This window comes from Melghiribacillus thermohalophilus (genome assembly GCF_004342905.1).
Classification (GTDB): Bacteria; Bacillota; Bacilli; order Bacillales; family Alkalibacillaceae; genus Melghiribacillus; species Melghiribacillus thermohalophilus.
The window spans coordinates 1-115,343 of record NZ_SMAN01000002.1; the positions used below are offsets into that span (position 1 = coordinate 1).

111 protein-coding genes, 1 tRNA gene and 3 pseudogenes (1 of these 115 running past the window's edge) are annotated in these 115,343 nt (G+C 43.3%); 91 read left to right on the forward strand and 24 right to left on the reverse strand.

The genetic code is table 11. From position 1 onward, the window contains the following. The first annotated feature begins 307 nt into the window (after window positions 1-307). Window positions 308-790, forward strand: coding sequence for an NUDIX domain-containing protein (locus tag EDD68_RS02550; protein WP_132370674.1), 483 nt, complete (start codon window positions 308-310; stop codon window positions 788-790). Here EDD68_RS02550 and EDD68_RS02555 read toward each other — a convergent pair. Next, complete coding sequence (locus tag EDD68_RS02555; RefSeq protein ID WP_132370675.1) at window positions 787-1,386, reverse strand: Uma2 family endonuclease; 600 nt, start codon at window positions 1,384-1,386, stop codon at window positions 787-789. The two genes, EDD68_RS02550 and EDD68_RS02555, sit on opposite strands and share 4 nt — an antisense overlap. A gap of 260 nt (window positions 1,387-1,646) precedes the next feature. On the opposite strand from EDD68_RS02555, the gene EDD68_RS02560 reads away from it, so the two are divergent. Further along, on the forward strand, window positions 1,647-2,207 hold the full coding sequence (locus EDD68_RS02560; protein ID WP_132370676.1) for a GNAT family N-acetyltransferase: 561 nt from the start codon (window positions 1,647-1,649) through the stop codon (window positions 2,205-2,207). Window positions 2,208-2,324: 117 nt separating this feature from the next. On the opposite strand, the gene mnmH is transcribed toward EDD68_RS02560, so the two are convergent. Next, entirely contained in the window at window positions 2,325-3,383 is a 1,059-nt protein-coding gene (gene mnmH, locus EDD68_RS02565) for a tRNA 2-selenouridine(34) synthase MnmH (protein ID WP_132370677.1), read from the reverse strand. 158 nt (window positions 3,384-3,541) lie between these two features. Between mnmH and EDD68_RS02570 the strand changes: the two genes are divergently transcribed. Then, entirely contained in the window at window positions 3,542-4,054 is a 513-nt protein-coding gene (locus EDD68_RS02570; RefSeq protein ID WP_243646732.1) for a tetratricopeptide repeat protein, read from the forward strand. Between the two features lie 146 nt (window positions 4,055-4,200). Continuing rightward, the gene (locus EDD68_RS02575; RefSeq protein WP_132370678.1) at window positions 4,201-5,301 is read left to right on the forward strand and encodes a PRK06851 family protein; all 1,101 of its coding nucleotides are present in this window, start codon (window positions 4,201-4,203) and stop codon (window positions 5,299-5,301) included. 726 nt (window positions 5,302-6,027) lie between these two features. Here the strand turns inward: EDD68_RS02575 and fni are convergent. Further along, a complete protein-coding gene (gene fni, locus EDD68_RS02580; protein WP_132370873.1) occupies window positions 6,028-7,071 on the reverse strand; it encodes a type 2 isopentenyl-diphosphate Delta-isomerase in 1,044 nt (347 codons plus the stop codon). Window positions 7,072-7,343: 272 nt separating this feature from the next. Here fni and EDD68_RS02585 point away from each other — a divergent pair. Together EDD68_RS02585 and EDD68_RS02590 are read left to right on the forward strand one after the other, a co-directional pair. After that, a pseudogene (locus EDD68_RS02585) lies at window positions 7,344-7,493 on the forward strand (carotenoid biosynthesis protein); the annotation flags it as partial. A 183-nt stretch (window positions 7,494-7,676) separates the two neighbouring features. Further along, complete coding sequence (locus EDD68_RS02590; protein WP_132370680.1) at window positions 7,677-8,918, forward strand: aminopeptidase; 1,242 nt, start codon at window positions 7,677-7,679, stop codon at window positions 8,916-8,918. Window positions 8,919-9,201: 283 nt separating this feature from the next. Here the strand turns inward: EDD68_RS02590 and EDD68_RS02595 are convergent, their stop codons facing one another. The 3 genes from EDD68_RS02595 to EDD68_RS02605 form a co-directional block, all read right to left on the reverse strand. Next, window positions 9,202-10,164, reverse strand: a complete 963-nt coding sequence (locus EDD68_RS02595) for a bile acid:sodium symporter family protein (protein WP_132370681.1) — start codon at window positions 10,162-10,164, stop codon at window positions 9,202-9,204. A gap of 120 nt (window positions 10,165-10,284) precedes the next feature. After that, complete coding sequence (locus tag EDD68_RS02600; RefSeq protein ID WP_132370682.1) at window positions 10,285-10,821, reverse strand: hypothetical protein; 537 nt, start codon at window positions 10,819-10,821, stop codon at window positions 10,285-10,287. Between the two features lie 372 nt (window positions 10,822-11,193). Next, entirely contained in the window at window positions 11,194-12,096 is a 903-nt protein-coding gene (locus tag EDD68_RS02605; protein WP_132370683.1) for a C40 family peptidase, read from the reverse strand. A 264-nt stretch (window positions 12,097-12,360) separates the two neighbouring features. On the opposite strand from EDD68_RS02605, the gene EDD68_RS02610 reads away from it, so the two are divergent. Then, window positions 12,361-13,083, forward strand: a complete 723-nt coding sequence (locus EDD68_RS02610; RefSeq protein WP_243646733.1) for an alanyl-tRNA editing protein — start codon at window positions 12,361-12,363, stop codon at window positions 13,081-13,083. A gap of 89 nt (window positions 13,084-13,172) precedes the next feature. Here the strand turns inward: EDD68_RS02610 and ligD are convergent, their stop codons facing one another. Next, window positions 13,173-15,017, reverse strand: a complete 1,845-nt coding sequence (gene ligD / locus EDD68_RS02615) for a DNA ligase D (protein WP_132370685.1) — start codon at window positions 15,015-15,017, stop codon at window positions 13,173-13,175. Between the two features lie 256 nt (window positions 15,018-15,273). Between ligD and ku the strand changes: the two genes are divergently transcribed. Then, window positions 15,274-16,107 (forward strand): non-homologous end joining protein Ku, encoded by an 834-nt coding sequence (gene ku, locus EDD68_RS02620; RefSeq protein WP_132370686.1) that lies wholly within the window; start codon window positions 15,274-15,276, stop codon window positions 16,105-16,107. Between the two features lie 60 nt (window positions 16,108-16,167). Here ku and EDD68_RS02625 read toward each other — a convergent pair whose 3' ends face one another. Further along, window positions 16,168-16,371: a NifB/NifX family molybdenum-iron cluster-binding protein gene (locus EDD68_RS02625; protein WP_132370687.1), complete on the reverse strand. Its 204-nt coding sequence runs from the start codon at window positions 16,369-16,371 to the stop codon at window positions 16,168-16,170. Continuing rightward, complete coding sequence (locus tag EDD68_RS02630) at window positions 16,352-17,632, reverse strand: tetratricopeptide repeat protein (protein ID WP_132370688.1); 1,281 nt, start codon at window positions 17,630-17,632, stop codon at window positions 16,352-16,354. The genes EDD68_RS02625 and EDD68_RS02630 overlap by 20 nt, the downstream gene beginning before the upstream one ends. Before the next feature lie 292 nt (window positions 17,633-17,924). Here EDD68_RS02630 and EDD68_RS02635 point away from each other — a divergent pair, with 292 nt between their 5' ends. Together EDD68_RS02635 and EDD68_RS02640 are read left to right on the forward strand one after the other, a co-directional pair. Continuing rightward, on the forward strand, window positions 17,925-19,655 hold the full coding sequence (locus EDD68_RS02635) for a S8 family serine peptidase (RefSeq protein ID WP_132370689.1): 1,731 nt from the start codon (window positions 17,925-17,927) through the stop codon (window positions 19,653-19,655). A gap of 379 nt (window positions 19,656-20,034) precedes the next feature. Next, window positions 20,035-20,739, forward strand: a complete 705-nt coding sequence (locus tag EDD68_RS02640) for a TrmH family RNA methyltransferase (protein ID WP_132370874.1) — start codon at window positions 20,035-20,037, stop codon at window positions 20,737-20,739. Window positions 20,740-20,836: 97 nt separating this feature from the next. Here the strand turns inward: EDD68_RS02640 and EDD68_RS02645 are convergent, their stop codons facing one another. After that, the gene (locus tag EDD68_RS02645; RefSeq protein WP_132370690.1) at window positions 20,837-21,706 is read right to left on the reverse strand and encodes a fructosamine kinase family protein; all 870 of its coding nucleotides are present in this window, start codon (window positions 21,704-21,706) and stop codon (window positions 20,837-20,839) included. 75 nt (window positions 21,707-21,781) lie between these two features. Then, a complete protein-coding gene (locus EDD68_RS02650) occupies window positions 21,782-22,504 on the reverse strand; it encodes an AraC family transcriptional regulator (protein WP_243646734.1) in 723 nt (240 codons plus the stop codon). A gap of 140 nt (window positions 22,505-22,644) precedes the next feature. Between EDD68_RS02650 and EDD68_RS02655 the strand changes: the two genes are divergently transcribed. From EDD68_RS02655 to EDD68_RS02685, 6 genes are all read left to right on the forward strand, one after another. Next, window positions 22,645-23,934 carry an extracellular solute-binding protein gene (locus EDD68_RS02655; RefSeq protein WP_132370692.1) on the forward strand — a complete coding sequence of 430 codons (1,290 nt, stop codon included), beginning with the start codon at window positions 22,645-22,647 and terminating at the stop codon, window positions 23,932-23,934. Window positions 23,935-24,115: 181 nt separating this feature from the next. Then, complete coding sequence (locus tag EDD68_RS02660) at window positions 24,116-25,330, forward strand: carbohydrate ABC transporter permease (protein ID WP_132370693.1); 1,215 nt, start codon at window positions 24,116-24,118, stop codon at window positions 25,328-25,330. 12 nt (window positions 25,331-25,342) lie between these two features. Further along, window positions 25,343-26,185, forward strand: coding sequence for a carbohydrate ABC transporter permease (locus EDD68_RS02665; RefSeq protein WP_132370694.1), 843 nt, complete (start codon window positions 25,343-25,345; stop codon window positions 26,183-26,185). A gap of 27 nt (window positions 26,186-26,212) precedes the next feature. Continuing rightward, on the forward strand, window positions 26,213-28,516 hold the full coding sequence (locus EDD68_RS02670) for a glycoside hydrolase family 65 protein (RefSeq protein WP_132370695.1): 2,304 nt from the start codon (window positions 26,213-26,215) through the stop codon (window positions 28,514-28,516). A gap of 227 nt (window positions 28,517-28,743) precedes the next feature. Further along, the gene (locus EDD68_RS02675) at window positions 28,744-28,899 is read left to right on the forward strand and encodes a hypothetical protein (RefSeq protein ID WP_207902529.1); all 156 of its coding nucleotides are present in this window, start codon (window positions 28,744-28,746) and stop codon (window positions 28,897-28,899) included. Window positions 28,900-29,516: 617 nt separating this feature from the next. Then, complete coding sequence (locus tag EDD68_RS02685) at window positions 29,517-30,917, forward strand: Na+/H+ antiporter NhaC family protein (protein WP_132370698.1); 1,401 nt, start codon at window positions 29,517-29,519, stop codon at window positions 30,915-30,917. On the opposite strand, the gene EDD68_RS02690 is transcribed toward EDD68_RS02685, so the two are convergent. After that, window positions 30,888-31,616, reverse strand: a complete 729-nt coding sequence (locus EDD68_RS02690) for a YwaF family protein (protein ID WP_132370699.1) — start codon at window positions 31,614-31,616, stop codon at window positions 30,888-30,890. The genes EDD68_RS02685 and EDD68_RS02690 overlap by 30 nt on opposite strands. A 371-nt stretch (window positions 31,617-31,987) precedes the next feature. Here EDD68_RS02690 and EDD68_RS02695 point away from each other — a divergent pair, with 371 nt between their 5' ends. The 6 genes from EDD68_RS02695 (at window position 31,988) to EDD68_RS02720 (ending at window position 36,160) form a co-directional block, all read left to right on the forward strand. After that, a complete protein-coding gene (locus EDD68_RS02695; RefSeq protein WP_132370700.1) occupies window positions 31,988-33,244 on the forward strand; it encodes a right-handed parallel beta-helix repeat-containing protein in 1,257 nt (418 codons plus the stop codon). Next, window positions 33,234-33,800: a nitrous oxide reductase accessory protein NosL gene (locus EDD68_RS02700; RefSeq protein WP_132370701.1), complete on the forward strand. Its 567-nt coding sequence runs from the start codon at window positions 33,234-33,236 to the stop codon at window positions 33,798-33,800. The genes EDD68_RS02695 and EDD68_RS02700 overlap by 11 nt, the downstream gene beginning before the upstream one ends. 20 nt (window positions 33,801-33,820) lie before the next feature. Then, complete coding sequence (locus tag EDD68_RS02705; protein ID WP_132370702.1) at window positions 33,821-34,645, forward strand: ABC transporter permease; 825 nt, start codon at window positions 33,821-33,823, stop codon at window positions 34,643-34,645. Between the two features lie 7 nt (window positions 34,646-34,652). Then, window positions 34,653-35,357 (forward strand): ABC transporter ATP-binding protein, encoded by a 705-nt coding sequence (locus tag EDD68_RS02710; RefSeq protein ID WP_243646735.1) that lies wholly within the window; start codon window positions 34,653-34,655, stop codon window positions 35,355-35,357. A 152-nt stretch (window positions 35,358-35,509) separates the two neighbouring features. Then, the gene (locus EDD68_RS02715) at window positions 35,510-35,773 is read left to right on the forward strand and encodes a YwdI family protein (RefSeq protein WP_132370704.1); all 264 of its coding nucleotides are present in this window, start codon (window positions 35,510-35,512) and stop codon (window positions 35,771-35,773) included. 18 nt (window positions 35,774-35,791) lie between these two features. Beyond that, window positions 35,792-36,160, forward strand: coding sequence for a DUF423 domain-containing protein (locus EDD68_RS02720; protein ID WP_132370705.1), 369 nt, complete (start codon window positions 35,792-35,794; stop codon window positions 36,158-36,160). On the opposite strand, the gene EDD68_RS02725 is transcribed toward EDD68_RS02720, so the two are convergent. From EDD68_RS02725 to EDD68_RS02745, 5 genes are all read right to left on the reverse strand, one after another. After that, entirely contained in the window at window positions 36,147-36,401 is a 255-nt protein-coding gene (locus tag EDD68_RS02725; protein ID WP_132370706.1) for a hypothetical protein, read from the reverse strand. The genes EDD68_RS02720 and EDD68_RS02725 overlap by 14 nt on opposite strands. A 63-nt stretch (window positions 36,402-36,464) precedes the next feature. Then, a complete protein-coding gene (gene gerQ / locus EDD68_RS02730) occupies window positions 36,465-36,980 on the reverse strand; it encodes a spore coat protein GerQ (protein WP_243646736.1) in 516 nt (171 codons plus the stop codon). 16 nt (window positions 36,981-36,996) lie between these two features. Continuing rightward, window positions 36,997-37,419: a cell wall hydrolase gene (locus EDD68_RS02735; RefSeq protein ID WP_132370707.1), complete on the reverse strand. Its 423-nt coding sequence runs from the start codon at window positions 37,417-37,419 to the stop codon at window positions 36,997-36,999. Window positions 37,420-37,766: 347 nt separating this feature from the next. Then, a complete protein-coding gene (hemQ, locus tag EDD68_RS02740) occupies window positions 37,767-38,510 on the reverse strand; it encodes a hydrogen peroxide-dependent heme synthase (RefSeq protein WP_132370708.1) in 744 nt (247 codons plus the stop codon). Between the two features lie 119 nt (window positions 38,511-38,629). Next, a complete protein-coding gene (locus EDD68_RS02745) occupies window positions 38,630-39,466 on the reverse strand; it encodes a lipoate--protein ligase family protein (protein ID WP_132370709.1) in 837 nt (278 codons plus the stop codon). Window positions 39,467-39,621: 155 nt separating this feature from the next. On the opposite strand from EDD68_RS02745, the gene EDD68_RS02750 reads away from it, so the two are divergent. The 3 genes from EDD68_RS02750 to EDD68_RS02760 all read left to right on the forward strand — a co-directional run bounded on the left by EDD68_RS02750 (window position 39,622) and on the right by EDD68_RS02760 (window position 41,915). Further along, window positions 39,622-39,864 (forward strand): YuzB family protein, encoded by a 243-nt coding sequence (locus tag EDD68_RS02750; RefSeq protein WP_132370710.1) that lies wholly within the window; start codon window positions 39,622-39,624, stop codon window positions 39,862-39,864. Window positions 39,865-40,105: 241 nt separating this feature from the next. Continuing rightward, window positions 40,106-41,401 carry an HD domain-containing protein gene (locus tag EDD68_RS02755; RefSeq protein WP_132370876.1) on the forward strand — a complete coding sequence of 432 codons (1,296 nt, stop codon included), beginning with the start codon at window positions 40,106-40,108 and terminating at the stop codon, window positions 41,399-41,401. Between the two features lie 13 nt (window positions 41,402-41,414). Next, on the forward strand, window positions 41,415-41,915 hold the full coding sequence (locus EDD68_RS02760) for a YwgA family protein (RefSeq protein WP_132370711.1): 501 nt from the start codon (window positions 41,415-41,417) through the stop codon (window positions 41,913-41,915). A 195-nt stretch (window positions 41,916-42,110) separates the two neighbouring features. Here the strand turns inward: EDD68_RS02760 and EDD68_RS02765 are convergent, their stop codons facing one another. Continuing rightward, window positions 42,111-43,406: an NCS2 family permease gene (locus tag EDD68_RS02765; protein WP_132370712.1), complete on the reverse strand. Its 1,296-nt coding sequence runs from the start codon at window positions 43,404-43,406 to the stop codon at window positions 42,111-42,113. A gap of 301 nt (window positions 43,407-43,707) precedes the next feature. Between EDD68_RS02765 and EDD68_RS02770 the strand changes: the two genes are divergently transcribed. Together EDD68_RS02770 and EDD68_RS02775 are read left to right on the forward strand one after the other, a co-directional pair. After that, window positions 43,708-45,771: an ABC transporter permease subunit gene (locus EDD68_RS02770; protein WP_165902038.1), complete on the forward strand. Its 2,064-nt coding sequence runs from the start codon at window positions 43,708-43,710 to the stop codon at window positions 45,769-45,771. 192 nt (window positions 45,772-45,963) lie between these two features. After that, on the forward strand, window positions 45,964-46,494 hold the full coding sequence (locus EDD68_RS02775; protein WP_132370714.1) for a YwhD family protein: 531 nt from the start codon (window positions 45,964-45,966) through the stop codon (window positions 46,492-46,494). A 189-nt stretch (window positions 46,495-46,683) separates the two neighbouring features. On the opposite strand, the gene EDD68_RS02780 is transcribed toward EDD68_RS02775, so the two are convergent. Further along, window positions 46,684-48,756: a transglycosylase domain-containing protein gene (locus EDD68_RS02780; protein ID WP_132370715.1), complete on the reverse strand. Its 2,073-nt coding sequence runs from the start codon at window positions 48,754-48,756 to the stop codon at window positions 46,684-46,686. A 202-nt stretch (window positions 48,757-48,958) separates the two neighbouring features. Between EDD68_RS02780 and speE the strand changes: the two genes are divergently transcribed. The 4 genes from speE to argS all read left to right on the forward strand — a co-directional run bounded on the left by speE (window position 48,959) and on the right by argS (window position 53,062). Then, the gene (speE, locus tag EDD68_RS02785) at window positions 48,959-49,786 is read left to right on the forward strand and encodes a spermidine synthase (RefSeq protein WP_132370716.1); all 828 of its coding nucleotides are present in this window, start codon (window positions 48,959-48,961) and stop codon (window positions 49,784-49,786) included. 13 nt (window positions 49,787-49,799) lie between these two features. Further along, window positions 49,800-50,672, forward strand: coding sequence for an agmatinase (speB, locus tag EDD68_RS02790; protein ID WP_132370717.1), 873 nt, complete (start codon window positions 49,800-49,802; stop codon window positions 50,670-50,672). Window positions 50,673-50,956: 284 nt separating this feature from the next. Beyond that, window positions 50,957-51,388, forward strand: coding sequence for a YwiB family protein (locus EDD68_RS02795; RefSeq protein ID WP_132370718.1), 432 nt, complete (start codon window positions 50,957-50,959; stop codon window positions 51,386-51,388). Window positions 51,389-51,391: 3 nt separating this feature from the next. Further along, window positions 51,392-53,062 (forward strand): arginine--tRNA ligase, encoded by a 1,671-nt coding sequence (argS, locus tag EDD68_RS02800; RefSeq protein WP_132370719.1) that lies wholly within the window; start codon window positions 51,392-51,394, stop codon window positions 53,060-53,062. 133 nt (window positions 53,063-53,195) lie between these two features. On the opposite strand, the gene EDD68_RS02805 is transcribed toward argS, so the two are convergent. After that, window positions 53,196-54,374 (reverse strand): phospholipase D-like domain-containing protein, encoded by a 1,179-nt coding sequence (locus tag EDD68_RS02805; RefSeq protein WP_165902039.1) that lies wholly within the window; start codon window positions 54,372-54,374, stop codon window positions 53,196-53,198. Window positions 54,375-54,575: 201 nt separating this feature from the next. On the opposite strand from EDD68_RS02805, the gene EDD68_RS02810 reads away from it, so the two are divergent. The 28 genes and pseudogenes from EDD68_RS02810 to EDD68_RS02945 all read left to right on the forward strand — a co-directional run bounded on the left by EDD68_RS02810 (window position 54,576) and on the right by EDD68_RS02945 (window position 84,464). Continuing rightward, window positions 54,576-56,717: a (Fe-S)-binding protein gene (locus EDD68_RS02810; protein WP_132370721.1), complete on the forward strand. Its 2,142-nt coding sequence runs from the start codon at window positions 54,576-54,578 to the stop codon at window positions 56,715-56,717. Window positions 56,718-56,853: 136 nt separating this feature from the next. After that, window positions 56,854-58,041: an acetyl-CoA C-acetyltransferase gene (locus EDD68_RS02815; protein WP_132370722.1), complete on the forward strand. Its 1,188-nt coding sequence runs from the start codon at window positions 56,854-56,856 to the stop codon at window positions 58,039-58,041. Between the two features lie 69 nt (window positions 58,042-58,110). Next, window positions 58,111-58,965 carry a 3-hydroxybutyryl-CoA dehydrogenase gene (locus tag EDD68_RS02820; RefSeq protein WP_132370723.1) on the forward strand — a complete coding sequence of 285 codons (855 nt, stop codon included), beginning with the start codon at window positions 58,111-58,113 and terminating at the stop codon, window positions 58,963-58,965. A gap of 17 nt (window positions 58,966-58,982) precedes the next feature. After that, the gene (locus tag EDD68_RS02825; protein WP_132370724.1) at window positions 58,983-60,128 is read left to right on the forward strand and encodes an acyl-CoA dehydrogenase; all 1,146 of its coding nucleotides are present in this window, start codon (window positions 58,983-58,985) and stop codon (window positions 60,126-60,128) included. 33 nt (window positions 60,129-60,161) lie between these two features. Then, window positions 60,162-61,304 carry an acyl-CoA dehydrogenase gene (locus EDD68_RS02830; protein WP_132370725.1) on the forward strand — a complete coding sequence of 381 codons (1,143 nt, stop codon included), beginning with the start codon at window positions 60,162-60,164 and terminating at the stop codon, window positions 61,302-61,304. Window positions 61,305-61,322: 18 nt separating this feature from the next. Next, the gene (meaB, locus tag EDD68_RS02835) at window positions 61,323-62,264 is read left to right on the forward strand and encodes a methylmalonyl Co-A mutase-associated GTPase MeaB (RefSeq protein ID WP_132370877.1); all 942 of its coding nucleotides are present in this window, start codon (window positions 61,323-61,325) and stop codon (window positions 62,262-62,264) included. After that, window positions 62,265-62,903, forward strand: coding sequence for a TetR/AcrR family transcriptional regulator (locus EDD68_RS02840; protein ID WP_132370726.1), 639 nt, complete (start codon window positions 62,265-62,267; stop codon window positions 62,901-62,903). It begins immediately after the preceding gene. 26 nt (window positions 62,904-62,929) lie between these two features. Then, window positions 62,930-66,172, forward strand: coding sequence for a fused isobutyryl-CoA mutase/GTPase IcmF (gene icmF, locus EDD68_RS02845; RefSeq protein WP_132370727.1), 3,243 nt, complete (start codon window positions 62,930-62,932; stop codon window positions 66,170-66,172). Window positions 66,173-66,454: 282 nt separating this feature from the next. Further along, entirely contained in the window at window positions 66,455-67,021 is a 567-nt protein-coding gene (locus EDD68_RS02850; protein WP_132370728.1) for a TetR/AcrR family transcriptional regulator, read from the forward strand. 15 nt (window positions 67,022-67,036) lie between these two features. Continuing rightward, window positions 67,037-68,146, forward strand: a complete 1,110-nt coding sequence (locus EDD68_RS02855) for a serine hydrolase domain-containing protein (protein WP_132370729.1) — start codon at window positions 67,037-67,039, stop codon at window positions 68,144-68,146. A 271-nt stretch (window positions 68,147-68,417) separates the two neighbouring features. Continuing rightward, window positions 68,418-68,963: a DNA-directed RNA polymerase subunit delta gene (rpoE, locus tag EDD68_RS02860; protein WP_132370730.1), complete on the forward strand. Its 546-nt coding sequence runs from the start codon at window positions 68,418-68,420 to the stop codon at window positions 68,961-68,963. A gap of 255 nt (window positions 68,964-69,218) precedes the next feature. Further along, window positions 69,219-70,820: a CTP synthase gene (locus tag EDD68_RS02865; protein WP_132370731.1), complete on the forward strand. Its 1,602-nt coding sequence runs from the start codon at window positions 69,219-69,221 to the stop codon at window positions 70,818-70,820. A gap of 165 nt (window positions 70,821-70,985) precedes the next feature. Next, a complete protein-coding gene (locus EDD68_RS02870) occupies window positions 70,986-71,357 on the forward strand; it encodes a response regulator (RefSeq protein ID WP_132370732.1) in 372 nt (123 codons plus the stop codon). Between the two features lie 426 nt (window positions 71,358-71,783). Beyond that, complete coding sequence (gene fba / locus EDD68_RS02875; RefSeq protein ID WP_132370733.1) at window positions 71,784-72,647, forward strand: class II fructose-1,6-bisphosphate aldolase; 864 nt, start codon at window positions 71,784-71,786, stop codon at window positions 72,645-72,647. Window positions 72,648-72,740: 93 nt separating this feature from the next. Beyond that, the gene (gene fsa, locus EDD68_RS02880) at window positions 72,741-73,388 is read left to right on the forward strand and encodes a fructose-6-phosphate aldolase (RefSeq protein ID WP_132370734.1); all 648 of its coding nucleotides are present in this window, start codon (window positions 72,741-72,743) and stop codon (window positions 73,386-73,388) included. A gap of 61 nt (window positions 73,389-73,449) precedes the next feature. Next, window positions 73,450-74,736: a UDP-N-acetylglucosamine 1-carboxyvinyltransferase gene (locus tag EDD68_RS02885; RefSeq protein ID WP_132370735.1), complete on the forward strand. Its 1,287-nt coding sequence runs from the start codon at window positions 73,450-73,452 to the stop codon at window positions 74,734-74,736. A 68-nt stretch (window positions 74,737-74,804) separates the two neighbouring features. Continuing rightward, a complete protein-coding gene (glpX, locus tag EDD68_RS02890) occupies window positions 74,805-75,776 on the forward strand; it encodes a class II fructose-bisphosphatase (RefSeq protein WP_132370736.1) in 972 nt (323 codons plus the stop codon). A gap of 527 nt (window positions 75,777-76,303) precedes the next feature. Then, window positions 76,304-77,593 carry a transcription termination factor Rho gene (rho, locus tag EDD68_RS02895; protein WP_132370737.1) on the forward strand — a complete coding sequence of 430 codons (1,290 nt, stop codon included), beginning with the start codon at window positions 76,304-76,306 and terminating at the stop codon, window positions 77,591-77,593. A gap of 174 nt (window positions 77,594-77,767) precedes the next feature. Continuing rightward, a complete protein-coding gene (locus EDD68_RS02900) occupies window positions 77,768-78,013 on the forward strand; it encodes a type B 50S ribosomal protein L31 (RefSeq protein ID WP_132370738.1) in 246 nt (81 codons plus the stop codon). A gap of 131 nt (window positions 78,014-78,144) precedes the next feature. After that, window positions 78,145-78,407: pseudogene (locus EDD68_RS02905) on the forward strand (thymidine kinase); the annotation flags it as partial. Between the two features lie 187 nt (window positions 78,408-78,594). Beyond that, window positions 78,595-78,840 carry a hypothetical protein gene (locus EDD68_RS02910; protein ID WP_132370739.1) on the forward strand — a complete coding sequence of 82 codons (246 nt, stop codon included), beginning with the start codon at window positions 78,595-78,597 and terminating at the stop codon, window positions 78,838-78,840. Between the two features lie 324 nt (window positions 78,841-79,164). Further along, a complete protein-coding gene (locus EDD68_RS02915) occupies window positions 79,165-79,737 on the forward strand; it encodes a thymidine kinase (RefSeq protein WP_132370740.1) in 573 nt (190 codons plus the stop codon). Between the two features lie 981 nt (window positions 79,738-80,718). Further along, window positions 80,719-80,928 (forward strand): transposase, encoded by a 210-nt coding sequence (locus EDD68_RS15695; protein ID WP_424399146.1) that lies wholly within the window; start codon window positions 80,719-80,721, stop codon window positions 80,926-80,928. A 171-nt stretch (window positions 80,929-81,099) separates the two neighbouring features. Then, window positions 81,100-81,492 carry a hypothetical protein gene (locus EDD68_RS02925; protein WP_132370741.1) on the forward strand — a complete coding sequence of 131 codons (393 nt, stop codon included), beginning with the start codon at window positions 81,100-81,102 and terminating at the stop codon, window positions 81,490-81,492. Window positions 81,493-81,556: 64 nt separating this feature from the next. Next, a complete protein-coding gene (locus EDD68_RS02930) occupies window positions 81,557-82,567 on the forward strand; it encodes a hypothetical protein (protein WP_132370742.1) in 1,011 nt (336 codons plus the stop codon). Window positions 82,568-82,582: 15 nt separating this feature from the next. Then, the gene (locus tag EDD68_RS02935) at window positions 82,583-83,476 is read left to right on the forward strand and encodes an ATP-binding cassette domain-containing protein (RefSeq protein ID WP_132370743.1); all 894 of its coding nucleotides are present in this window, start codon (window positions 82,583-82,585) and stop codon (window positions 83,474-83,476) included. Then, on the forward strand, window positions 83,457-84,086 hold the full coding sequence (locus EDD68_RS02940; RefSeq protein ID WP_132370744.1) for a hypothetical protein: 630 nt from the start codon (window positions 83,457-83,459) through the stop codon (window positions 84,084-84,086). Before EDD68_RS02935 ends, EDD68_RS02940 begins: the two co-directional genes overlap by 20 nt. A 306-nt stretch (window positions 84,087-84,392) precedes the next feature. Next, window positions 84,393-84,464: transfer RNA gene (locus EDD68_RS02945), tRNA-Cys, on the forward strand. Between the two features lie 272 nt (window positions 84,465-84,736). Here EDD68_RS02945 and EDD68_RS02950 read toward each other — a convergent pair. Continuing rightward, entirely contained in the window at window positions 84,737-85,702 is a 966-nt protein-coding gene (locus tag EDD68_RS02950) for an anti sigma factor C-terminal domain-containing protein (RefSeq protein WP_132370745.1), read from the reverse strand. Then, window positions 85,686-86,201: an RNA polymerase sigma factor gene (locus tag EDD68_RS02955; protein WP_132370746.1), complete on the reverse strand. Its 516-nt coding sequence runs from the start codon at window positions 86,199-86,201 to the stop codon at window positions 85,686-85,688. Before EDD68_RS02955 ends, EDD68_RS02950 begins: the two co-directional genes overlap by 17 nt. Before the next feature lie 303 nt (window positions 86,202-86,504). Between EDD68_RS02955 and EDD68_RS02960 the strand changes: the two genes are divergently transcribed. The 3 genes and pseudogenes from EDD68_RS02960 to EDD68_RS02970 form a co-directional block, all read left to right on the forward strand. Continuing rightward, window positions 86,505-87,167, forward strand: coding sequence for a phospholipase A2 family protein (locus tag EDD68_RS02960; RefSeq protein WP_132370747.1), 663 nt, complete (start codon window positions 86,505-86,507; stop codon window positions 87,165-87,167). 102 nt (window positions 87,168-87,269) lie between these two features. Next, window positions 87,270-87,602 carry a hypothetical protein gene (locus EDD68_RS02965; protein ID WP_132370748.1) on the forward strand — a complete coding sequence of 111 codons (333 nt, stop codon included), beginning with the start codon at window positions 87,270-87,272 and terminating at the stop codon, window positions 87,600-87,602. A gap of 157 nt (window positions 87,603-87,759) precedes the next feature. Continuing rightward, a pseudogene (locus tag EDD68_RS02970) lies at window positions 87,760-88,120 on the forward strand (thymidine kinase); the annotation flags it as partial. Window positions 88,121-88,175: 55 nt separating this feature from the next. On the opposite strand, the gene EDD68_RS15155 reads toward EDD68_RS02970, so the two are convergent. Beyond that, window positions 88,176-88,361, reverse strand: coding sequence for a hypothetical protein (locus EDD68_RS15155; protein ID WP_165902040.1), 186 nt, complete (start codon window positions 88,359-88,361; stop codon window positions 88,176-88,178). A gap of 53 nt (window positions 88,362-88,414) precedes the next feature. On the opposite strand from EDD68_RS15155, the gene prfA reads away from it, so the two are divergent. From prfA to EDD68_RS03090, 24 genes are all read left to right on the forward strand, one after another. Beyond that, window positions 88,415-89,485 carry a peptide chain release factor 1 gene (prfA, locus tag EDD68_RS02975; protein WP_132370879.1) on the forward strand — a complete coding sequence of 357 codons (1,071 nt, stop codon included), beginning with the start codon at window positions 88,415-88,417 and terminating at the stop codon, window positions 89,483-89,485. A 2-nt stretch (window positions 89,486-89,487) separates the two neighbouring features. After that, the gene (prmC, locus tag EDD68_RS02980; RefSeq protein ID WP_132370749.1) at window positions 89,488-90,345 is read left to right on the forward strand and encodes a peptide chain release factor N(5)-glutamine methyltransferase; all 858 of its coding nucleotides are present in this window, start codon (window positions 89,488-89,490) and stop codon (window positions 90,343-90,345) included. 125 nt (window positions 90,346-90,470) lie between these two features. Continuing rightward, window positions 90,471-91,103 carry a stage II sporulation protein R gene (gene spoIIR / locus EDD68_RS02985; RefSeq protein ID WP_132370750.1) on the forward strand — a complete coding sequence of 211 codons (633 nt, stop codon included), beginning with the start codon at window positions 90,471-90,473 and terminating at the stop codon, window positions 91,101-91,103. Between the two features lie 109 nt (window positions 91,104-91,212). Beyond that, entirely contained in the window at window positions 91,213-91,626 is a 414-nt protein-coding gene (locus EDD68_RS02990) for a GNAT family N-acetyltransferase (protein WP_132370751.1), read from the forward strand. Window positions 91,627-91,700: 74 nt separating this feature from the next. Continuing rightward, window positions 91,701-92,750, forward strand: coding sequence for an L-threonylcarbamoyladenylate synthase (locus EDD68_RS02995; protein ID WP_424399144.1), 1,050 nt, complete (start codon window positions 91,701-91,703; stop codon window positions 92,748-92,750). A 307-nt stretch (window positions 92,751-93,057) separates the two neighbouring features. Next, window positions 93,058-93,609, forward strand: a complete 552-nt coding sequence (locus EDD68_RS03000) for a manganese efflux pump MntP (RefSeq protein ID WP_132370752.1) — start codon at window positions 93,058-93,060, stop codon at window positions 93,607-93,609. 141 nt (window positions 93,610-93,750) lie between these two features. Further along, on the forward strand, window positions 93,751-94,371 hold the full coding sequence (locus tag EDD68_RS03005; RefSeq protein ID WP_132370753.1) for a low molecular weight protein arginine phosphatase: 621 nt from the start codon (window positions 93,751-93,753) through the stop codon (window positions 94,369-94,371). Between the two features lie 21 nt (window positions 94,372-94,392). Next, window positions 94,393-95,685: a methyl-accepting chemotaxis protein gene (locus tag EDD68_RS03010; protein ID WP_132370754.1), complete on the forward strand. Its 1,293-nt coding sequence runs from the start codon at window positions 94,393-94,395 to the stop codon at window positions 95,683-95,685. A 62-nt stretch (window positions 95,686-95,747) separates the two neighbouring features. After that, complete coding sequence (gene rpiB / locus EDD68_RS03015) at window positions 95,748-96,188, forward strand: ribose 5-phosphate isomerase B (RefSeq protein WP_132370755.1); 441 nt, start codon at window positions 95,748-95,750, stop codon at window positions 96,186-96,188. Window positions 96,189-96,358: 170 nt separating this feature from the next. Further along, the gene (locus tag EDD68_RS03020; RefSeq protein WP_132370756.1) at window positions 96,359-96,940 is read left to right on the forward strand and encodes a TIGR01440 family protein; all 582 of its coding nucleotides are present in this window, start codon (window positions 96,359-96,361) and stop codon (window positions 96,938-96,940) included. Between the two features lie 27 nt (window positions 96,941-96,967). Continuing rightward, window positions 96,968-98,203 (forward strand): serine hydroxymethyltransferase, encoded by a 1,236-nt coding sequence (locus EDD68_RS03025; RefSeq protein ID WP_132370757.1) that lies wholly within the window; start codon window positions 96,968-96,970, stop codon window positions 98,201-98,203. A 698-nt stretch (window positions 98,204-98,901) separates the two neighbouring features. Next, window positions 98,902-99,531, forward strand: a complete 630-nt coding sequence (gene upp, locus EDD68_RS03030) for a uracil phosphoribosyltransferase (protein ID WP_132370758.1) — start codon at window positions 98,902-98,904, stop codon at window positions 99,529-99,531. Window positions 99,532-99,545: 14 nt separating this feature from the next. Then, complete coding sequence (gene wecB, locus EDD68_RS03035; RefSeq protein ID WP_132370759.1) at window positions 99,546-100,691, forward strand: non-hydrolyzing UDP-N-acetylglucosamine 2-epimerase; 1,146 nt, start codon at window positions 99,546-99,548, stop codon at window positions 100,689-100,691. Window positions 100,692-100,919: 228 nt separating this feature from the next. Next, window positions 100,920-103,103: a S8 family serine peptidase gene (locus EDD68_RS03040; protein ID WP_165902041.1), complete on the forward strand. Its 2,184-nt coding sequence runs from the start codon at window positions 100,920-100,922 to the stop codon at window positions 103,101-103,103. 129 nt (window positions 103,104-103,232) lie between these two features. Next, window positions 103,233-103,451: an AtpZ/AtpI family protein gene (locus EDD68_RS03045; protein ID WP_132370761.1), complete on the forward strand. Its 219-nt coding sequence runs from the start codon at window positions 103,233-103,235 to the stop codon at window positions 103,449-103,451. A 2-nt stretch (window positions 103,452-103,453) separates the two neighbouring features. Next, entirely contained in the window at window positions 103,454-103,837 is a 384-nt protein-coding gene (locus EDD68_RS03050) for an ATP synthase subunit I (RefSeq protein ID WP_243646737.1), read from the forward strand. Window positions 103,838-103,847: 10 nt separating this feature from the next. Next, window positions 103,848-104,570, forward strand: coding sequence for a F0F1 ATP synthase subunit A (gene atpB, locus EDD68_RS03055; protein ID WP_132370762.1), 723 nt, complete (start codon window positions 103,848-103,850; stop codon window positions 104,568-104,570). Window positions 104,571-104,623: 53 nt separating this feature from the next. Further along, a complete protein-coding gene (gene atpE, locus EDD68_RS03060) occupies window positions 104,624-104,830 on the forward strand; it encodes a F0F1 ATP synthase subunit C (RefSeq protein WP_132370763.1) in 207 nt (68 codons plus the stop codon). Between the two features lie 106 nt (window positions 104,831-104,936). Continuing rightward, complete coding sequence (atpF, locus tag EDD68_RS03065) at window positions 104,937-105,458, forward strand: F0F1 ATP synthase subunit B (RefSeq protein WP_132370764.1); 522 nt, start codon at window positions 104,937-104,939, stop codon at window positions 105,456-105,458. Then, complete coding sequence (locus EDD68_RS03070; RefSeq protein ID WP_132370765.1) at window positions 105,455-106,000, forward strand: F0F1 ATP synthase subunit delta; 546 nt, start codon at window positions 105,455-105,457, stop codon at window positions 105,998-106,000. The genes atpF and EDD68_RS03070 overlap by 4 nt, the downstream gene beginning before the upstream one ends. Window positions 106,001-106,019: 19 nt before the next feature. Continuing rightward, window positions 106,020-107,528, forward strand: a complete 1,509-nt coding sequence (atpA, locus tag EDD68_RS03075; protein ID WP_132370766.1) for a F0F1 ATP synthase subunit alpha — start codon at window positions 106,020-106,022, stop codon at window positions 107,526-107,528. Window positions 107,529-107,573: 45 nt separating this feature from the next. Further along, on the forward strand, window positions 107,574-108,434 hold the full coding sequence (gene atpG / locus EDD68_RS03080) for an ATP synthase F1 subunit gamma (RefSeq protein WP_132370767.1): 861 nt from the start codon (window positions 107,574-107,576) through the stop codon (window positions 108,432-108,434). A 46-nt stretch (window positions 108,435-108,480) separates the two neighbouring features. Next, window positions 108,481-109,896, forward strand: a complete 1,416-nt coding sequence (gene atpD / locus EDD68_RS03085) for a F0F1 ATP synthase subunit beta (protein WP_132370768.1) — start codon at window positions 108,481-108,483, stop codon at window positions 109,894-109,896. Window positions 109,897-109,956: 60 nt separating this feature from the next. Further along, complete coding sequence (locus EDD68_RS03090; protein WP_132370769.1) at window positions 109,957-110,358, forward strand: F0F1 ATP synthase subunit epsilon; 402 nt, start codon at window positions 109,957-109,959, stop codon at window positions 110,356-110,358. A gap of 183 nt (window positions 110,359-110,541) precedes the next feature. Here EDD68_RS03090 and EDD68_RS03095 read toward each other — a convergent pair whose 3' ends face one another. Next, on the reverse strand, window positions 110,542-111,522 hold the full coding sequence (locus EDD68_RS03095; protein WP_132370770.1) for a hypothetical protein: 981 nt from the start codon (window positions 111,520-111,522) through the stop codon (window positions 110,542-110,544). Between the two features lie 641 nt (window positions 111,523-112,163). On the opposite strand from EDD68_RS03095, the gene EDD68_RS03100 reads away from it, so the two are divergent. The 5 genes in view from EDD68_RS03100 to nuoH are tightly spaced (at most 8 nt apart) and all read left to right on the forward strand, a layout consistent with a single transcriptional unit that may run on beyond the window. Then, window positions 112,164-112,538, forward strand: coding sequence for an NADH-quinone oxidoreductase subunit A (locus EDD68_RS03100; protein WP_132370771.1), 375 nt, complete (start codon window positions 112,164-112,166; stop codon window positions 112,536-112,538). Then, window positions 112,529-113,053, forward strand: coding sequence for a NuoB/complex I 20 kDa subunit family protein (locus EDD68_RS03105; RefSeq protein WP_132370772.1), 525 nt, complete (start codon window positions 112,529-112,531; stop codon window positions 113,051-113,053). Before EDD68_RS03100 ends, EDD68_RS03105 begins: the two co-directional genes overlap by 10 nt. Further along, window positions 113,043-113,771, forward strand: a complete 729-nt coding sequence (locus EDD68_RS03110) for an NADH-quinone oxidoreductase subunit C (RefSeq protein WP_132370773.1) — start codon at window positions 113,043-113,045, stop codon at window positions 113,769-113,771. The genes EDD68_RS03105 and EDD68_RS03110 overlap by 11 nt, the downstream gene beginning before the upstream one ends. A gap of 3 nt (window positions 113,772-113,774) precedes the next feature. After that, on the forward strand, window positions 113,775-114,875 hold the full coding sequence (locus EDD68_RS03115; protein WP_132370774.1) for an NADH-quinone oxidoreductase subunit D: 1,101 nt from the start codon (window positions 113,775-113,777) through the stop codon (window positions 114,873-114,875). Window positions 114,876-114,883: 8 nt separating this feature from the next. Next, a protein-coding gene (gene nuoH / locus EDD68_RS03120; protein ID WP_132370882.1) for an NADH-quinone oxidoreductase subunit NuoH crosses the window boundary here: on the forward strand, window positions 114,884-115,343 show its beginning. 539 nt of this gene lie beyond the right edge of the window; only the first 460 of its 999 coding nucleotides appear in the window; the start codon lies at window positions 114,884-114,886; its stop codon lies off the right edge, out of view.

Here is a 115,343-nt window from a genome sequence, read left to right on the forward strand (position 1 = left end):
TATGCGTATTCGCATGGAATGTCAGCAACCAGCCTAGCATTTGAAAGCAATCATACGATAGAGGAAGAATCAAGCACATTTTGTTGCGGAGAACCCTTATGCTGTCATATATGGTTTACAATTCATTTCTCTAAAAACTCTTGAAAAAGGATTTTTTAAAAAACGATAGTAAAGCGAATGGAGAATGACATGAACGTGCTTTATGTGGGAATGGGGGAAGTTAAATGAAATATGCAAAAAAATGGGAATTAGTTAACGGAGATCGAAAGCTTCATGAATTTTAAAGTGTTTACGGGGAGGAACAAATATGCATCATCATATTAGGGTAAGAGCTGGTGCTTTGATTATAGAAAATCAATCCATGCTGTTAATTGAATTTAAAGACGAAAATGGATTGCATTATAATTTGCCCGGAGGAGGAGTCAATCCTGGTGAGACCGTTATTGACGCAGTTCAAAGAGAGGTGATGGAAGAAGCATCTATTGCGGTTGAAGTGGGCCCGCTGGCTTTTGTTTACGAGTATGTACCACATTTAAACGATTATAAATTTGGAAAAACACACGCTTTGCATCTTATGTTTGAATGTACGATCAAAGAAGGGTGCAGACCAAAAATGCCGGAACATCCGGATCCAAATCAAACGGATGTAAAATGGGTCAAACGATCGGAACTAAAAAACATCATTTTATATCCAGATATTAGAGAACATATGATGAATTACGTCGAAAATAAAAGAAACATAGACATCATAGAACAGCATTTATTAGAAGAGATAAACATCAGTGGCTAATCCAGTTCAAGCAAGTCAAGATGAAGAAACACTTCTTTAACGGGGATGGACAGGCATGAAATATATGGAGAAGTGATCGTATCTTCCTCTTTCCCGTAAACTTCGTAAAGGTCGTATTTTGACTTTTCCCCATGTAAGACATGCTGTTCAATTGTCCGATGCACAGGGTCCACAATCCAGTATTCTTTTACACCAAAATGGGCATAGGTCTCCCATTTGCTTTTCTTATCATTCATGGCTGTCGATGGCGAAAGGATTTCTACCACTAAATCCGGTGCTCCTTCAATCCCCCGGCGTGTAATGATATGCCGCCGTTCCATGTGAATCATGACAAGATCCGGCTGACGGACTTCATGATTAGACAGAATCAGATCAATGGGCGCGACTAAAATGAAGTAACCGTGGCGGCAGGATTGGTTGATAACAGCGCTCAGATTATTGCTGATCACCTGGTGCTCGGATGAAGGGGCTGGGGCCAGCATCTCTAATGTGCCGTTTACCAGTTCATAGCGCTGACCGTCGTCAGGAAGGTTGGCATAATCTTCATAGGTCAGCCCTTCTTCTTTGACTTCATCTGCCTTCCGCTTTTTATCCATTTTTCCTGCTCCTCTCTGTCATTTTTTTCATTATAGCATGGGTACATTCAGGGTGCTACTACTCGTATGATTAAAGGGTACAGGGCTTCTGGTAAACTTCTTTGAAGGTTTATTGGATATCCGTGAGTGGTTTAAGGTTAGGATCCATTGATTCTTTGCCTCACCCTTTTTTTCTATATTCAAGTAAAATTAAAAAAACCATTGCAAAATCATGAAAACCCTGTATAATATCTCCTTAAAAACAAAAAGGGGAGAGAGCGATGAATCCAATTCTGCTGGATTTTCCAGAGGAATTTTACACCGAGAGACTGCACATACGAATGCCAAACCCTGGTGATGGAAAAGTGGTTCATGAAGCGATCCTGGCGTCAAGGGAGGAACTGAAGCCATGGATGCCTTTTGCCCAAAAGGAACAGTCAGTAGAGGAATTGGAGGCCAACATCCGTGAGGCCCATGCTCAATTCCTCAAACGCGAAGACCTGCGCCTTCATATTTTTCATAAAGAAACAGGGGAATTCATCGGTTCGTCTGGCCTTCATCGGATGAACTGGGATGTGCCAAAGTTCGAAATTGGCTACTGGATTGATACCCGCCACAGTGGAAAGGGTTATATGAGCGAGGCTGTACAGGGGATTACCGATTTTGCTTTTCGGGAATTGAAGGCTCGCCGTGTGGAAATTCGGGTGGATTCCCGAAATACAAAAAGCCGCCGTATTCCCGAACGGCTGGGATTCACGCTGGAAGGGATTTTGAAAAATGACGCCCTTGCAGAGGATGGCAACGGTCTTCGGGATACATGCATCTATGCAAAAGTAAAATAAAACACGAGGTTCAGCGCTGGCAGAAGGAATGGCTATTCTGTCAGCGGATCCTGGTGTTTTTCATTGGGTTTCAACTGATGTCAGGGTGCACCATATATTTTGGCGTTTTCTACTGAGTTAGAGACGTTTACCTCGTAAATTTGGATGGTAGGCTGGCAGCACCTGTTTGACCTGATGTACGGCATCATCCACGTCTCGAGCTTTGATAACGATTTTTTGCCCTTCCTCATACTGAGCGGCAGCATGCTGATATCGGGGGTCGTAATAATACGCTAAAAGCTGTTCAATGGCCTGTTCAAATTTTCCGGCTTTTAAGTTCGCTTCAATATCTTTAGCTACTGGAGTATGAATGCGGCGCTTGATCCGTTCATAGGCCTGCAGGTAGGCTTCTTCACGATTCCAGGGCTGATAGTCATCTAAAATATTTTTAACCCGTTCCTCAACAGGAAGTTCAATAAACAGCTGCATGCCCTGTTCTTTTTTCTCAATTAAAAAGGACGGAAGGACGACTTTGCCGATTCGTTTGCTTTCTCCTTCTATGACGATAAAAGGTGAGTCCTGGTATGTTAGCAGGTCATGGACCAGAAGCGAATCGAATGTTTTTTGATTGTGAGGCTCCTGGCCAATATGCCCAAAGATGGATCCCCGATGATTCGCCATGCCTTCTAAATCAATTACGGGATAACCCTCCTCCTTTAGCCGGTGTAGGATTGCGGTTTTCCCGGTCCCGGTGTTGCCGTTCAGCACAAAAAATGCAGGCGTTAGGTTAAGCTCGTCCAGGGTATGAACAACCCATTTCCGGTAAGCCCGATAACCACCTTTGAGCCTGTGAATCGTCATACCCATTAGATCAACGACCGTAGCCGCTGCTTTACTGCGCATGCCGCCCCGCCAGCAGTAAACCACCTTTTGACCGTCAATGGCCTGAAATGCTTTTAAAAAGGCCGGCAGTTTTTCTGAAAAAATCTCAACCCCCCGTTCTCTGGCAGCTTCGGGGCTGTCCTGTTTATAGATAGTGCCCACTTCCGCCCGTTCCTGATCGTCAAATACGGGAATATTGATGCTTCCCGGTATCCGGCCTTCCTGAAATTCAGAAGGGGAACGGACGTCAATCATGGTGACAGTTTCTTTCTCTTTTCCGGAAAATAACTCATCCACCTCAATATCCTGATACATAAACATCCCACCTCCCATCCATTGTATAAAAAATTCGGAATACCTGTCACTTGTGGAAATCGACAAGTGACCGCCCTTGCTGACATCCCAAAAAGGAACTTTAACCAGACATAGATCGTAGAAATAATAACTTATTCGTCTTCAACGGGAGAAACATGATGAGACAAATCCATTTTTTAGCACAGGGATGTGATTTTATGTTAAATGAGGCCACTCAACTGATCAATGAAAGAAAATATGAAGAAGCACAAAAATTCTTGAGAAAATTAATAGAGGCTCACCCCAATCATCCGGAAGTGAACTTCTATTATGCAACGACTCAGGATGCACTTGGAATGGAAAGAGAAGCTATTCCTTATTACCATAAGGCATTGAACCACGGAATAAAGGGAGAGCTGCGTCAGCAAACTTATTTTCAATTAGGAAGCAGTTATCGCTGCATAGGTGAATATCAGAAGGCTGCTGACATCCTGGAGGAGGGGTTGATGAATTTTCCGGACAATTTAGCCTTGAAAACTCTTTTAGCCATGGTTCGGTACCATACAGACGATGAAAAAGAAGCAGTCTCTATGTTATTAGAAGTAATTGTTTATTCTTCATCAGACCCATGGATTCAAAAATATAGGAGAGCACTTTCCTATTACGCAGACAGACTTGATGAGAAATGGTAAGTGTTCTTATGATTGTTTGAAAGAAAAGCTTAACGTTGTCAATAACTGTGTGCCTGGAAATCAGTATTTCTTAAAAAATGGGCGTACACCTATTTTCGCTTGCTGCATATACTGTTCATACCACATGTTTTGAAAGAGGTGGTTTGTTGACAAAGTTCATTCGCAATTATTATGCTGGCGGAAATACGGCTAAAGGTTTTCATCACTTCTTTCCTTCCAATCTGGAAGGGCTGGAGCGGATTTTTATTCTCAAAGGTGGACCGGGGACCGGAAAGTCAACCATGATGAAAGCGATCGGCAAGAAGTGGGAAAATAGGTATGAGGTGGAATATATACATTGTGCGTCGGACTGGGGGTCCATTGATGGGGTCATCATCCCTCAAATTGGCGTCGGGGTAGTAGATGGGACTGCTCCCCATGTACTGGAACCTGAATGTCCGGGTGCAGTGGAAGAATACATCAATCTGGGAGAATCATGGGATTCCCGGAAATTAAGGTTCCATAAAGCAGAAATTCAACATCTCAATAAACAGATCAGAAACAGTTATGACAAGGCATATTCGATATTTGCCCGGGCTCTTGAAATTCACGACGAGTGGGAGGAATATTACATTGATGCACTGGACAGGGAAAAAGCGAATCATCTGACAAAACAACTGATACAACATTTTTTTGGCTCTATTCAGTTGAACAAAAAGCCAGAGGTTCGCCACCGTTTTCTCGGAGCGGCCACCCCTGAGGGCCCAAAAGATTTTATTCCTAACTTAACGGAAGAGATCACTTCTCGTTACTTAATAAAAGGGCGGCCCGGGTCCGGCAAGTCCACTATGCTGAAAAAACTGGCTGCGGAAGCACAAAAAAGGGGAGTGGATGCTGAAATCTATCACTGTGGCTTTGACCCAAACAGCCTGGACATGGTCATTTTCCGGGAACTGGATATTGCCATTTTTGACAGCACCAGCCCCCATGAACATTTCCCAACCCGGGGCGGAGATAAAATTATTGACATGTATGAAGAACTGATCACGGCGGGAACGGATGAAAAATATGAAGAATCTTTAAAAGATGTGGCTGCCCGGTACAAAAGCCAGATGCAGGAAGGGACCCGCTGGCTAAAAGCCGCAAACACCCATCATAAAAAAATGGAGGCAATTTATAAGGAAGCGGTGGATTTTTCTGTTGTTGAGCAAAAACAGCATGAGATAGAGAAGGAGATTTCAGCAATGGAAGAATGGGTGTCATTTTAACATCAAGTGCCGAAATCACAGGTGAATGATAGGGAGATATAAAGCCAGGCGTGATTTATGTCTTTTTTAATAATAAATTGAACACCAGGAAGGTGACAGATTATCAGCAGGGCGCTTCTTTCGCTGTTCTCGGACAACGATCATTCCCGTCTTTTCTCCAGCCCATTTGTTTTCATTCCTATGGGAGCATTTGAAAAATGGGAGGATTTTTCATAGTTTTGGAAAAAAACGGGATGCTGTCACTGATTCAAGATGCGGACCGGCAACCCACAGGAGGCTATCCAAAAATCCGCAAAGACATTTCAGATGCTTTCCGAGTTGTGGGCGATGGATGACTGCATTCGTGTTGAGCCAATCGGAATTCCATCATGCGCTAGCCATAGAACAGAAGGTCACCGCCGTTAATCATCGTAAAATCGTCATTCAGGCAGACACGCCTTCTCTACACGTTGATGAGCATTTCGCTCTCACCTATGTCAGAAACATTGACCTGGTGTTCAAGGAAAAAGGGATTGAATTTAGATCCCTATCTCATAGGTGAAAGTCACTTTCCAGAGGAAAGATCATGAAGTCTGGAGAGTATGTCACGAAAATCTGGGTACTTATTCGGAAATCTCGACAGCATATCATGCGATTGCGAGCGTTTATCCTGAAAGGCGAACAGATGTCATGGGAATTTTGAGCATTTGCCTGAAATCCAGGCACTTAACATGAAATTCCGGGCACTTATCCGGATGATAAACGAATGTGTTTCAGGTTTTCGGTTTGTTTTAAGTCAAGGAGATTTTCCGCTCCGATTCCAAACATGGCGGTTTTCAGTTCAAATTCAATCCGATCAAAAACCTGTATCAGGGCTTCGGCAGACTCGATGGCTTCGTTTAAAATGGACCGTCCAAACCCTACCAGATCGGCTCCAAGGGCAATGGCTTTGGCTGCTTCCACGCCGTTTTGCAATCCACCGCTGGCAATGACCGTTTTCCCGGGATTGCGCTTTCGGACATCGGTAACGGCTTCCGCAGTAGGAATCCCCCAGTCTTTAAAGGCGTCAGCCGCCAGTTTTCTGATTGGTGTTTTTGTCCGTTTTTTTTCCACCTGGCTCCATGATGTTCCGCCGGCACCGGCTACATCTACAAAAGAAATTCCGATATCAAATAACCGTTTGGCCAATTTGCCGTGAATGCCCCAGCCCACCTCCTTGACTCCTAGAGGAACTTCCAGCCGTCTCGCTATTTGTTCCATTTTTTTCAATAGCCCTTGAAAGTCGGTATCCCCTTCATCCTGAAATACTTCCTGAAGGCTGTTGAGGTGAAGCACCAGCGCATCCGCTTCTGTGATCTCTACGATTTTCCGGCAATGGGTTTCATCATAGCCGTCATTCAGCTGGACAGCTCCGAGATTGGCAAACAGTGGGATGGAAGGGGCATATTTGCGCACCTGAAAAGTATGGGCATAGGCTTCATGTTCTAGCGCTGCCCGTGTAGAGCCGAGTCCCATGGCCCATCCTTTTTCCTCGGCAGCTTCGGCCAGATGGCGGTTGATGGAAGTAGCTTTCTCGGTTCCCCCGGTCATGGAACTGATGAGAAAAGGGGCCTTCACTTCTTTACCAAGAAATTCGGTGGAAAGGGAAATGTCCTGAAAATTCACTTCCGGCAGAGCTTCATGAATAAATCGATAGTTTTCAAATCCCGTGGTAATTCCTGCTGCGGCCACATCCTGTGTCATCACAATATCAATATGCTGGGCTTTTCTCCGTTCAATCTGATCTCCCATGACTTCACCTGCTTTCATAAAATCACTTTTTGACGTTAATATATTTTTGAATAGTCAAGAACATTGTATAAGATTTGCCTAATATTGGAGGTGGGGACATGTCCCGTTCGGATCTATTGTATCGTTTATTTATTTTCTGGTATGTTTGTGGACTTATTCTTGTTGGGATGAACTGGCTATCTTCCTGGCTGGAATGAACCAATGGCGTGTTTCTGATTCTGACCGGACTTTTGGGAGACATGTTTTTTGTTCATTGATCTGGCTGGAAAAAGGGGATGGTCATCAGCCTGGTCATTACGCCAACATCCCTTGCTGTGGCATACGCCGGGGCCCGGTATGGTTTCTGGTTTGGTCATTATAATTATACCGAAAAGTTTGCTCCCTTAATCGCTGGTGTGCCGATTGCCATTGGTTTTGCCTGACTGATGGTGATCACCACTTCCCATGCGCTGGCACGGATGATTTTCCCTGATTATCAGAAGATAGGGAAGCCTGGACACTGATTTTTAGTGTTGAACAAAAAACAGCTGGAATTTAAAAAATTATTTTGGGTTCCGGACCATTTTGTGGAATAATAGTAATAGTCTGAAAAGGAGGAAAAGAATATGAAATCACTACAGGAACCATTAAAAAAATATGCCAGACTGGCCATACATACCGGCGTTAATATTCAAAAAGGCCAGCCCCTGATTATTAACTGCCCGATAGAAGGAGCTGAATTTGCTCATCTGCTAGTGGAAGAAGCATATGATGCAGGTGCGGAAGATGTGAGGGTGGAATGGAATGATGAAGTGCTCACCCGTATGAAGTTTGAGCGGGAACCGATGCACGTCCTGGAAAACTACCCGGAATGGAAAGTGAAAATGCTCACGGATCATGTGAAAAAGGGAGGGGCAGTTTTATCGGTTTATGCACCCAATCCGGATCTGTTGAAGGGAGTGGATCCGAAACGGATGGCGACAGCCAATAAGGCAGCGGGCGAGGCACTCAAAGACTATCGCGCGTATATGATGAATGACCGGGTACAATGGTCTCTTGTATCCATCCCGACAGAAAAATGGGCGAAAAAAGTTTTTCCAGATTTGTCTGAGAAAGAAGCAGTCGAAAAACTGTGGGAACAGATATTCCGCATTACCCGTGTGGATCAGGAAGATCCAATTGTAGCATGGAAAAAGCATAATGAGCGTCTGCGCAAAGCCAGAGAAATTTTAAATGAAAAACAATATAAAAAACTGATTTATAAAGCACCAGGCACTGATCTGGAAATCGAGCTCCCAGAAAATCATATCTGGAGCGGAGGATCTGCTGTGGCAGAAACAGGTGCAGAATTTAATCCGAATATGCCGACGGAAGAAGTGTTTACCGCTCCTCATAAGGATGGGGTAAATGGTACCGTTGTTAATACTAAACCGCTGAACTACAACGGAAATCTTATTGATCAATTTTCTTTAACCTTCAAAGACGGAAAAGTCGTTGATTTTTCTGCTGAAGTCGGTTATGAAACATTAAAGCATCTTCTGGATACCGATGAAGGATCCAGACGGCTCGGGGAAGTGGCGCTCGTGCCGCACAATTCCCCCATTTCCCAGTCCGGGCTCATTTTCTATAATACCCTTTATGATGAGAACGCATCCTGTCACCTGGCACTTGGTGAGGCTTATCCGACGACCATCGTGGGCGGTTCAAAGCTGTCCGAAGAGGAATTAAAGGAAAGGGGTATGAATGTCAGCATCAACCACGAAGACTTCATGATGGGTTCCGCTGATCTGGATATTGACGGCGTGACAAAGGACGGAAAAACAGAACCCATTATGAGAAACGGAAATTGGGCACTGGCTATGGAATAGGAAACCTGGCTAAACGCATGGGAACCGTTTCGTTCCCATGCGTTTTTTAAAAGCGAGGAGTAAATATGTTAGCCTGTGTCCCATTCTATTCTGGTTGACCGATCCAGCGCAAGTTCCTATTATTTATAAGGAACTAACATACCTCTATGTTTGTACTGGGAGCTATATCTTCAGACATTGATCAAACGTTTGATCAAAAATCATGCATGTATATGTGTTGATGCGAAAAACGATGCTTATAAAACGAAAACCTGCATGGTTTCACATGCAGGTTTTTTTCGATTTATGCACGAAATGTTTTTTCTTGGTTTGCCAGTTCTTTCTCCTGTTGTCTCCGGAAGATGGTAGCCATTAATGGACCGGACAGGTTGTGCCATACGCTGAAAATGGCACTTGGAACAGCTGCAACCGGATTAAAATGCAGTGCTGCGAGGGAAGCTCCAAGTCCCGAGTTTTGCATCCCGACTTCAATGGAAATGGCTCTTTTTTGTGCTGCACCCACGTTAAACAACTTTCCAGCCAAATAGCCAAAGAGGAAGCCAAACAAATTATGGAGCATGACCAGTGTAAAAATCAGTACACCCGTTTCCGCAATATTTTCCTGATTCACCCCAACCACTGCTGCCACAATGGCTACAATGGCCACAACGGAAACGAGAGGAAGGGCTTTCACACCAGCCTCGATTTTTTGTCCAAAGAAATATTTCACCACAAGACCTAAAATGATTGGGACCAGGACGATTTTAACGATAGACATAAACAGGTCTCCAGCCGATACCGGCAACCACTGACTCGCAAATAACAGCATAAGGGCAGGAGTGACAACCGGAGCGAGCAGAGTTGAAACGGCGGTGATCGCGACAGACAGTGCAGTATCCCCTTTTGCCAGATATGTCATCACGTTGGAGGCCGTTCCACCCGGGCAGCTTCCAACAAGAATAATCCCTACTGCAACTTCGGGTGGCACCGGAAAGATGGTGACCAGTGCAAAGGCGACAAGGGGCATAATGACAAATTGTGCACCTACCCCAAGGGCCACTTCCTTTGGCCGTTTAAAGACCTCCTTAAAGTCCCCGGGGGATAACGTTAAGCCCATACCAAACATAACGATTCCTAGAAGGGGAGCTATGTATGGCGCGATCCAGGTAAATCCAGACGGAAAGAAGAAAGCAATAATAGCAAATAATAATACCCAGATAGCAAATGTGCTCCCAACAAAATTACTGATTTTTTCTAATGCTTTCAAAATGATCACCTCTACAAACTAATCGAATTTTAATTTCAGATTATACAACATATTCAGAAAATTAAAAAGGATGATTTAGAATTTTTGGTGACAGGCAGAAAGTTTTGATCCCATAGGAGTTCAATGAGAGTAGTTTTTTATTCTTGAGATCACCCGGGTGGGAGGAGCAATGGCCCAGGGGGGACCAGGCGGAGGCGCTGACGGCCCAGGCTGGGAGCGTAATGGCCCAAAGTCCTTTGCTGACGGCCCAAGGAGAGTGCATAATGGCCCAAAGTTATTCGCTGACGGCCCGAGCTGGGAGCGTAATGGCCCAAAGTTATTCGCTGACGGCCCGAGCTGGGAGCGTAATGGCCCAAAGTTATTCGCTGACGGCCCAAGGGGGAGGAGTAATGGCCCAAGGTTATTCGCTAATGGCCCAAGCGCTAGAAGTAATGGCCCAAGGTTATTCGCTGATGGCCCAAGCGGTAGAAGTAATGGCCCAAAGTTATTCGCTGATGGCCCAAGCGCTAGAAGTAATGGCCCAAGGGATAGCGCTGACGGCCCAGGCTGGGAGCGTAATGGCCCAAAGTTATCCGCTGACGGCCCAAGGAGAGTGCATAATAGCCCAAAGTTATCCGCTGACGGCCCGAGCTGGGGGTGTGATGCCCCAGGGACCAACCCTAATCAGTTCCCTGATAAGGGACTAATCTAAAATACGAAACCTGAAGATCGTTCTGAATGGCTCACCATGAAGAATATCCTTCGCCATCGTTAACGAATAAACATATGTGGCGGGACACAGAGGATTTTGCAGAGAAAAAGAGATCTATTTAGCTAAAAAATTTAAGGAGTCAACATGCCAGATTCCCGGGAACAACACCAGTCGAAAATTTCTGATGAGATTTACCTTAGGAAGTCAACGGCTATCCTGCAGAGAACGAATCATGTTGTCTGCGTAAAAAAATCCGAACGAAATATATCGTTCGGATATTTCCTTTCTTTTTTCAGCTTTTTCGCGCTTCCGAGCAGCCTTTGGTGAAAATGGAAGGATCAGTAGTAAGATTTTGCTCCCAGGTAGCGGGGACTCCAGTAAGGGTTGTCCATTGAACTGATGGTTACCCCTTTTGAACTGCTCGCGTGGATAAATTGGCCGTTCCCTAAATAAATCCCGGCGTGGGAAGGTCCTTCTTTGTAAGTTTCAAAGAAAACGAGATCTCCCCGTGACGGAGACGAAACAGGCTTTCCCTTCTGGTAGATCGTTTCAACTGTACGTGGAATCGTGACTCCGTTCTGGAGGAAAACATAATGGAGAAATCCGCTGCAGTCATATCCGGAAGGGCTGGTTCCTCCCCATACATATGGAGTACCCATATACTGTCTGGCTGTTGCAATCATTTTGTCAGAGAGGCCTACAGTACTTGCCTGAACAGCCTGAGTATTTGCTCCTGAAGGAATGGTGAGTTCCTGGCCGGGATAAATATAATGGGACGACAGCCTGTTTTGAGACTGGATGGCGGAAATGGAAACACCATATTTTTTGCTGATTGTCCAGAGTGTATCGCCTGATTGTACAGTATATGTTACAGACTTTGAAGGAATGGTCAGCTTTTGGCCAGCATAAATGATAGTTGAGGTCAGATTATTAGCTTTTTTTATTTGTGCGGCTGTTGTGTTGTATTGTTGGCTGATGGTCCATAGTGTTTCTCCACTTTGAACCGTATGAATGGCGCCTTGAATCGGGATGTTAAGCCTTTGTCCGGAATAAAGGATATTTGAATTTAAACCATTAGCAGTTTTGATCTCTTCGATGGACACACGATACTTTTGGGACAGTTTCCACAATGTGTCCCCGGGTTGAACCGTAATCGTCTGAGCGTTCACACCTGATCCGAAAACTAGAGTAGCTGCAATACCTGCAGTCAATGTAACTGCTTTACGAATAAGTTTTTTCATGCTGTTAACCTCCTGTGTTTGGTTTCAGGTGTCGGGCAAATGCGTTTTCATCGTAACAAAAATTTTAAATCATTTAGGTGGTAACTTTTGGATATCAGATGGGAATCATTGTTGAAAAAAAGGGTTTTGTGGGAGAAAATCGAATAGAATGATTGATGCATCAAGTATTGCGCAATATGGGTCGATTTCATGTAAAAGAAGTCGCCCTGGTATCATATGGCTGGGATGGAATCAATTTTTATAACAAACAGGAGGCTGAGTCCATTGACAAAACGGATTTATTTAACGGATTGTTATGCTCAGGCGTTTAACGGGACCATCGAAAAAATAGACGGGGAAAAAGTTTATTTGGACCAAACCCTGTTTTACCCGACCGGAGGGGGGCAGGAGCATGATACCGGTGTGCTTATTCAACATGGTCGTGAATGTGAAGTGTATAAAGTAAAGCAGGAAAAAGGGAACGTCGTTCATTACGTGAAAAATGCTGAGGAATTGAATCCCGGGCCCATTAAGGGACGGATTAACTGGGACCGCCGGTATGGGCTGATGCGGCATCATACGTTGCTTCATGTGATAGGTGCCGTGATTTATCATCGTTATGAAGGATTGTGTACGGGTAATAAAATTTACCCGGATCGGGCCCGAATAGATTTTAACAATCTACCTGAAATCGATGATGAGGAAATCGCAGATGTTTTTGCAGAAGTCAATGATATCATACAGCAGAATCACCCTGTGACCTTTGAAGAGGTGTCAAGAGAAGAGGCAGAGCACCAATCGGAATATATTAAAACCGCCATCAATCTTCTCCCTCCCCATGTCAAACAAGTTCGGCTCGTCCGAATCGGTGAAGTGGACACGCAGGCCTGCGGCGGCACCCATGTAAAAGAAACCAGAGAAATTGGGCATGCGCAATTTATAAAGTTTGTCAGCAAGGGTAAACAAAATAAGCGCTTTGAACTAAGAGCGATCAGATCACTGGCGTAACAGGCGAAATCCCGTCATTCCAATTCCTATGTCACCAGCTTATCTTTTTTGTTGAAAATGAACGGATCTGCGCTGCTCTGAAAAAACTTTTACGATTCTTTCCCCCCTGAAGCCTGGTTATTCAATAACACTCGGATTCGGTCGATGGGCTGCTGAGCCCGTTTTTCTTCAAAGTCGTACCATGGCAGTCCATCCTTTTTTAGTTTGCTGGGAACGGTCATAATTGTAAATGTTGTCGGATCAAGTTCCTCGTTGACTTCTTCCCAGAAAAGTGGGGCAGCAACCGTTGCCTCATCGGTTGCCCGGGCTGAAAAAGGGGCAATAATCGTCTTCCCTTTCCAGTGTTGCACATAATCGATATATAACCGATTTCCCCTTTTTTTCTTTATTCGTTCAATCGTAAATAGATCCGGATGCTTCTGGACCATTACTTCGGCCATGCTTTTGGTGAGCTGGCGAGCTTCCTGGTAGCTGAGGCTTTGCAGCGGGAGGGGGATGTGAATCTGCAGGCCTTTATTTCCCGATGTTTTGACGAATGAATGCAGACCAATATGGTCACACATGTTTTTCAGCATGCGGGCAGCATGAACAGCTAAAGGAAACTCGTCTCGTGATGGAGGGTCCAGATCAAAGACGATCTCGTCGGGATAGGGATCCCCTTTTCGGTTAAAGGGGATGTGAAACTCAATGGTTCCCTGATTCCCCAGCCAGATTAAAGCAGAAACATTTTGACACAGAATCAGCTTCTCCCCATTCTCACTAAAACTGTCTATGAAATCAGGTGTGTAATCAGCCCGATGTTTCTGGTAAAAGGATGTATCATGGATTCCGTGGGGGTAGCGGATCAATGTCAGCGGTTTCTGGCGGAAAAAAGGGAGAATATAGGGGCAAATTTGCCTCAGGTACATTAAGTAATCGATTTTCGTAATATTCAACCTCGGCCATAATACTTTATTCGGATGTGTGATCTCTACTTCTTCGGGGAACATCAGCAAATCCTGTTTGACCTGCTCAACGGTGCATGAATCGGTTTCCAGATCAAGACGAAACTGATCAAACATAGGCTCACGCAGTTCTCCCTGAACGGCATTTAGACAATGGATCTGGGCACAAATGGCCGGGGGAACGAGCAGCGTTTCACCTGATTTGTTACCCTGGTTCAGGAAAATGGAGCGCAGGGTGTGAAATTCTTCATCAGAAAATCCATGCTTGACTGAACCTAATGCTTTTAGCTCATCACCATGATAGACGGATAGCTGGTAGTATTGATTTTTTGTGTTATAACCTGTAACAATTCCTTTTACATTCCGCCAGTTTTTCATTTTTAGCCAGTGATCTACCCGCTTTCCTTCTTCGTACGTTCTTTTTTTCTGTTTAGCCACTATCCCTTCCCCAAAATGGGCAAAGACCTCATTCCACAGCTCGGTAAAATCGTCAGAAGAAGGTACGAAACCAATCCTCTTTCCACTGTGAATGGGACCGTCCCATTTCATATCCTGAAAAAATATATGAAGCGCTTTCTTACGTGATTCATAGGAAGCTGTCCGTCTATTTTCTCCATTTAACATGAGTGCATCAAAAGCTAAAAAAGAAGCAGACCTTCTCTGTGCCATTTCTAAAATTTTAATTTTGTTCTTCATCCTTCCCCGCTGTTGGAGAAGAGAAAAGTTGGCCTGCAGGGGAGTGTTTAATATGACGATCTCTCCATCTAACTCCAGCGGCAAATAGGATTTGACCGGTTCCTGCCATAATCTGCAAAAATCAAGGATTTCGGGAAAATGAGGGCTTAAATCTTTACCATTACGTGAGATCAGCTCAATGGTTGACTCTGTCCATTTCAGAAGGGCCCGAAAACCGTCATATTTCACTTCAAAGGCCCAGCCTCCTGATGAAGGGACAGATTCTGAAAGCTTTGGAAGCATCGGTTTCCACATGATGAAACTCCTTTTCAAGGTCTTTCATGTTATCCAGCTTGACCGCCCATTCCGCTGAGCTGCTCCGGCTCTTTATGGTTCAGATAGCCTCCGTTGAGTGGTCTCCAGCAGCCTTTGGGACTTTAGCGGTGCAGTTTAAGCTTTTGTATATAGTGTGTGTCATCCTCCTGTCCATAAACATGCGAATTGATGAAATGCATCTCTTCTTCATATTCCATCAGACAAATGCAAAGACTACTCAAAAAGGAGTGATAACATGCATACGATGTGGAAAGGAAGCATCAGCTTCGGGCTTGTCAATATCCCCGTAAAACTCCATGCTGCAACAGAAAATAAAGATATCAAGCTCCGGCAGCTCCATAAAGAATGTCAGACCCCCATTCAATATAAAAAAGTATGTCCGGTCTGTGAACGGGAAGTGGAGCAGGAGGAGATTGTCAAAGCCTACGAATACGCGAAAAACAAGTTTGTCATTTTGGATGAAGAAGATCTTGAAGAGCTCAAAAAAGAACAGGAGGACAAGGCCGTCGAGATTGTTGATTTCGTAAAGCTCGAGGAAATCGATCCCATATATTTTGAAAGGAGTTACTATATCTCCCCGAACGATGGCGGTAGCAAAGCCTATGCCCTGCTGCGGAAAGCCCTGCAGGATACAGGAAAGATCGGTGTGGCTAAAATTATGATTCGCTCGAAAGAACAGCTCGCTGTCATTCGGGTATATGAAAATACGTTGCTGATGGAAACGATTCATTATCCCGATGAAGTGAGGAACGTATTAGATGTCCCTAATGTACCCGCAGAAGAAAAAGTAGTGAAAAAAGAACTGGATACCGCCAAAATGCTTATCGATCAGCTCACCACTGAATTTGATCCGGAAAAGTATACCGATGAATACCGAAGTGCATTACTGGAACTGATCGAAGACAGGAAAAAAGGAAAGAAGGTGGCAACAGCAAAAGAAAAACCGGTGCCGGACAATGTGACCGATCTGATGGAAGCCCTTCAGAAATCTCTGGAAAGAGCAAAAGGGGACGGAAAGGAAACAAAGAAAAAGACGACACGAAAACGGAAAAAAGCAGCTGGCTCCTGAAGCAGAACAGCCTGTCTCCCGGTCAGGGGAATGACAGGCTGTCTAATCGTTTATCATTCTTTAAAACATGAGCGGATAATCGACGTCATTGTCGTCAAAGATTAACAGATGCTGAGCTGATCCTGCATGTTCATTTACATGTATCCCAGTTGGCGTAGGAACGAGTGGATTGATGTTCTCTCCATCATGAAAAAGCGGATAATCGGCGTCATTGCTTCCAAGGAGGCTATTCATCGCACTGAATTTATGCCCCGGATAAATCACTGATCTGCGCCCCCCTTTCACGGTCATTGATCCAGTCAGGGTGAACCTGATGCGATAGATAGAAATAATGAGCAGCTTTTCTATATTGGTGGATGGAATATAGAACTTCCCCCAGAAGAGCTAATGACCTTGCGTACTCATCCCTTTTTCCGGAGGTTTTAAAAAAAGGAATGATTTCATTTTCCAGAGTATAGGCCAATTCCTCATAGTTCCCCCTGATCCACTCACAGAACACTTTAAACTTGTACTCATATCGTCTATGATTGCAGTATCTGGAGAGATTTAGAGAATTTGAGGCGAGATCAAGCGCTCTCTGGTATTTTCCCATTTTGTTGTATGTTTTGGCAAGAAGATATCTTGTAGAAAGCTGACTGTGAAGATCTTTTTTGTACAGCATAGCTTTTTCGAGATAGTACAAAGCCTTCTTGTACTTTTTTTGCCGGAAAAAAATCAAACCGAGATTGTGGTTAATCTGTCCAAGCACCTGATCGCTCTGTTTATTCTGATGAATGGATAAAATTTTTTCAAGATGTTCTCTTGCCGCATCAAATTCGTTTAAAAAATTTAAATTGATAGAGAAGAGCATGTGGCAGTCAATAATTCTTTCATAATTGAGCTGCTTCTGAAATGCGTTCAGCGCTTGACTGGTCAGATGGTTGGACTTGTTGAAATCATGCAATTTACTTAATGTAACAGCGTGGTACAGCAAGACTTCCCCATCTATATCTTCAAAAGAAACCATGATTTCTTCAAAACAGATTTTTGCAAGATAAAGTTGTCCTGTATTTAAATAATAGATTCCCAGAAACGTATACGCATAATACTGAATGTTTTCTGGAACAGACTCACTGATGTTTAGGATCTCATATACATAGTGTTTGGCTTCGGAAAGTTGGTTGAGCAGCAGGGTATGACCAAAGCGGCAAATAAGATCAATGGCACTGGTTTCTTCATGAAGCGCAGGGTGGATAAAATGTAATTTGTTAAAGTATTGGGAGGATGCTTTGGGGTCTTTTTTAAGAATATAATGGAGCCATTCTTCATATTGTTTTTTTAGGTTATTGAAATCCTGGTCTGTCATTAACTGCCCCCGATCAATGTCCAGGCGCTCACACAGAAGGGTTAGAATTTCATCATGGACCATCACTCTGTTGTTCTCCAGCTTGCTGATGTATGATACAGAACAGATCCCTTCAGCCAGCTCTTCCTGAGTTAATCCTTTTTGACTCCGGAAATATTTAATCCATGATCCCAGGGCCATGAAATCCTCCTTTCAATCGTTGTGTTCCATATTATACCATAAACGCAATGGTCTGGGCAGAGAAAAGAAAAATTGAAACTTCTGTAATAGGGTAGACCTCATGACATGATTCTACTTCTATTTACCTTTTATGACGTAAGTCCTGATGATGTATGCGAGATTCAAAATTTTTGGGAAAAGCCTGATGAGATAGGTTTTTCCCTGTTTTTTTATTCAATACACAACACTCTCCAAGAGCCTTATAATGGGAATTGAAAATTCAAATAATTTCAAATTTTAAGGAGGTTTTTGCATGAAAGTTGGAAAAGCTGTTGTTACCTGGTGTATGACAGCGGCAATGATCGCAGCCCCGGTTCTGGGGTATGCAGAGGGGGTGAAACATCAAAATCAGTCGAAACCGGAACCAGCCGGAACATTACAGAAACAAATTCCAGAGATCCAGAACAAAAATGGGAATAAGTTTTTTGACAACCTCGAACAGAAACTAGATCAGGCAAAAAATGACGAAAAGCTTCCTGTCATTATTCAGTTTGACACATCAAAGGTAAATAGTAATGCAGCCAATGCCCTGCAAAAACGAATTGGAAAATTCGATGTGAAATACAAATATGAAATCATTGATGGAGTGGCTGCCACATTGACAAAAAAACAAATTCAGCAGCTGGAAAACATTCCATTTGTAAAAGTAGTGGAATACGACAGTGAAGTTCAGGCGACCATGGATACTTCCGATGACTGGTTTGGCACTTCTCAGGCAAGAGCAGATTTTGATGTAGAAGGGGATCTGGACGGGAACCCGAATTCCTACTCAAAAGATGATGTGGTCGTAGCTGTTATTGATACGGGAATTGATGCTTCCCATGTGGATTTAAACAACGGGAAAGTAATCGGCTGGAAAGACTATGTTCGAGGCCAATCAACACCATATGATGATAACGGTCACGGCACACACGTTTCAGGAATTATTGCAGGAGAAGGTGACGGCAATAGCCGTTACGAAGGAGTGGCTCCTGGAGCAGCACTCGTTGGTATTAAAGTGCTTGACCGGAATGGAAGCGGAAGCATGAGTGATGTGACAGCAGGGATCGAATGGGCTGTTCAAAATAAAGATACTTATGGTATCGAGGTTTTGAATTTGAGCTTAGGGACATCGGCAAGCTCTGACGGTACGGACTCCACTTCACAGGCAATTAATTATGCGGTAGATCAGGGGCTTGTTGCAGTTGTTGCAGCCGGCAATTCAGGACCAGACACGTACACCGTTGGCTCCCCTGGAGCAGCTGAAAAGGCGATTACGGTAGGAGCGGGAGCGGACCTCGGTGAAGGGGGCTATTTCCTGGCTAATTTTTCAAGCCGCGGATATACAGCTGATAACCGTATTAAACCAGATATAGTCGCGGCTGGCTATAACATCATGGCTCCTGAGGCTAACTCAACGAATGGATATGTAGAATACAGCGGAACAAGTATGGCAACCCCGTTTACTGCAGGTGCCATTGCTTTAATGCTTGATAATAATTCGTCTTTAAATCCGTCCCAGGTAGAAGATCATCTGTTTGGAACGGCTCTTGACTGGGGACCTTCTGGCAAGGATATTGATTACGGTCATGGATTTTTGGACGGATATGCAGCAGTAGCAAGTGCTGGAGGTGATTCTGGTACAAATATTGAGCGCCCCGATCATTTTTACGGAAGTGAAAGCCTTCCTGGAAGCGGCTATAGCGATGTATTCAACCTGAGCGTCGATGATACAAGTTATCCAGTTGCCATTACGATGATCATGCCAGATTGGACAAGCAGCTGGTTCTATACCGATCCGGATTTTGATATCTATGTCTATGATCCAAACGGTAATCAAGTCGCCCAATCAGAGGGAACTCAGCGTCAAGAAACTATTTCTTTTACACCAACTCAAACCGGAACCTATCAAATTGAAGTATACTCCTACAGAGGAGATGGAAACTACTTCTTTGATGTCAGTGCAGGGGGACAGGGCCTCTCCCTTGCTCAGGACGATAGGTAATACGAGAACGAATAGAGAGCATGTCAATCTGATAGATTTCAAAATTTGCGATTTGTCATTATCGGTATCAGGAACCATATTTCAGAACGATCCTTCATCTGTAGGTTGATGGATCATGTTGGGGGTCAAATCGTCAACCACGTCCATCACCGTATCTATACAGGGATGCTCGAAGAAAAACACAACAGAAAAGCTCATCATAAAACCCGCCAGTAATGAAAACCCCGACATGATATTCATTATCATGCAGGGTTTTTTCATTCTAATCGAGCATAGCTGATGAGAGGGGTGTGGCACTAAATGAATGGACAAATCGGGTAAAAATCGGAATAATGGAAAGGGATGATCACGGCTGTTGGGGGTGAACATCATGGGTCATCTGGAAGAACAGGATCTCGCGATGCTGGAACCGCTATTTTTTAAGGGGTATTTGCATGAGAATAACCAGCATATCTGGGAAATGATTTTACCCAAAAGATTAAGACGCATGTACGATATTTTAAATAAACGAACTGAATACGTTTCCGTTTTGACTGAAGCGGTGGATGACGGGCATAATCAGGCGGCGATCTTGCGCAGTGCGGAAGCTTTTGGGGTTCAAAACGTGCATATTGTAACAGGCAAACATGCGTTTGATCCATCGAGAAGTATTTCCAAAAGTGCTGACAGCTGGCTCACCTTGAAGAAACACCGGTCAATAGAAGGGGCCATTCATGAATTGAAAAGGGATGGTTATCAGATTATCGCCAGCAATCTAAGTCACGATGCGGTCCCCGTTCAGGAGATTGATGTATCAAAGCCGACTGTTCTGATGTTTGGAAATGAGCAGAGTGGAATTTCTGCGAAAGCACTTGATCTTTCTGATCAGGATTTTATGATTCCCATGGATGGATTTATGCAGAGTTTTAATGTTTCCGTGGCAGCAGCATTAAGTTTATATGAGGTGACCAGACGGGCTAAGGAACAGGCCGGTGATCAATATTTTCTGGATGAAGAACGAAAAAAAGAACTGTATCATCAATGGATGATGAAAACCTTGAATCCCCGGGTAAGAAAAATGGTAGAAACCGGGAAAATGAAATAGATGTTTGTTCCTAAACAGGCAATATCCCTTAAATGAAAGGGAATTGCCTGTTTAGTTTTGGAATGAAGCTTCTTCCTTTTGATCATAGAAGGATTGTTTATGAGATATACCTGGACAGAATACGGTCAATAGACCCTCCATATCCTTCTCCGAACAGATTGAGATGCACAAGGAGATAGTAGAGCTGATAGAGGGGTTTCACATCTTCGTAATAATCGGGGAGCGGATAGATTTCCTCATAAGCGCGGTAGAATGTTTGAGAAAAGCCCCCGAATAGTTCGGTAAAGGATATTTCGAATACATGATCCCCGTACAGGATGGAAGGATCAATCAGGTAAGGAGTCCCCCCTGAGCCGACAACCCAGTTGCCTCCCCACAGATCACCGTGCAAAAGGGATGGTCGTGCGGGCTCTGGAATCCACCGATCCAGCTGGTCAAGTAATTTCTCCATTTGTATTTTTCGTTTTCCCGTCATGCGACCCTGTTCAAGGGCCAGTTGATACTGGGGATACAGTCTGCGCTCCCGGTAATATGAAATCCAGCTATCATACCATCCATTGGGCTGGGGGAGTACTCCAATAAACGTATCCTCTTCATAACCAAATGATATCTGGCCTGTTTTATGCATCTGTGCCAGGTTTTGACCGAGTTTTTCATCGGTATATGGGGTTTTTGATCCTTCCACCCAGTCCAGTATGAGAATACCTGTTTCTTCATCAGTAGGTTCATTGTAATAGTGGACATGAGGAACCTGGATTGTTCTTGTAGATTCAATTTCTTTAAGCCCCTTTGCCTCTACACGAAAAAAATGAGAAGGGATACCTTTATTGATTTTAACAAAATATTCTCCGTCATTAGCCCGTACGTAATAGGCCTTGTTGATGCTGCCCCCCGATACCGACTGAACATCGTCAATTGGCTGATTAAATTGGTGTTCCTTTAGTAAGTGAATCAGCTCATTCAACATCATCGCTCCCTCCTGATTGGTTTGACCCTATACGACAATTTTCGGTGTATTCAGACGGGTGACTGTCACCCTTTGTTATTGTTTGTTGTTGATGTGTTTTTCGCGGAATTCTTTTGGGGTGATGCCGGTATATTTTTTGAACAGGGATGTATAATAACTCTGGTTGCAAAAACGGAACAATGAAGAAATCTCTGAAATTGAAGAAGTGGTGTGAAGCAAAAAATATTTGGATTCTTCAATGCGCTTTTGATTAATGTACTGGACAATGGAGACACCGACTTCCTTTCTGAACAAATGTGACAAATAACTGGAGCTGACAAAACTTTGCTTGGCAATAACTCCGAGTTTTAAATCCTGCAAAATATGATCATGGATATACGTAATTGCCCGATTGACTGTCTTGCTGTAGGGCAGTTTTTCTTCATCTTTTAACACCTGAATAAAATGATCCAGCATGCTGTATTCGAGTTGCTCCAGCTCTTGATAGTCATCCATTCTTTCAATCTCTAGAATATACGTGTCACTTAACGTAAATGCTTTTTCCGGCTGAACCCCTCCCTGAATAATTGCCCGGGTAAAGAGGGTACAGCTGCAGATCAGGGAGTTTTTTAACGACCTTAATGGCTGATCTGCGAGTTTAGGCCGCTGATCCCGGTTAATGCTTCCTAAAATATTTAATGATTTCGTTCTATTCCCGTTTTGGATGGCATCCAGAAGCCTCTGTTCCATCAGAAACGAAGGGTGAAAGTACTCACTTTCAAGGTTTTTCATGCGGTTTTGCTGAAATTTTTCTTTCATGGAAGGTTTGATTTTGCTTTTCATGTTCTCACCCACAAACAAAAAAATTTAGTAGATATATAAAAATTTTAATATCTTTGTAAGCGATTACGCAATAAAATTGAATTGAGCCTTTTAAAATCAAAAGGGAGGTCAACAAAATGAAAAAGTGGCTTTTAGGCTTAATGATGCTCGTTTTCGTTTTGGCATTAGCTGCTTGCAACAGCAACGACGAAAGCGACGGAAATGAAACAGATGGAAATAACAATCAAAATGAACAGACAGAAGATGAGAATACAAATAATGATGCTTCAGGTGAAAAGACAGTCATTAAGTTTGCTGCCCAGAACGACAATACACCTGCTACCCAAAAAGTGATTGACGCATTCAACAACAGTCAGGACAAGTATGTGGTAGAATGGGTAGAAATGACAAATGACTCTGCTCAGATGCATGATCAGCTATTAAACTCTTTATCCAGTGAGTCCAGTGAATACGATGTGATCTCAATGGACGTTGTCTGGGCCGGTGAATTCGCAGGAGCAGGATTCCTGGAGCCAATTGATATGATGATGGATGAAGCCGGTTTAAAAGCTGATGACTTCAACCAGGGTTCCATGGTTTCAGGCAACTACAAAGGTATCCAGTATACGTTGCCTTTCTTCCCTGACCTGGGATTGTTGTATTTCCGTTCAGATATCGTTTCTGAAGAAGATGCTCAAAAACTGATCTCTGGTGATTATACGTATGAAGATTTAGCTGCGATGGCTGAAAAATATACCGGTGAAAATGACACGAAATACGGTTTTGTTTATCAGTCCAATCAATACGAAGGTCTGACGGTAAACCTCGCTGAATTTACTGATCAGTTCAGCAACATTGAAGAAGGTTTGCAAACCATGTATGAATATACAGCAGCGGATTGGACACCAGAAAACATTCTGACCTTTACAGAAGGTGAAACCCATACAGCCTTTGAAAATGGAGATGCTGTATTTGCCAGAAACTGGCCTTACATGTATGGTCGTATCATGAATCCTGAAACGGAAGCAACAGTGACTCCTGAACAGGTAGGTATTGCACCTCTTCCTAATGGAGGAGCTGTAGGAGGATGGCTGCTAGGAATCAGCAAATTCTCTGAAAATAAAGAAGGTGCATGGGAATTCTTAAGCTTCCTTGCCGGCGAAGAAGGACAGAAGATCATGTCCACAGAAGGAGGATATCTGCCAGGTTATACTCCGCTTATGGACAATGAGGAAGTTCTGGGATCAAATGACCTTCTAAGCTTTGAAGGGTTCCAGAATGCATTGAATTCAACGATTGCACGTCCAGTTTCCTCTAACTATTCTGAGACTTCAGATACCATTCAGATTAATGCTCATAAATACTTAAGCTCTGGGTCCGGCCTTGAAGAAGCCGTTCAGGCGATTGAAGAAGCATTAGCTGAATAAACCAATGTTGGAACGAATGAAAAAAGGGCTCGTTAGTGAGCCCTTATTTCTTCGCCATTTTATCGAATCGTGTCGTATACGCATTGTGAAATCAAAGAAGCAGACATATAACATCTGACCTGAATCGCAGTGTTCAGGAAGGGAGTATATGTAATCAGGCGGAGGGAAGGAGGTCATCCATATGAAAAAGATGGGGTTTAAGGAATTCTTGTATATCGTTCCTGTATTATTTTTGATTGGTGTGTTTTCACTATGGCCGGTCATCCAGTCTTTTACCTATTCCTTTTTTGATTATCGGTTAAATGATCAGACAAAATCAGAGCTGCTATTAAGTGAGAAGTTTAACGTAGATTTATACAGTGAACGGTCCTTTTACATTGAGCGGTTTTTAAATCAGAGCATGCCTGAAATCACCGATGGAGAAGATCGGCAACAGGTTGAAAAACTGATAGCAGATCTAAATGATCTGAATCAGCAGTTCGAGGGTCAGGAAGGCGTTATCAAAATATCCGGAGATGTGACCGATCAGGTTAAAAACGTGTATGAATCTGCCGATCAGCTCGTTGCTGAATTAAGTGAAACATATGAACTTGTTCAGGAAGAAAATTTGCCTTTGCTTATTGATGACATTCAAAATAGTTTAGTCCAGTCTAATTTTATTGGTCTGGAAGGCTATGCAAAGGCATTAACAGATGATCGTCTTCAATATTCACTTGGCGTGACCCTTGCCTTTACGATTATTTCGGTATTTTTGGAACTCGTGTTTGGTCTCGGCATGGCAATGATCATGAATAAAGCCATTCAGGGACAGGGCTTTATTCGAGTGACTTCTTTGATTCCCTGGGCCATTCCGACTGCAGTGGCAGCCTTGATGTGGAGCTATTTATATGATGGGCACTACGGAGTGGTGGCAGCCATTTTTGAATCACTCGGGTTCATCGAAAATTCAACGGATCTCCTGCAAACCAGTCTGGGCGGAATCAGCGCAGTCATTCTTGCAGATGTGTGGAAAACAACGCCATATATGGCTATCCTCCTACTGGCAGGTTTGCAAAACATTCCAAATACATTATACGAAGCAGCATCCATAGACGGAGCATCAAAAATTCAGCAATTTTTCAAAGTAACACTGCCGCTCCTAAAACCTTCTATTCTTGTCGCTCTGTTATTCCGCACACTGGACGCATTCCGGGTGTTTGATTTGATTTATGTATTAACGAGCGGCGGACCAGGCGGGGCAACGGAAACGATGTCAGTCTATGCGTATAAAGTGATGTTCGGCCAAATGAATTTCGGATATGGATCTGTGATCGTCATGATCATGTTTATCTGTGTGGCGATTATTGCAACGATTTATGTGAAAGTACTTGGTACCAACCTTATGGAAAAAAATTAAGGAGGGAAGGGCATGGCTAAATCAAAACATCCAAATGGAGCGAAAAAGTGGCCCTTTTTTACCGTCCTGTTTATCTATCTGGCCGTGGTTGTATTTCCATTTTTCTGGGTGCTGATTACCTCCTTCAAAAGCAACGGTGAAATTTTTGGTGATAACGCCTTTGGACTTATTCCCCAGAATCCAACGATCCAGCATTATGTTTCGGTTATAACGGAAAAGGGCATGTTACATGCGATTATGAACAGTTTAATCGTTTCAGTGGTGACAACCATATATATTATTTTAGTCGCAACGTTTGCGGCATACGCCATTTCCCGCTTTGAATTTCGGGGAAAAAATGTGCTGCTTGGGCTGATTTTAGCGGTATCGATGTTTCCGCAGATGATTATCGTAGGTCCGATCTATGATTTATTTCTGAGCATTGGCTGGACCAACAGTTACTGGGTGGTGCTGCCGTACTCATCCATTACCCTGCCAATGGCGGTATGGATTTTGGTGACCCACTTTAATCAGATTCCCCTGGCTCTTGAGGAATCGGCAAAAATAGACGGTGCAACACCTTTTCAGACCCTGTTTAAAATTGTCTTCCCTCTCGCAGCGCCCGGTGTATTCACCACTGCGATTATCGTATTTATCATTGCATGGAACGAATTTTTGTTGACCATTACACTTAATGCCAACAGTAAGTTTCATACAGTTCCGGTAGCGATTTCGTTTTTGCGCACGCAATTCGAAATTCTCTGGGGACAGGTTGCAGCAGCAACCATCATTGTGACCATCCCTACACTGATCATTGTCCTTTTATTCCAGCGGCAAATTGTATCCGGATTAACAAGCGGCGGTGTCAAGGAATAAGCAACAGAGACAAAGAGGTGAGACAGAATGACATGGACGGTTTCGAGCCGGACACTCCAGAAAAAAGATTTATGGACTCAGGAAAGTTTATATGCCCTTGGCAATGGCTATATTGGTGTGCGCGGCAATTTTGAAGAAACATATGGATCCGGTTTGAAAGAAATAAGAGGAACTTACCTGAACGCTTTTCATGATGTTATTGATATCCCGTATGGCGAAAAACAATACGGTTTTCCTTCTACCCAGCAAAAGATGGTGAACGTGATTGATGCCCAGACGATTAAACTATATTTTGGAGAAGAAAGGGAAGCCTTTTCAATCAGTGATGGAGAAATTCTTGATTACAAACGGTCTCTCCATCTGGACCAGGGGTACTCTAGCAGAAAAATTCACTGGCGTTCACCTCGGGGAAAAGAGGTAAACATGTATTTTGAACGGCTAGTCTCTTTTGCACATCGGGAATTGTTCACCATCTTCCTACGTGTGGAACCAGTTAATTTTCAAGGATTGGTTACCATTGAATCAACAGTAAATGGAGACGTTTACAATTATGTCAATCCTGATGACCCTCGTGTCGGTGCAGGACATGCGAAAAGCCTGAACGTAGTAAAAGCCGAAGTCAATCAACAGAGAGGAATGGTCCTGTGTGAGACGAAAACATCCGACCTCCAGGTTGGATGCCTGACGGAACATGAGATTCATCCTTCTTCCAGTAGGATGGAAATCTCCAGTGATGAACATTCGGTCTCTTTTACCTATGAATGTTTTCTCAAACAGGGTGAAGGAATGGAACTGGTGAAAAAAAACATCTATGTGGATACATTGCGTCATGGAAACGACCTTTTGCAGGCAGCAAATGAAAAAATGGACACATTCAAACATCTGTCTTTTTCGGATATAAAAGATGCCCAGATCAGATATATGGAGGCTTTCTGGAAGCGTAGCGACGTGGAGATTGAAGGAGATTCATCCCTGCAGGAGGGCATTCGGTTTAATCTGTTCCATCTCTTGCAGGCTGCTGGAAGAGACCCGTATAGCAACGTGGGGGCCAAAGGGCTTTCGGGTGAAGGATATGAAGGGCACTATTTCTGGGATACGGAAATTTACATTGTTCCGGTATTTTTAATGACGAATCCGGAACTGGCCAAACAATTGCTGATTTACCGCTACTCGATTCTGGATGACGCCAGAAATCGTGCCAGAGAGCTGGGACATAAAAAAGGGGCGCTGTATCCGTGGCGAACGATCAGCGGTACAGAGTGTTCCTCGTTCTTCCCGGCTGGAACGGCTCAGTATCACATCAGTGCTGATATTGCCTACAGTTATATCCAGTATTTTCATGCGACAAAAGATATACCATTTATGATTGATTATGGCGCAGAGGTCCTGTTTGAAACCGCCAGATTATGGACAGATGTTGGTCATTACCGGAATGATGGCCGATTTGCGATTGAAGATGTTACCGGACCTGATGAATACACATGTATTGTGAACAACAACTATTATACCAATGTAATGGCGAAACATAATTTATACTGGGCAAGCATGATCTATCATGAACTAAAAAAATGGAATCAAAAGGCTTTTGACCGGTTAGCCGGCAAGCTTCAGCTGGATGATCAGGAAGCAGAAGATTGGAAAAATGCTGCTGACCATATGTACCTCCCTTATGATGAAGAGCGGGACATCAACCCGCAGGATGATACATTTTTAGACAAAGCCATCTGGGACTTTGCCGGTACACCAGAGGATCATTATCCACTTTTGCTTCACTATCACCCTTTAACCCTATACCGTTACCAGGTATGTAAACAGGCTGACACAGTGCTGGCCCATTTTCTCCTGGAGGATGAAGTAAAGCCTGAAACGATGAAACATTCTTTTGATTACTACGAGAAAATTACAACCCATGATTCTTCCCTTTCCACCTGTATTTTCAGCATTATGGCTGCAAGGCTGGGGGATATGGACAAGGCTTACCGTTATTTTATCGAGACCGCCAGACTGGATTTAGATAATACAAAAGGGAATACGAAAGACGGACTTCACATGGCAAACATGGGCGGCACCTGGATGGCCATTGTATTTGGCTTTGCCGGTTTGCGAATCAAGGAAGATGGATTGTATTTATCACCGAAAATTCCGGAAGGATGGAGTCGTTATTCTTTTCATGTACAATATCAGAACAGCAATATGAAAATCACCGTGACAAACGATGAACTAAAGATTGAACTGATTGAAGGGAGCGAGGTAACCCTTAAACTTTATGGTGAACGGTACACCATCAAACGCCAGACTCCCTTTGCACGATCCATAAAAGAAACCGTGTAATGAAAAGGTGCTCCGGATGGTGCCAGTGCCAGGTGCTAACCGGGGCATCCGCTACATGGGAGATGCTGCCTACATATGGATACGGACGAAAAACCTATGTCAGCATACATTTTCCAGATACTAGTAAACCTGTGTAGTCATAAATGCTTGAATTTTTTAAAAAGGTAAACAATTGACTGGATTTCATGTATAATAATAATTGGAGTCTTGGAAAAGGGGCGGGTTTGATGAGCACCTATCGGCAGCTGAAATCAGAATTTGAGTCAAAATTAAAACGAAAACTGGCAGATGAAGAAAAAAATTTTTTATACTGGGTTTGTGAAAAACATTTTCAGGAAAATCGGAATATACGCCGCAAGCAATTTTTTCTGCTGTTCAAGTAACATTTTTGGCCTTTTAAATGGGGCTGTCTCAGAAGAATGGATGAATTCTTTTGAGACAGCCCCATTTTGTGGTGACAACTTTCTATGGGGTGTCGGTCACGTTTTTGAATGGTCAGGGGCATCTGATTGCGCTTTTTGCGGGAAGCAATTTTCACATATGAAACTTCCCGCATGTTTTAAATATGATTTTATTTCGGTCATCCCTTTATGTTCGGGAAACCGCATCTTGATGAAAACAACATCTCCCCCTTTGATTTCTTTATCACATTCTATGCATCTGGGAACGTTGCCAAACACTTATCTGCCCCCCAGTTTCCATTTGGTTTATAGGTAAATACGAAAATGTTCATAATGGGTTTCATGAGTGTATTCCTGGAGGCTCGCGTAAGCTTCAGGCTCCTCCCCGTGACTCAGGAATGGTTAGTATCTTGCCAGTTTTGAGTCGGTTTGCCGTTTGTATTCCTCTGGAATGGTGTCTCGGCTCCCTGTTGCCTGGCCGAATTGCCCTTCCATAATTCCCCTTCTTGCGCTCCCTTTCTTATCCTGTCATCTCTCGGTGTATAGTTCCTATGGATTTTCACATCCTAACATCAGAACTGACAGAAAGGATAGAGTTTATGGAGTGGTTATCAATTCTTCCCTTTTTCATCGTGATTTTGGTAGCGGTTATAACAAAACAGGTAGTTCCAAGTCTGTTTTTAGGAGTGCTGGCATCCGGTTATCTGGCCGAGCTTCACTGGCTTGATGGACTAACGGCCATGTTGAGATACATGGTTGAAAGTTTAAGTGATCCAAATAACCTGAAAATCATCATCTTTTTATATGCGTTTTCAGCCCTTGTTGGCCTGATGAAGATGGCGGGGGGCATAAAAGGATTTGTCAGCAAAGCCTCCGAAAAAATGAAAACAAAACGAAGCGCCCTTTTGCTTACCTGGATTTCAGCTTTAGGTACGTTTGCTGCTCCCAGTTTTCGTATTGTCACCATTACGCCTATTTTAAAAGCTTTAAAAAGTAAAATTAAGATGACAAAACAGGAACTTGGATTTGTGATTGAAACAACCGCCTCCCCTTTGATTGTCCTCATTCCGGTTGCAACCGCATTTGTAGGGTATATGACATCGATCATTGAGCTGTCGTTGCATCAGTCGGGAATACAGGGTGATGCCTATAGTTTATTTTTAAACAGTATTCCTTACAATTTTTTTGCCTTTGCCATGATCTTGACCGGAATATATTATGCTGTTTTTCATAAGCGGGGAAAAGATATAAGCGTAAAGGAAGAGAATCATCCAGGAGAGGAAGAAGACGGCTGGGAGGACTGTCATCCTGCAGTTGCGGAAGAATTTCCTGAAAAACCGATGAATTTAATTTTTCCCCTGATTAGTGTGATCTTTTTTACCTTTTTCTTTATGTATTTTTTGGGAGGAGAAAGCGGGGTTAAGGGGCTGGAGGTTTTTCTTGAAGCCAATGTGCTGGATGCCATGGTATTAGGGCTGCTGATCACGATTGTATGGTTTTTGATATACCTCCTTCGATTCCATAAGTTAAAGGTCATGATGAAATATTTGATAGAAGGCGGAAATGAAATGATGGGGGTCATCGTCCTGTTAACACTCGTCTGGGCCCTGAGTATCGGATCTGAAGAACTGAAGTTTGCTGATACGATTTCTTCTGCTCTATCCTGGATTCCTCCTGCATTCGTCGGCGGGCTTCTATTCGTTGTTGGATGTGGTCTGTCTTATTTCATCGGATCAGCATGGGGTACATGGGGGATCTTAATGCCTGTAGGTGTTTCACTGGCTCAGGCTGCAGGAAGCGATCTGGCCTTTGTCATTGGCGCTGTGTTCGCCAGCGGAACATTTGGTGCATTCGCCTCCCCTTTAAGCGATGATACCAATACCACAGCAGGGATTCTTGATTTAAATACGATTCAATACGCGAAATATAAATTAAAACCTGCTCTGATTGCGGCAGTCATTGCAGCTGTTCTATTTTTTATTACTCCGGTATTTGTTTAATCCATAGGCATACCACAACCATTGAATGATGAATACAAATAATGCTGTAACTTCCAGACTGATCAAGTAATTGATCCCGTCCCCGAAAAAATCCAGGAGTGTGGCCGCTTCTGGTCTTTTGTTTAAATATAAATAATTGGCATTCCAGAGCCGATTAAGAGGATAAATCAAAAGGGCATACAGATTTAAAACAATAAAGACTTCCAAAACCACTCTGAAGCGTATGGATACGGGTCTGGTTAATACAAGAAACAAACTGGCCCAGGAAATGATCATATGATGAATGAAAAATTTAAAAAAACGAAAATGAGGGAAATCATAGGGTAATTCCGGAGTGATTAAAGCCAGCATTGCCGGTGTGAGTCCGATAAAAAAAGCAATTTGAATCAGTTTTTCATAATTGGTCAGGAGGGCGGTAGCCGCCACGATTGAAGCGATTCCGCAAAGGTGCAGGGGAAGATGGTCTGCCGGGTTCCATACCCCATTCGCAGCAGTCCATACTTGATAACTGATTTCAGATCCAAGGAGCAGTATAAAGAAAAAGCCTCTTAATGAATGTTCAAGCGGTGGATGAGTTTGTATCAAAATTGAACCTTTAACAAGTAAGAAAATACCGAAAAAGAATAAGGCAAGCATAATCCAATGGGAAGATGAAAAGGCCACAAAAGGCGGGCTGTCACTATTGTTAGACCAGTACATCGATATCCTCCTGAGGGTACAGTCTCTTCTTTCAAAGAGCTGAGCGAAGAATTTATTTCATTTTAACATATGAAATCTTCATGATCGGATCAAAATCTTTTTCTGTATCAATCGGAATAAGATTAATTATCAGGATTCATATTTTTATCATATATTCTCAATATGTTTGACAAATTTATGATCAGCGTTACAGGTATAATCCGTTAAAATTAATCATGAAAGAGTAGAATGTATGTGTTCGATAGAAAAGCCCGGGCAGAGAAAACGTTTGATGTGTAAAACTTTTTATACGTTTTAAAAGGGTGTGATGTCCTATTCGATCATCGTTTATTTATCCGATCATCCTGATCATTTTTTTGGGTTTTCCATACATGACTTCTGCTGCAGAGGCTGAGAATGTGCTGCAGCGGATGATCAATGAAGCTTCTCCAGGAGATGTTATCAAAGTTCCGGCCGGGGAATATTCGGGTCCAATCGTCGTTGATAAACCGCTGACTGTCCAATCCAATGGGGCAGCGACAATCAGGGGAAGTCAGTTAGATCCTGTCATAACGGTTTTATCTGAGCAGGTAACACTGGATGGACTCAAAATCATCCACCAGTCTCCAGACAAAGATACCAGGGCTATACTTGTAGAAGGAAATCATCATAACCTGAATAACCTAACGATCCGTACTGATGGGTATGGTATTGTATTAAGGGACGCGCACCAGAGCAGGATTACAGAAAATACGATTACGGGAAATGCAGATAGACCAGTATCCGAAAGGCAAAACGGAATCGATTTATTCGGGTCCCATGACAATGTGATTGCCAATAATGACATAATCTATGTCCATGATGGGGTCTATATGGAAAGAAGTGAAGACAATAAGGTGACTCAGAATCATGTGACAAACTCCCGTTACGGCTTTCATCTTATGTTTACTGAAGGAACCATTCTGTCACAAAATCAATCTGAACAAAACGTGACAGGCGCCATGGTCATGGGGACCAGGGAAACATCCGTAAGAGACAATCAGTTCAGCGAACAATTAAACCATGTTTATGCCCAGGGGCTGCTTCTGTATGATGTGCAAAACGCGGAGGTCCATCATAATGTGATTAACGCCAATCTGGTCGGGATGTTGATTCAGGATTCAAAGGAAAACCGCATTTATCAAAATCATGTAGCAGCAAACTTTATAGGTGTTCAGTTGTTAAATGCAGAGCACAATGACATTTTTGAAAACAACTTTGTCGCCAATGTTGTATCCGGGCAGGCCCAGCACAGCGCCTTTAATCGGGTTCAGGGAAATTACTGGGACAGTCATATGGGGCTGGATTTAGACGGGGATGACCACAGTGAAATGGCTTTTCGGGCTGATCCATTTTTCTATACGATTGTAAAAGACAAACCGGCTTTTCAAATCTTTTTCCAGGCGCCGGGAATGGTATTTATGGAGAATCTGTTGAAGTCTGATACAAATTTATGGATGACAGATACTGCTCCACTCATTGAACCTGTTACGGAATCTGAGGTAGAAAACCGATCATCGTCGCTATTATTTATTGGATTTAGTGTTTTGCTTTTGTTATACAGCTTCTATTTTATATATTTTGGAGGGATTAGAAAATATGAAACGTAAACTTATACTGTTCATTGCTTCATTAACTGTTTTTATGGTTCTTGCAAGTTGTGGTTCGGAAGAAGAATATCAGCCTGAAGAACTGACTGATGTGGACCGCTGTGAAGTGTGTAATATGGCTGTCCCACATGATCACAACGCTACGCAAATTGTGTTAAAAGACGGCAAAGCGTTGAAATTCGATGATATTGGTTGTCTGAATGAATGGATTACGGAAAACGGTACCGATGATGTCGGTGCCCAGTTTGTAAGGGATTATCATACAGAAGAATGGATAAACCTCGAAGAAGCCACCTTTGTCTATGACAAAGACTTTAAAACACCAATGGCTTATGGCATTTTTTCGTTCAAAAATGCTGACGATGCCGAAAAATTTTTAGATGAACAGGGAACCGGCAAATTGATGACGCCAGATGATCTAGCCGATCATCACTGGGAACGGAACATGGAAATGATGAAACAGATGAAGGAAATGATGAAGGACAATGAACATAATCATGATCATAGCAGTGAGAATGATGATGAAGAGGAGCATGCTGAAAACGACGAGCAATAAGACAAAGGGTTGTGTGAGGGATGGACATATTCACCATTATGAAAAATGAAATAAAACTTGGTTTTCGAAACCCATGGGCATACAGTTTTCTAGCTATTTTTACGCTTGTGAGTCTGTCTTTGTTATTCATTCAGAGTGGCCCGATTTCGGATTTGAATCAATATACCAAAACCACAGGAACATTCATGAATCTGATTTTATACCTGCTTCCATTAATGACACTGCTCCTGGGTGCATTATCCATAACGAGTGAAAAAGAGGATGGGCGATGGAACCTTCTGTCTACCTATCCTCTCTCATCGTTTGCTTTTATCGCAGGGAAATATGCGGGAATGTTTATTGTGCTTTCGGTGATCATCAGCTTTGGATTTGGGCTGTCAGGCCTGATCAGTGCCTTCATGGGGCAGGGATTATCATTTTATACGGTTTTATGGATCTTCATTTTTTCGATCCTGCTAATTCTATTGTTTTTAGGTATGGCGGTCTGGATCGGGGCTGTATCAAAAAATCGCTGGCAGGCCCTTACCATCAGTGTAGGAATCTGGTTTTTGCTGGTTCTGGCATGGCCGATATTGCTGATCGCCGGGTTGAGCCAGCTGCCATACGCTTCTATTCAGCCGACACTGGAGATTTTGATTTTTTTCAATCCCGCAGAACTGGTCCGAATCTTTGTCACCCTGTACATGGGCGGCGGACATATATTTGGCCCTGAATATTACCAGTGGATTGAATGGTTCCATAAACCTGCCGGCGCACTGTTTTTCATGCTCGTCTGTATGGTCTGGGTATTAGGATCTGTAGGATTAACCATCTGGAAATGGGAAAGGAACAGAAGACATGTCTGATCTCGCATTGAAAGTAAAAGGCCTGGAAAAAAAATATCATGAGCAAACAGTTGTATTCCCGATTGATCTGGAACTTCAAACAGGACAGGTTCTCGCATTATGCGGAGGAAATGGGGCAGGGAAAAGCACGATTTTAAAAATGATTGCTGGAATCGTCGAGCCAACTCAGGGAAGCATACTGGTGGACCATCTTTCCTGGGATAAAAACCGAAAAGAATATGCTAAAAAGATTGGGTACATGCCCGATCATTTTTCTCTGGATATATCACTGACTGTCCGGGAGCTTCTTCATTATTACGCCCGGTTAAAAAAAGTTCCGGGCCAGGAAGTAGATAAAGTGCTGGAGAAGGTTGGACTCGTTTCGGCTCAGAACAAATCCCTTGAAAGCCTTTCTAAGGGCATGCGGCAGCGCTTTGTTTTTGCCCAGGCTATGCTCGGTTCTCCAAAACTGTTAATTCTGGATGAACCAACAAACGGTCTCGATCCGTACTGGATGAAATCCTTTGTGGATATGATTCGTGATCTGAAAAAGGAAAACCAGGCAATCATATTTTCAACCCATCATCTGGACATTGCGGAAGAGACCGCTGATCTGGTTGTTTTTTTGCATGAAGGAAAGGTCATGGAATCCGGGAGCCTTGCAGAGTTGAAACAACAATACAACAACCTTTCCCTGCAGCAAATGTTTACCCGTTTATTTTTTCAAACGTGATTCTCCATCCGGAATCCCCTGTTCATGTTCCATGCAGGGGGTTTGTTGTCTTTCATGTAAAAGGATCACAAAAACATCTTTCTACGGTTATTTAGCACAAGCTGGAAACATGATATACTGAGGTCAGCAAAAAAGAAAAAGGGGGCATATGGATGCCGGTTTCGGATCAAAAAGTCATTCGCAAAATGATGGAGGAGCTAAAACAGGCTTCAGAAAAAATGGGTCAACCTAACAATATGCGTGAACATATTCGTGCCGTCCGGGTACTTGCCGATATCATCCTCGAGGAGAAAGAGGAACCTTCAACCAGCGAAGAAGATGTTGTGAAAATAATCAAAGATGCTCCATCGAAGCAGGAGAAATCCACACCGATCGATCATGACGGAGCAAATGGTGAATCGATATTTGATTTTTAATACAGGGAGGAGACCATCATGAAATTATTTTTCATCATAGGAGCAATCAGCGGATTTTTGTCTGTCGCCCTTGGAGCTTTTGGAGCCCATGGACTGGAAGGGAGAATCTCTGAGAAGATGATGAAGACGTGGGAAAAAGCGGTGGACTATCAAATGTTTCACACCACAGCCATTTTTGTTACTGCGTTACTGATGACGAAATTGAGCAGTACTTCTCTGGTTTCAGCAGGCTGGTTTTTCTTGATAGGGATTCTTCTATTTTCGGGAAGCCTTTATATTTATTCAACAAGCGGAATTAAATTTCTGGCCATGATCACGCCATTTGGTGGGATAGCTTTTTTAATTGGCTGGGTTCTTCTTGGCTATGCGACAGTTAGAATGTTATAAAAATATAGGTGGCAAACACAACGATTAACATAGCCCTGATTAGATGGTTAAACAGGATCGCCGGCTGATTCCGCACATAGTAGCCAATTCCTTCAAATATAAAGCTTAAGGCTAATGCATAAAAGGCCAGTAAAAGAAGAAAATGATATACATCCCTCCACAAAGAAAGAATGCCAAAAATAAGACTGATGGCCATCATTGCGTATTGCATGCGGTAGTATTTTTCAAAGGAATTTTTCATCCGGATCTTCCTTTCGTGACTGAAAAGGAGTACCCTTCCAAACAGAGGATACTCCCTTTTTCTTTACTCTTTTTCATTGCGCTGTGCATATGGATATGCGTAATCCAGCTCTTCATCAAAAACAACATAGTCGAGATAAATCATTAAAAGCAGATACCGTTTTCCGGTCTGGGGATCACTGAGGACGAGATGATCTTTTCCTGCGGCTTCGATAACCCCTTTAAAAATTTTGGCATTCCACTGCTGGTTGTTTTCAAAGGTCATATAAACAGTAGCTAATTTTCCCCGGTTCAGACGAAGAATGTTTTCGATGTATGATTCTTCTCCGGGGAACACGCCTCCACCAGGAAAACTTGCTGGAATGGTTGGCGGATATCCCCCTGGATATCCTGTGGCAGGGTAGCCTGCCTGGTACCCCGGCATTCCAGCTGGAAATCCAGGTACCCCGGTCTGGTACCCCGACAGGCCAGCCTGATACCCCGGCTGTGTTCCGGTTGGATAAGGTCCAGCAGTCGAAGGTGTGTAAGAATAGGGGCTCTGACCCTGGGAATAAGAAGGCATATCATAATTTTTAGACATATATGCACACTCCTTTTTAAAATACTCTTGGACATTCGGAGGGTAAAGGTGAATAGAAACAGTGAGATTTATATCTGCCTGTGTTCCACTGCCCGAACCACTGGGCCGGACAACTTCCCACAGGTCTAAAAAACCATAGGGAATTGGTCGCAGGATGAAACCTTTCACCTCTGATCACTCTTCGGGCAAGGGCGATGTCCTGTTCCCTTGCGCGTTGATAAAAATACGATTTTTGAACAGCTTCAAAGCCACCTGGAGATTGAAAGACCATTTCCCTGATTGTGTCAATATACGTAAAATCCAGGCATGTCGCTCTTACCCGGTTGACACCGACATTGCCGACCATCAACATACCAAGTTTCCCGTCTTCTTCAGCTTCCGCCCGCATTAAACGGGCCAGCAATTTGACATCCTCTTCGTTGTAAGCGATAACGGCCAACCATTTCACCTCACTTTTACAAACCGTTCAACACTTTAGCCTATGTAGCGAAAGCCCAATAGTGTCTTTTAAATGCCATTTGTATCATGTATATGTAAGCATGTTTGGATTAGAACTTTTTTCGAAACAGATAAGGGAATTCTGTGATGGTATGGAAATCATAGATCAAGTAAGAAGAGTCTCATGTTCCCTGACATTCGCAGACAGATTGAAGAAGGAATGATGAGGAGTTGTCTGAGCCACAGCAGGGGATCACGACAACCTGAAGGGCATATTCTCATTATTTAATAAAAAAGCTGCCTCATCAGGCGACAATGCCTGATGAGACAGCTTCACACACATGTATATTACACCTGCATATAGGAAGGAAACTGCTCCTTTTCCATCCTGTGGCCGACATAAAATGGCCCAAACTCGGCAAATCGAGCACTCACTTCATCAAAACGCATTTCATAAACCAGTTTTTTAAATTGAAGGACGTCATGTCCCAGCAAAGTTACTCCCCACTCCCAGTCGTCGAAACCGATTGATCCGGTAATGATCTGACGAATTTTACCGGCATATTTACGTCCTGTTTTGCCATGGGCATACATTAGCTTGCCACGGTCTTCTTTGGACATCATGTACCAGTTGTCATCACCCATGCGGCGCTTGTCCATTGGGTAGAAACAGATATGGTCCCATTTCGGCAAAATGGGTTTTAGGCGTGCCTGAATTTCCGGGTCTGTATCCGGATCTTTACCCTGGGCCATGTAGTTAGAAAGTTCGACTACGGATACATAGGAATAAGCAGGAAGGGTGAATTCAGCAAATTTGGTCTTGTTCAATTCATTTTCCAGCTTATTTAACTCTTCCATGGTTGGTCTTAAATTCCAGAACAGCAGGTCTGCTTTTTGTCCGACGATGGAATAAATGCCAGAGCTTCCGTCTTTCCTTTCTTCAACAGATTCCCATTTTTCAAACAGCTGTTTTAATTCATGAAGAGCTGCTTCCCTTTCTTCGGGTGCAGCAAGCTTCCACGCTGTCCAGTCTATCGTGCGAAAATCATGCAGACTATACCAGCCATCAAGTGTTTCGACAGGTTCACTCATGTATATCGCTCCTTTACCGATCAGTCATTTATCGATTCTACTATAACATATTTTGACACACTTACGAAAAACACAACCAGGAAAGATTTGTGACAGTTTCTCGACAGTAACGAAACCAATCAAAATCCTTCACGTTCAAGCAGTCTTTCGTTGCGCTTTTTCATTTGCTTTAATCGTTCTATATACCACGAGTGTTCTTTGTTTGATAACAGGTTGTAAAAAAGATGATTGGATAGAGCTCTGAGTTCATCCACAATACGGTTTCGGACTTCTTTGACAGACATTTTTTTCTGAAGCAGTTCCTCCAATGAAGCCATGGTTTCCGGATGAATCTCAGGATAATGAAAAGAAGGGGAAGCATCTTTTAAGGCAATCTGGTAAAACTGTCTGATCCATTCTGACCGTTTTTGGCCGCTGCCTTCCACTGCTAAATAGATTTGAACGGCTGTACCGTTCTTTACTTTGCGCTGGGAAATACCGGCAAATTTTTTTCCCTTCATGCTCAAGTCATAAGCTCCAGGGCAATAAGAACCTTTGACTTCATATACTTCGATGGCTTTTCCTTCTTCTGCAAAAACACGCCGAATAAAGGTGACCATGGCTTCATAGCCATCATGAATCCCCAGCTGTCTGGCATCAGGAAAAATAAGGGAAAGGTTTAAAACTCCCTGATCAAGCAATACGGCCAGCCCGCCTGAATTACGGATGATCACTTGGAATCCGTTTTTTTCCAAAAAAGATACAGCTTCATCCAGATAGGGGAGGCGGCTATCAGGGATACCTAATATGACTGCAGGATCATGAACCCACAAACGTGCTGCCGGGGGTGAGAGGTGTTCTCCCACTGAAATGCATAAGGCATCATCGATGGCAAACGAATCCACTGGCTGAACCTGATTCGACCATTCCGAATGGTCAATCACTCGTATCTGGTCAAAGGACAATAACTGATCCATCGACATAATCTCTCCTGCCTCGCTATTGGATTTACCATACCATTATACCAGAACATGTTTCTTGCAAGAATATTAAAATACCGGTAAAATACCTGTTAGTCATGATCCTAATGGGTTGACATAGATTGATCGTTCCCTAAAAAGGAGGAAGGCAGATGGGCAATGAATTTCGGGTATGCGACGAATGCCGAACCCCAAATATTAAAACACTCGTTCCGAAACTTAAACAGTTAGATCCGGATGCTGATATTCAGATTGGCTGCCAGTCCTATTGCGGCCCTGGCCTGAAGAAAACGTTTGTATTTGTGAATAATCGCCCATGTGCAGCACCAACAGAGGAAGAATTAATGGAAAAAGTAAAAAAAAGATTAAAAAAGAGTCAGCCAAAAGGTGTATAAATCGCCTTGGATTTAGTCTTAACAGACCTAACCCAGTCACATATCCCGTGACTGGTTTTTTTATGCTGGATGTGGCAAGGGAATGCTTCGGATAACTTGATACCTGTTACAGAATTACAAGGGTGATTTTCCAGCACCCGTTTCATGAACAAACAAGAAAAGGACCTCCTTCCCTTTTTTTCTGTCGAAAAAGGATATATAATAAAGTTAAATATGGTTTTTTATGGAAAGGTCGGGGAGTATGGCGTACCGTGACGAGCAGCTTCATGAAGAAAAAGTATTTAAAGATCCGGTTCACCGGTATATTCATGTTCGTGATCGGGTGATATGGGATCTGATTGGAACACCGGAATTTCAAAGATTGCGTCGCATTAAACAGCTGGGCACTTCTTATTTGACATTTCATGGTGCTGAACATAGCCGCTTTAACCATTCCCTTGGCGTGTACGAAATTGTCCGCAGAATCATCGAAAATTTTCGCCACCGGCCATTCTGGAATGAGGAAGAACGTCTTTTATGTTTAACCGCCGCTTTATTGCACGATCTTGGCCATGGGCCATTTTCCCACTCCTTTGAAAAAGTATTTGGTCTGGACCATGAAGATTTTACCCGCAGAATTATCCTCGGAAATACCAGTGTTAATCAAATTTTGCAAAGGGTAAGTCCAGATTTTCCAAAGAATGTGGCTGATGTCATTCATAAAACCTATCCGAATAAATTGGTGGTCAGTCTGATTTCCAGTCAGATTGATGCAGATCGGATGGACTATCTTCTGAGAGATGCCTATTATACAGGAGTTAGTTACGGGCATTTTGATATGGAACGAATTCTTCGGGTAATGAGGCCGATGGAAGACCAGGTTGTCATTAAGTATAGTGGGATGCATGCGGTTGAAGACTACATTATGAGCCGCTACCAGATGTACTGGCAGGTTTATTTTCATCCGGTTACGAGAAGTGCAGAGGTTATTCTTTCAAAAATTTTACAGCGGGTCAAGGAATTGTACGAAAGTGGATACGAATTCCATGTCAAACCGGTTCACTTTCTGAGTTTTTTCAATCAGGAGGTGAATCTGGAAGAGTACGTAAAATTGGATGAAGCAGTAGTACTCTATTATTTTCAGACCTGGGTGGATGAAAAAGACCCTGTATTAAGTGATTTGTGCAATCGGTTTGTCAACCGCCATTTATTTAAATACATCGAGTTTAATCCGAATCTTCAGCTAAAACAGTGGGCGGAACTGCAGCAATTATTTAAAAAAGCGGGCATTGATCCGGAGTATTATCTGGAAGTGGATTCTTCTTCGGACCTCCCCTATGATTTTTACCGCCCGGGGGAAGAGGAAGAAAGGTTGCCTATTCATCTGCTGATGCCTGATGGGGAACTCAGAGAATTATCGCGCCAGTCCGATATTGTTGAATCCATATCCGGAAAAAAACGGACAGATCATAAATTGTATTTTCCGATGGATTTTATTGAAGGGCTGTCGGAGCGCAGTAAAATAAAAAAAAGAATCCTGGAAATTTTGCATGGATAGGAGCTGAGGGATTGTGTTAAAAGAACATGCCAAACTCATGGCTTTCTTTTCCGAGTGCCAGAAAGTGGAGGGGCGAAAACGTCTGCAAAAAATGATATACATTTTAAAAAAATGCGGGTTTCCATTTTCAGAGCGGTATCATTTCCATTTCTACGGCCCATATTCGGAAGAATTAACATTACGGGTTGAAGAGTTGAACAACCTCGGCCTTCTCAGGGAAGAAAAAGAAAAAAAGAGCGGGTATTGGCTGTATCGCTATACACTGACAGAGGAAGGCAAGAATTTTCTACAGCATTATCATCTGGACATGCCGGATATGCAACCATACATACAAAGGCTGAATGAAAAGAGCTCCCGTTTCCTTGAACTGGTTTCCACCATGCTTTATTTTGACGGGCTAGCCGAAAATGAAATCGTGAATAAAGTCCGAAACGTCAAGAGCAAACAAAATTATACAGATGAGGAAATTGAGGAGGCGAAGGCATTTATTCGACAGATCATCCGTCATCATTAATGGACAGCCAGGGGAGGGCGTTTATCATTTTTTAAAACTATAAAAAATAAAAAGAAAACACCGGGAGAAAAATTGGCCTGAACCTGCTCCCCTGCAGGCAATCAGGCCTTTATCTTTTTCTTCGGTTTTCATGTAGATACGGTATATGGGATTTGACGTATCCTTTCATTCTTATTCGAAAGATATCTCCCGTTTTTAATGGGGAAGAAAGATCAGCTGATACAGAAACAGCAAGGCAAGTATATAAAGAAGCCAGTGTACGTCCTTCCATTTCCCTTTAACAATCTTCATTAAAGGATAGGAGATAAATCCAAAGGCGATTCCGGTAGCAATACTGGATGTTAGAGGCATGGTTAATAGGATTAGGAATGAAGGAAACGCTTCATCAAACTGATCCCAGTTAATTTTTGCAATGTTAACCATCATCATGCTTCCCACCATAATTAATGCCGGTGCCGTTATCGCTGATACTCCGGAGACCGCCCCGATCAGTGGGCTGAAAAAGGCGGCGAATACAAAAAGGACAGCGACGGTTAACGAGGTAAGACCTGTTCTGCCGCCAGCAGCCACACCTGAAGATGATTCAATGTATGCACTTGTCGGGCTTGTACCGAACATAGCTCCTGCAGTAGTTGCCACGGAATCAGCCAGCAATGCCTGACGAACCCGCGGCATGTTACCGTCCTTCATTAATCCGGCCTGCTGAGCGACACCAATCATGGTACCGGTTGTATCAAATATGGTTACAAGCAAAAAAGAAAAAACGACACTATACAGACTATACTGAATCACATCGCCTATTGCTTCAAAAGGGTTTAAAATGATCAGCCCCTCAGACAGGGAGGGATAGGAAACAATGTTTTCAAATTCCAGTTGCCCGGTAAAATAGGCAATGATTCCTGTTGCAATCATACCGAAAAACAGGGCACCTTTTACCTTTAATGCCATCAATAAAATGGTGATCAAAAGTCCGATTAAAGCCAGAATGACCGAATCATCCTTCAGATTGCCAAGGGTAACTAGATTCGTAGGGTGATCACCAACAATTCCGGTTAACCGCAGACCGATAAAAGAAATAAACAGCCCAATTCCTGCTGCGATTCCATGTTTTAAATTCTGAGGAATGGCTTCAATCAAAATCTGGCGGAATGGGGTTAGTGATAAAATGATAAAAAGCATACCTGCCACAAATACAGCTGAGAAAGCAACTTCGTAAGTGATCTGATGATGGTTGACGACAGAATAAGCGAAATAAGCATTTAAACCCATTCCTGGTGCGATGGCAATCGGGTAATTGGCTGCAATAGCCATCCACAGTGTACCTAAAATGGTTGCGATAACGGTTGCTGTAAACACTTGATCAAAAGGGACGCCTGCATCATGAAGAATAATCGGATTGACCACGATGATATAGACCATGGTTAAGAAAGTCGTCATCCCTGCCATTAATTCGGTTTTGATGGTTGTGCCGTGCTGATTCAGCTTAAACATATAAATCCTCCTGTCTAAACACGAACATTTATATTACATTTAATTATAATATTCGTTAATCAATCGAAATTCAACAGATATCATAAAAATTTCAACCAGGGATCATCATTTTTGGACAGATGTTCTCAAATCAACAGCTTATTGAACCATGTATGCAACTTTTAGCTCGCGACTTTCGTCTAAAAAATTTGTCAGAATTTTTATACTTGAAAAATATATGTAATATAATTGAAGGGAGGCAGGTGCTCCTCGCCTTGCTTATTGAAAAAAAGATTTCTAAATGATCATGGGGGTCATTCAAATGAAAATAGCAAAAATTGCCATACACTATATTCTGGGGGTTATTGGAATACTGGCCATCAGTGTAGCTCCGGATGTGATCCGGACATACGGAGTATATGATGCGTGGGCATATGTGAAAGAATTTTTCCAATTTGTAAAAGCTTTTGTTCAGCCTGAATCGTGGGTGTTTTTATATAAGGACCATCCGCAGCCGATACTGGAATTTCTCTGGGATCCGTATGTTTACTCTTTGCAAATTTTACTTGGTGCCATTTTTCTTGGATTTTTTCTAGCGTTTATGTTGGCCATGCTTACGGTGTTTTCGCCGCCTGTGATCCGGTTAACCGTAAGGCGGATTCTGGACATACTGGAATCTGTTCCAGATGTTATGATCGCCTTTTTTCTTCAATTTTTTACGGTTTATGTTTTCAAAAAAACCGGGGTATTTTTGTTTGATTTTGTATCCCTGGGAGAAGATGAGCCGATTTATCTGGCGCCGATCATTACACTTGCCATTTTGCCAATGATTTCTTTATTTAAAGTTCTGCTTCTGTTCATTGAAGAAGAGTTGATGAAACATTATGTGGAATTTGCCAGAAGCAAAGGCGTTAAAAAGGCGGGAGTGCTATTTGTTCATGTGTTGAGGAATGTGGTGCCGAGTACGTTTTATCATGGGAAGATTATTTTATGGGGTGCTTTATCATCGCTGTTTATCGTGGAAACGCTGTTTAACATGAAAGGGATCACGTATTACATGACTCATGATTTCCGCCCGATGGTTATTGCTGTATCATTACTGATGATATTTACTCCGTTTTTTATTTTTTACCAGATTATAGACGCTCTCCTTTCAGCTGACCGCCTGCAGGGTGTTCCGATCCAGATGAGCAGGCCGGCGGTAAAAGATCGGTTTAAACAAACGTTTGATCAACAGGCTTTTTCGCGGTGGTTAAAATCTCTTTCTTTGAAAAACCTGTTTCGCTCCATCCATGTGTTTCGTTTGGCAGGCTGGATCGTCCATCTCTGGTTTACGCATATGAAAAATATAAAATTTGCAGCCGGTTTTACATTTCTGTTTGGATTGACGGTATATAGTTTGGTCTATTCTCTAGTTACCGGAAGTGCCGTTAAACAGGTCATGTTTTTAAAAAATGAAGAGGGAAAAATTATTTCAGGGCCCCCCCACCCTCCGTCTTCAGCATTCTGGTTTGGATCTGATCGGTTTGGCTACAGTATTTTCGATCAGATTATTGTCGGAGCTAAATACACCCTTTTCTTTGCCTTTTTAATTGCGATGTTGCGCATTCTGTTAGGATTTTTGTTCAGTCTGATCTATGCTTTTAAATGGAAGCCATCCGTCCAAAAATGGGCTGAAAAAATAGTGGATTCCATTCATTTTTTGCCCCTCAGTGTCATAGCGCTTCTGTTGCTGGAGCCGATTTTAATTGGTATGAATTCTGAATGGGTATATCCATTCTGGGAGAGGGTATGGTTAGAGACGTTCATTCTAACGATTCTTGTCGTGCCTTTAACAACGATCTTAATTGGAAATGAAATGAAGCTCATCATGAAACAGGAGTTTATTTCCAGTGCCAGAATCCTTGGGGGAGGACCGCTTCATCTCATGAGAACCCACATTTTTCCTCATTTAGGACCGAGGCTGATGGTTTTGTTTGGACAGCAGTTTATTCAGGTATTGCTCATTTTTGTACATTTAGGTGTCTTTAGTCTTTTTTTCGGTGGAACCGTTAAAACCACTGGCCTGTTTAAAGATCCTCCCCGCTCGTTTACCATGGAATGGTCAGGGTTAATCGGCTCCATGAGGGATGCTCTGATGACAGGAAAATACTGGATGGTGTTATTTGTACTACTTGCGTTTATGGTTTCTATCATCGCCATGCAATTGATCATTCAGGGAGTTAAGGAAATCCAGCAGGTCAAAGTGGGGGTGTCCTATAAACACCTGGAGAAGAGAAATAGAAGGCAGAAAACAGAGGGGCAGGAAGGAAAAAAGGCTATTGTGGGGGCAGAAGACGGTTTTACATTTGTGGACCAATCCCGGGTCAAACAACATGAATCATAATCGACGGCGAACTATCTGAACTGGTTGGAACCACTTATTTCGATATGCGGGCTTCAATGTTTTGTGATGCAAACGCTTCTAAAAAGCTGTTTTCCTGTTGAATTCTGTAAGAGTTCTCCATGCTAAGTTCTGGTATGTTTGAATAAATGGGGAATATGTTACAATGAGTGGTGAAAAGGAGGCTGGGCGAAAATGAAAGATTTTTTCGAGAATAATAAAAAAGACAAACCATCTAAATCATTTACGATTATAAAAGATGATGCAACCGACGGTCACGGCGGATATGGAGTCGGGGCGGTCAGTCTTGAAAATATGTCCCCTGTCATTGTTGATCCTAATGAAAACAAGGCTTATGTAGACATGGGTGCCATGCACGCCCGCAGTGCTGTTGAAAAGCGGGTAAAATTTTTAACCGATAAGAACGAAGTGCCGAATGGCAAATTATACTGGATTGCGTGGGTCACGGTGGAACGTTCAGATAAAGGCCCATATTATCATGGGGTAGCAGCCAGTGAAATGCTCATTGACCATGAGATTCGGCGGGGATACAAATTGCTTCCAGAACATGTGAATCATATGGACAAATCATTAAAGGGTCGAGTAGTTGTAGAACATATGGATGATCATTCCAGAAAACTTCTCGGCCAGTTTTTGAGGGAGTTTAATCCGGAAATGTGGAACAATTCATCGGAAGAGTTAAAAAAATCATTTCCGGAAGAGTGAAAAAGTTTGAACGAATTGTGAACATTTTTTTATCATGTTGAGCTTTCTTGCTCAACTTTGTAAAATGGATATTACATGGGTTACACTTGTTTACTAGGACAAAGAGAGGGTCGGCAGCGTGGGGCCGACCTTTTTCTTTACTCTAAAACCGGGGAAAACCCGGGGTTTTTCGCTATTGTAAACGTCTGATTAGAACAACCAGTCAAAAATGGATCTCCATCCTCTTTTTTTCTCCTGTTTCTCTCTGGATTTTTGTCCGTCAGGGATACGGTCTTCTTCTTTGAGACCCTCCTCCGGAACGTGTTCATCACAGCGACTGCGGGGTTCAGTCCCTTCGATAAAAAAAGTGAGCCTTCTGTTTGGACAATGTTTGGTGGCGATTTTTCCTGTCTGAGGGTCTATGTAAACACCTGTGACTCCTTCGGGGGGACGAAACACGTCAATCGGTAAATCTTCATGGGCCTTTTCCATATAGGCGGCCCAGATTTCTTTGGCATACCCCTTTTCTTCTACTTTTGTCATCTCCTGGTTTTTGTCATACCCGGTCCAGATAGCTGTTACAAGCTGGGGGGTAAATCCGATCATCCAGCTGTCGGAATTGGTCGTTCCAGACTTTCCCGCATATGTCCGGGTCAACATATGATTAATCGATGCCCCTGTTACACTGCTGTATCCATTTAAACTTTCATCAAAAATTCCTGTCATCATATGGGTGAGTACATAAGTCACCTGAGGATCCAGAACTTGTTCAGGTTTAGAATCCTCCCTTGAATAAATGACCTTACCTCTATGGTTTGTGATTTTCGTAACCGTATGGGGGATAACCTGTTTTCCATTATTGGCCAACTTACTATAGGCCTCTGTCATTTCCAGTACGGAAACAGACGCTGTTCCCAGTGCGAGGGAAGGAACAGCCGGAAGGTCACTTCGGATTCCAAAGGTCCTGGCTGTTTCAACAAGGGTTTCCGGCTTTAAAAATAAGTTCGTTTTAACTGCATAAATGTTATCTGACAATGCGAGAGCCTGGGTCATCGTGATGGGGGCATAGGCATAGTAACCGTTGTAATTGGACGGCTGATATGTTTGTCCATTTTCAAGCTGAAAATAGGTTGGCTTACTCATTAGGGACGTGACAGGAGTATATCCGTTTTTTAATGCTGCATAGTATAAAAATGGCTTAAAGGTGGAACCTGCCATTCTTTTTGCCTGAATAGCCCGATTATACGGGGATTTATCATAGTTTCTACCGCCCACAAGAGCTTGTATAGCTCCGGTCTCGGGGTCCATGCTCACACCGGCAATCTGGATGGAAGATTCTTGATCAATGGTTTGTTCAATCGTCTTTTCCAGCTCACTTTGCCGATCTACATCCAGTGTGGTATAAATATGATATCCTCCAGTATAAAGTTCTTCTTTTGTTACACTCAGTATATTCATCGCTTCCCTGACCACAGCGTCCTGAAAGTAGGGAGCCACTTCCTCCACGTCCCTTTTTTCTGGTTCTATAATGATTTTTTTAGCCAGTGCCTGTTGATATTCTTTAGCTGTTATCACACCATGCTCATGCATTTGTTTCAGGATCATGCGCTGCCTTTGAATGGCATGTTCCGGGTAAAGGATAGGAGAATAGTAGCTTGGTCCTTTTGGGATGGCAACCAGTAAAGCGGCTTCTTCCAGAGTCAGTTCATCGGCATGTTTGTCAAAATAATAGCGGCTTGCAGCTTCAATGCCGTAGTTTCCGTGGCCAAAGTAGATTGTATTTAAATATCCTTCAAAAATACGGTCCTTGTCATAAAACATTTCCAGCCGTATGGTGTGGATGGCTTCTTTTAATTTCCTTTCCCATGTTTTTTCATGATTTAAATAGAGATTTCTGGCATACTGCTGGGTAATGGTGCTGGCACCTTGAATCTTGTCCATGGCCAGTATGTTTTTCCCAACGGCTGCAACAATCCGTTTGAAGTCAAATCCGTTGTGTTCATAAAAATGCTGGTCTTCCGTAACAATAAAAGCTTTTTTTAAATAGGGGGAAATGTCATCCAGTTCCACCCAGTATCTGCTTTCATTTCCGTGCTTGACACCGATCACTTGTTCTTTTCCGGCAAAAATAACCGTATTTTGCTCACTGGTCAGTGACGGGGGGCCCTGAAGATATAAGGAAAAATAAAGGCCGGCAATAAACAACGCAATCAAAACGATGGATGATGCTCCAATATATAACACCCAGGGCAGTGTCCTTTTGAGTAATCGAACGAATGCCATGCTGGTCCCTCCCCTGATCGTCAGACAGAACACGTACTTTTAACAGTATGGAACGAATTCCATGATTTTAAACCTGTGCAGACTTCAATTTTAAAAAGAGGCTTAACATTTCCTCTGAATTTCTCTATAATTTGATTGTTTCTTAGCGTTACGTAAACACTAAATGCTAAACATACATGTTAACTTGAAAGGAAGATTGACCATGGGATTATGGTTTACAGAAAAACAGACCGAGAACTTCGGGATTACGGCCAAAATTAAACGGACTCTTCATACCGAACAGACTGATTTTCAGAAGCTGGAGATGTATGAAACGGAAGAATGGGGCAACATGCTTGTTCTGGATGAGATGGTGATGACGACCCAGAAGGATGAATTTGTCTATCATGAGATGATGGCCCACATTCCTCTTTTTACCCATCCGAATCCCAAACATGTACTGGTTGTTGGCGGAGGGGACGGGGGTGTCATCCGTGAAATATTAAAACACCCATCAGTAGAAAAGGCCACACTTGTAGAAATTGATGGGAAAGTCATCGAATATAGCAAAAAGTATTTGCCGGAAATCGCCGGGAAACTGGACGATGACAGAGTGGAAGTCAAAATTGACGACGGATTTTTGCATATTGCCCAGAGTGAAAAAGCCTACGATGTGATTCTCGTAGATTCCACTGAACCGGTGGGGCCGGCGGTAAATCTGTTTACAAGGGGATTTTACGCTGGTATATCTAAAGCCCTGAAAGCCGACGGGATTTTTGTAGCCCAGAGTGACAATCCGTGGTTCAAAGGAGAGCTGATTCGCCAGGTATTTCAGGATGTAAAGGAAATTTTCCCGATTACCCGGCTGTATACTGCCAATATCCCAACTTATCCGAGCGGACTGTGGACCTTTACCATGGGCAGCAAAATTTATGATCCATTGAAAGTCAAAGATGACCGCTTTCATGACGTAAATACGAAATATTACACCCGTGAAATCCATCATGCGGCGTTTGCTCTGCCTAAATTCGTGAAGGATTTAACGGAATAGGGGGATTGTGACCATGCGGTTTGATGAAGGCTACTCAGGCAAGGTATTTATTATGAGCCGTCCTTCTTATGAAGAGGCGGATGCTATTATTTACGGCATGCCGATGGACTGGACGGTCAGTTTTCGTCCAGGTTCCCGTTTTGGTCCGAACCGGATTCGGGAAGCATCCATTGGCCTCGAGGAGTACAGCCCATACATGGACAGGCATTTAGAAGAAATTCATTACTATGACGCCGGGGACATTCCTTTGCCCTTTGGAAATCCGGAGCGGAGCCTTGATATGATCCGGGATTATGTAAGGAAAATTCTCGCCATGGATAAGTTTCCCCTTGGACTGGGCGGAGAGCACCTGGTGACATGGCCCATTGTTCAGGCCGTCTATGAGAAATATCCGGACATGGCACTCATCCATATTGATGCCCATGCTGATCTCAGACTGGAGTATGAAGGGGAGGAGCTCTCCCATTCCACGCCTGTCCGAAAAATTTGTGAACTGATCGGACCGGAAAATGTGTATTCCTTTGGCATCCGTTCCGGAATGCGGGAAGAATTTGAGTATGCCAGAACTAGCGGGATGTATATGGCAAAATATGATGTGGCTGAGCCATTGCGGAAGGTAATGCCGTCTCTACAAGGAAGAAATGTCTATGTGACCATTGACATTGACGTGCTGGACCCGGCCTTTGCCCCTGGAACCGGAACAGCTGAAGCAGGTGGGATTTCTTCCCGTGAGCTGCTGGAGGCTATTCGGCTGATTGCGAAATCCGATGTCCGGGTGATCGGAGCGGACCTGGTGGAGGTTGCGCCGGCCTATGACCCGACGGAAAAAACACCGATTGCAGCCAGTAAATTTGTCCGGGAAATGATCCTCGGCTGGGTGAAATAGAAAAGGGGAACTTCTCGCTCGAAAGCAAGGAAGGATGAAGAAGATACGGGAGATTCGATGCTCCCGTGTTTTTTATGGGGAGCCTGTTTGTGTCGGCGAGAGACAGGGATAGGATTTGTGTTGATTTTCCATAAAACAGTATGGAAGATGTTTTCCTCTGTAAACGTTTGCCGGGGAGATGGTTAGCAGGAAGGTTGAGAATTTTGGCTTGTATTTTTATAATGAATAAGTTAAGGTAAGGCGAACTTGAACGGATAAAATCGGTGGTTGAAGGAGAGAGAATCTTGGCCGGCACAAGAATAGAAAGTGTGGATATTGAACTGAAAACGGTCATTCTGGATCAGGGCGAGAAGGAAGAAATGATCATTAAGCAAAAAGGGCGTTACTTTTTAAAGGATGGCACGGTGATCATTTTATTTGATGAAGAAGATGAAAATGGAGAGATGATTCAGACGATGATTACGATGCAATCCGAGCGGGCTGTTCTTAAGCGGTCCGGGAAAATTCGCATGAATCAACTGTTTAAGCCCGATCAAAAAACAGAAAGTGTTTATCATCATCCCTTCGGCAACATGTTGATGGAAACCTATACTGAACAGCTGACTTTTACGGAGGAGGACCGGCAGGGATACCTCAGCATTGAGTACCAATTAAGCCTGAATGGACAGGAACCAAGAAAACATCAGCTGATGTTTACCTATAAGAAGGAGGTTTAACCGATGAACATCGTCGAACAGGTGGAACAAAAACTGAAAGATGAAATTATAGAAGCGGTTGTGAAGGCAGGACTTGCTGATCGGGAACAAATTCCCCCTGTGATTCTGGAAACGCCCAAAGACAAAGCTCACGGGGATTATGCGACCAATATGGCTATGCAGCTGGCGCGGGTCGCGAAAAAACCACCACGTCAAATCGCTGAAGAGATTGTGGGCCAGTTTGACCAGTCGAAGGCATCCATTCAAAAAATGGAGATAGCTGGACCGGGCTTTATTAACTTTTTCCTTGATCCATCCTATTTGACGGATTTAATTCCAACGATTTTAAAACAGAATGATCGTTATGGAGAAAGTGACACCGGAAAAGGGAAAAAAATTCAAGTCGAGTTCGTTTCCGCCAATCCGACGGGAACACTTCATCTTGGACATGCCAGGGGAGCTGCCTTCGGTGATGCCTTGAGCAACATTCTGGAAAAGGCCGGCTACGATGTGGATCGGGAATATTATATCAATGACGCCGGTAACCAGATTTATAATCTCGCAAAGTCCATTGAAGCCCGCTATATGCAGGCACTGGGAAAAGAATGGGATATGCCCGAAGACGGCTATCACGGAAAGGACATTGTTGAACTGGGCCAGAAATTGAAGGAAGAATACGAGGATGAATGGGCTCACAAGCCTGAAGAGGAACGGGTACAGTTTTTCCGGGAATATGGGTTGACTTTTTTGCTTGACCGAATCCAAAAGGATCTAGAAGATTATCGGGTATCCTTTGACAGCTGGTTTTCAGAAACTTCCCTTTATGCAGACGGTAAAATTAAAGAAGTTCTGGAAAAACTCGATGAAAAGGGCTATTTATATGAAAAGGACGGAGCAACCTGGTTTAAGTCTACCGAATTCGGTGATGATAAGGACCGGGTGTTAATTAAAAACGACGGCTCTTACACTTATTTAACACCGGATATTGCCTATCACCAGGACAAAATTCATCGCGGATATGACACACTGATCAATGTGTGGGGGGCCGATCATCACGGCTATATTCCAAGAATGAAAGCAGCCATAGAAGCCCTGGGCTATGATCCTGAACGCCTGGAAGTTCCCATTATTCAAATCGTCAAGTTAATCCAGGACGGCCAGGTTGTCAAAATGAGCAAACGGACAGGAAAAGCGGTTACCATGCAGGAACTGATTGAAGAAGTAGGCCTTGATGCCGTACGATATTTCTTTGTCATGCGTTCCAATGACACTCATCTGGATTTTGACATGGATCTGGCAAAATCCCAGTCCAGCGAAAACCCGGTTTACTATGTACAGTACGCCCATGCCCGGATTTGCAGCATGCTTCGCCAGGCGAAGGAAAAAGGGCTTGAGGTTTCAACGGATTTTGATCACTCCCAGATCACCAGTGAAAAGGAAATTGATCTCCTGAAAAGGCTGGGGGAATTCCCTCAGGCGGTCAGTGAGGCAGCGGAAAAACGAGCTCCGCATAAAGTGACCCAGTATGTATTTGATCTCGCATCCGATTTGCACAAATTTTATAATGCGGAAAAAGTGCTGGATCTAGAAAATCTTGAGCGGACAAAAGCGCGGATTGCTCTTGTTGATGCAGTAAGAATCACTCTTAGAAATGCCATGAAATTAATCGGTGTTCATGCACCGGAAAAAATGTAACAATCGAAGAAAGAGCTGTCTCAAAAACCGTCTGGTCATGAGACAGCTCTTTGATTAGGCGGATAAGATGTTCTTCCTTTTTGATGATGTCTATTAGAGGTGTTAATTTCACAAAACGAACAGATGGCACCTTTTACAAAAGCGGACGCAACATCCGCGCTATGGGAATCCGCAACCTGGTTCCCAGATCTAGCTGGTTCATCCACTGTCTGCTGACGGGAATCCCCTGCTTAAAGTCTGACAGGAAATGATTTCTCACATTCTGAACAAAGCCGGGGTCAGAGATCAGCAAATTAATTTCTTTGTTCAAAAACATGCTCCGCATATCAAAATTGGCTGATCCAATGTCGCAGATGTTCTGGTCAATGATGAAAATTTTGGAGTGGTAAAAACCCTGATCAAACAACCGAACATCACCGCCTGCTTCTTTTAGTTCGGTAAAAAAGGGGATACCCGCCTCTTTTACAAGCATATGATTGGCATTCATCGGGATGAGCACTTTTATGGCAACCCCCCGTTTGACCGCCCGTATGAGGGCATTGAATAAACGGTCGCTCGGAATAAAGTAGGGCGTACCCAGCAGTATTTCTCCCTGTGCACCGTCAATAAGGGATATAAAATGTTCTTCTAATTTCGCCCCATCTGTGGCCAGCACCTGAACATTTCTGGGTTCTTCCGGAAAAGATCCATAAATGGGAAAGATCGGTTCCCTTGCTTCCTCCCAGTCATGTTGAAAAATTTTTTGCAAATCATTCACCACTTGACCGGTCAGCCGCAAATGGTAGTCCCTCCAGGAAGCCAGCTGCGGATTTTTCCCGATGTATTCTTTTCCGAGATTAAAGCCTCCGGTATAACCAACTTTTCCGTCAATCACTGCAATTTTTCGGTGATTTCTTCGATTGATCTGATATAATAAATGCGGGAACTGGGGGCGATCACTAAATACAACATGGACACCCGCCTGTTCAAGCTCCTTTCTGGTGGACTTTGTAATCCGAAAACACCCGAGGCGATCCATAAGCAAACGAACTACTACTCCCCTTTTGGCGGTTTCCTTTAAAAGGGAGAAAAATTGCTGACTGATGAAATCCTGTTTTACGATAAAAAATTGAATGTTTACTTCTTTTTGGGCATCCTTGATGTCCTGAAACAGATCCTGAAACATAGGATAACCTTTGTAGTAAAACTTTAGTGAACCGGACGTAGGAGGAAACATCAGGTGCTCCCTTCCGCCTGAAGGACGGTTGTTTAACTGGATAACTACGACAATAACGACAACAATGAAAGCGGTTGCAGATACGATCCAGATCATATGCACTCTCCTTTCTCCAGGGTTATCTTTCCCAAAAACCATAAAGATTAACAAAAAATTATTCATAAAAACATGTTGACTGAATGCTCATTCATGTTTAAAGTAAATGTATAGATATCTGAAAATTTTTATGGTTTTTAAAAAGGATGACATATATAGCAGCAAGGGTCAGGGCAGATTTAACTGAGGGGGTTTTGACAGATGGATTCATTATTAATTTTAAACTGGATATTGTTTCTGATCACGACCATTTATGGTGTAGCTCTCTTCGTTCAGGTTGTGCGGACGCGGATTGCCTACATCAAGCTTGGCAGAAAATCAGAATATGATGGTGAAGTAAAGAAACGTTTGAAGAACATTTGGATTTATGTTTTTGGACAGAAAAAATTGCTGAAAGATAAAAAATCAGGTGCCATTCATGTCATGATGTTCTATGGGTTTTTGCTTGTTCAGTTTGGTGCCATCGACTTTATCTGGAAAGGATTAGCTCCTGGCTCCCACCTTCCTCTTGGTGTGCTGTATCCAGGATTTACGTTCTTCCAGGAACTTGTTACATTAATGATACTTGTTGCTGTTATATGGGCGTTTTACCGCCGCTATATTGAAAAGCTTGTCCGCCTGAAAAGGGGATTTAAAGCCGGCCTTGTTTTAATTTTTATCGGTACGTTAATGCTTTCTGTACTTCTTGGAAACGGCATGGAGATCGTCTGGCACAATGAAGAGATGACGTGGAGTGAGCCGGTTGCTTCCCTGATTGCAGCAGCTTTTGCCTGGATGAGTCCGACCGCTGCAGCAGCAGTCTTCTTTATTGCCTGGTGGATTCATTTGCTTACCTTGCTAGCATTCCTTGTTTATGTTCCACAGTCTAAACATGCTCACTTGCTGGCAGCGCCTGCAAATGTATTCCTGAGCCGAGATACACCACCTGGAAAACTGTCTAAAATCGATTTTGATATGGAAGACGAAGATGAAGATGTATCGTTTGGTGTTGGAAAAATTGAAGACTTCAGCCAGTTTCAGCTTATCGACCTGTATGCCTGTGTGGAATGCGGACGCTGTACCAATATGTGTCCGGCTACCGGTACAGGTAAAATGCTGTCTCCGATGGATTTAATCATTAAGCTGCGGGATCATTTAACTGAAAAGGGTGCAGCAATTACGGGAAAAACACCGTGGGTTCCGGCATACGCCTTTTCCCAGACAAAGGGCAATCAGCTGGCGCTGATGGCCCGGGCTTCGCAGGAAGGACAGAAGGAAGCGGCTGCAGGACTCGAGGAAATGCAAACGACGAGCCTGATTGGTGATGTGATCACGGAAGAAGAAATCTGGGCATGTACAACCTGTCGAAACTGTGAAGACCAGTGCCCGGTGATGAATGAACATGTTGATAAAATCATAGATTTGCGCCGTTATCTCGTATTGACAGAAGGACGCATGGATCCGGAAGCCCAGCGTGCGATGATGAATATTGAACGACAGGGCAACCCATGGGGTCTGTCCAAGAAAGAACGTGAAAACTGGCGTGAACAGGATGAAGCGATTCGCATACCTACCGTAAAAGAATTGAAAAAAGAAGGAGAAGATTTTGAATACCTCTTCTGGGTCAGCTCGATGGGATCTTACGACAACCGCAGCCAGAAAATTGCACTCGCTTTTGCCCGTCTGTTAAATGAAGCCGGCGTGAAGTTTGCGATTCTAGGAAACAAAGAACGCAATTCCGGAGATACAGCCCGCCGCCTGGGTAATGAGTTTCTCTTCCAGGAGCTGGCGGAGAAAAATATCAAAGAATTTGAAAAAAATGATGTTAAAAAAATTGTGACAATTGACCCGCACGCGTATAATATATTTAAGAACGAATATCCGGACTTTGGGTTGAAAGCGGAAGTTTATCACCATACCGAACTACTGGCTAAACTTGTCCGGGAAGGCAAGTTAAAACCAAGATATCCTGTCAATGAAAAAGTCACTTATCATGATTCTTGCTATCTTGGCCGATATAATGAAGTCTATGATCCTCCACGGGAAATTCTTAAAGCAATCCCGGGAGTACAGATTGCAGAAATGGACCGCAACCGTGAAACCGGAATGTGCTGTGGTGCCGGCGGAGGACTCATGTGGATGGAAGAGAAAACAGGTAACCGAGTCAATGTAGCCCGCACTGAACAGGCCTTGAAGCTGCAACCATCGATGATTTCAAGCGCATGCCCTTATTGTCTAACGATGTTAAGTGATGGAACCAAGGCTAAAGAAGTGGACGAAAAAGTCAGCACAATGGACGTGGCAGAAGTTCTGGCCAAATCCGTTTTCGGTGATGAAAAAGGACAGGAAGAAGAATCTGCTTAACGATGGATGAATATGTGAAACCAGGAAAGTGTGCAAGCCTTTGTACACTTTCCTTTTGGGATATCATTGAGCGAGCGTTCAATCGTTCGCCGGTTTCAATCTGTAAGCGTTAACAAAATTTTGAGGAGGATTAGATATGACAAAGAGTGTGATCGTATCGGGAGCCAGAACCCCTTTCGGCAAGTTCGGAGGCGCCTTAAGCTCGCTGAAGGCAGCTGAACTTGGAGGAATTGCCATTAAGGGTGCCCTGGAACGGGCAGGATTGGATCCGGAAAAAGTAGACGAGGTCATTATGGGTACCGTTCTTCAGGGAGGACAGGGACAAATCCCTTCCCGTCAGGCTGCACGTCATGCCGGCATTCCATGGAATGTCAAAACCGAAACCATTAACAAAGTCTGTGCATCAGGACTGCGCAGTGTAACCCTGGCGGACCAGGTGATCCGTGCAGGAGATGAAGAAGTGGTGATAGCAGGCGGAATGGAGAGTATGAGTAATGCCCCTTACTTCCTGCCGGATGCCCGCTGGGGAATGCGCATGGGAGACCGAAAAGCCATTGACATGATGGTACACGACGGTTTGACCTGTTCCTTTGAAGGAGTCCACATGGGCAACTACGGAAACCGTACCGCAAAGGAATACGGTTTAACCAGAGAAGCACAGGATGAATGGGCTTACCGCAGCCATCAGCGTGCCATTCAGGCCATTGAACAAGGGTTGTTTGCTGAGGAAATCGTACCGGTAGAAGTGCCGCAGCGCAAAGGAGATCCCGTAGTAGTTGACACCGATGAAGCTCCGAGAAAGGACACATCACTAGAAGTGCTGGCAAAACTAAGACCAGCTTTTGACAAAGACGGTACCATTACAGCAGGTAACGCACCGGGAGTAAATGATGGTGCTGCCGCTATGCTGGTGATGTCTGAAGACCGTGCAAAGCAAGAAGGGATCCAGCCGATGGCAACCATCCTGGCCCATGACGAAGTGGCAGTTGAAGCGCCGGATTTTCCAAAAACACCAGGATTAGTCATCAACTCATTGCTTGAAAAGGCAGGAAAATCCCTCGATGAAATTGATCTATTTGAAATCAATGAAGCCTTTGCAGCCGTTACACTGGCCAGCGGACAAATTGCAAACCTTGATCCTGAAAAAATCAATGTAAACGGTGGAGCCGTTGCTCTTGGTCACCCCATCGGCGCAAGCGGAGCACGTATTCTACTAACCTTAATCTATGAATTGAAACGTCGTGGCGGAGGTCTTGGAATTGCAGCGATTTGTTCCGGCGGTGGTCAGGGAGATGCCGTATTAGTAGAAGTTCCGAAAAACTGACATTAGACATTCATATATTTTTTATCCTCATGAATACATTACTTGATCAGCAGAAAGGAGCACTTCAGCATGGAAATAAAACATGTCATGGTAATTGGAGCAGGACAGATGGGCTCAGGGATTGCCCAGGTATGTGCCCAGTCCGGATTTCATGTCAAACTCAACGATATTTCAGAAGAAGCCCTTCAAAAAGGATTGGCAGGCATTGAGAAAAATTTAAACCGATCCGTAGAAAAAGGGCGTATGAGTGAAGAGGATAAGCAAAACACATTAAACCGCCTGCAGACGACTACATCTCTTCAGGATGCGAGCGACTGCGATCTTGTCATTGAAGCCGTCATTGAAAACATGGACATTAAGACGAAAGTATTTAAGGAATTGGATCAAATAACACCGGAGCATGCCATTCTAGCATCGAATACATCATCCCTTCCCATTACGGAAATCGCAGCGGTAACGAACCGCCCGGAAAAAGTCATCGGCATGCACTTCATGAACCCGGTGCCAGTGATGAAGCTTGTTGAAATCATCCGGGGACTGGCAACATCTGATGAAACCTATAAAGCGATTGAAGATATGACAAAAGCGCTGAATAAAACACCGGTTGAAGTGAACGACTTCCCGGGATTTGTATCCAACCGTGTATTAATGCCTATGATTAACGAAGCCATTTACACCGTCTATGAGGGTGTGGCCACACCGGAAGCGGTAGATGAAGTGATGAAGCTCGGCATGAACCACCCGATGGGCCCGCTGACACTGGCTGACTTCATTGGTCTGGATACATGCCTGTATATCATGGAAGTTCTGTATGAAGGATTTGGTGACAGCAAATATCGCCCATGCCCACTACTTCGTAAATACGTAAAAGCAGGATGGCTTGGTCGCAAAACGGGCCGCGGCTTTTATGTGTATGACAACTAAGAAAGGAGCGGCACCAGATGAACTTGCATTTTACCGAGGAACAAGAAATGATGCGCAAAATGGTCCGGGATTTTGCCCAGAATGAAGTGGCACCAGAAGTAGAGCGGATGGAAGAGGAGGACCGTTTTCCCCGCGAAATGATCACCAAAATGGGCGAGCTGGGACTGATGGGGATTCCGATTCCCGAAGAATATGGCGGAGCAGGAATGGACTTTACCTCCTATATTATTGCCATTCATGAACTGTCAAAGGTAAGCGCAGCCCTGGGGGTCATTTTATCCGTCCATACTTCTGTAGGGACCAATCCGATTCTTTACTTCGGAAATGAAGAACAGAAGAAAAAATATATCCCGAAGCTGGCTGCAGGTGAGTATTTAGGAGCCTTTGCCCTGACAGAACCAGGAGCCGGTTCCGATGCGGCAAGCCTAAAAACTCGTGCTGAAAAACGAGGGGACACATATGTGTTAAATGGCTCAAAAGTATTTATCACAAACGGCGGAGAAGCAGACACCTACATCGTGTTTGCCCGCACGAACCCCGAAGAAAAGGGAGCGAAAGGGGTATCCGCCTTTATCGTAGAAAAGGATACCAGAGGATTTGAAATCGGCAAAAAAGAAAAGAAAATGGGTCTGAATGGTTCCAATACGGTCCAGCTGACTTTTGACCAGTGTGAAGTTCATGAATCCCAGCTCTTAGGCAAAGAAGGAGAAGGGTTTAAGATTGCGATGGCAAACCTGGATGTCGGACGAATCGGCATTGCCGCCCAGTCCCTTGGAATTGCTGAAGCAGCACTGGAGCATGCCGTCAACTATGCCAAAGAACGGGAGCAGTTCGGAAAGCCAATTGCCCACCAGCAGGGTGTATCCTTTAAACTGGCCGATATGGCTACGGAAGTTGAGGCAGCAAAACTATTAACCTACCATGCGGCATCCTTAAAAACGAATGACCTTCCAACAGGAAAAGCTGCATCTATGGCCAAAATGTTTGCGTCTAAGACAGCCATGAAAACAGCCATTGAAGCGGTTCAGGTGTACGGGGGCTACGGATACACGAAGGATTATCCTGTGGAACGGTTCTTCCGGGATGCGAAAGTGACAGAAATCTATGAAGGTACCAACGAAATTCAGCATCATGTGATCAGCAAGCATCTGTTACACGATTAATCCATATTTGTAAAATAGGGGAGGAAGACACACATGAATTTTCAGTTAACCGAAGAACAGGAAATGTTGAGAAAAATGGTCCGGGACTTTGCGGAAAATGAAGTTGGCCCGACCGCTGCTGAGCGGGACGAAGAAGAGCGCTTTGACCGTAGTATTTTTGATAAAATGGCGGAACTAGGCCTGACGGGTATTCCATGGCCGGAGGAGTATGGCGGCATTGGCGCTGACTATGTCAGCTATGTGATCGCGGTTGAAGAGTTATCCCGGGTCTGTGCTTCTACAGGGGTAACCCTGTCTGCCCATATTTCCCTCGCCAGCTGGCCTATTTATAAGTTTGGCAACGAAAAACAGAAGAAGACATATTTGTATCAGCTGGCTACTGGTGAAAAGCTGGGTGCCTATGCCCTTTCTGAACCGGGAGCAGGTTCTGATGTCGCTTCCATGCGTACAACAGCGAAACTGGACGGCGATCACTACGTATTGAACGGAAGCAAAGTCTGGATTACAAACGGCGGAGAAGCTGAAATCTACATCGTGTTTGCCAAAACCGATATGGACGCCAGACATAAAGGAATCAGTGCCTTTATCGTCGAAAAAGGAACACCAGGATTCAGTTTCGGTAAAAAGGAAAAGAAACTGGGGATCCGTTCATCCCCTACAACCGAGCTGATTTTTGAAGACTGCAGAGTGCCGAAAGAAAATATGCTTGGAAAAGAAGGAGAAGGTTTTAAAATTGCCATGATGACCCTTGACGGGGGCCGAAACGGAATTGCTGCACAGGCGGTTGGAATTGCTCAGGGTGCCCTGGATGCAGCAGTGGAATACGCCAAAGAACGTGAACAGTTTGGCAAGCCGATTGCCAATCAGCAGGGAATTTCCTTTAAGCTGGCAGATATGGCAACCGAAGTAGAAGCGTCCCGTCTGTTAACCTATCAGGCAGCATGGCTGGAATCTCAAGGTTTGCCATACGGCAAAGCATCGGCTATGTCCAAATTATTTGCCGGGGATACCGCGATGAGAGTGACAACCGAAGCGGTTCAAGTATTCGGCGGTTATGGCTATACCAAAGATTATCCAGTGGAACGCTTTATGAGAGATGCGAAAATTACCCAGATCTACGAAGGAACAAACGAAATTCAACGTCTTGTCATCGGAAGAATGCTGACGAAAGAATAGAGAGAGGAAGAAGTCATGATGAGTACCCTGGCTGAGCGGATTCAAAAACAGGATCAGCGGGCACTGGCAAAGGCGATCACGATGGTGGATAATGACCATCCGGATAAATTATCCCTGCTGAGCGAAATATCCGGACAGGAAAAAAAAGCCCATTTCATTGGTCTGACCGGGTCACCTGGAGCTGGAAAAAGCTCACTGGTTGACCGGCTGATCACCCACATCCGCAATATGGACAAAACCGTGGCCGTCATTGCGGTTGATCCGACCAGTCCGTTCAGCGGCGGTGCTTTGCTTGGGGATCGGTTCCGCATGCATAAACATTTTGCAGATCCAGGGGTTTTTATCCGCAGTATGGCAACAAGGGGGAGCCTCGGAGGGCTTTCCCGCTCTACGAAGGATGCCATTCGGGTATGTGATGCCTTTGGGTTTGACTACATCCTCATTGAAACCGTAGGGGTGGGCCAGTCGGAACTGGATATCATGAAGGTTGCCGATACGACAGCCCTGGTGCTAACTCCGAACAGCGGTGATGTCCTGCAGATATTTAAGGCGGGTATTATGGAAATTGCTGATGTGTTTGTCATCAATAAAGCTGACCTGCCCGGTGTTCAAAAACTGAAAACCCAGTTAAAGGAGTTTCTTCATATCGCGGATCCAAAAAGCTGGCAGCCGCCCATCGTGGAAACCATTTCAACGGAACATAAGGGCATTGAAGCATTTTTTGAAGCATGTGAAGCCCACAAAAAATTTCTGAACGAAACCGATGCGGGAAAACAAAAACGCAAAGAGCAGCTGACATACGAAGTCTATGAGCTGATGAGAGAAGAGCTGTGGAAAGATGTGGAACGTTTCATTGGGGATGACCCATCAAAAGAAATCGCCCTCCAGAAGGAAAACGATCCCTATCAATTAGCAAAAGAGTGGCTTTCAGAATGGAGAGAAAAAGGGGGCGGGAGCTAAGTGGAAAAGAAAAAGGTGCCAACATCCATCAAGGACCAGCAATTAATTGAGAAACGGCGAAATCAAATGATCAAAGGGGCGGTTAATCTCTTTAAGGAAAAGGGATTCCATCGCACCACCACAAGGGAAATTGCGAAAGCATCCGGCTTCAGTATCGGAACACTTTATGAGTATATCCGTACAAAAGAGGATGTTCTGTTCCTGGTCTGTGACTCGATCTATGAACGGGTTAAGGAGCGGATGGAACAGGCCATCGATATGGAAAAACAGAGCATATCAAGCCTCAAAAATGCGGTCCGCTCGTATTTTCAGCTGATTGATGATATGCAGGATGAAGTCATCGTCATGTACCAGGAAGTGAAATCCTTGCCGAAAGATGCACAGGAGTATGTAATGCAGAAAGAAAAGGACATGGTGCATATGCTGGAAAGGGTTATTCAAAATAGTCTGCCCTATGACTTATCAGATAAGGAAATTACGCTGATTGCCAACAACATTTTTGTGCAGGGGCAGATGTGGAGTTTCAGGAGATGGATTCTGCAAAAGGATTTTACCCTTGAAGAATATATTGAAAAACAGCTAAGTCTCCTGTTTCAAATGCTGAACCTTGATGAACATGTCACGAAAATAAAGGGATGACATCACGAGGATGGGAGGAGAAACAAATGACAAGAGAAGGTGTATATAGCCCGAATAATCCGGTGCGCTTCGTGACAGCATCCAGTCTGTTCGATGGTCATGATGCGTCCATTAATATCATGCGCCGGATCCTGCAGTCAAGCGGTGCAGAGGTCATTCATTTAGGGCATAACCGCTCGGTTGAGGAAGTGGTGAATGCGGCTATTCAGGAGGATGTACAGGGAATAGCAGTATCTTCTTATCAGGGCGGACACATGGAATATTTTAAATATATGGTGGATCTTCTAAAGGAAAAAGGCGCCGGCCATATCCGCGTGTACGGAGGCGGCGGGGGAGTGATTATCCCTAAGGAAATTAAGGATCTCCATGAATATGGGGTTGCCCGAATTTTCTCACCAGATGATGGCCGGGAAATGGGTCTTCAGGGCATGATTAACCTCATGCTGGAAGAATGTGACTTCCAGACTCCGATTGATCTGGAAAAAGAAATGGAGCGCCTGAAGGACGGGGACCACCAGGCAATTGCCCGGCTAATTTCCTTTGTGGAAAATATGGATGAGGAAGCAAAAGATCAGACCGCGGCTATTAAGGAAATGGCAGCTTCACAGACTGCTGAAATTCCGGTTCTCGGGATCACAGGTACAGGCGGTGCTGGTAAAAGTTCATTGACCGACGAATTAATCCGCCGCTTTATTCAAGAAATTGACAACAAAAAAGTGGCGATTTTATCCGTTGACCCGACGAAAAAGAAATCCGGCGGAGCATTGCTTGGTGACCGGATCCGCATGAATGCCATTTTCCATGAACGGGTTTATATGCGGTCACTGGCAACCCGGGATTCCAAAAGCGAGCTTTCTAAGGCAATCAAGGATGCTATTGATGTAGTAAAAGCTGCTGGATTTGATTTTATTATCGTCGAAACAAGTGGAATCGGTCAGGGAGATGCGGAAATCACAGAAATCACCGACCTGTCGATGTATGTGATGACCAGTGAATTTGGGGCTCCGTCACAGCTAGAAAAAATTGATATGATTGACTTCGCTGACTTTATCGTGATCAATAAATTTGAACAAAAAGGTTCAGAAGATGCATTGAACCAGGTAAGAAAACAGTATCAGCGGAGCCATATGCTGTTTGATGCTGACCTGGAGGAAATGCCGGTATACGGCACTATTGCCAGCCAGTTCAATGATCCTGGCACCAATACCCTGTTTGCAGCCATCATTGACAAACTGAATGAAACATACAGCTGGAATGAAACCACATCCTTTACGGAAAAAGAACTGGTTGAGAAGAAAAATCTGATCATCCCAAACGAACGCCGCCACTATTTGCGTGAAATTGTGGAAACGGTTCGGAATTACCATGAAGATGCGGAAAAACAGAGTGAAGCGGCCCGCAAACTGTACCAGCTGAAAGGCACACAGGAAGAAATGGAAAGCGAAAAGGCCAGAGAAGAAGTCGAAGCCTTAATTGAAAAATATGAGAAACAAATTGATGAGGAAAACAAAAAGCTTCTCGAAAAATGGGATGAAATGAAGAAGCAGTACCAGCAGGATCAAATGACTTACAAAGTACGGGATAAAGAAATTACGATGGACCTGAACACTGAAAGCCTGGCCGGGCTGAAGATCCCTAAAGTAGCGATGCCGAGTTACCATGACTGGGGCGATCGCCTGCTGTGGCTATTAAAGGAAAACGTGCCAGGTGCATTCCCGTTTACCGCCGGTGTATTCCCGTTCAAGCGGAAAGGTGAAGATCCAAAACGTCAATTTGCCGGAGAAGGGACGCCGGAACGCACCAACAGGCGTTTCCACTACCTGTGTAAAGATGATCCGGCGAAACGCCTGAGTACGGCTTTTGACTCCGTTACCCTGTACGGTCAGGATCCGGATGAGCGCCCTGACATTTACGGTAAAATCGGGGAAAGTGGCGTCAGTGTATGTACACTGGATGACATGAAGAGACTGTATGACGGTTTTGATCTGTGTGATCCAATGACTTCCGTCTCCATGACCATCAACGGTCCTGCACCGATTATTCTGGCGATGTTCTTTAACACAGCCATTGATCAGCAGGTAGAAAAGTTCAAACAAGAGCGTGGCCGTGAGCCAAATGCCGAAGAATATGAACGCATCAAAGAAGAAACCCTTTCTGTTGTAAGGGGTACGGTTCAGGCCGATATCCTGAAAGAAGATCAGGGGCAGAACACCTGTATCTTCTCTACGGAATTTGCCCTGAGAATGATGGGGGACATCCAGCAATATTTCATCGACCACAACGTCAGAAACTACTACTCTGTTTCGATTTCCGGCTATCATATTGCAGAAGCTGGAGCGAACCCGATTACGCAGCTTGCCTTTACACTGGCGAATGGCTTTACGTATGTGGAATATTACCGCAGCCGGGGCATGGATATTAATAAATTTGCACCAAACCTGTCCTTCTTCTTCTCCAATGGCCTTGATCCGGAATATACCGTCATCGGACGGGTAGCCCGTCGTATCTGGTCCATTGTCATGCGGGATAAATATGGTGCTAATGAGCGAAGCCAGAAGCTGAAATATCATATTCAGACATCCGGCCGGTCTTTACACGCTCAGGAAATCGACTTCAATGATATTCGCACCACATTGCAGGCACTGATCGCCATTCAGGATAACTGTAACTCCCTGCATACGAATGCGTATGACGAAGCGATTACCACACCGACTGAGCAGTCCGTACGCCGTGCGATGGCGATTCAGATGATTATTAATAAAGAATTCGGTCTAACCAAGAATGAAAACTCCCTGCAGGGTTCATTCATTGTCGAAATGCTCACAGATATGGTTGAAGAAGCGGTATTGAAAGAGTTTGAACGGATCAATGACCGCGGCGGTGTACTTGGAGCCATGGAACGACAGTATCAGCGGGGTAAAATTCAGGAAGAATCCATGTACTATGAAGGCAAAAAACATTCAGGAGAACTGCCGATTATTGGCGTAAACACGTACCTGAATCCGAACCCGCCATCCGAAGATGAGATAAACTCGATGGAACTGGCCCGGGCATCCAAAGAAGAAAAAGATAAGCAAATTGAGAACCTGCGCAAGTTCCAGAAAGAGCATGAGCATGAAGCAAAAGAAGCCCTGGAGCGTCTGAAACAAGTAGCAAGAACAGGCGGAAATATTTTTGATGAACTGATGGATACAGTCCGGGTGGCAAGCCTGGGACAGATCACTAACGCCCTTTATGAAGTGGGCGGACAATACCGCCGGAACATGTAAAGATGGAAAAGGAGAAAATCGAAATCTGATTTTCTCCTTTTTTATTGAGTTTCAATCTCTTGCACCAATGATTCTGAACGCCCCTTCGATTAATCGGTCGGTTTTCTTCACCCAGCCTTCTAACAACCTCCTTTAAGAAACTCACGATTTTTCAGAAATCCATGAAGCAGAATTTATTATTTAAACAGATTTACAAATTTTATTTTATATTATAACATTTGATATATAACACTTGATACATAACATAAGATTTTTAATATCATTCTGCAGAGGAGGGATGTTATGCCGCCCAAAAAGAAGTTTTCCAGGGATCAAATCATCGAGGCAGCTTTTGAAATTGCCCGAACAGAAGGAATAGACGGCGTAACAATACGAAAGGTTGCTGACAGACTAAACAGTTCGATTGCTCCGGTTTACGTTAATTTTAAAGATGTAAGGGAGCTGAAAAAGGAAATTGTGAACAAGATCGTCGAGTTAAGCTACAGGCTGTTAAAGGAAGAGGATTCAGGAAGCCCATTTTATGATATTGGGGCTGCCAGCCTGCGATTTGCAAAGGAATATCCGGTACTTTTTCAGGACTTCATCACAAAGCAAAATGAATATCTGGAAACGTATAATCAGGAAATGGACAGCGAACTAGTTGAACATATGAAAAGAGATCCGGACCTGAATGGGTTTCAGGACAGAGAGCTTTCCATGATTTTATTAAAAATGAGGATATTCACAGTCGGACTATCTACGATGTTAGCCAATGATTTGCTTCCAGGAAATCTAGATGAGGAAAGGGCTATGGAGATATTATATTCAACTGGTGAAGACCTTCTTGTTTCAGCGCGCAGGAAAAAATAAGGGGAGGGAAACAACATGGGGAAGGAGAACATACATCATGCCTTAGAAAGACGATTCAGGCAAAAAATTAAAAAGGATAAACATATTCACAACGCTTGTTTGCTAGTTCATTCAGAAAAACTGGGAGTCCATCTGAAAGTGGCTGAATGTTCTTCGGAAGATGGGACGGTCCATCCGGATCAACCCGTTTACATTGCCAGTGCCGGGAAACTGTTTACGGCTGTATTGACCGGGATCCTTGTGGAACAGAATTTGCTGTCATTTGAAGATTCAGTTGTCTCCTATCTCAAACCAGATCTCGTTAACCGTTTACACGTTTATAAAGGAAGAGAATATACAAAGGATATTCAAATCAAACATTTACTTAATCATACGTCAGGGCTGCCTGACTTTTTTGAAGACAGACCTAGAAAAGGGAAACCTATGATCAGACTCCTATTGGATGAATCATCCCGCTTCTGGAAACCGGAAGAGGTCGTTCAGTGGAGCAAGGAACATTTAGACCCCCATTTTCCGCCTGGTGAGGGATTCCATTATTCAGATACTGGCTATCATCTATTAGGAATGGTAATTGAACAAATCACCTCCATGCCATTCCATCAAGTATTGCAAGAATATATTTTTGCCCCATTAGGCATGTATCATTCCTTTTTGCTGCAACATTCAAATCCGCTCAAGAGAAATCTTTACCCTATGGCCGACATTTTTGTTCATAAGACAGCTGTAACACACTACCGCAGTCTAAGTATCGATTATGCAGGCGGCGGTATTGTCGCTCCCCTGGAAGACCTATTAACATTCATGAAAGCACTGGTCAATTACAATTTGCTCACCAAGGAGACAATGGCTAACATGAAAGACTGGGCTAAATTTTCCACCGTTATTGAGTACGGCTATGGAATGATGAGGTTTAAAACAATCCCCATATTAATGCCTAAAAAGTTTCATGTCTGGGGAAATGCGGGTATAACCGGATCTTTTATGTTTTACCATCCTGAAATGGATGCTTATTTGATCGGGAGTTTAAATCAGTTTCGGTATCACCGAAAAGGGATCCGGCTGATGTTCAAAATGATCCATGAACTGTCTAAGTCAACGAATGATGAAAACATATGTAAAGCATAACCATGCGAAAAGAGAAGCGCAAAAAAGGAAGAAATATCTTGACCGACAGCCGACCATTTCTTATACTTTAAGGAGCTCAACAAGAATCGGCAAAAGAGAATGTTTACATCCATCTTGAATGCGTTTGATTCAGGGATCTATTGATCGGGTGTTTCGCATATTCATGTGGCATATTTACAATCGTATTATATATAATGTAAGGTATGGTTAGAATAGTTCGCGTAGGTAAAGAATTGTCGATGATAAATAGTTGGAAAAGGGAGTGCTGGTCGTGAGCTTGGAAAAATATACCCAGGAAGAATTAGCTGAAATGTCGATGATCAATCTAGCCATGGAAATATTGCTTGAAGAGAAAAAGGCTATGGATTTTAAAGAAATTTTTGAAAAAATAGCAGAATTAAAAGGATTGTCTGAAGAAGAAAAAGCGGAACTCATCGCTCAATTTTACACGGATTTGAATATTGACGGCCGGTTTATGACCGTGGGGTCGAATCTATGGGGATTGAAACGCTGGTATCCTGTAGACCAGATAGAGGAAGACCTGACTCCTGCGGTAGGCAAAAAGAAGAAGAAGAAAAAGCCTAAGAAAAAAGTGGAAGAAGATTTTGATGAGATTGATGAAGAAGACCTTCTTGACGATGATATTGATGAGGAAGATTTTGCTGATGATGAAGATTTTGACGATGATTACGACGAAGAGGATGACGTAGATGATCTAGATGATGATCTAGAAGATCAGCTGGATGAAGATATGGATGATGATGTTGTCAGCGATGATGAAGACATCGATTTTGACGATGAAAATGAAGATATTTGAACTTGACTTATTCCCCATAAATCAGTAATATTTTATTTGGGCTCTTTCAAATTGATTTACAAGCGCTCCCGGAAATCGGGTGCGCTTTTCTTATTTATTTTTTAATTTTTAACCGTGTATAAGTTTAAAGTGGTGTAAAAGGATAAAATTGTTCAAAGCCTCTGGTTTTTCCTGAGGTTTTCGTCATTCCATGTATTCTTTCATATAAGAAATGGTCCTCCTGCAACAAGTATGAAGAAGAGGGAGTTGTTTCAGATGACAAAATACATTTTCGTCACAGGCGGAGTGGTTTCTTCATTAGGCAAAGGAATAACGGCAGCATCACTTGGAAGATTGCTGAAAAACAGGGGCTTAAAGGTTACCATTCAGAAGTTTGATCCATACATTAACGTGGATCCTGGGACAATGAGCCCTTATCAGCACGGAGAAGTGTTCGTCACAGAGGACGGGGCTGAAACGGATCTGGATCTCGGTCACTATGAACGGTTTATTGATATTAATCTCAACAAGTACAGCAATATAACGACAGGGAAAGTGTACTCTTCTGTTATTCGGAAAGAACGCCGGGGTGAATACCTGGGTGGTACGGTTCAGGTTATTCCCCATATTACAAACGAAATCAAAGAGCAGGTGTTTCGAGCCGGAAGTGAAACCGGTGCTGATGTGGTCATCACTGAAATTGGCGGGACAGTAGGAGACATAGAATCTCTGCCGTTTTTAGAAGCTATCCGCCAGATCAAAAGCGACATCGGAAAAGACCATGTCATGTATATCCACTGTACTCTTGTTCCTTATATTAAAGCAGCCGGGGAGATGAAAACAAAACCAACGCAGCATTCGGTCAAAGAGCTGCGATCACTCGGTATTCAGCCGGATGCCATTGTATTGCGGACGGAATATCCTCTGACCCAGGATTTAAAAGAAAAGATCGCGTTATTTTGTGATACAGATGCCAAAGCGGTCATTGAAGCGCGTGATGCCGAAACCCTTTATGAAGTTCCATTAGAGCTAAAAAGACAGGGGCTTGATCAACTAACCTGCGATCACTTTGGCATGACCTGTCCGGAAGCGGATATGACAGAATGGGAAGCACTGGTTGAGAAAGTAAAAAACCTATCCGAGAAGGTAACGATTGCACTTGTAGGAAAATACGTGGAACTCCAGGATGCATACCTTTCCGTTGTAGAGGCCTTAAATCATGCCGGGTATACGTTTGATTCTGAAGTAAATATCAAGTGGATCAATTCCGAACATGTAACCAGTGAAAATGTGGAGGAATATTTACGTGATGCAGATGGTATTCTTGTTCCCGGCGGTTTTGGCGATCGGGGAATCGAAGGGAAAATCTCTGCTATCCGGTATGCTCGGGAAAACAAGGTTCCATTCCTTGGCATTTGTCTCGGCATGCAGCTGGCATCCGTGGAATTTGCCCGAAATGTTCTTGGATTGAAAGGGGCCCATTCGTCCGAAATTGATCCGAAAACTCCTTATCCAATCATTGATCTCCTTCCGGAACAGAAGGACATTGAAGATATGGGCGGTACCCTGAGACTGGGTGCATATCCTTGCCAGTTAATCGATGGCACGAAAACGAAGGAAGCTTATCAGGAAGATGTTGTTTATGAACGTCATCGTCACCGTTATGAATTTAATAACGACTTCCGTGAGCAAATGGAAGAGAAGGGTGTGATCTTTTCCGGGACGAGTCCAGACGGCCGTCTGGTGGAAATCATTGAGTTAAGAGATCATCCATGGTTTGTGGCATCTCAGTTTCATCCGGAATTTAAGTCAAGACCGACCAATCCGCAGCCGCTGTTCAGAGAGTTTATCCGTGCATCGTTAAAACATAAACAGTAAGCATGCAAAAGCCCCTTTCCCGGAAGGGGCTTTATATTTTTTACAAGATATTTCAGCATGCGATCAATCCATATGGTAAAAAACACTTGGATAAAGAAGGAAATACAGGAAAGCTTATCGAATAATTACATACAGAGGGATAAATTTTAGAGATAGGTGAGGTTTATGTCGAATAGAAAAAAAACGGTATATATTGTTGACGATCAGTTGGGGATTCAGCTTCTGCTCAAAGAAATCATTTCAAATGAAGGGTATCAAACTGAAACCTTCGAAACGGCAAAAGACGCAATTGAACGCATACATATAAAAAAGCCTGACCTTTTGTTTGTCGATTATAAATTGCCTTTGATGTCTGGTGTGGAAATGGTACAAAAATTAGAGGAAATGGAAGCAGATTGTCCAATCATCATGATGACAGGATTATCAGAAGATGAAGTCAAGAAAAACGTCAAAACCGATCGGGTTAAAGAAGTGTTGCTAAAACCGTTTAATATTGAGGAAGTGAAAAAAATCTTAAAAAAATATGCCGGGGAATGAAGGGACTTGCATAAGCCTAAACCATGGGAGATGTCGTTTTTTCCTTTTGATTCAATCCCTAAAATGAATGAATAAGATTTAAACCCTTGCATGAATCATATGCAGGGGTTTTTCTCTTGAAACATCAGCGTCTGGTTTGTCCGTCCTTTCGAATATGATGCATATTCTGTAACCAGGAAAACTTTATCTTTTCAGGTATGGTTGATTCAATCTTCAGAAACAATAAATTCAGTCACGTACGGATACAGGATGGATACAATATCGTATAGAGGATGATCAACTCCATCCTTTGTCCTCACGATGATATCCTTTTGTTGCATGAGGGTGGTGTACTTGGTATGCTATGTATGTGTAACCATGCTCTATTACATATATGATCATCTCATTAGGATGATCGTACGTATAGAAGAAAAGGAGGATATTTTCATGCCGTTGGTATCGATGAAAGAAATGTTACAAACAGCAAAAGATCAGGGTTATGCCGTTGGTCAGTTTAATGTGAACAACCTCGAATATGCCCAGGCGATTTTGCAGGCTGCAGAAGAAGAGAAATCTCCAGTCATTCTGGGTGTTTCAGAAGGTGCAGCCCGCTACATGGGAGGGTTTAAAGTTGCCGTAGCCATCACAAAATCCTTGATGGAAGAATACGGAACAACTGTACCCGTTGCTATTCATCTTGATCACGGTTCCAGCTTCGAAAAATGTGCAGAAGCCATTCATGCCGGGTTTACCTCTGTTATGATCGATGGCTCCCACCTGCCACTAGAAGAAAACATTTCCCTTACTAAAAAAGTTGTGGAGCTTGCTCATATTCACGGCGTGTCCGTCGAAGCAGAATTAGGACGGATTGGTGGTCAGGAAGATGATGTGATCGTAGAAGATGCCGAACAGGCATATGCGATTCCATCCGAATGTGAACGGCTGGTAAAAGAAACCAGCGTCGACTGTTTCGCACCTGCATTGGGTTCTGTTCACGGTCCTTATAAGGGAGAACCCAACCTAGGTTTTGATCGCATGGAAGAAATTATGCACCTGACAGGTGTTCCCCTGGTTCTTCATGGAGGTACGGGAATCCCGACAAAGGATATTCAAAAAGCGATTTCCCTTGGAACAGCAAAAATTAATGTGAACACTGAAAATCAAATGGCACAGGCCAGAACGGTACGCAAAATTCTGGATGAGAAGCCTGATCTATATGATCCGCGTAAATATTTGGGTCCAGGCCGTGACACAATCAAGGAAACGGTAATCGGCAAAATGCGTGAATTTGGTTCTTCCAATAAAGCATAAATCATGGACAATTGTCTTATGCAGGAAGGTTTTTTATGGTTCCATCTCAACTAGCTCATAAACGAATGACTGAAAAATAGGGAGGTAACTTTCTTGAAATTTTTTATAGACACTGCCAATATTGAAGAAATTCGTGAGGCAAATGCTCTTGGTATTTTATCCGGAGTTACCACGAATCCGAGCCTCGTTGCTAAGGAAAATGTATCTTTTCATGACCGCTTAAAAGAAATCACCCGGGAAGTAGATGGGTCTGTGAGTGCTGAGGTGATCTCTGAAGATGCAGAAGGCATGTTAAAAGAAGCTGAAGAACTCGCAGCTATTTCCCCAAACATCACCATTAAAGTGCCGATGACTTTAGAAGGGTTAAAAGCGGTCAAACAGTTAAGTGACAAAAACATTAAAACCAATGTGACACTCATTTTCTCAGCTAACCAGGCACTGCTGGCTGCACGTGCAGGAGCCACATATGTATCACCTTTCTTAGGCCGCCTTGATGATATCGGGCATGACGGAATGACATTAATTGCCCAGATTTCTGAAATTTTCACACGTCACCAAATTGATACGGAAATCATCGCAGCTTCCATTCGTCACCCCATGCATGTAACAGAAGCCGCCATAAACGGTGCACATATCGCCACTGTTCCATTTAAAGTGTTAAAACAGCTGGTTAAACATCCGCTTACCGATCAGGGCATCGAGAAATTTTTAGCTGACTGGAATAAGCAAAAACAGGCATGATTTCACCATCAGTCGCACAAGCTATGGATAAAGACTTTTTTCCATGATAGGAGAGTTCCAGATGGAGAAATTGCTAATTAAAGGAGGTAATCCCTTAAAGGGAGAGGTCCGGATCAGCGGAGCTAAAAACAGTGCTGTGGCCCTGCTGCCGGCAGCCATACTTGCCGATACACCTGTTACCATTGAGGGGTTGCCGAATATTTCAGACATTCAAATACTCGCCGAATTGTTGGAGGAAATTGGAGGAAAGGTCCAGCGATTTGGACAGGACATCACCATAGACCCTTCATCCATGATATCCATGCCGTTGCCCAATGGCAGGGTAAAGAAACTCCGTGCATCTTATTATTTTATGGGTGCCATGCTGGGACGGTTCAAAAAAGCTGTGATTGGTCTGCCCGGCGGATGTAATCTTGGTCCAAGGCCGATTGATCAACATATCAAAGGCTTTGAAGCACTGGGAGCAAAGGTGACGAATGAACAGGGTGCAGTGTACCTTCGGGCAGATCGTTTAAAAGGGTCCCGGATTTATCTCGATGTCGTCAGCGTAGGTGCAACGATCAATATCATGCTTGCCGCTGTTAAGGCGGAAGGACGAACGATTATTGAAAACGCTGCAAAAGAACCCGAAATTATTGACGTTGCTACATTGCTGACGAGCATGGGTGCGAAAATCAAAGGAGCAGGCACCGATGTCATCCGAATTGATGGTGTGGAACAATTAAATGGATGCCGGCATACGATTATTCCCGATCGCATTGAAGCGGGCACTTATACGATTATAGCCGCTGCACAAGGGGAAGAAGTGCTCATTGATAACGTCATCCCCCTGCACCTCGAGTCACTGATCGCTAAACTGAGGGAAATGGGTGTTATCATTGAGGAAGAAGACGAACAACTTCTTATCCGAGGGAATCGTAAATTAAAAAGTGTGGACATTAAAACTCTGGTTTATCCTGGATTCCCGACGGATTTGCAGCAGCCTTTTACCGCTCTGTTAACCCAGGCAGAAGGTACCGGAATTGTGACGGATACCATTTACCAGTCCCGCTTTAAACACATTGACGAACTCAGGCGGATGAATGCGAGCATTAAGCTAGAAGGTGCGTCAGCGGTGGTCTCTGGCCCTGTTAAGCTTGAGGGTGCTAAAGTGAAAGCAAGCGATCTTCGCGCCGGTGCTTCGCTGGTTGTAGCGGGTATTATGGCCGATGGAGTGACCGAAATTATAGGTCTCGATCATATCGACCGGGGATATGAACAATTAACGGATAAACTGGCTAATTTAGGCGCGAATATCTGGAGAGAAAAAATGTCTTCTGAAGAAATTGAACAGTTCCAGAATTCTTGAATGTAAGGTTTTGGAAATGTTCCATGGAGATGAGGGAATAGTTTGTAACTTTAGGGGAGGAAAAAACCATGGAAAGAAGCCTTACAATGGAACTAGTCCGCGTAACCGAAGCAGCTGCACTTGCTTCTGCACGCTGGATGGGACGCGGAAAAAAGGATGAAGCCGATGATGCAGCAACAACAGCGATGAGAAATGTATTTGACACCATTCCGATGAAGGGAACAGTCGTCATTGGTGAAGGAGAGATGGACGAAGCTCCGATGCTGTATATCGGAGAAAGATTAGGAAACGGTTTTGGCCCCAGGGTAGATGTAGCCGTAGATCCATTAGAAGGAACCAATATTGTAGCTCAAGGTACATGGAATGCCCTTGCCGTTATTGCGGTTACGGACCATGGCAAAATGCTGCATGCACCGGATATGTATATGAATAAAATAGCAGTCGGACCGGAGGCTGTCGGGAAAGTCGATATTAACGCATCCGTGGCAGAGAATCTTGAGGCTGTTGCCCGTGCTAAAAATAAAGACATCGAAGACGTGGTTGCAGTCGTCTTAAATCGGAAACGGCATGAAAAAATCATCCAGGAAATCCGTGATGTGGGCGCAAGAATAAAACTGATTCCTGATGGAGATGTGGCTGCAGCTATCAATACGGCATTTGATCATACGGGTGTTGATATTTTATTTGGTATCGGCGGGGCACCGGAGGGAGTTTTAGCTGCTGTTGGTCTGAAGTGCCTAGGAGGAGAACTTCAGGGTAAACTGATTCCTCAGAATGAAGAAGAAGAAGAGCGCTGCAAAGAAATGGGCATTGGTGATATCAATAAAGTATTGACCATGGATGATCTTTGCGGCGGTGATGATGCCATCTTTGCTGCAACTGGCGTGACCGACGGCGAACTTCTGAAAGGTGTACAATATAAAGGGATGAAGGCTACAACCCAGTCAATTGTCATGCGGGCTAAATCGGGAACGGTCCGTTTTATTGATGGAACCCATAGTTTAAAGAAAAAACCGAACCTCGTGATCAAAGAAGTATAATTTGCATGGAATGGGGGTCACTTGAAGTGCCCCCTTCTGTTTCATCTCCATTCATATGCTCCATCTGTATATCTATCCTTTTTGTCTTTTTTTATTCAATTTTTTTGAGAAAAACTGCTTTTCTAAAAGAATAGTATTGAATAATGAATAAAAATAGGGTTAAAATGATAATGTTTATGAATGAGGAAAGCTTTATACCCCTGATGACGAACTTCGCTTTCGCTTCGACGTCTTCTCCATAAGAAGAGGATTCCCTTTTTACAAACGGTTTCATAGATTTCATAAAGCTTTTCTATTAAATTCCGGGAGACAGTTGTCTGTGGACACGCAGGTTAGCCGCCTGCGATAAGGGATCACTCCGATCGCATATGTCGGAGCGAACCGTGTTTAACGAGAAAAAGCATTAGGGAAAGACAGGGAGCATTGCCCGAACAGAGTTTGTATGTATAGGACCTGCCCATTCGATATACGTTTGAACGTGTTTCCAGGTTTGTGATGGGATAAAAATAAATAGGTGTGGTGATATTGTGTCTGAATTATCGATTAGTCATTTAGAATCATTAACATTAAAGGAACTATATGCCCTTGCAAAGGAATACAAAATTTCCTACTACTCCAAACTCACGAAACGTGAATTAATTTTCGCGATTCTAAAAGCCCAGGCTGAAAAAGATGGTTTTTTGTTTATGGACGGGATATTGGAAATTATTCCTTCTGAAGGGTTCGGTTTTTTGCGTCCGATCAATTATTCCCCGAGTTCGGAGGATATTTACATTTCGGCTTCTCAGATCCGCCGGTTTGATCTCCGAAACGGCGATAAAGTATCCGGAAAAGTCAGACCCCCGAAGGAAAATGAACGATACTACGGCTTGCTTCATGTCGACGCGGTTAATGGTGAAGACCCCGAGACTGCAAAAGAGCGGGTTCATTTTCCAGCGCTTACTCCCCTTTATCCTGACCGGCTGATGAAGCTTGAAACCGAATCCCATAAGCTGTCCACGAGAATTATTGATTTGATGGCCCCTGTGGGATTTGGACAGAGGGGACTGATTGTGGCACCGCCTAAAGCAGGAAAAACCATGCTGATGAAAGAAATTGCCAACAGCATATCCGTTAACCATCCTGAGGCCAAACTCATTATTTTGCTGGTGGACGAGCGTCCCGAAGAAGTGACGGATATTGAACGATCTGTCCATGAAGATGTGGATGTGGTCAGTTCCACCTTTGACGAAGTGCCGGAAAACCATATCAAAGTGTCCGAACTTGTGCTTGAAAGAGCCATGAGACTGGTGGAACATAAACGGGATGTCGTCATTTTAATGGACAGTATCACACGGCTGGCCAGGGCATATAACCTGGTGATACCGCCAAGCGGGCGGACACTATCTGGAGGTATTGATCCGGCAGCTTTCCACCGGCCAAAGCGCTTCTTCGGGGCAGCCCGCAATATTGAAGAGGGCGGAAGTCTGACGATTTTAGCTACGGCTTTAATTGATACGGGGTCCCGCATGGACGATGTCATTTATGAAGAGTTTAAAGGTACGGGCAATATGGAACTTCATCTGGACCGGAGTCTAGCTGAACGCCGTATTTTCCCTGCCATTGACATTCTTCGCTCGGGTACAAGGAAAGAAGAGCTTCTTCTTCAGAAATCTCATATTGAAAAAATCTGGGCCATCCGCAAGACGATGAGTGATTCTCCTGACTTTGTAGACCGGTTCCTGAAACGTCTGAAAGCTTCAAAAAATAACGATGAATTCTTCCAGATGATGGAGGAAGACATGAAAGGAAACAGTTCTCATCGTCGTTATTCCTGATTGATCCGGCAGTTATAAATGGAAGATAGGAAGTTCATAATAAGTATTGCAAAATAAATTTTACCCTGTTATAATCACTCTATGTGAGTTTAGATATCGTATGATGAGTCGTGGAAGAACGACGAACAAACACTCTGGTTCCACAGGAATCAGGGCAGAAAGGGAGTGAAAGGCATGAAAAACGGAATTCATCCTGAATACAGAAAAGTCGTATTTTTGGACGCTAGTACCGGATTTAAATTTTTAAGCGGATCTACAAAATCTTCCGATGAAACCATTGAATGGGAAGACGGAAACACCTATCCAGTCATTCGGGTGGAAATCAGTTCTTCTTCACACCCATTCTACACTGGTAAACAAAAAGCTGATACAGCAGGTGGCCGTGTAGATCGCTTTAAGAAAAAATACAATCTTAAATAATATTCATGTTTTTCATGATGGAAAACAGGCAAACGTTCATTTTTGCCTGTTTTTTTATTCATACAAAATGAGGGAAAGCAATCCCTGATTGAAAAATATGTATGGTAGGTTGTGGAAAGGGGAGACACCTGGTGCATATCATGAAGCAGAAGGGCTGGGTAGAAGTGATTTGCCGAAGTATGTTTTCCGGGAAATCAGAGGAACTGATCCGCAGAGTTCGCAGGGCTACTTATGCAACCTGAATGTTCAGGTATTTTTGCCCGTTATAGACAACCGCTATAGAAAAGAGGAAGTCGTATCCCATAATGGAGAATCCTTTGAAGCGACTCCGATTCAACATGCAGGGGAAATCGATGATCCTATCGATGAAAATATAGATGTCATCGGAATCGATGTTTCGTTACCTAACGGTTCATGATACTTTTAATCGTAAACATATTATTACATTGTATTTTACATAGAGGTTAAGATAGTGTGCACGCCAAAAGGTTTGTACACTATCTTTTTTTGTGTATAATAAACATTATAAGAACGTGTGTTTGTTAAGGGGATGGGTTTGGAAAAAAAGAAATGGACTAAAAGTGGAGCAGACCTTAATAAATAGTCCAAGACTTTCTACGAAGTATAGAAGGTTATATATTATTACAGAAGATGGGATCCCTTTATATGAGGTGAATGAATGGTTAGAGGCTAATAGTAGGAACAGTTATGGAACAGGGGTTTCTTGCGCAAATGAAATAATGGATTACCTACGTTTTTTAAAGAAGTTGGAGATTCACTATCGGGAAGTTAAACGTAAATCAATTATTGAAGAATTTATTAAATAGTTACTTTACGGTGATGCCTTACAGGAAGTAGCAGATATAGAGGGTGTATTGTCTTTTAATGTCGTCAAAAAACGCATTTCAATTATAAAAGGTTTTTATGGGTGGCTAGAAGATAACGGTAAAATTGAATATAATCCAGTGCGGTATGGAGTTAAATCAAATAAGCAAGGAAAGAGCCACGTATAGCGTGCGAAGATTAAAGAGAGACAATTACCTATTTGTGGTGACTTGTCAGAAAGATTAGAACTGTATATTAGAGGGAAAAGATTAGACTCAATTACAGACAATATCGATTATATCTTGGAGATTAAGGAGCGAATGCTTGTGGCACAGTTATATTTTAAATACGGAGCAATGAATAGTGGGAAATCAATAGAAATATTAAAGGTAGCTCATAACTACGAGGAACAGAATAAACCGGTTCTAATTTTTACATCAGGTATTGATGATCGAGACAAGGTTGGATATGTATCAAGTAGGATAGGACTGAAAAGAAAGGCAATTCCCATTTTTAAAGAGACGAATGTTTTTGATGTCGTAAAAAATTGCGAGAGTCCCCCATTTTGTGTACTAGTAGATGAGGCACAATTCTTAGACAAAGATCATGTTCTACAATTGGCTAAGATTGTTGATGAACTTGATATTCCTGTAATGGGTTTTGGCCTAAAAAATGATTTCCAAAATGAATTGTTTGAGGGAAGTAAGTACTTTTTACTTTACGCAGATAAAATTGAAGAAATGAAAACAATATGTTGGTTTTGTCCGAGGAAAGCCCTTATGAATTTGCGTATAGATGAAAACGGGAAGCCTGTGTACACAGGTGAACAAATACAAATTGGTGGAAACGATTCCTACTATCCAGTGTGTCGTAAATGTCATTCTAATCCACCACTATAATTAACTTATAAGGGGCTAAGGAAATAAGTGGGGACGGAGATTTTTATAATCTAGATGAATGATCGGAAACAGTTTATATGGGGAAACATATCCTGTTAAATTATTTGAAACAGGGTGATATTTTAAAAATGATTCAAAAAGGGAAACAAATGGAGCATCTAAAAAAGAAGTCGAAAATGATTTAATGGATTTTAGCGAACCATTTTTATACAGACAGAAATTAACTCATGATTTTTGATTTCCTACCGTTTGGAAACATCTCTTCTTTACACCAGAAGAAGTAAATGTATTGTTTAGTTATTAGATATACAGTAGATAAGGTTGACTTTATAGAAATTTATATCGTAGTACTTAATATCACATATCGGTGTGATTAAAAATATGTGGAAGCACGTTTTAAAAGATCATAACTGGGGATATAGCAAACATAATGATTTGGTGTACGTCTGGGAGATTAAAAATGGAGATGTTGAGGTTTTTCAGCGAAGAGACGATATGAAAATTCCTCAACTTCTATAAATGTGTCGGAATGGGGGAAAGTTGATACACTTCCTAAAGCTGTGTCTGGATTTACTGTTCACATAGGAGATGACATATTTATATATTTGTTTTGAATACTGTTTTTGTATTTAGCTTCTAGGAAGCTAGGTGTCCCATAGAATTATTATCATAATTTGGTAAGAGAAGTGAAGAATATAGAGAAAGTTATTTCAATATCCGCAAGTCGAGATCTATTATTTTGACTTGTGGATTTTTTATATTTTGTGGCTCTCCACAATGAAGGGTGCTGAAAATTAAAAAAAGAACAATCTCCCTCTATTGTTAATAATAACCCAAATCAAAACCAATAGAAAGGAAAATCTGCATGTATAAACAGTTACTACAGAGATCCTCCACCTACAACATTTTCAGTTAACCCATCAGGAGGAGCGTGTTCAGAATGGGTGGATTCTGGATGTTGAACCTTTTCCTCAAACCCATATCTGCCCTCTCTGTTTTCAGTCAGCACCAACGTGGAAAGAACCCATATTAAATTATTTTCGATTCCGCCTAGCGAATGCGAAACTGGAAGGCACCAATAACACCTTGAAGCGCAGAAGTTTCGGATGTCCAAACCTTGAAAAATTTGATAGGCGTATTAGCGTGGAATGTCAGCAACCAGCCTGGTATTTGGAAGCAATCATACGATAAAGAAAGAATCAAGCACGTTTTATTGCGGAGAACCTATTTTTTTAAAACTTTTATATTTTGTAAGTTGTGATTTCCGCTGATTAGGTTTCTTTACTAAATTGAAAGGCGATACACCTTTCAACTTCGATTTAGGCCTATACGAAGGAACCAAAAATAAGGAGGAAAATAACAATGGCGAATATCGTTTCTATTCGAAAGCCAAGTAAAATTAAAGCTCTTATTTTGGGAGTATTAACACTTGGACTTTTAGCCACAAGCGTATCAGCAGCTAGTTCAACTGCTCTATTGCAATATGAATCAAATGCAGAAGGGCCAAAAATTAATATTCATGATGGTGCTTCTAGAATGACAGTAACTAATGCCGGTGGAGGGCCATATCAGTTAATCGGTTATGCCAAAAAGTATGTAGCAATATTCCCAGATCCAACGGTTCACACAAGTTATGCGCGACCTGTAACCGAGGTTAGAACTAACTTCTATCCAGATCCTTCGACTTACTATCCTGAAGCGTATGGAGAATATAACACAGATGACCTTTATGGTGCTGTAAACATTACAGATTAATCATTTTTTATTAGATGAGAAGGAGAAAGGAAATAAATATTTCTCTTTATATCATGGATTTAAAGTGTCGAATATTAAGGATAACGAAGGGAATAAGCTAGAGTTCCATCAAGAAGGGGATTTTATTCAAGTCGAACTAAAACAACCTACACAACAAATAACATTGGAATATAGCGGAGTATCTTCACCATTTATGGATGCTAACCGTTATTTTGCTTATTTACCATATTACTTTGCGTGGATACCTTTAAAAAGCCAATATCCTTCCATGAAGTATATCTATAACTCTAATCATAGACTTCCAGGTCAACCCGCCGAACCAATAGATTATGTTTTACACTATCAAGGTGAAAACGAAGTGATGACAAATCTTAAAAAAGTAGGGAAGGGTAAATATGTTGGAACGAATGAACAGGGGATCACGCTGATTTACGGTGAATTAAAAACGAAAAAGATACAGGATTACGACATTACCTATCCGATAACATGGGAAAACAGCATTGGAACCGTTCATTCTTATTTGGAACAACTAGAACAAACATTTGAAACCGTACAGACGATTTTCCAATTAGAAAAACAAAAATTACCGAAAAATATTCTCTTTATACCAGCAAGAGGACCAAATGATACTTTACCTTCAGAAACAATGTGGTATCAAGAAGGAGAACAATTCACTATTCTTATTGACCCTTATGAACATCACGACGAAACAACATTCGATTTCAAGGCTCAACTGATGACTTATCAAATGGTAGGTGCACTCTTATGGAAGAACGATAGAATTGTCTATCAAAATGAAGATATATCAACTGTTTTTAACGCATTAGTAGGAACATATGTAAATAAAAAGGTAGGAGTAGAAGAACTTTCTTTCTCCGAGGAAGACTATTGGATTGGAGAAATATTACTCAAAACATCAGAGAATGACAAGAAGATAATTCAAGATTTATCAACCTTCTTTTCAAGGAAGTCCGAACAAGAAATAGAGAGATTCTTACTGGAGTGGAGAACACTCTTACAAAATCCAAATGTAACGTGGAACCAGGTAGATAAACTTTTAAAGGCATATCAATAGGGAGGCGTAAGGCACATGATTCAAGTTCGTAATTTAACTAAGTCTTATAAATATAAAAAAATATTGAGTGAAGCAACCTTAAATATTGAAGGTATTTATGGGTTAATTGGACCGAATGGAGCAGGAAAAACAACCTTAATGAGAATTTTAGCTGGATTAGTTTCTGTCAATGAAGGAGAAATACTAGTAGAAAGTGATAAGTTTCAGTCCAAAGATCTAAAGTCAGTACGTAATAACATTGGCTATTTACCACAAGACTTTAATATGTATCCAAAAGCAACGGTATTTGAGTGTCTAGAGCATATTGCAATACTAAAGGGATTAAAGGATAGGAAAGAAAGAAGAAACCGTATCGAACAGGTATTAGAACAAGTGAATTTGCTTGAAGCAACAAAGCAAAAGGTTCATAAATTATCAGGGGGAATGAGAAAACGACTAGGTATCGCACAAGTATTTCTAACAGACCCTGGTATCCTCATTATTGATGAACCAACAGCAGGGTTGGATATTTTTGAACGGATTCGCTTTAGAAATTTACTAAGAGAGATATCAAAAGACAAAACCATTATTATTTTTTCTCATATCGTTGAAGATGTAGAGTTCTTATGTACGAAGCTAGGAATTATCAAAGAGGGAAAGGTGCTTGCTGAAGGTACTCCTTCCGAAATAGCTCAAACATCAAGTGGACTTGTTTGGGAAATTCAAGCACATCCAGACCACTTGCCTGAAATTTTTAAGCAATATACGGTTATTGATATTAAACAACAAGACTACAATCTCCTGGATATTCGTATATTATCCGAGCAGAAACCAAATAAGGCTACACCGTTAAAACCAACTCTGATTGATGGTTATTTATCAATCATAAACGGATGGGGGATAGAGAAGGATGAACCAATTAAAATTTGAGATTAAAAACATGGGGTTTCACTTTTATCTGCCTATTATTGTTTTTCTATTCGTTTCCATACTGTTAATTATGTTGCCTACAGAACAATATGAGATACAATTTTTTATTTTACTGCAAGTTTTATTTATTCCTCTTTCTGCTTGGTGGTCGATCTTCCTTGTTTATGAGTTATACCATCATCAAGCAGAAGAGATATTGATACAATTTTACTCACATAAACTTCTGATAAACTATGTAAAATTTGTATCTATCTTTTTACTAATGTTACTTGTGACAGTGACTCTACTTGGAGTTAAATCGGCAGAATTAAACATTGGAGAATTATTCATACTGCTAACTAGCCAAGTACTTGTAATCTCTTCTTTTGGTTTGTTATTAGCTATCTTTTTTAAAAGCGTGGAAACCTCTTTAATGGCGATTATTATGTATGTTGCGACAGAACTGATTACGCTTGGTGATTTATTCCCGTGGCCACATATCTTTTATTTTGCTTTTAACTTCACAGTAGAAGAAATATCAACATTTGGTATCGTCAGCTTGTTTGTAAGTGCAGCATTTCTCATTTTCTCCTTCTTTTTTGTGAAAAGAATTGAAAGGCATATCATTTAAGAATATCAACCAGTGGTAAACGAAGAATCTCTTTATCAACTAAATTTAAAAGTTCTGAATCGTAGAGGGTCGGGTTCCGTTGAATCACTTATCGAGGCTATTCATTACGCTAATGATTGGAGAGGTATTGACGGAGAGAGGGTTAGAGTGTCTCTAGGACTAAAACACCCTGATACAGAGCTTTACAAAGCCATTATACGAGCTATAGAAAACAATATGAGTGTGGTTGCTGCGTCAGGTAATAATGGGGGTGATCACATCAAAACACATGAATATCGGCATCCGGGGGATCTACTTGTCCAACATGGTGATATAGCCAAGTGGTTAAGGCGAAGGTCTGCAAAACCTTTATCCTCGGTTCAAATCCGAGTATCACCTTTACCCATAAAAAAAGAGTTTGGAGAACCATTCCCCAAACTCTTTTTTTATTCTTTATTTTGCTCTCTTTACAAGACCTGTAATTAAGAAAACAAGACCGTTCCGTATATAGCTGCTGCAGTAAATAATACAAGAGGGGAACATACCAAAACGATTATTCCTGATATAAGCCAATGTTTTTTATTACCATTCGAAATTTTTATCACAACCACATTGATTACCAATAACAAGAAAAAGAAAATCATAAATTCCATTCGGTTTCTCCTTTCCGCTTAATATTTATCTGTTGTTACTCCGAGAAATACACCTCTTACCATTTTGTTTTCCATAAGTTCTTTCACTTCTGATGGTGTACCTGTTATCACAACTCCAATTATGTCGAGGTTTTCATGAATTAATTCTTTTTGGTGATTCGATGTTACATTTTGAATGATATTTTTAGCTAGTCCTTGATATTTACCTTTTTCATTAAGGATTTCTAAGGTTTCAATAAAATGGTTTGCACCATATTGTGTATCCGGATCTTGGTTATAGTGGAAACCGATAACATCATCACCGATAATCGTTGTATCTTTTCCTGTTTCATTCGATTGATTATAAAAATCGGCAATATCTGTTTGGCTGTAAGTATCCACCCAAAGCCATGCTAAATTATTTCCAAATTCCTTTTGTACCTTAGATAATGAATACCCCTTATCAAAGGATAGAGCAACCTCAATAGCTTTATCATCACCAATTTCAGTAATTATTTCTCTATCATCCGTGCCACTAAATTCAGCTTCAGGATGAACAAATTCGATAACTCTTTCACCGTTATAATACATTGGTATTCTTTGATCATTAATATGGCCGCTTCCACTAGGTCCATTTGTTGTAATAGCGGTTGAAGTACCAAATATGGTATATCTCTTTTCGCGTTGTACCCAAGAAATTGAAATACCATCAACCACTTTATTGAATTCTGTCTTGGTTGTAGCGCTAAATAGGTGATAATTTGTACTTGTACCTCTTTGTTCTATATTTGCCCCATGTATGCTATTCCACATAGTATCTATCCTGGTTTCTTTATTCATAGTTTTCGTTAGAATAGTGCTACTTATATAGAAGAAAGCGAATATAACCACTATACTAACGACAATTGAAATGAGTACAACACGTATATTTGAGTTTCTTTTTGCTTTCTTTGCTAAACTCCGAAAATCAGAATCCTTTTTCAGAAAATCATTCCTCTCTTTCATCTTGTAGCCTCCTATATTCTTTAATGAATTGCTTTCTTGCTCGATGAAGGATGGTTTTCACAGAGTTAACTTTCATTTCATATAAAAATGCAATTTCATCTAATTTCAATCCAGTACTATATTTTAAAAGTAAGAATTCAGCAAATTTCGGCTTCAATTTATTTAATAAATAAGAAATATCATCCTTTAATTCATTTTGTAGAGCTACTTTTTCTGGGGTTTCATCATCACGCAATAATTGTAAAAAATCAAATGTAACTAAAACATCTTTCCGTCTTGTTTTTTTTCGGCATAGATCATAATACCGGTTCACAGAAACTCGAAATAGCCAACTTTCAACATTTTCAATATCTACAGAGTCGATATAGGTTAGAAATTTATAAGCAGTATCTTGTATTACATCTTCTGCATCTTGTAAACTCGCACCCATTTTCATTAGGTATTTCTTGACCTGTTCTAACTGATGGTATAATTTCTCTCCAAACTCGATGTCATTCATGAATAACCTCCTAACTAACAGACGTATCCGTATGTAAAAAGTAAACAACATATTTTAAATTCCATGTACTTCCATTATAAAGGAACATACTGGGATGTGCTTTCACCATTTTTTCTGTTTTTTAAAATGAAGGTTGTTTATTTCCTACTTTACCTTTCTTTATATAGTGTCAGCTGACAACAAATTAAAGAAAAAAGGGAAGATGCCAATATGTTAGTTGGTAATTATTTAAACAAAGCCGAAATCAATGAGTTAATTGCTTCGTTTGAGGGAAAACCATAGTTCCAAAATCTTATTCGTGAAATGCAGCATATGGAGAATTTTAGATTTGACGGGGAACAAGCAGAAGTGATCCAAGCTATAAAATTCGATGTAGTGAAGCATGAAGATGTTATTTCAGCTAAAACACTTTATTTAAAGGTAAACGACAATGTTCATATTCGATACATTGTTCGTCACTTAAACGGAGATGTAGAAACAACTAATGACTTCTTTATCGGTGAAGTAAGTCGATTAGACGAAGAAAACAACATCATAGTAACAAACTTTAGAGCAAGACACGATAATTATGTTTCATCCTTTGAAAGCCAATTAACCGAAGAGGCTATTGCTTTAGGGGTTGAAGCTGAAAGAAAAGCTAAAGAAGAATTCCCATTTGATGAAAGCTATGTGCCGGGGATGCTCTTAAATCAAGAAGTGGGAGCAGAAGCTTGGTATCAAGGTTGTTTACCGGGTGGATATGTATGGTGTGGCGACGATTGCGGTGGATCTGCAGCATGTTGGTCTTCAACTCCGGGAGTAAACGGCTTAGATAATTGCTGTAAGACACATGACTGTTGTTACTCTCGTCTAGGAGTATCTTACCCGAACTGTTACTGTGACCAAAAATTATGTGATTGTTCTCAAGCAGCACCGTTCGCTTGGAATAAAGCCATCGTTCAAAGTGCTATGTGTTTTGTTTGCTAAAACTTATTATTTGAAATAGATCCTTGCCGAGTAGTGAACCACGTTATTCATTACCCGGCCTTTTAAAAAAACACTAAATCCTATAATTAGGGGGGATATGCTATGTCTAAAAAAGAAAACAAAAATACCGTAGAAGCACAAGCTAGTGATACCATTTATATTAATCCGGGGGACCGATTAGTAGATGGAGATAAAATGAATTTCCTGAGCGGATACGCATTTATACATGCACGAAATGACAGTTCTGACGGTGCGGTAATGGGGGTTCACATTATGGAAACCACATATTGGGATGAACCTGTCGAAGAATGGTTTCTAGATCCGGGGGAATACGTATATATTCCCAAATTAGCTGTTCCAAAAGATACGCTTTATTTAAGGCTATCCAGCTATAGTCGAGATGCAAAAGGATTCGGTACTTTAACCACGGTATAATATGTACAAAAACCTACTTAGAAATGTATGTACTGACCCAGTCATATGAGACAAGAATAAGCACCTATGCTGCCTTTGCCCTAAATTGAACAGGGTAAAGGCAGTTTAATTTTGAAATAGGTCGTTATAGTTGTAATAATACATTATAGGGAACAAAATCGATGAGGTTCAATTTTTTGACCAGGCGATTGTGGATATTAGAACGGCTTGCTGGAAGGGGACATCGGGTGATCGTAGCAGGACTGGATACGGACTTTCGGGGAGAGCCTTTTGGAGCTGTTCCCCGGTTGATGGCCATCAGCGAGTCTGTTACGAAATTAACGGCAATCTGTCCGATCTGTGGTTCGCCGGCTAACCGAACCCAGCGGCTCATTAACGGCAAACCTGCATCGTATGATGACCCCATCATTCTGGTGGGAGCTGCTTCCTATGAGCCCCGGTGCCGGCATCATCACGAGGTGCCGAACAAACCGAAAGAAAGGGAAAAAGTATTTTTCAGACGAAACACATCGATATAATTTCGGGCTGTCTCATCAGGTGGTGAGGCAGCCCTTTTAGGTTTTTAAAAGGGATCTAGCGACCATGATTCAAAGGTATATTTGATTTTACTTCGTCCGTAAATAGACACCTTTCATCCAGGTCATATAACAGATCAGCGGCCTGAGAGAGGAGCAAACAGTCTGGATCTATTTCAGCATTCACCATCGGCTCCGATCTGGCTATAATAAATACCAGCGACAGCGATTCATTTTGACGCATCTATACTCCTGTACTATAATGATGATGTTTAGGAGCAAAAAGAGGTGGATGACGTGTTAGAAAAATTACAGTCCATTGAAGATCGTTATGAGAAGTTGAACGAACTGTTGAGCGATCCGGAAGTGATCAGTGATTCTAAGAAGTTACGTGAATATTCCAAAGAACAATCCGATCTGGAAGATGTAGTCCAGACTTACCGGAAATATAAAGAGGTTGCATCTCAGCTGGACGATGCGAAATCTATGCTGGAAGATGATCTCGATGAGGATATGCGGGAAATGGTGAAAGAAGAGATCAGCGAATTATCGGCTGAAAAGGAAGAGCTGGAAGACCGGCTGAAAATCCTCCTGATTCCTAAGGATCCGAATGATGAAAAAAACGTGATCATGGAGATTCGCGGGGCAGCGGGGGGAGAGGAAGCGGCTTTATTTGCCGGAGACTTGTATCGCATGTATATGCGGTATGCGGAATCCCGGGGCTGGAAAACGGAAGTCATTGAGTCCCATGAATCTGATCTCGGCGGCTATAAAGAAATCATTTTTATGATTAAAGGGAACGGCGCCTATTCCAGGCTGAAATTTGAAAACGGCGCTCACCGGGTACAGCGGGTTCCGGAAACCGAGTCGGGAGGCCGCATTCATACGTCAACTGCAACCGTCGCTGCACTTCCTGAGGCGGAAGAAGTGGAAGTGGAAATCAACGAAAAAGATATTCGTGTGGATACCTTCGCATCCAGCGGACCGGGGGGACAGAGCGTAAACACGACCATGTCAGCCGTTCGCCTGACCCACCTGCCAACCGGAATTGTCGTTTCTTGCCAGGATGAAAAGTCCCAGATTAAAAACAAAGAAAAGGCAATGAAAGTACTCCGTGCCCGGGTATACGATAAGTTTCAGCGGGAAGCCCAGGAAGAGTATGACCAGACAAGAAAATCAGCAATCGGGTCTGGTGATCGTTCCGAACGGATCCGCACGTATAACTTTCCGCAAAACCGGGTAACCGACCATCGCATTGGCCTGACGATTCAGAAACTGGATCAAATTCTGGAAGGGAAGCTGGAAGAGATTGTTGATGCTTTAATCATTGAAGAGCAAACGAAGAAACTAGAGGAAATCGGTGAGTAGCCATGAACTTTCATACCGTTCGGGAGGCCCGTCAATGGGCTTCCCTTTTTTTAGAAAAGCATCATCGGGAAAAACAGGTGGCTGATTTCCTCCTGATCCACCATTTACAGTGGAATCGGGCCCGCCTGCTTGCTGATTTAAGGGAACCCTTTCCACCTGAACGAGCAGATGATTTTGTCAGGGATGTCCAGGCTCATGCCATTGACGGGGTTCCCCTGCAGCATTTGACAGGAAAGGAGTCGTTTTATGGGAGAATCTTCAAGGTCAATGATCAGGTCCTCATTCCCCGACCGGAAACGGAAGAGCTGGTGGAAATCGTGTTAAAACAAATCGACGGGATCAATCAACCATTAACGGTCGTTGATGTCGGGACGGGAAGCGGGGTAATTGCCATTACGCTAAAAAAGGAAAGGCCTGACCTTGACGTTTTGGCCACCGATATTTCTGAAGGGGCACTTCAGGTCGCCCGGAAAAATGCAAGTCTCCATCAAGCGGAGGTTTGTTTTTATCAAGGAAACTATCTTAAGCCTTTGATTGACAAAAATATCCGCGCAGATGTGGTCATATCCAATCCGCCGTATATTCCATTGCACCAAAAAGATCAACTGTCCGAAGTGGTGAAAAATTACGATCCTTCCCTGGCATTATTCGGGGGGGAAGATGGACTCGATGCCTATCGAGAAATAATCAGACAGTTATCTGCGGTAAAAAAGAAAAAAACATGTCTTGCTTTTGAAATCGGATATGATCAGGGAGAAGCGGTTGCCGGGATGATTAAGGGCTCCTTCCCAGAGTCCAGTCCGGTTATTGAAAAGGACATTAATGGGAAAGATCGTATCGTTTACAGCTGGATTGGATAATAAATCCATTCCGGTTTACATCCCTTGCTAGCATTCTATCAAACTATTGGAATAATAAAATACGTTTAAAAAATAGATTACCTGCCCATACTGTGACCAAAAGGGTTAAGCAGGGGGCAGGAACAATGAAAAACTGGATTATGTTAGGGTTAATCGGATTGATTTTTTTTGTCCATACACAGCCGGGATATGGAAGTATCGATCCTTCATCTTCCGTTAAAGTGATACCGGATGAAGCGATTCGGCTTCGAATTCTGGCCCATTCCAACAGCGAAGAGGACCAGACGCTGAAACGGGCCGTTCGGGATCGGGTAAATCAGGAAATCACAACATGGGTGGAACATCTGACATCTATTGAACATGCGAGAAATTTAATAGAAAGTAGAATAGACGAAATCAACGGAATAGTTGGAGATGTGCTGGATAAATATGGATCACAGTACGATTATGATGTGAAATACGGGCAGGTTTCATTTCCGGCTAAGATGTATGGAAATGTGTTATATCCGCCCGGAGAATATGAGGCCATCTTAATTACAATCGGGGCAGGAAAAGGGGACAACTGGTGGTGCGTATTGTTCCCTCCATTATGTTTTCTCGATTTTTCAAACGGAACAACGGTCAGTCCGGATGAGTCAGAAAAAAGCGACGAAAAACAGCCCGAAACCGGTGAAAATAATGAAAAAGTAGAAGTCAAGTTTCTGGTCATCGAGTGGTTCCACCAATTGTGGAGCTGGCTTGCATCACTGTTTTCATAGAGTTTGATTCAGGTAAAATGTCTCTGACTCTAGAAAAATCATTTTAATAGAATAGTTTGCTCTCCTGATTCATAGAGTAGAATGAGAACAGATCAGGGGAGTGATTCAATTGATTCAAGTGATAAAGGCAAGTCAGTTTCCGGCACAGGAACTGGAGACCTATTTTGGACATGTATGGGATCAGCAAACCGATCAGGAAGCTTTATATGAATATGGACGATATATGCTGTTAAATGGAGAGAAAAAAGGTTTTTTTGCGATTGTGCCTGCAGGAGAGGAGTCAGGATGGCTGAGGGCCCTTTACATGAAAGGAGGGTTATCACCCGCGTTTTTAATGATGGTGTTTGAATGGGTGCAGCAGGAAGCTGTTCAGGCTGGATTTCAGCAAATCTATGTCCTGACTCGGGATGAATCCACTGAAACACTGCTTGAAATAAACGGATTTCAGCGCACAGCTCATTTACCGGCCCGAATCAGGAAACAGTTCAAGGGAGAAACGGTATGGGTATGGAAATCATCATAGTTATCCAGGAATGTGGATAACATTTGTGGATAACTTGTGGACAATCTGTTGACAAATGGGAGGGGGATCAAAAGGTGGAGAAAACCCATTATGAAACAAAATACTGGGAAGTGAACAATGAAGAAGCAGCAACGGATCATCCGGTTATTCAGGCAGCTGGACGTGCACTCAAACAGGAGGAAGTGATTGCCTTCCCGACGGAAACCGTTTATGGTCTAGGCGGGGATGCAACAAGTGACAGGGCTGTCAAAAAAATATTCGCAGCTAAAGGGAGGCCGCAGGATAATCCCCTCATTGTCCACATTGGAAAGAAGGAACAGGTGGAAACCCTTGTGACGGAAATACCGGATATGGCTCAAACATTTATGGATGCTTTTTGGCCGGGACCACTTACCCTTATTCTGAAAAGCAACGGAACCTGTGCAAAGGGTGTAACAGCCGGGCTATCAACCATAGGGATTCGTATGCCTGACCATCCGGTGGCACTCGCACTGCTTCAAGCGAGCGGTGTGCCTGTGGCTGCACCAAGCGCAAACCGATCTGGACGTCCCAGCCCTACAAGTGCGGCCCATGTTCAGGAAGATTTGTCGGGGAAAATATATGGAATTCTGGATGGGGGCACGACTGGAGTCGGTTTAGAATCTACAGTAGTCGACTGTACAGGCGAAGTTCCCGTCATCCTACGTCCTGGAGGGATTACGAAAGAAGATCTGGAGCAGATCGTGCCGGAAGTGAGACTGGACCCTGCCCTTAAAGATAAAAAGGAGAAACCAAAATCCCCCGGAATGAAATATACCCATTATGCCCCAAAAGCCCCATTATGGCTTATCAATGGGGATCTGGAATTTTTTCAGCAAAAAATCGATGAGTTGCGGACTGAGGGAAAAAAGGTTGGTGTAATGACCAGCAAGGAGAGTGCAGAAAGATTAAATGCTCCTATTTTGAAAACGTGCGGAAGCAGAAGCCATTTATCCTCGGTTGCAGCAGAACTGTACCATACGCTCCGGTCCTTTGACAGCGAGCAGGTCGATGTGATTCTCGGGGAAAGCTTTCCGAAAAAAGGGATCGGAGTGGCGATTATGAACAGGCTGGAGAAAGCCTCCACCAGAATCATTGAACCGTAAATAGAAAACAAACTTGATCAGGTAATGAAATATCCGAACCATATTCAATTTTCCGTTGAATGCGTTCGGATTTTTTTATCAGGTATGTCATAGTCAAGTCTGTCACGCCCCTACATATGTAGGGCTTTTCTTGTTTAGCTCTGTCCCCCCTTATGCTTTCTAAAAAAGAAAGCTCTCCTTTATATACCTCCGAAACACTCCTCCTTCATCCGTTTTTGTCTGCCCTTCCCTTCTGACAGGAATCCCTCCTTCTAAATGGTACAACCTGCGCATATATTGAATGTAGCATGTCCGGGGAGGAAGTTTCATGTTTTTGTATTTCATAGGGGAATGGATCACCTATACCTTAATGGCAATCGCTCTTGGAATGGATGCATTTTCAGTCAGCCTTGGCTTCGGAATGGCTAATATTCGTCTGCGGAAAATTTTTTTTATTGGCCTTTTGGTCGGAATATTTCATATCATCATGCCCTTCACTGGCATGTTGCTGGGACAGATGATCTCAAACCAGTTTGGCACCTTTGCTGTGTATCTTGGAGGGGTATTGTTGATGATCCTCGGTATACAGATGTTTATCTCCTCATTTTCAAATGGAGAAAATCATATCATGCTCGATAAATTTGGGATTTTAGTTTTTGCCGTTACGGTGAGCCTGGATAGTTTTTCTATTGGTCTAAGTCTTGGAATGTTTGGAGTCAAGGCCATATTTGCGCTGTTCCTTTTTGGGAGTGTCAGCACCATTCTGACCTGGCTCGGCTTTCTTCTTGCCAGAAAAGTGAATCATTTACTGGGGGCATACAGTGAAATCCTTGGAGGAAGCATTTTGTTTGCCTTTGGGTTGAAATTGCTTCTCGCCTAAACCCTGACAACACACCTCCTGAAAGCTCAGGAGGTTTTATTTTAAGCATGTTTGCAAATGAAGGTCGCCGGAGATGCGAAGTTTCCTTTCCCATATCATTTGTGATATAGTTTCCTTAGAAATGATGCGGAGGTCGGGACCATGAAGAAAAAGATTCTATTCGTTTGTACAGGTAATACGTGCAGGAGCCCGATGGCTGAAGCGGTGCTTAAACATCAATCAGATGATTTTGAAGTCCAGTCTGCCGGACTATTTGCCCAAAAAGGGGCGGACGCATCAGAAGGAACAAAAAACGTTCTCAGGAAAAAAGGAATCCCGATTCAGCACCAGTCACAGCCAGTAACTCCGGAGCTGGTCGAATGGGCCGACTACATCTTAACCATGACATCCCAGCACAAACAGATGTTAATCACCCAGTATGAAGAAGCGGCAACGAAAACCTTTACCTTACTGGAATTTACAAATGAACAACAGAGAGAGATATGGGAGCGGCTAAAAACAGCTTACGCAGATCTCGAAGAAAAAAAATCGCAGTATCTGTCAAAAAACAAAGATCGTATGACTGAAGAGGAACTTCGAAAAAAAATGCATGAACATATCCATAAAGACCTCGAGAACATCCGACATTTAGAAGCAAAACTGGGAACCCTCGATATCGAAGACCCGGTCGGCGGGAATGTTGACGTATATATGAAAACCTTTCAACAAATCGAAAAAAATATTGAACTTCTTGTCAAAAAATTGGACAATAAAGACAAGTAGGAAAAATCAGGGGGGAATAAGATGGAAAAGAAACACCGCTTCAGTCTTAGAATTAAACTTGTTGTTTTCACTACAGTACTTGCTCTTATTACATACACCACGAGTGCTTTTTTCATTTATGTTCTTTATGAACAATTTAAGGGGATTTTAGGATTATCTGAAGAAATTTATACTATCATCATACTGCTTTTAGGGATAATCTGGTCCGGAATCCTGGCCTATTTTGCTGCTGGATTTATTACAAAACCACTTCTGAAACTGCAGGAGGTGGCCAATGAGGCAGCAGCCGGACAGCTTCAGAGTGATGTGGTAATATCCAAATCTGACGATGAAATCCGCTCCCTCGGACTGGCTTTTAATACCATGCTGTCCAGTTTAAGGGACATCATTCAAAACATCGACCAAAACTTTGATCAGACCAATGAATCGGTTCAAAAAATTAAAGAAGCAACGGCTAAGGCTACAGACCAGGCGAATACCATTGGTCAGACCATTAACGAAATTGCCAGAGGAGCAGAAAATTCCACATCGGCTATTTTGCAGACAGCTGAATCCGTCGAGGAATCAACTCGCCTTGCCGGTGAGGTGCAGGAAAAAGCAAAACAATCCCAGGAACTGTCCAGCGGAATGCTGAATACACTTAATCAGTCGAAAGTGGTTATTCAAAAGCTGGTTGAAAGTGTACAAAACATTGCGAAGGAACAGGAATATTCCCTTGAAGCCGTTGAGAGACTAGAAGAGAATGCAATCGAAGTTGAAAAAATTATTTCGTTAGTTGGAGATATTGCTGAACAGACGAACCTCCTTGCCCTCAATGCATCCATTGAAGCTGCCAGAGCCGGGGAACACGGTCAGGGGTTTGCGGTGGTTGCCGATGAAGTGCGTAAACTGGCGGATGAAAGTGCTACAGCTGTTCAAGGTATTGCTGAACTCATCAATAATATCCAGAGTGACATTAACCAGGTTGTTGATCGGATTCAATCCCAGGTTGAATTCGCCCGGGAAGAGGCGAAGAAGGGACAGGAAACCAATGAAGCGATTGAAAAAATGTCCGTATCTGTCAATGAGGTTGCAGATATGGTTTCCCATATTTCCGGTCTCATGGATCAGCAATTAAGAGCAATGGAAGAGACATCCCGACAGTCACAGGAGGTTTCGGCAATCGCCGAGGAGACAACAGCAGGGACCCAGGAGGTCAGCGCATCCATTCATGAACAAAATTCTCTCATTGAGAATATTAATGCAATGGCGAATGAACTGGAGAATCAGGCAAAAATGCTGAAACAGCAAATCCATAAATTTACCCTTAAATAACAGATCACTTAAATTGTCAGAAACGGATTTTAAAGGTAAACATCAGAAGGAGTGGATCATCAATGAAAATCGTACTGGCATCGGATCATGGCGGTTTCCAGCTGCGTCAGGAAATTGCAAATTTGCTGAATGAAATGAATATGGACTACGAGGATATGGGGTGTGAATGTGAAGACTCCGTCGATTATCCTGATTATGGCATCCCCGCTGCAGAACGGGTTGCAAAGGGAGAGTTTGATTTAGGTATTTTAATTTGCGGAACGGGTATTGGTATGTCCATTGCTGCCAATAAAGTAAAAGGGATCCGCTGTGCTCTGGTGCATGATGTGTTCAGTGCAAAAGCAACCAGAGAACACAATAATTCGAATATGATTGCTATGGGCGGGCGAGTTATTGGTCCTGGCCTGGCCCGGGAAATTGTCAAAACCTGGCTGGAGGCAGAATACGAAGGCGGGCGTCACGAACGAAGAATCAGCAAGATAACGGAATATGAAAATCGGTAAATCAATCTTATAGAAAATGTTAAATATATTGAAGGGGAAAGGGAATTGCTCTCTTATCTTTCCCCCTTTTTGTATACGTTCAGGAGCATTCAGACAGTTTGCTGATCGTTAGGTTGATGTTGGTTCGAACCTGAACAGGAGTCAGATGTGCGCTTAAAGGGGGTATATTTTTGACAGCGGCGAATTTACAGGAAATCCAGCAGCATATTCGTGGTATTATTAAAGAATGGACGTCTCTGGATCTGTTGAAACAAGGCATGACGGTTGTGGTGGGCTGCTCCACCAGTGAGATTGCAGGAAAGCGGATCGGTACCTCAGGAAGCATGGAAATTGCAGCCGTTTTGTTTTCTGAACTCGAGGGGTTAAAAGAAAGAACAGGTATATCCCTTGCTTTTCAAGGCTGTGAACATATTAACCGTGCACTCGTTGTAGAAAGGGAAACGATGGAACAAAAACATCTGGAGCAGGTTTCGGTTATTCCAGTACCAAAAGCAGGAGGCTCTATGGCTGCTTATGCATACCGGCAGATGAGCGATCCTGTGGTAGTGGAATCCATTCAGGCTGAAGCGGGTATCGATATTGGTGATACATTGATCGGCATGCATCTGAAGCCGGTTGTCGTCCCCCTTAGATTCAAGCAAAAGAGAATCGGTCATGCCCATGTGACAGCTGCCTACACCCGACCAAAGCTCATCGGGGGAGAACGTGCGGTATACTCCGAAGATAAGGATCAAGATTTAACCTGTGATTAAGGTGTCAAAATAAAGGGAGGAATTGTGATGGACCATCTAAAGAAAGTTGACCCAGAAGTTTTTGAATCGATTGAAAAAGAAAAGAAGCGCCAGCAAAATAATATTGAACTAATTGCTTCCGAAAACTTTGTGTCAAAGGCTGTTCTGGAAGCTGCCGGTTCTGTGCTGACGAACAAATATGCAGAAGGGTATCCCGGTCGCCGCTATTATGGTGGATGTGAGTTTGTTGATGAAGCAGAAAATTACGCCCGTGAGCGTGCGAAGGAATTGTTTGGTGCCGAACATGCCAATGTCCAGCCTCACTCTGGTGCACAGGCCAATATGGCGGTATACTTTGCGGTACTTGAGCCAGGAGATACAGTTTTAGGCATGAATTTAAGCCATGGAGGACACTTAACTCATGGAAGTCCGGTGAATTTCAGCGGGACTCTTTACAACTTTGAGGAATACGGTGTAGATGCTGATAGCGAACAAATCGATTATGATGCTGTGCTCGAGAAGGCAAAAGAAGTCAAACCGAAGTTAATTGTGGCCGGTGCCAGTGCTTACCCTCGCACCATTGACTTCAAGAAATTCCGTGAAATTGCCGATGAAGTAGGCGCATACCTTATGGTGGATATGGCTCACATTGCCGGCCTTGTCGCAACCGGTTTGCATCCAAATCCGGTACCCTTTGCGCACTTTGTCACCACAACAACCCACAAAACTTTACGCGGTCCCCGGGGCGGCATGATTTTATGTAAAGAAGAATTTGCAAAGAAAATTGACAAATCGGTCTTCCCGGGCATGCAGGGCGGTCCATTGATGCATATAATTGCCGCAAAAGCAGTTGCCTTAAAAGAAGCGCTATCCGATGATTTTAAAACATATGCCCAGAATATTATTGACAACGCAAAACGTCTTGGCGAAGCTTTGAAAAAGGAAGGAATTCGAATTGTCTCGGGTGGCACTGACAATCATTTATTGCTGTTGGACGTCCGTTCTCTCGGACTGACTGGTAAAGCAGCGGAGGAAGCGCTGGATAAGGTAGGCATTACGGTCAATAAAAACACCATTCCATTTGATCCGGAAAGCCCGTTTGTCACAAGTGGTATCCGAATCGGTACAGCTGCTGTTACGACTCGGGGTTTCGGGCTGAAGGAGATGGATGAAATCGGGTCCATCATTGCATTTACTCTGAGAAACCATGAAAACGAAGATCAGTTGAAAGAAGCAAAGGAACGGGTTTACAACCTGACTAAACGTTTCCCGCTATATGAATAAATAAAAGGACTGACCGAACGATGGATCGGTCAGTCCTTTTATGATCTTATCATCCTGATTCTGCACTGTATGACTGATCACCCATTTCCTTTCTGAAAAGTTACATTCATTTATAGCAAGATCGTTGTTTGTTTGAGAAATCAGTTCTCGCCTATGGGTAATCTGTGCGCATCTTTGAGCGCTCATTCTTCTCTCTAGCGATACTGCTTCGTTCCTGGGTAATCCGCTTTCAATTGTGGACCATAGCGCTCTAACCTTGGGCGATTCCAGCCCCATTTTGGGCTATAGCGCTGAATCATTGGCGATCCGGCTCCATTTTTGGGCCTTAGCGCTGTATCTTTGGGCGGTTTCAGCCCCTCCCTGGGCTATAGCGCTGTATCTTTGGGCGACGGCTCCATTTTTGGGCCATAGCGCTCTATCCTTGGGCGGTTTCAGCCCCTCCCTGGGCTATAGCGCTGTATCTTTGGGCAATCTGGCTCCATTTTTGGGCCATAGCATTCTATCTTTGGGCGGTTCCAGTTTCATTTTGGGGCATAGCAATCCATTTTGGGCTACAGCGCTTTACTCTTGGCGATCAGTACACCTGTGTTTCAATTCTTCCATGATTTGCAGAACAGTCCCAGTCCCCACCTTGCAAGACCTGTCGTTATTCAGTACAATTTTAAAGATGTGAATTTTTGAAAAGGAGAGATCGGCTCATGGGAAAAGTCTATGTTTTTGATCATCCATTAATCCAGCACAAGTTAACGTTTATTCGGGATAAAAAAACAGGAACAAAGGAATTTCGTGAACTGGTGGATGAGGTTGCTACCTTAATGGCCTTTGAGATTACCAGAGACCTTCCTTTGCAGGAAGTTACCATTGAAACTCCTGTTTCTGAAGCAAAATCAAAAGTTCTGGCCGGTAAAAAACTCGGTCTGATTCCCATTTTGCGCGCCGGACTGGGAATGGTTGACGGTATTTTAAACTTAATTCCTGCGGCAAAAGTGGGTCATGTCGGGTTGTATCGTGATCCAGATACATTAAAGCCAGTAGAATATTACGTAAAATTGCCTTCAGACATCGAAGAGCGTGAGCTGATCGTAATCGATCCAATGCTGGCAACCGGTGGTTCAGCAAATGAAGCGATTCACGTATTAAAAAAACGTGGTGCCAGGCAAATCCGACTTATGTGTTTAATCGCTGCACCTGAAGGAGTAGAAGCGGTCAAGAAAGAACATCCAGATGTGGATATTTATCTGGCTGCCATGGATGAGAAATTAAATGAGAAAGGGTATATTGTTCCAGGTCTGGGTGATGCAGGTGATCGCCTGTTTGGAACGAAATAATGGGAGTGACAGTCATGCCAAAGCCTCTTAAAATCATGACGATTTTTGGGACAAGACCAGAAGCGGTCAAAATGGCTCCCCTGGTTTTAGAGTTAAAAAAGCGGACAGATGAGTTTGAACCCATTGTTGCTGTTACGGCTCAGCATCGGGAAATGCTGGATCAGGTTCTTCAAATTTTTGAAATTGAGCCGGATTATGATTTAAATATAATGAAAAAAAGACAGTCCCTTGCTGAAATCACCACCAGAGCGCTGGAAGGACTGGACCGGATTATGAACGAAACTGTTCCGGATATGGTTCTGGTTCACGGAGATACAACGACTACCTTTGCTGCGAGTCTTGCTGCCTTCTATCATCAGATCCCGGTAGGACATGTGGAAGCGGGTCTTCGTACGTGGAATAAATTTTCCCCATTTCCTGAAGAAATAAATCGCCAGCTAACCGGCGTTATGGCCGACCTGCATTTTGCCCCGACCGAAAAAGCAAAATTCAATCTGCTGAGTGAAAATAAATCGGAAGAACATATCTTTGTCACAGGAAATACAGCCATTGATGCGTTAAAAACTACGGTTACCAGGGAATACAGTCATCCTGTGCTTGAGCAGGCAGAAGGCAGAAAGATTATCCTGGTCACAGCCCATCGCAGGGAAAATCTCGGTCAAAAAATGGAGCAGATGTTTCGCGCTATTAGGAGGCTGGCAGATGAACATGAACATATTGAAGTCATTTACCCGGTACATTTAAACCCTGCCGTTCAGGAAACCGCCAGGTCCATACTGGGCAATCATCATCGGGTTCAGCTGATCGAACCTCTGGAGGTCATTGATTTTCATAATTTTGCTTCCCGGGCTCATCTGATTTTGACTGACTCTGGTGGGGTTCAGGAAGAAGCTCCATCCCTTGGAGTCCCCGTTTTAGTGTTGAGGGATACGACTGAGCGACCCGAAGGAATAGAAGCTGGAACGTTAAAACTGGCAGGCACAGATGAAGATACGATCTTCAGACTTGCCCACGAATTGCTCATCCATGAAGAGGAATACAGGAAAATGGCAAAAGCCTCCAACCCGTATGGAGACGGCCTTGCATCCCGTAGAATAGCAGATGCCATTCTATACTATTTTCATCGTACCAAAGAAAAGCCATCCCCCTTTCATCCATAAGGGGGGATGGCTTTTCTTTCATAATTACCATTTATGTTCAGAGAAAGGCAGCGACGATTCATCTCCTACCGTATAAAATAGAAGTCATTGCTCTAGGCCATCGGGTGCTCTTTTCCGTACCGTCTATTCTCTCTTCCTGCTTATTTAGTAGGATTAACCCTTTATTTTTTACATGTTTTGGTTTGAACTCGTTCAAACTAAAAGTAAAAACATGGGATGGGATTGAAATTGAAAAGATATTGGATGATTCTTCTGATCTGGATCGGGACTTTTTTTGGTCTTCAGGCCCCGATTGAGGCTCAGACAGGCAAGGATCAAATGACAGTCATCGTGGAAATAGAGGGGGATCCTTATGAACGAAAGGAATACATTGAAACTTATCATCCTTTTGTTCAGGTAGAGTTCGTATATGATACGCTTCTCAATGCCCTGGCACTAAAAGGGAAGCGCGAAGATTTAATCCAGCTCAGTCAGCAAACATTTATCAAGGTCATGCATTATGTGCAGACTTATCGAGTTCCGGAACCAATAGGGTCCACAGCTTTTGAAGAAATCCCTTCCCCTGAATTAAACATACCTTATACGGGAGAGGGAGTGAAAGTGGGAGTGATTGACACGGGAATTGATTATCGTCATCCTGATTTAAAAGAAAATTATAAGGGCGGCTATGATGTAGTAGAATTTGATGAAGATCCGATGGAGACGATGCCCGAGGATGGGATGCCCACTATTCACGGAACCCATGTTTCCGGCATTATTGCCGCAAAGGGAAAGCGGACTGGAGTCGCACCGGATGCTGAGATTTATGGATACCGTGCCCTTGGTCCGGGCGGCTTTGGCACTTCGGTTCAGGTCATTGCGGCGCTGGAAAAAGCCGTGGAAGATGGGATGGATATTATCAACCTCTCGCTTGGAAATAGTGTAAACAGCCCGGACTGGCCTACAAGTGTAGCCGTGAATAAAGCCATCGATATGGGGGTTGCGGTTGTCATAGCAAATGGAAATGACGGGCCAGGCAAATGGACCGTTTCTTCCCCGGCAACAGCAGTGAACGCTATATCGGTTGGTGCATCCATTGATGAGGGTATCATTCCGTTTCTTGAAATCCCGTTAATGGATAAACGAATTTCATTGTCTCCCCTTTCCGGATCTGTGCCCTGGGATATCCAAAAACCGTATAAGCTGTTGGATGGTGGATTAGGTAAAAAACCGCTCTCTTCTCTGGAAGGGGCCCTTGTGCTGATGAAGCGGGGTGAAATCTCATTTGGAGAAAAAGCGAAAAATGCTGAAGAAGCAGGAGCCAGGGGGGTTATCATCTATAATCATAATGAGGAAACGTTTCAAGGAGGACTGGATACTGAAGTATCCATACCTGTGGTGTCGGTTTCCAGAGAGGACGGGGAATGGCTGATTGAACACGTGATTGAAAAAAACGAATGGGTCTATCCAGCATACGAGGAGATTTCCAATGATATCGCCGATTTCAGTTCCAGAGGACCAGTGGTGGTCAACTGGGACATCAAACCTGACCTTGTGGCACCGGGAGTTAATATCACAAGTACGATTCCCGATGGACAATATGAATCTCTCCAGGGGACGAGCATGGCTGCTCCATATGTAGCGGGTACGGCTGCCCTCATTAAAGAAGCCCATCCAGACTGGGGACCAGAAAAAATTAAGGCTGCCCTGCTCACGACAGCTCTTCCTCTGAAAAAGGAAGATGGCAGTCTGTATGATCCCATTGTTCAAGGGGTTGGACGGATTCAGCCTGAAAAAGCAATTGACCCTCCATTTTTAGTTTACAATAGCCGTCTGACCTTTGGGAAATTGACCGAGAAGGAAAATAGAAAAAAAATTTCCCTGTTCATTGAAAACCGGGATCATATCACCCGAAGGTTTACCTTTGATTACCCGGAACGGCAGAATGGATTGGTCTGGAGGTTGCCTGGCACCCTTTATATCCCCCCGGGAGAGACAGAGGAGATCGAAATTGAATTGAAGGCTGACTCTGACAGGCTGGAAAAGGGATTGCATCAGGGATGGCTCAGCATCAACAGTCAAGATCAGACCATTCAGCTACCGTATATTTTTGTTCATGAAACCGCTGACTATCCGAGAGCAGGAGGGCTTGATTTTTCATTTCTCCCCTTAAAGCCTGACGAATACCGTTTCCAGATCTATTTGCCGGAAGGAGCGGACCAGTTGGTTGTAGAGTTGTATGACCCTGATACGCTACAATACCAGAAAACATTAATCGAAGAAGAAGATGTAAGGTCGGGAATGTATACACAGATTTTCAAACGCAACACCTTAGGCTTGAGCGGAAATTACCTCATGCTTGCCAGAGTGTTATCCGGCTCTGAATATGACTCGGTTTTTTCCAGAATTTATATTGATCATGGGGGTTCTTAATTTTCACAGAAAAGACATTGACATTCCAACACCCCTATTGTATGCTAACTTAGTGTGGAATGATAAGGTTTTCAACACGAACGACTTACTTTGCTCAATACCCAACAAACTTTTTTAGGAGAGGTTATATTGAGTGACAACCAGAACCCTTATCGGGCCATTGCTCTGACCAGTGGAATTGTCGCCCAGTTATCCGGTTCCACCATTGTCGGCATTTTTGCGGGCAGATGGCTGGATGCACGTCTTTCAACAGCCCCTATTTTTTTAATCATAGGGCTTTTTATTGGATTGGCAGCAGGGGTTTATGGGACAATATCATTGGTCAAAAAATACACAGGAGATTCATAGTGGTGCAACAGTATCAAATGATGGTGAACTGGCAAAGAAAATATATGCTGTATCTACTGGCAGTGATGTTTTTTTGCTGGGCACTATTTCCTGATTACAGACAAGTCTTATCCGGCCTGATTTTAGGCTCCTCGTTTAGTTTTTTTAATCTCTGGTTATTGCAGCGAAAAATCAATTTAATAGGATATGCAGCAGAAAAACAGCAAACTGTTCGAGCAATGGGAACCTTTTCAAGAATGGCAGCAGCAATACTGGCAGTGATGATTGCCCTTCGCTTTCCTCAATATTTTCATCTTTTATTTGTCATTATTGGTTTGACAACCAGTTATGTTGTGATTGTTTTTAGTTACCTATTACATCTTACCCAACATGGATCTAGGAAGTGAGGTGAATAAGTTGGAGCACGGTGCACCAGTGATTGAAGATCTTTTTGGGATTTCCTGGATGGATGTAAACCTCTCAAACATTTTGATGATGCTTGTTGCATCAACGATTGTTTTGATCATTGCCATAGCCGGAAGTCGCCATCTTCAGCGCAAACCGACAGGGATGCAAAACTTCCTGGAATGGATCATTGACTTTGTGAAAGGCATTATCGGCAATACCATGGACTGGAAAACAGGAAAACTGTTTCTTCCATTAGGTCTGACCTTATTAATGTATATTTTCGTATCCAACATGCTGGGTGTCATCACCATGGTAACCTATAATGGCGATCTCTGGTGGAAATCCCCGACTTCTGACCCTTCACTCACCCTGACACTGGCAACCATGGTGGTTGTGCTGACCCATTACTACGGGGTGAAACTGAAAGGGCCAAAAGGATATGGAAAAGGCTTTTTTGAACCTTTGCCCATTCTATTCCCGCTAAAAATTATCGAGGAATTTGCCAATACATTAACGCTCGGTCTCCGTCTTTACGGAAACATTTTTGCGGGAGAGGTATTGTTGGGATTGCTTGCAGCCCTGGTATCATCCGGGGTATTAGGTGCGATTGGCGGTTTCTTGCCGATGATCGCATGGCAGGGCTTCAGTATTTTTGTTGGAGCCATTCAGGCCTTTATCTTTACGATGTTAACAATGGTTTATATGGCACACAAAGTGAGTCATGACCATTAATCTTTATAAAAAATTAAGGAAAAATGACTATATTAAGAGGAGGAATTTTTACAATGGGAGCTTTAGCAGCGGCAATTGCGGTTGGTTTAGCAGCATTAGGTGCTGGTGTAGGTAACGGTTTGATTGTTAGTCGTACAGTAGAAGGGATTGCACGTCAGCCAGAACTGCGCGGTGCCCTTCAGACTACAATGTTCATCGGTGTTGCATTGGTTGAGGCGATTCCGATTATCGCTGTAGTTATCGCATTCATGAGTTTGTAACATATCGAAAACAATTTAACATAATGGCGAAGTTGCTGACTCAATACTTCGCCATTCCTTTATGTAAAGCCTTTGTTGACCTCAGGCGAAAGGAGTGTAAAGGTAAATGCTTGATACAGGCATGCTCGTACTTGGCGCTGGTGCCGGGTTTAATGTGTTAGACATGATCGCACAGCTTGTTATTTTCGTCATCCTGCTGGCCCTTTTGAAAAAATATGCCTGGGGCCCATTGATGAAAGTCATGAAAGAGCGTGAAGATCATATCGCCAATGAAATAGATACTGCAGAAAAGAACCGTCAAGAAGCTGAGCGCATGGCTCGTGAGGCTCAGGAAGAGTTGAGAAATACACGTCAGGAAGCACAGAAAATCATTGAAAATGCAAGAGAAGTAGCCAAAGAGCAGGAAAAGTCTATTATCACCAGAGCAAGAGAAGAAGCCGAACGCTTGAAAGAATCTGCTCGTCAGGAAATTGAGCAGGAGAAAGAAAACGCCATTCAGGCTGTTCGCGAACAGGTATCTGTCCTGTCCGTGAAGATTGCTAGCAAAGTCATTGAAAAAGAACTGCGTGAAGAGGACCAGGAAAAGCTTATTCAGGACTATATTAAAGAGGTAGGAGAAGACCGATGAGCCTGGATATCGTAGCGAAACGTTATGGCGTTGCCCTCTTTCAACTGGGACAGGAAAAATCGATGCTAGACGAGCTTGAAAAAGAATTGCAGGTTGTCCGTGAGGTTCTGAACCAGGATGAAAAGATTTTCACCTTTTTAACCCATCCCCAGATCCATGCGGATAAGAAAAAGGAACTTCTTGAGAAAGCCTTTCAAGACTTTTCAAAAGAAGTGAAGAACACGTTATTTTTGCTGGTTGACCGTCGGCGTGAAGCGGCCATTCCTGCGATCATTGACTATTTTTTCAAACTGAACAATGAAGCCCGTGGAATCGCTGAAGCCGATGTTTACTCTGTGCGTGAACTGAATGAAGATGAAAAACAGACACTGCAAAATGTATTTGCGAAAAAATTAGACGTGAACACCCTTCGCATTCATAACATTGTAGATCCGTCCATCTTAGGTGGACTGAAGATGAAAATCGGCAATCGCATCTACGATGGCAGTGTCAGCGGAAAATTAGAGCGAATCGAAAGAAAGCTCGTTTCTGCAAACAAATGATGATAGGGGTGAAAATTGGATGAGCATCAAAGCTGAAGAAATCAGTGCGCTTATTAAACAGCAAATTGAAAACTATGAATCAGAAATAGAAGTAAGCGATGTCGGTACAGTCATTGAAGTCGGTGACGGTATCGCTCGCGTGCACGGCCTTGACAATGTGATGTCCGGCGAGCTCGTTGAATTTTCCAATGGGGTAATGGGTATGGCTCAGAACCTTGAGGAAAATAATGTCGGTATCGTTATTCTTGGACCGTTTACCGAAATTAAAGAAGGCGATGAAGTACGCCGTACCGGACGCATTATGCAGGTGCCGGTGGGTGAAGAACTTCTTGGCCGTGTGGTGAACCCCCTTGGTCAGCCGGTAGATGGCAAAGGTCCAATTGAAACGAATAAGACCCGACCAATTGAATCACCAGCTCCTGGCGTAATGGATCGTAAATCCGTACACGAACCACTGCAGACAGGATTGAAAGTTATTGACTCGATGATTCCAATTGGCCGCGGTCAGCGTGAGTTAATCATTGGTGACCGTCAGACCGGTAAAACGGCTATTGCCATTGATACCATTATCAATCAAAAAGATCAGGACATGATTTGTATCTATGTTGCCATCGGGCAAAAAGAATCCACTGTACGCGGTGTGGTTGAAACATTGCGTCAACATGGAGCATTAGACTATACGATTGTCGTTACGGCTAGTGCATCACAGCCAGCTCCTCTTCTTTACCTGGCACCATATGCCGGTGTAACCATGGGTGAAGAATTTATGTACAACGGCAAGCACGTGCTTGTAGTATACGATGATCTTTCCAAGCAGGCAGCAGCATATCGTGAATTGTCGTTATTGCTTCGCCGCCCGCCAGGACGTGAAGCATTCCCGGGAGATGTATTCTACCTGCACTCTCGCCTGCTGGAACGTGCAGCCAAGCTAAGTGATGAAAAAGGAGGAGGATCACTGACGGCCCTTCCATTTGTTGAAACGCAGGCCGGCGACATTTCTGCCTATATTCCGACAAACGTGATTTCCATTACAGATGGACAGATCTTCTTGCAGTCTGACTTATTCCACTCCGGTGTACGCCCGGCGGTTAACGCAGGTTTATCGGTATCCCGTGTTGGTGGTGCAGCGCAGATTAAAGCAATGAAAAAAGTATCCGGTACCCTTCGTCTGGATCTGGCTGCTTACCGTGAATTGGAAGCATTTGCACAGTTCGGATCGGATCTGGATAAGGCAACACAGGCCAAATTGAATCGTGGTGCCCGTACAGTAGAAGTACTGAAACAGGGTCTCCATCAGCCTCTTCCAGTCGAAAAGCAGGTAACTATTATCTACGCTCTGATTAACGGGTTCCTGGATGATATTCCGGTTGAGGATGTTCAGCGCTTTGAAGCTGAATTCCATAGCTGGATGGATAAAAACGGAAAAGAATTGCTTGATCACATTCGGGAAACAGGAAATCTGCCGGATGAAGATCAGTTGAAAGAAAAGATCAAGGAATTCAAGAAAACGTTTGCCGTTTCAGAATAACGGTGGAGATGAAAGTCTCTTATAAGAAAAGGTGGTGAAAACGGCGTGGCATCCCTTCGTGACATAAAAGGCCGGATTAATTCCACAAAAAAGACGATGCAAATTACAAAAGCGATGGAAATGGTCTCTGCTTCCAAGCTGAACCGTGCGGAGCAGAACGCAAAAGCTTTTGTTCCGTACATGGAAAAAATGCAGGAAGTCGTTGCCAGCATCGCATCCGGAAATACTGGCGTGGAACATCCGATGTTAAAGGCACGTCCGGTAAAGAAGACTGGCTATATTGTCATTACATCTGATCGTGGCCTGGCCGGTGCCTATAACAGTAACGTATTGCGCAAAGTTTATCAGACGATTCAGGAACGCCATCAATCCACTGACGAATATACAGTGATTGCTATAGGTAAAGTCGGACGAGAGTTTTTCAAAAAACGCAATATGCCAGTGGCCAAAGAAATTATCGGGCTTGCAGATCAGCCGAATTTTGCTGACATTCAGACAATCGCAAGTGAAACCGTTGAGATGTATGCCAGTGAAGAAATCGACGAACTTTATCTCTACTATAATCATTTTGTAAGTGCCATCTCTCAGGTCGTTACCGAGAAAAAGCTACTGCCTTTGACGGATATCAACCCGGAAGGTCAGAAACAAACATCTTATGAATATGAGCCAGATGAAGAAGCAATATTAAAAGTGCTTTTGCCACAATACGCTGAAAGTTTAATCTACGGTGCATTGTTAGACGGTAAAGCAAGTGAACATGCTGCCCGTATGACAGCAATGAAAAATGCTACCGACAATGCAAGCGAAATGATTGATACCCTGACACTTTCATACAACCGTGCACGTCAGGCTTCAATCACTCAGGAGATCAGCGAAATTGTCAGTGGTGCGGCAGCTCTCGAATAAAGTTACGCCCTAAGAGGAATCAGCTAGTAAGTTAGGAGGGAAAAGGATGAGCAAAGGACGTATTTTGCAGGTTATGGGTCCGGTTGTTGACGTTCAGTTTGAAAGCGGACACCTGCCTCAGATTTACAACGCCCTGAAAGTTCGTCATGAAGCTAAGGACGACTCCGAGGTAAACATTGACCTGACGCTGGAAGTAGCTCTACACCTTGGTGATGATACTGTTCGTACCATTGCGATGGCTTCCACGGACGGACTCGTTCGGGGGATGGAAGTAGAAGATACAGGCGCACCGATTTCTGTACCTGTCGGTGAACCAACACTTGGTCGAGTATTTAACGTATTAGGTGAACATATTGATTTCGGTGAAGAAGTGGGTGACGATGTGCGCCGCGACCCGATTCACCGTGAAGCACCGAAATTTGAAAACCTGTCAACCCAGACAGAAATTTTAGAAACAGGCATCAAAGTCGTTGACCTGCTTGCGCCATACATTAAGGGTGGTAAGATTGGTCTGTTCGGCGGTGCCGGTGTAGGAAAAACCGTATTAATTCAGGAGTTAATCAATAACGTTGCACAGGAACATGGTGGTATTTCTGTATTCGCCGGTGTAGGTGAACGTACCCGTGAAGGAAATGACCTTTATTTTGAAATGAAAGACTCCGGCGTTATTGATAAAACAGCGATGGTATTCGGTCAGATGAACGAACCGCCTGGAGCGCGTATGCGTGTAGCCCTGACTGGTTTGACAATGGCTGAATACTTCCGTGATGAACAGGGTCAGGACGTGTTGTTCTTTATCGACAACATTTTCCGTTTTACCCAGGCTGGTTCAGAAGTATCCGCACTTCTTGGACGCATGCCATCTGCCGTTGGATACCAGCCAACCCTGGCTACAGAAATGGGTAACCTGCAGGAGCGTATTACTTCTACGGATAAAGGTTCCATCACCTCAATCCAGGCAGTATACGTTCCAGCGGACGACTATACTGACCCGGCTCCAGCAACTACATTCGCACACTTAGATGCGACGACAAACCTGGAGCGTAAACTGGCTGAGCAGGGGATTTACCCGGCCGTTGACCCGCTGGCATCTACTTCTCGTGCCCTTGACCCGAATATTGTAGGAGAAGAGCACTACAATGTGGCACGTGAAGTACAAAGAACCCTGCAGCGTTACAAAGAACTTCAGGACATCATCGCCATCTTAGGTATGGACGAACTGTCTGACGAAGATAAATTAATCGTTGCTCGTGCACGTCGCATTCAGTTCTTCCTGTCTCAGAATTTCCACGTTGCCGAGCAGTTTACCGGTCAGCCTGGTTCTTATGTTCCGGTTGAAGAAACCGTTAAAGGATTTAAAGAAATCCTTGAAGGAAAATATGATGATCTTCCTGAAGATGCATTCCGTCTTGTAGGACGCATCGAAGAAGTAGTTGAAAAAGCGAAACAGATGGAACAATAAATGGGAAATTAAGCGGCTGCATGTTCAAGCCGCTTAATCCAAGCCCAAGGAGGGGTAAGTTTGAAAACACTGACTGTGAGTGTTGTCACTCCTGACGGCCCTGTCTTAGAAGATCAATATGAAATGGTTAGCTGCAAGGCGGAAAGCGGAGAGCTTGGGATATTACCAGGCCACATTCCGCTTGTAGCACCGCTGGCTATAAGCGCCGTTCGTTTAAAAAAAGATAATAAGACAGAAAAAATCGCAGTCAGCGGCGGATTTTTAGAAGTGCGCCCTGACAAGGTAACCGTTCTGGCACAGGCAGCGGAAAAACCATCTGACATCGATGTAGAACGCGCGCGAAAAGCAAAAGAACGTGCTGAACGCCGTCTGCAGGCTAAACAGGACGATATCGACTTCAAACGTGCAGAATTAGCGCTAAAACGTGCACTGAATCGACTGGATGTGGCTCAGAGCGAATAGTAACCAGGTAAACCCTTGGTGCAATATATTTGCAGCAAGGGTTTTTTTGCATTTTTACAGATGAAATAGAAAAGGCGTGAAAACGGCCCGGGCAGAGTGGTGATCGCACAAAGGTATGTGCGAACTACCCAGACGGGAGAGATCATGGCCCAGGGAGATTGCTCAATGGCCAGGGGAGAATGCTTACCACCCAGGAGCGAGGTTCAATGGCCCAACGAAGCATGTTAACCGCCCATAATTTTTCGCTGACGGCCCAAAGGAGTGCCGTAATGGCCCAAGCCGGGATGCTAACGGCCCAAAGGAGTGTCGTGATGGCCCAAACCGGGGAGCTGACAGCCCAAAGGAGTGCCGTAATGGCCCAAGCCGGGATGCTAACGGCCCAAAGGAGTGTCGTGATGGCCCAAACCGGGGAGCTGACAGCCCAAAGGAGTGCCGTAATGGCCCAAGCCGGGGAGCTGACAGCCCAAAGGAGTGCCGTAATGGCCCAAGCCGGGGTGCTAACGGCCCAAAGTGAGTGGGTAATGGCCCAAGCCGGGGAGCTGACAGCCCAAAGGAGTGTCGTGATGGCCCAAACCGGGGAGCTGACAGCCCAAAGGAGTGCCGTAATGGCCCAAGCCGGGGAGCTGACAGCCCAAAGAAGTGCCGTAATGGCCCAAGCCGGGATGCTAACGGCCCAAAGGAGTGCCGTAATGGCCCAAGCCGGGGTGCTAACGGCCCAAAGTGAGTGGGTAATGGCCCAAGCCGGGGAGCTAACGGCCCAAAGTGAGTGGGTAATGGCCCAAACCGGGGAGCTGACAGCCCAAAGAAGTGCCGTAATGGCCCAAGCCGGGGTGCTAACGGCCCAAAGGAGTGCCGTAATGGCCCAAGCCGGGGAGCTGACAGCCCAAAGGAGTGTCGTGATGGCCCAAGCCGGGGAGCTGACAGCCCAAAGGAGTGCCGTGATGGCCCAAGCCGGGGCGCTGGCAGCCCAAAGTGAGTGGGTAATGGCCCAATCCGGGGAGCTAACGGCCCAAAGTGAGTGGGTAATGGCCCAAGCCGGGGAGCTGACAGCCCAAAGGAGTGTCGTGATGGCCCAAGCCGGGGAGCTAACGGCCCAAAGGAGTGTCGTGATGGCCCAAGCCGGGGAGCTGACAGCCCAAAGGAGTGCCGTGATGTCTCAAGCAAGACAGCTAACGGTCCAGGGAGAAGGTTCAATGACCCAAGGAAGACACCAAACCGCCCAGGCAGGGGGAGCAATCATCCAGGTTACACACGATCTCCCAAGCAACGGAAATAGTATCTAGAGATATGCACCGATCTCCTAAACCATAGAACGTATTTCCAAAAAAATATCACGTCAGGGGGCATTCATGAGCTCCCATTGTCGTTTCAGAATAACGCTAGAGATGAAAGTCTCCTCCTATAAGCATACATCTGTAAAGTCTAACCTTCTGTGTCTTTTTTGAAGACGTCAATGCTCTCCTCCTATAAGCATACATCTGCAAAGTCCCTTGCAAACGCTCCACTTCCCCTTCTCTAAAATCAAAAGAGATTCCACTTCTAATGATTTGTTCATTGACATAGACATGTGACCAAATACAAAAATCATGAAACCTTCATTAGCGTCATCCGCCAGCAGCAAAACGAATTTCATAAGAACATGTAGAATCTGAAAACCATCAGGGCAAAGAATGTTTATGAATGTTTGACAGATGTTTGACTGAACACCCTGCTGTATCGACACAACTAAACCCATTTGATATAATGAAATCGATTCCAAAAAATTAAAAAATATCATAAAATTTAGCGATTTAAGGGGGCTGAAGATGGATTCATTATATATTTATCAAAATAGCTATATCATGGTTTTCTTGTTCCTATTGATCGGCATACTGCTTCCTGTCGTAGCCCTGGGTATGGGAAAGCTGCTCAGGCCATCCAGACCGTCTGACGAAAAATATACAACCTATGAAAGTGGAATTGAGCCCTTTCAGGATGCAAGAGTCCAATTTACTGTGCGATATTACCTGTTTGCTTTGCTGTTTGTTATTTTCGATGTGGAAACTGTTTTTCTTTATCCATGGGCTGTAGCCTATGATAAACTGGGGATTTTTGCACTGATAGAAATGCTGATTTTCGTGGTCATGCTCATCATTGGATTAATATATGCCTGGAAAAAGAAGGTGTTAAAATGGCAATGAATTTAGAGGATATCACGCCAGAACAGCGAAAAGAGCTGGAACAAAACGTGTTTTTTATTACCCTTGAGCGGTTGAAAGCGTGGGCGAGGAGCAATTCGCTATGGCCATTAACATTTGGTCTTGCTTGCTGTGCCATTGAAATGATGGGGACGGGAAGTGCCCACTATGATCTGGACCGCTTTGGCTCCTTTTTCAGACCATCGCCGCGGCAATCTGATGTGATGATCGTATCCGGGACCGTCACGAAAAAAATGGCGCCAGTTCTCCGCCGTTTGTATGACCAGATGCCAGAACCGAAATATGTCATTGCCATGGGTTCCTGTGCTACCGCAGGAGGCCCTTATGTTCGGTCATATGCAGTCGTCAAAGGTGTAGATCAGATTGTTCCCGTAGATGTCTATATTCCAGGATGCCCGCCAAATCCTGCAGCACTCATATATGGCATTCATAAACTACAGGAAAAAATTCGCTATGAAGCTAAAACCGGGAAGCGGGTGATTTTAAATGACAACTGAAGAGAACAACAAAAAACCTCGTGAGGAAGACGCAGTCGATCAGAAAAAAAGGAAATCAAATGAATCCGAAAAAAATGAAATCGGCGCACAAAAAGAAGGAGCTGGTGACATAAAATCGGACAAACGGGCCAAATCAAAAAAAGAGCGCCCGAACATGCAAGATAAAGAAGGCCCGATGAAACAAAAACGCCCGGGTAAAAAAACCGATGTAGAGGAGCACAAAGAAGAAGAGTCCCCATCACCAAAGGAACCACTCTTAAAAAAATATGTTGCACTGATTCATGAACACCTCGGAGAAAACAGCCTGGAAGACGCTTACATTAACCGGGCTTCAAAAGAACTTCCAACCCTGATTGTACAGCCGGAGTCATATTTCAGCATTGCCAGACTATTAAAAACCCATCAAGAATTACAGTTTAACTATTTATCTGAACTCCATGGAACGGATTTCAAAGAATACATGGAAGTCTATGTTCATCTTTACTCCTTTGCCCGGAAAGAACACATCGCATTAAAAGTGAAACTTGATCGAGAAAAGCCGATCATCCACTCCCTTGTCCCATTATGGGAAGGAGCAAATTGGCCAGAATGTGAAGCTTACGACTTACTGGGCATTGAATTTAAAAACCATCCGGATCTCAAACGAATTTTTCTGGGAGAAGACTGGGAAGGATATCCGCTCAGAAAAGATTATGAACCATATGATGTGGAGGTGTAGCCAATGGTCAGAACAGAAGAAATGCTATTGAATGTAGGTCCCCAGCACCCGAGTACCCATGGCGTGTTTCGTCTGGTAGTCAAAATCGACGGAGAAATTATTCAGGAAGCTACACCTGTCATAGGATATTTGCACCGCGGAACGGAAAAATTAGCTGAAGATCTGCAGTACACACAAATTATTCCTTATACCGACCGCATGGACTATTTGTCTGCGATGACGAACAATTATGTGATTTGTCATGCGGTAGAAACGTTAATGGGGCTTGAAGTGCCGGAAAAAGCAGAGTATCTTCGGGTGATGGCCATGGAACTTGGCCGTATAGCCAGTCATCTTGTGTGGTTTGGAACCTATCTGCTCGACATCGGTGCAACAAGTCCTTTTCTTTTTGCATTCCGGGAGCGGGAAGCCATTATTAATCTGTTAAATGAGTTATCAGGAGCCCGCCTGACCTTTAATTACATGCGGGTTGGTGGAGTGAAATGGGATGCCCCTGAAGGATGGATAGATAAGGTTCGTGAGTTTATTCCTTATATGCGGAAAGAGCTGGAAGGATACCATGACCTTGTAACAGGGAATGAAATTTTCTTAAACCGGGTAAAGGGTGTCGGCACCTATACGAAAGAAGATGCCCTTCAGTATTCGCTGAGCGGGGCAAACCTTCGCTGTACAGGGGTTAACTATGATCTCCGAAAAGAAGAACCTTATTCCATCTATGACCGCTTTGATTTTGATGTTCCTACTGAAGAGACAGGCGATGCTTTTGCCCGCTATCAAGTGCGGATGGCAGAAATGGAAGAATCGTTAAAAATTCTGGAACAGGCGGTGGAACAGTTTCCGGAAGAAGGAAACATCCTGGGAAAAGTCCCCCGAGTCATTCGTCCGCCGGAAGGGGAAGTATATGTGAGAATCGAGTCCCCCAGAGGAGAAATTGGCTGCTATATCGCCAGCGATGGACAGAAAGAACCCTATCGCCTAAAGTTTCGCAGGCCTTCTTTTTACAACCTGCAAATCCTGCCGAAATTATTAAAAGGTGAAAACATGGCCAACCTGGTCGTCATTCTTGGCGGGATTGACATCGTCCTCGGGGAGGTGGATGGCTGATGACCTGGATGGAACAACTGCTCTCAAGTGCTCCGGATTTGATGCAGACGCTGATCTTTTTTGCAGCAGTTCTGGCATTGCTTTTTGTCGTTTTAGGATTTGTCACCTATGCCATTCTTGCTGAGCGAAAAGTCATGGGATTTATGCAACTCAGATATGGACCGGCAAAAGTCGGCGGGAAGTTTGGGCTTCTGCAGACGGTGGCTGATGTTCTCAAGCTGCTCTTAAAGGAAGATATCAAGCCGGCGCTCAGAGATCGGCCGCTCTTTATTATAGCTCCTATTATTGCTTTTGCGCCATCCTTCATGGTTCTAGCTGCCATTCCTTTTTCGGAGCAGCTGATATTCACGGATATGGGGGTAGGACTTTTATATATCATTGCGATTTCCGGAATGACCACCATCGGTATTATGACAGCGGGATGGGCATCCAACAATAAATATGCCCTGATGGGAAGCATGCGTTCCG

Excerpts from the sequence above, each read along its gene's own strand:
- EDD68_RS02550 (WP_132370674.1), top strand. The coding sequence starts at position 308 with ATGCATCATCATATTAGGGTAAGAGCTGGTGCTTTGATTATAGAAAAT.
- EDD68_RS02555 (WP_132370675.1), bottom strand. The coding sequence starts at position 1,386 with ATGGATAAAAAGCGGAAGGCAGATGAAGTCAAAGAAGAAGGGCTGACC.
- EDD68_RS02560 (WP_132370676.1), top strand. The coding sequence starts at position 1,647 with ATGAATCCAATTCTGCTGGATTTTCCAGAGGAATTTTACACCGAGAGA.
- mnmH (WP_132370677.1), bottom strand. The coding sequence starts at position 3,383 with ATGTATCAGGATATTGAGGTGGATGAGTTATTTTCCGGAAAAGAGAAA.
- EDD68_RS02570 (WP_243646732.1), top strand. The coding sequence starts at position 3,542 with ATGAGACAAATCCATTTTTTAGCACAGGGATGTGATTTTATGTTAAAT.
- fni (WP_132370873.1), bottom strand. The coding sequence starts at position 7,071 with ATGGGAGATCAGATTGAACGGAGAAAAGCCCAGCATATTGATATTGTG.
- EDD68_RS02590 (WP_132370680.1), top strand. The coding sequence starts at position 7,677 with ATGAAATCACTACAGGAACCATTAAAAAAATATGCCAGACTGGCCATA.
- EDD68_RS02605 (WP_132370683.1), bottom strand. The coding sequence starts at position 12,096 with ATGAAAAAACTTATTCGTAAAGCAGTTACATTGACTGCAGGTATTGCA.
- ligD (WP_132370685.1), bottom strand. The coding sequence starts at position 15,017 with ATGTGGAAACCGATGCTTCCAAAGCTTTCAGAATCTGTCCCTTCATCA.
- ku (WP_132370686.1), top strand. The coding sequence starts at position 15,274 with ATGCATACGATGTGGAAAGGAAGCATCAGCTTCGGGCTTGTCAATATC.
- EDD68_RS02630 (WP_132370688.1), bottom strand. The coding sequence starts at position 17,632 with ATGGCCCTGGGATCATGGATTAAATATTTCCGGAGTCAAAAAGGATTA.
- EDD68_RS02635 (WP_132370689.1), top strand. The coding sequence starts at position 17,925 with ATGAAAGTTGGAAAAGCTGTTGTTACCTGGTGTATGACAGCGGCAATG.
- EDD68_RS02645 (WP_132370690.1), bottom strand. The coding sequence starts at position 21,706 with ATGTTGAATGAGCTGATTCACTTACTAAAGGAACACCAATTTAATCAG.
- EDD68_RS02650 (WP_243646734.1), bottom strand. The coding sequence starts at position 22,504 with ATGAAAGAAAAATTTCAGCAAAACCGCATGAAAAACCTTGAAAGTGAG.
- EDD68_RS02655 (WP_132370692.1), top strand. The coding sequence starts at position 22,645 with ATGAAAAAGTGGCTTTTAGGCTTAATGATGCTCGTTTTCGTTTTGGCA.
- EDD68_RS02660 (WP_132370693.1), top strand. The coding sequence starts at position 24,116 with ATGAAAAAGATGGGGTTTAAGGAATTCTTGTATATCGTTCCTGTATTA.
- EDD68_RS02665 (WP_132370694.1), top strand. The coding sequence starts at position 25,343 with ATGGCTAAATCAAAACATCCAAATGGAGCGAAAAAGTGGCCCTTTTTT.
- EDD68_RS02670 (WP_132370695.1), top strand. The coding sequence starts at position 26,213 with ATGACATGGACGGTTTCGAGCCGGACACTCCAGAAAAAAGATTTATGG.
- EDD68_RS02675 (WP_207902529.1), top strand. The coding sequence starts at position 28,744 with ATGAGCACCTATCGGCAGCTGAAATCAGAATTTGAGTCAAAATTAAAA.
- EDD68_RS02685 (WP_132370698.1), top strand. The coding sequence starts at position 29,517 with ATGGAGTGGTTATCAATTCTTCCCTTTTTCATCGTGATTTTGGTAGCG.
- EDD68_RS02690 (WP_132370699.1), bottom strand. The coding sequence starts at position 31,616 with ATGTACTGGTCTAACAATAGTGACAGCCCGCCTTTTGTGGCCTTTTCA.
- EDD68_RS02695 (WP_132370700.1), top strand. The coding sequence starts at position 31,988 with ATGACTTCTGCTGCAGAGGCTGAGAATGTGCTGCAGCGGATGATCAAT.
- EDD68_RS02700 (WP_132370701.1), top strand. The coding sequence starts at position 33,234 with ATGAAACGTAAACTTATACTGTTCATTGCTTCATTAACTGTTTTTATG.
- EDD68_RS02705 (WP_132370702.1), top strand. The coding sequence starts at position 33,821 with ATGGACATATTCACCATTATGAAAAATGAAATAAAACTTGGTTTTCGA.
- EDD68_RS02715 (WP_132370704.1), top strand. The coding sequence starts at position 35,510 with ATGCCGGTTTCGGATCAAAAAGTCATTCGCAAAATGATGGAGGAGCTA.
- EDD68_RS02720 (WP_132370705.1), top strand. The coding sequence starts at position 35,792 with ATGAAATTATTTTTCATCATAGGAGCAATCAGCGGATTTTTGTCTGTC.
- EDD68_RS02725 (WP_132370706.1), bottom strand. The coding sequence starts at position 36,401 with ATGAAAAATTCCTTTGAAAAATACTACCGCATGCAATACGCAATGATG.
- gerQ (WP_243646736.1), bottom strand. The coding sequence starts at position 36,980 with ATGTCTAAAAATTATGATATGCCTTCTTATTCCCAGGGTCAGAGCCCC.
- hemQ (WP_132370708.1), bottom strand. The coding sequence starts at position 38,510 with ATGAGTGAACCTGTCGAAACACTTGATGGCTGGTATAGTCTGCATGAT.
- EDD68_RS02745 (WP_132370709.1), bottom strand. The coding sequence starts at position 39,466 with ATGGATCAGTTATTGTCCTTTGACCAGATACGAGTGATTGACCATTCG.
- EDD68_RS02750 (WP_132370710.1), top strand. The coding sequence starts at position 39,622 with ATGGGCAATGAATTTCGGGTATGCGACGAATGCCGAACCCCAAATATT.
- EDD68_RS02755 (WP_132370876.1), top strand. The coding sequence starts at position 40,106 with ATGGCGTACCGTGACGAGCAGCTTCATGAAGAAAAAGTATTTAAAGAT.
- EDD68_RS02765 (WP_132370712.1), bottom strand. The coding sequence starts at position 43,406 with ATGTTTAAGCTGAATCAGCACGGCACAACCATCAAAACCGAATTAATG.
- EDD68_RS02770 (WP_165902038.1), top strand. The coding sequence starts at position 43,708 with ATGAAAATAGCAAAAATTGCCATACACTATATTCTGGGGGTTATTGGA.
- EDD68_RS02775 (WP_132370714.1), top strand. The coding sequence starts at position 45,964 with ATGAAAGATTTTTTCGAGAATAATAAAAAAGACAAACCATCTAAATCA.
- EDD68_RS02780 (WP_132370715.1), bottom strand. The coding sequence starts at position 48,756 with ATGGCATTCGTTCGATTACTCAAAAGGACACTGCCCTGGGTGTTATAT.
- speE (WP_132370716.1), top strand. The coding sequence starts at position 48,959 with ATGGGATTATGGTTTACAGAAAAACAGACCGAGAACTTCGGGATTACG.
- speB (WP_132370717.1), top strand. The coding sequence starts at position 49,800 with ATGCGGTTTGATGAAGGCTACTCAGGCAAGGTATTTATTATGAGCCGT.
- argS (WP_132370719.1), top strand. The coding sequence starts at position 51,392 with ATGAACATCGTCGAACAGGTGGAACAAAAACTGAAAGATGAAATTATA.
- EDD68_RS02805 (WP_165902039.1), bottom strand. The coding sequence starts at position 54,374 with ATGATCTGGATCGTATCTGCAACCGCTTTCATTGTTGTCGTTATTGTC.
- EDD68_RS02810 (WP_132370721.1), top strand. The coding sequence starts at position 54,576 with ATGGATTCATTATTAATTTTAAACTGGATATTGTTTCTGATCACGACC.
- EDD68_RS02815 (WP_132370722.1), top strand. The coding sequence starts at position 56,854 with ATGACAAAGAGTGTGATCGTATCGGGAGCCAGAACCCCTTTCGGCAAG.
- EDD68_RS02820 (WP_132370723.1), top strand. The coding sequence starts at position 58,111 with ATGGAAATAAAACATGTCATGGTAATTGGAGCAGGACAGATGGGCTCA.
- EDD68_RS02825 (WP_132370724.1), top strand. The coding sequence starts at position 58,983 with ATGAACTTGCATTTTACCGAGGAACAAGAAATGATGCGCAAAATGGTC.
- EDD68_RS02830 (WP_132370725.1), top strand. The coding sequence starts at position 60,162 with ATGAATTTTCAGTTAACCGAAGAACAGGAAATGTTGAGAAAAATGGTC.
- meaB (WP_132370877.1), top strand. The coding sequence starts at position 61,323 with ATGAGTACCCTGGCTGAGCGGATTCAAAAACAGGATCAGCGGGCACTG.
- icmF (WP_132370727.1), top strand. The coding sequence starts at position 62,930 with ATGACAAGAGAAGGTGTATATAGCCCGAATAATCCGGTGCGCTTCGTG.
- EDD68_RS02850 (WP_132370728.1), top strand. The coding sequence starts at position 66,455 with ATGCCGCCCAAAAAGAAGTTTTCCAGGGATCAAATCATCGAGGCAGCT.
- EDD68_RS02855 (WP_132370729.1), top strand. The coding sequence starts at position 67,037 with ATGGGGAAGGAGAACATACATCATGCCTTAGAAAGACGATTCAGGCAA.
- EDD68_RS02865 (WP_132370731.1), top strand. The coding sequence starts at position 69,219 with ATGACAAAATACATTTTCGTCACAGGCGGAGTGGTTTCTTCATTAGGC.
- EDD68_RS02870 (WP_132370732.1), top strand. The coding sequence starts at position 70,986 with ATGTCGAATAGAAAAAAAACGGTATATATTGTTGACGATCAGTTGGGG.
- fba (WP_132370733.1), top strand. The coding sequence starts at position 71,784 with ATGCCGTTGGTATCGATGAAAGAAATGTTACAAACAGCAAAAGATCAG.
- EDD68_RS02885 (WP_132370735.1), top strand. The coding sequence starts at position 73,450 with ATGGAGAAATTGCTAATTAAAGGAGGTAATCCCTTAAAGGGAGAGGTC.
- glpX (WP_132370736.1), top strand. The coding sequence starts at position 74,805 with ATGGAAAGAAGCCTTACAATGGAACTAGTCCGCGTAACCGAAGCAGCT.
- EDD68_RS02900 (WP_132370738.1), top strand. The coding sequence starts at position 77,768 with ATGAAAAACGGAATTCATCCTGAATACAGAAAAGTCGTATTTTTGGAC.
- EDD68_RS02925 (WP_132370741.1), top strand. The coding sequence starts at position 81,100 with ATGGCGAATATCGTTTCTATTCGAAAGCCAAGTAAAATTAAAGCTCTT.
- EDD68_RS02935 (WP_132370743.1), top strand. The coding sequence starts at position 82,583 with ATGATTCAAGTTCGTAATTTAACTAAGTCTTATAAATATAAAAAAATA.
- EDD68_RS02940 (WP_132370744.1), top strand. The coding sequence starts at position 83,457 with ATGAACCAATTAAAATTTGAGATTAAAAACATGGGGTTTCACTTTTAT.
- EDD68_RS02950 (WP_132370745.1), bottom strand. The coding sequence starts at position 85,702 with ATGAAAGAGAGGAATGATTTTCTGAAAAAGGATTCTGATTTTCGGAGT.
- EDD68_RS02955 (WP_132370746.1), bottom strand. The coding sequence starts at position 86,201 with ATGAATGACATCGAGTTTGGAGAGAAATTATACCATCAGTTAGAACAG.
- EDD68_RS02960 (WP_132370747.1), top strand. The coding sequence starts at position 86,505 with ATGCAGCATATGGAGAATTTTAGATTTGACGGGGAACAAGCAGAAGTG.
- EDD68_RS02965 (WP_132370748.1), top strand. The coding sequence starts at position 87,270 with ATGTCTAAAAAAGAAAACAAAAATACCGTAGAAGCACAAGCTAGTGAT.
- EDD68_RS15155 (WP_165902040.1), bottom strand. The coding sequence starts at position 88,361 with ATGCGTCAAAATGAATCGCTGTCGCTGGTATTTATTATAGCCAGATCG.
- prmC (WP_132370749.1), top strand. The coding sequence starts at position 89,488 with ATGAACTTTCATACCGTTCGGGAGGCCCGTCAATGGGCTTCCCTTTTT.
- spoIIR (WP_132370750.1), top strand. The coding sequence starts at position 90,471 with ATGAAAAACTGGATTATGTTAGGGTTAATCGGATTGATTTTTTTTGTC.
- EDD68_RS03000 (WP_132370752.1), top strand. The coding sequence starts at position 93,058 with ATGTTTTTGTATTTCATAGGGGAATGGATCACCTATACCTTAATGGCA.
- EDD68_RS03005 (WP_132370753.1), top strand. The coding sequence starts at position 93,751 with ATGAAGAAAAAGATTCTATTCGTTTGTACAGGTAATACGTGCAGGAGC.
- EDD68_RS03010 (WP_132370754.1), top strand. The coding sequence starts at position 94,393 with ATGGAAAAGAAACACCGCTTCAGTCTTAGAATTAAACTTGTTGTTTTC.
- rpiB (WP_132370755.1), top strand. The coding sequence starts at position 95,748 with ATGAAAATCGTACTGGCATCGGATCATGGCGGTTTCCAGCTGCGTCAG.
- EDD68_RS03025 (WP_132370757.1), top strand. The coding sequence starts at position 96,968 with ATGGACCATCTAAAGAAAGTTGACCCAGAAGTTTTTGAATCGATTGAA.
- upp (WP_132370758.1), top strand. The coding sequence starts at position 98,902 with ATGGGAAAAGTCTATGTTTTTGATCATCCATTAATCCAGCACAAGTTA.
- wecB (WP_132370759.1), top strand. The coding sequence starts at position 99,546 with ATGCCAAAGCCTCTTAAAATCATGACGATTTTTGGGACAAGACCAGAA.
- atpE (WP_132370763.1), top strand. The coding sequence starts at position 104,624 with ATGGGAGCTTTAGCAGCGGCAATTGCGGTTGGTTTAGCAGCATTAGGT.
- atpF (WP_132370764.1), top strand. The coding sequence starts at position 104,937 with ATGCTTGATACAGGCATGCTCGTACTTGGCGCTGGTGCCGGGTTTAAT.
- EDD68_RS03070 (WP_132370765.1), top strand. The coding sequence starts at position 105,455 with ATGAGCCTGGATATCGTAGCGAAACGTTATGGCGTTGCCCTCTTTCAA.
- atpA (WP_132370766.1), top strand. The coding sequence starts at position 106,020 with ATGAGCATCAAAGCTGAAGAAATCAGTGCGCTTATTAAACAGCAAATT.
- atpD (WP_132370768.1), top strand. The coding sequence starts at position 108,481 with ATGAGCAAAGGACGTATTTTGCAGGTTATGGGTCCGGTTGTTGACGTT.
- EDD68_RS03100 (WP_132370771.1), top strand. The coding sequence starts at position 112,164 with ATGGATTCATTATATATTTATCAAAATAGCTATATCATGGTTTTCTTG.
- EDD68_RS03105 (WP_132370772.1), top strand. The coding sequence starts at position 112,529 with ATGGCAATGAATTTAGAGGATATCACGCCAGAACAGCGAAAAGAGCTG.
- EDD68_RS03110 (WP_132370773.1), top strand. The coding sequence starts at position 113,043 with ATGACAACTGAAGAGAACAACAAAAAACCTCGTGAGGAAGACGCAGTC.
- EDD68_RS03115 (WP_132370774.1), top strand. The coding sequence starts at position 113,775 with ATGGTCAGAACAGAAGAAATGCTATTGAATGTAGGTCCCCAGCACCCG.